The 107,471-nt window shown below is 71.3% G+C and carries 97 protein-coding genes, 4 tRNA genes, 6 pseudogenes and 1 CRISPR repeat array; of the genes and pseudogenes, 53 read left to right on the top strand and 54 right to left on the bottom strand.

Going from position 1 to position 107,471, the window contains the following annotated elements:
• A pseudogene (locus AL2_RS38205) lies at positions 1 to 368 on the top strand (IS1380 family transposase); the annotation flags it as partial.
• A 193-nt stretch (positions 369 to 561) separates the two neighbouring features.
• On the opposite strand, the gene AL2_RS36900 reads toward AL2_RS38205, so the two are convergent.
• The gene (locus AL2_RS36900; protein WP_157438507.1) at positions 562 to 1,107 is read right to left on the bottom strand and encodes a CRISPR-associated endonuclease Cas3''; all 546 of its coding nucleotides are present in this window, start codon (positions 1,105 to 1,107) and stop codon (positions 562 to 564) included.
• 158 nt (positions 1,108 to 1,265) lie between these two features.
• Positions 1,266 to 4,419: direct repeats of the CRISPR family, unit length 28 nt; unit sequence GTCGGCCCCGCGCACGCGGGGATGGTTC.
• A 467-nt stretch (positions 4,420 to 4,886) separates the two neighbouring features.
• Between AL2_RS36900 and AL2_RS39905 the strand changes: the two genes are divergently transcribed.
• Positions 4,887 to 5,021 carry a hypothetical protein gene (locus AL2_RS39905; RefSeq protein ID WP_281181641.1) on the top strand — a complete coding sequence of 45 codons (135 nt, stop codon included), beginning with the start codon at positions 4,887 to 4,889 and terminating at the stop codon, positions 5,019 to 5,021.
• A 100-nt stretch (positions 5,022 to 5,121) separates the two neighbouring features.
• Here the strand turns inward: AL2_RS39905 and AL2_RS32295 are convergent, their stop codons facing one another.
• Positions 5,122 to 5,826, bottom strand: a complete 705-nt coding sequence (locus tag AL2_RS32295) for a GntR family transcriptional regulator (protein ID WP_067640397.1) — start codon at positions 5,824 to 5,826, stop codon at positions 5,122 to 5,124.
• Positions 5,827 to 6,032: 206 nt separating this feature from the next.
• Here AL2_RS32295 and AL2_RS37830 point away from each other — a divergent pair, with 206 nt between their 5' ends.
• Positions 6,033 to 6,197: a hypothetical protein gene (locus tag AL2_RS37830; RefSeq protein WP_157438506.1), complete on the top strand. Its 165-nt coding sequence runs from the start codon at positions 6,033 to 6,035 to the stop codon at positions 6,195 to 6,197.
• 77 nt (positions 6,198 to 6,274) lie between these two features.
• Here AL2_RS37830 and AL2_RS32290 read toward each other — a convergent pair whose 3' ends face one another.
• From AL2_RS32290 to AL2_RS32265, 6 genes are all read right to left on the bottom strand, one after another.
• Positions 6,275 to 7,078, bottom strand: a complete 804-nt coding sequence (locus tag AL2_RS32290; protein ID WP_067640395.1) for an ABC transporter ATP-binding protein — start codon at positions 7,076 to 7,078, stop codon at positions 6,275 to 6,277.
• Entirely contained in the window at positions 7,075 to 7,896 is an 822-nt protein-coding gene (locus AL2_RS32285; protein WP_083947120.1) for an ABC transporter ATP-binding protein, read from the bottom strand. Before AL2_RS32285 ends, AL2_RS32290 begins: the two co-directional genes overlap by 4 nt.
• Positions 7,897 to 7,999: 103 nt before the next feature.
• Positions 8,000 to 9,280 carry an ABC transporter substrate-binding protein gene (locus tag AL2_RS32280; RefSeq protein ID WP_083947119.1) on the bottom strand — a complete coding sequence of 427 codons (1,281 nt, stop codon included), beginning with the start codon at positions 9,278 to 9,280 and terminating at the stop codon, positions 8,000 to 8,002.
• Positions 9,277 to 10,443: a branched-chain amino acid ABC transporter permease gene (locus AL2_RS32275; RefSeq protein ID WP_083947118.1), complete on the bottom strand. Its 1,167-nt coding sequence runs from the start codon at positions 10,441 to 10,443 to the stop codon at positions 9,277 to 9,279. Before AL2_RS32275 ends, AL2_RS32280 begins: the two co-directional genes overlap by 4 nt.
• Entirely contained in the window at positions 10,440 to 11,333 is an 894-nt protein-coding gene (locus AL2_RS32270) for a branched-chain amino acid ABC transporter permease (protein ID WP_067640387.1), read from the bottom strand. Before AL2_RS32270 ends, AL2_RS32275 begins: the two co-directional genes overlap by 4 nt.
• Before the next feature lie 2 nt (positions 11,334 to 11,335).
• Positions 11,336 to 12,184: a fumarylacetoacetate hydrolase family protein gene (locus tag AL2_RS32265; protein ID WP_067640385.1), complete on the bottom strand. Its 849-nt coding sequence runs from the start codon at positions 12,182 to 12,184 to the stop codon at positions 11,336 to 11,338.
• Between the two features lie 180 nt (positions 12,185 to 12,364).
• Between AL2_RS32265 and AL2_RS32260 the strand changes: the two genes are divergently transcribed.
• The 7 genes from AL2_RS32260 (at position 12,365) to AL2_RS32235 (ending at position 18,321) form a co-directional block, all read left to right on the top strand.
• On the top strand, positions 12,365 to 13,990 hold the full coding sequence (locus AL2_RS32260) for a bifunctional 3-(3-hydroxy-phenyl)propionate/3-hydroxycinnamic acid hydroxylase (RefSeq protein WP_376741345.1): 1,626 nt from the start codon (positions 12,365 to 12,367) through the stop codon (positions 13,988 to 13,990).
• Positions 13,991 to 13,998: 8 nt separating this feature from the next.
• Positions 13,999 to 14,466: a nuclear transport factor 2 family protein gene (locus AL2_RS32255; protein WP_083947116.1), complete on the top strand. Its 468-nt coding sequence runs from the start codon at positions 13,999 to 14,001 to the stop codon at positions 14,464 to 14,466.
• The gene (locus tag AL2_RS32250) at positions 14,463 to 14,852 is read left to right on the top strand and encodes a cupin domain-containing protein (protein ID WP_067640381.1); all 390 of its coding nucleotides are present in this window, start codon (positions 14,463 to 14,465) and stop codon (positions 14,850 to 14,852) included. Before AL2_RS32255 ends, AL2_RS32250 begins: the two co-directional genes overlap by 4 nt.
• 94 nt (positions 14,853 to 14,946) lie before the next feature.
• Positions 14,947 to 15,831, top strand: coding sequence for a VOC family protein (locus tag AL2_RS32245; protein ID WP_083947115.1), 885 nt, complete (start codon positions 14,947 to 14,949; stop codon positions 15,829 to 15,831).
• A 140-nt stretch (positions 15,832 to 15,971) separates the two neighbouring features.
• Positions 15,972 to 17,129: an acyl-CoA dehydrogenase family protein gene (locus AL2_RS32240; RefSeq protein WP_067640379.1), complete on the top strand. Its 1,158-nt coding sequence runs from the start codon at positions 15,972 to 15,974 to the stop codon at positions 17,127 to 17,129.
• A gap of 23 nt (positions 17,130 to 17,152) precedes the next feature.
• Positions 17,153 to 17,329 carry a hypothetical protein gene (locus tag AL2_RS37825; RefSeq protein ID WP_157438505.1) on the top strand — a complete coding sequence of 59 codons (177 nt, stop codon included), beginning with the start codon at positions 17,153 to 17,155 and terminating at the stop codon, positions 17,327 to 17,329.
• Positions 17,293 to 18,321 carry an NAD(P)H-quinone oxidoreductase gene (locus tag AL2_RS32235; RefSeq protein WP_245667086.1) on the top strand — a complete coding sequence of 343 codons (1,029 nt, stop codon included), beginning with the start codon at positions 17,293 to 17,295 and terminating at the stop codon, positions 18,319 to 18,321. Before AL2_RS37825 ends, AL2_RS32235 begins: the two co-directional genes overlap by 37 nt.
• A gap of 26 nt (positions 18,322 to 18,347) precedes the next feature.
• Here the strand turns inward: AL2_RS32235 and AL2_RS32230 are convergent, their stop codons facing one another.
• On the bottom strand, positions 18,348 to 19,022 hold the full coding sequence (locus AL2_RS32230; protein WP_067640377.1) for a TetR/AcrR family transcriptional regulator: 675 nt from the start codon (positions 19,020 to 19,022) through the stop codon (positions 18,348 to 18,350).
• A 126-nt stretch (positions 19,023 to 19,148) separates the two neighbouring features.
• On the opposite strand from AL2_RS32230, the gene AL2_RS32225 reads away from it, so the two are divergent.
• The 6 genes from AL2_RS32225 (at position 19,149) to AL2_RS37820 (ending at position 26,940) form a co-directional block, all read left to right on the top strand.
• The gene (locus tag AL2_RS32225) at positions 19,149 to 20,273 is read left to right on the top strand and encodes a VOC family protein (protein WP_218003738.1); all 1,125 of its coding nucleotides are present in this window, start codon (positions 19,149 to 19,151) and stop codon (positions 20,271 to 20,273) included.
• On the top strand, positions 20,270 to 21,202 hold the full coding sequence (locus AL2_RS32220; protein WP_067640374.1) for a fumarylacetoacetate hydrolase family protein: 933 nt from the start codon (positions 20,270 to 20,272) through the stop codon (positions 21,200 to 21,202). The genes AL2_RS32225 and AL2_RS32220 overlap by 4 nt, the downstream gene beginning before the upstream one ends.
• A complete protein-coding gene (mhpA, locus tag AL2_RS32215; protein WP_067640372.1) occupies positions 21,199 to 22,773 on the top strand; it encodes a bifunctional 3-(3-hydroxy-phenyl)propionate/3-hydroxycinnamic acid hydroxylase MhpA in 1,575 nt (524 codons plus the stop codon). Before AL2_RS32220 ends, mhpA begins: the two co-directional genes overlap by 4 nt.
• Before the next feature lie 32 nt (positions 22,774 to 22,805).
• Positions 22,806 to 24,689: an acyl-CoA synthetase gene (locus AL2_RS32210; protein ID WP_067640370.1), complete on the top strand. Its 1,884-nt coding sequence runs from the start codon at positions 22,806 to 22,808 to the stop codon at positions 24,687 to 24,689.
• A gap of 902 nt (positions 24,690 to 25,591) precedes the next feature.
• Positions 25,592 to 26,074 carry a transposase gene (locus tag AL2_RS32205; protein ID WP_245667085.1) on the top strand — a complete coding sequence of 161 codons (483 nt, stop codon included), beginning with the start codon at positions 25,592 to 25,594 and terminating at the stop codon, positions 26,072 to 26,074.
• Complete coding sequence (locus tag AL2_RS37820; RefSeq protein WP_168444739.1) at positions 25,981 to 26,940, top strand: hypothetical protein; 960 nt, start codon at positions 25,981 to 25,983, stop codon at positions 26,938 to 26,940. Before AL2_RS32205 ends, AL2_RS37820 begins: the two co-directional genes overlap by 94 nt.
• Here AL2_RS37820 and AL2_RS32195 read toward each other — a convergent pair.
• From AL2_RS32195 to AL2_RS39560, 3 genes and pseudogenes are all read right to left on the bottom strand, one after another.
• Positions 26,859 to 27,845 carry a tyrosine-type recombinase/integrase gene (locus AL2_RS32195; protein WP_281181642.1) on the bottom strand — a complete coding sequence of 329 codons (987 nt, stop codon included), beginning with the start codon at positions 27,843 to 27,845 and terminating at the stop codon, positions 26,859 to 26,861. The two genes, AL2_RS37820 and AL2_RS32195, sit on opposite strands and share 82 nt — an antisense overlap.
• A 12-nt stretch (positions 27,846 to 27,857) precedes the next feature.
• Positions 27,858 to 27,998, bottom strand: a pseudogene (locus AL2_RS39900) (tyrosine-type recombinase/integrase); the annotation flags it as partial.
• A 69-nt stretch (positions 27,999 to 28,067) separates the two neighbouring features.
• Positions 28,068 to 28,205 carry a hypothetical protein gene (locus AL2_RS39560; protein WP_245667083.1) on the bottom strand — a complete coding sequence of 46 codons (138 nt, stop codon included), beginning with the start codon at positions 28,203 to 28,205 and terminating at the stop codon, positions 28,068 to 28,070.
• A 1,160-nt stretch (positions 28,206 to 29,365) separates the two neighbouring features.
• Between AL2_RS39560 and AL2_RS32190 the strand changes: the two genes are divergently transcribed.
• Complete coding sequence (locus AL2_RS32190; RefSeq protein ID WP_067640364.1) at positions 29,366 to 29,596, top strand: helix-turn-helix domain-containing protein; 231 nt, start codon at positions 29,366 to 29,368, stop codon at positions 29,594 to 29,596.
• Between the two features lie 40 nt (positions 29,597 to 29,636).
• Positions 29,637 to 29,894 (top strand): annotated as a pseudogene (locus tag AL2_RS40190) (hypothetical protein); the annotation flags it as partial.
• On the opposite strand, the gene AL2_RS39555 reads toward AL2_RS40190, so the two are convergent.
• Positions 29,846 to 30,025 carry a hypothetical protein gene (locus tag AL2_RS39555; protein WP_067640362.1) on the bottom strand — a complete coding sequence of 60 codons (180 nt, stop codon included), beginning with the start codon at positions 30,023 to 30,025 and terminating at the stop codon, positions 29,846 to 29,848. The pseudogene AL2_RS40190 and the gene AL2_RS39555 overlap by 49 nt on opposite strands.
• Before the next feature lie 50 nt (positions 30,026 to 30,075).
• Here AL2_RS39555 and AL2_RS37810 point away from each other — a divergent pair, with 50 nt between their 5' ends.
• On the top strand, positions 30,076 to 31,056 hold the full coding sequence (locus AL2_RS37810) for a site-specific integrase (RefSeq protein WP_067640360.1): 981 nt from the start codon (positions 30,076 to 30,078) through the stop codon (positions 31,054 to 31,056).
• Between the two features lie 180 nt (positions 31,057 to 31,236).
• Here the strand turns inward: AL2_RS37810 and AL2_RS32175 are convergent.
• Together AL2_RS32175 and AL2_RS32170 are read right to left on the bottom strand one after the other, a co-directional pair.
• Positions 31,237 to 31,308 (bottom strand) — tRNA-Val (locus AL2_RS32175).
• 209 nt (positions 31,309 to 31,517) lie between these two features.
• A complete protein-coding gene (locus AL2_RS32170; RefSeq protein ID WP_067640358.1) occupies positions 31,518 to 31,946 on the bottom strand; it encodes a TIGR02611 family protein in 429 nt (142 codons plus the stop codon).
• Positions 31,947 to 32,212: 266 nt separating this feature from the next.
• Here AL2_RS32170 and AL2_RS32165 point away from each other — a divergent pair, with 266 nt between their 5' ends.
• Positions 32,213 to 32,626 carry an SsgA family sporulation/cell division regulator gene (locus AL2_RS32165; RefSeq protein WP_067640416.1) on the top strand — a complete coding sequence of 138 codons (414 nt, stop codon included), beginning with the start codon at positions 32,213 to 32,215 and terminating at the stop codon, positions 32,624 to 32,626.
• On the opposite strand, the gene sthA is transcribed toward AL2_RS32165, so the two are convergent.
• Positions 32,623 to 34,026, bottom strand: a complete 1,404-nt coding sequence (gene sthA, locus AL2_RS32160; protein WP_067640356.1) for a Si-specific NAD(P)(+) transhydrogenase — start codon at positions 34,024 to 34,026, stop codon at positions 32,623 to 32,625. The genes AL2_RS32165 and sthA overlap by 4 nt on opposite strands.
• A gap of 53 nt (positions 34,027 to 34,079) precedes the next feature.
• Entirely contained in the window at positions 34,080 to 34,691 is a 612-nt protein-coding gene (locus tag AL2_RS32155; protein ID WP_067640354.1) for a TetR/AcrR family transcriptional regulator, read from the bottom strand.
• A 124-nt stretch (positions 34,692 to 34,815) separates the two neighbouring features.
• Here AL2_RS32155 and AL2_RS32150 point away from each other — a divergent pair, with 124 nt between their 5' ends.
• Both AL2_RS32150 and ppgK read left to right on the top strand, forming a co-directional pair.
• On the top strand, positions 34,816 to 35,136 hold the full coding sequence (locus AL2_RS32150; RefSeq protein WP_067640353.1) for a DMT family transporter: 321 nt from the start codon (positions 34,816 to 34,818) through the stop codon (positions 35,134 to 35,136).
• Between the two features lie 75 nt (positions 35,137 to 35,211).
• Entirely contained in the window at positions 35,212 to 36,054 is an 843-nt protein-coding gene (gene ppgK / locus AL2_RS32145; protein WP_083947113.1) for a polyphosphate--glucose phosphotransferase, read from the top strand.
• On the opposite strand, the gene AL2_RS32140 is transcribed toward ppgK, so the two are convergent.
• The 4 genes from AL2_RS32140 to AL2_RS32125 all read right to left on the bottom strand — a co-directional run bounded on the left by AL2_RS32140 (position 36,051) and on the right by AL2_RS32125 (position 41,769).
• Complete coding sequence (locus AL2_RS32140) at positions 36,051 to 38,771, bottom strand: glycoside hydrolase family 38 N-terminal domain-containing protein (protein WP_245667082.1); 2,721 nt, start codon at positions 38,769 to 38,771, stop codon at positions 36,051 to 36,053. The genes ppgK and AL2_RS32140 overlap by 4 nt on opposite strands.
• On the bottom strand, positions 38,762 to 39,550 hold the full coding sequence (locus AL2_RS32135) for a CehA/McbA family metallohydrolase (protein WP_245667081.1): 789 nt from the start codon (positions 39,548 to 39,550) through the stop codon (positions 38,762 to 38,764). The genes AL2_RS32140 and AL2_RS32135 overlap by 10 nt, the downstream gene beginning before the upstream one ends.
• Positions 39,551 to 40,068: 518 nt before the next feature.
• On the bottom strand, positions 40,069 to 40,848 hold the full coding sequence (locus tag AL2_RS32130; protein ID WP_067640413.1) for an aminotransferase class IV: 780 nt from the start codon (positions 40,846 to 40,848) through the stop codon (positions 40,069 to 40,071).
• A gap of 216 nt (positions 40,849 to 41,064) precedes the next feature.
• Positions 41,065 to 41,769, bottom strand: a complete 705-nt coding sequence (locus tag AL2_RS32125; protein WP_067640347.1) for a helix-turn-helix domain-containing protein — start codon at positions 41,767 to 41,769, stop codon at positions 41,065 to 41,067.
• A gap of 125 nt (positions 41,770 to 41,894) precedes the next feature.
• Between AL2_RS32125 and AL2_RS32120 the strand changes: the two genes are divergently transcribed.
• From AL2_RS32120 to AL2_RS32110, 3 genes are all read left to right on the top strand, one after another.
• Positions 41,895 to 41,966, top strand: a tRNA-Gly gene (locus tag AL2_RS32120).
• A gap of 41 nt (positions 41,967 to 42,007) precedes the next feature.
• A tRNA-Cys gene (locus AL2_RS32115) sits at positions 42,008 to 42,078 on the top strand.
• Positions 42,079 to 42,113: 35 nt separating this feature from the next.
• Positions 42,114 to 42,188, top strand: a tRNA-Val gene (locus AL2_RS32110).
• A gap of 230 nt (positions 42,189 to 42,418) precedes the next feature.
• Here the strand turns inward: AL2_RS32110 and AL2_RS32105 are convergent.
• The 4 genes from AL2_RS32105 to AL2_RS32090 form a co-directional block, all read right to left on the bottom strand.
• The gene (locus AL2_RS32105) at positions 42,419 to 43,384 is read right to left on the bottom strand and encodes a hypothetical protein (RefSeq protein ID WP_067640345.1); all 966 of its coding nucleotides are present in this window, start codon (positions 43,382 to 43,384) and stop codon (positions 42,419 to 42,421) included.
• Positions 43,381 to 43,794: a HEAT repeat domain-containing protein gene (locus AL2_RS32100; protein WP_067640343.1), complete on the bottom strand. Its 414-nt coding sequence runs from the start codon at positions 43,792 to 43,794 to the stop codon at positions 43,381 to 43,383. Before AL2_RS32100 ends, AL2_RS32105 begins: the two co-directional genes overlap by 4 nt.
• Positions 43,795 to 43,838: 44 nt before the next feature.
• Complete coding sequence (locus tag AL2_RS36885) at positions 43,839 to 44,414, bottom strand: G5 domain-containing protein (protein WP_083947111.1); 576 nt, start codon at positions 44,412 to 44,414, stop codon at positions 43,839 to 43,841.
• Between the two features lie 69 nt (positions 44,415 to 44,483).
• Entirely contained in the window at positions 44,484 to 45,368 is an 885-nt protein-coding gene (locus tag AL2_RS32090; RefSeq protein ID WP_083947110.1) for an SDR family oxidoreductase, read from the bottom strand.
• Between the two features lie 121 nt (positions 45,369 to 45,489).
• Between AL2_RS32090 and AL2_RS32085 the strand changes: the two genes are divergently transcribed.
• Positions 45,490 to 46,311 (top strand): SAM-dependent methyltransferase, encoded by an 822-nt coding sequence (locus AL2_RS32085; protein WP_168444740.1) that lies wholly within the window; start codon positions 45,490 to 45,492, stop codon positions 46,309 to 46,311.
• Positions 46,312 to 46,357: 46 nt separating this feature from the next.
• Here AL2_RS32085 and AL2_RS32080 read toward each other — a convergent pair whose 3' ends face one another.
• The gene (locus AL2_RS32080; protein ID WP_157438501.1) at positions 46,358 to 47,509 is read right to left on the bottom strand and encodes a S1 family peptidase; all 1,152 of its coding nucleotides are present in this window, start codon (positions 47,507 to 47,509) and stop codon (positions 46,358 to 46,360) included.
• A 58-nt stretch (positions 47,510 to 47,567) separates the two neighbouring features.
• Positions 47,568 to 47,705: a hypothetical protein gene (locus AL2_RS37805; RefSeq protein ID WP_157438500.1), complete on the bottom strand. Its 138-nt coding sequence runs from the start codon at positions 47,703 to 47,705 to the stop codon at positions 47,568 to 47,570.
• A 74-nt stretch (positions 47,706 to 47,779) separates the two neighbouring features.
• Here AL2_RS37805 and AL2_RS32075 point away from each other — a divergent pair, with 74 nt between their 5' ends.
• From AL2_RS32075 to AL2_RS32060, 4 genes are all read left to right on the top strand, one after another.
• A complete protein-coding gene (locus AL2_RS32075) occupies positions 47,780 to 49,951 on the top strand; it encodes a discoidin domain-containing protein (RefSeq protein WP_083947123.1) in 2,172 nt (723 codons plus the stop codon).
• Between the two features lie 92 nt (positions 49,952 to 50,043).
• The gene (locus AL2_RS32070; RefSeq protein WP_245667080.1) at positions 50,044 to 51,360 is read left to right on the top strand and encodes a discoidin domain-containing protein; all 1,317 of its coding nucleotides are present in this window, start codon (positions 50,044 to 50,046) and stop codon (positions 51,358 to 51,360) included.
• Between the two features lie 15 nt (positions 51,361 to 51,375).
• Positions 51,376 to 54,432 (top strand): discoidin domain-containing protein, encoded by a 3,057-nt coding sequence (locus tag AL2_RS32065; protein ID WP_067640333.1) that lies wholly within the window; start codon positions 51,376 to 51,378, stop codon positions 54,430 to 54,432.
• Between the two features lie 339 nt (positions 54,433 to 54,771).
• Positions 54,772 to 54,951 carry a hypothetical protein gene (locus AL2_RS32060; RefSeq protein WP_067640331.1) on the top strand — a complete coding sequence of 60 codons (180 nt, stop codon included), beginning with the start codon at positions 54,772 to 54,774 and terminating at the stop codon, positions 54,949 to 54,951.
• 13 nt (positions 54,952 to 54,964) lie between these two features.
• Here the strand turns inward: AL2_RS32060 and AL2_RS32055 are convergent, their stop codons facing one another.
• Together AL2_RS32055 and AL2_RS32050 are read right to left on the bottom strand one after the other, a co-directional pair.
• Positions 54,965 to 55,426: a hypothetical protein gene (locus AL2_RS32055; RefSeq protein ID WP_067640329.1), complete on the bottom strand. Its 462-nt coding sequence runs from the start codon at positions 55,424 to 55,426 to the stop codon at positions 54,965 to 54,967.
• Positions 55,427 to 55,530: 104 nt separating this feature from the next.
• Positions 55,531 to 56,124 (bottom strand): dihydrofolate reductase family protein, encoded by a 594-nt coding sequence (locus AL2_RS32050; RefSeq protein WP_067640327.1) that lies wholly within the window; start codon positions 56,122 to 56,124, stop codon positions 55,531 to 55,533.
• Between the two features lie 148 nt (positions 56,125 to 56,272).
• On the opposite strand from AL2_RS32050, the gene AL2_RS32045 reads away from it, so the two are divergent.
• Positions 56,273 to 58,003 carry an alkaline phosphatase family protein gene (locus AL2_RS32045; RefSeq protein ID WP_210748384.1) on the top strand — a complete coding sequence of 577 codons (1,731 nt, stop codon included), beginning with the start codon at positions 56,273 to 56,275 and terminating at the stop codon, positions 58,001 to 58,003.
• The gene (locus AL2_RS32040; RefSeq protein ID WP_067640325.1) at positions 58,003 to 59,694 is read left to right on the top strand and encodes an ArnT family glycosyltransferase; all 1,692 of its coding nucleotides are present in this window, start codon (positions 58,003 to 58,005) and stop codon (positions 59,692 to 59,694) included. Before AL2_RS32045 ends, AL2_RS32040 begins: the two co-directional genes overlap by 1 nt.
• Here the strand turns inward: AL2_RS32040 and AL2_RS32035 are convergent.
• From AL2_RS32035 to AL2_RS32025, 3 genes are all read right to left on the bottom strand, one after another.
• On the bottom strand, positions 59,673 to 60,215 hold the full coding sequence (locus AL2_RS32035) for a carboxymuconolactone decarboxylase family protein (protein ID WP_067640324.1): 543 nt from the start codon (positions 60,213 to 60,215) through the stop codon (positions 59,673 to 59,675). The genes AL2_RS32040 and AL2_RS32035 overlap by 22 nt on opposite strands.
• A gap of 57 nt (positions 60,216 to 60,272) precedes the next feature.
• Positions 60,273 to 61,088 (bottom strand): SAM-dependent methyltransferase, encoded by an 816-nt coding sequence (locus tag AL2_RS32030; protein WP_067640322.1) that lies wholly within the window; start codon positions 61,086 to 61,088, stop codon positions 60,273 to 60,275.
• 137 nt (positions 61,089 to 61,225) lie between these two features.
• Complete coding sequence (locus tag AL2_RS32025) at positions 61,226 to 61,723, bottom strand: inorganic diphosphatase (RefSeq protein WP_067640320.1); 498 nt, start codon at positions 61,721 to 61,723, stop codon at positions 61,226 to 61,228.
• Positions 61,724 to 61,785: 62 nt separating this feature from the next.
• On the opposite strand from AL2_RS32025, the gene AL2_RS32020 reads away from it, so the two are divergent.
• Complete coding sequence (locus AL2_RS32020) at positions 61,786 to 62,877, top strand: maleylacetate reductase (RefSeq protein ID WP_067640318.1); 1,092 nt, start codon at positions 61,786 to 61,788, stop codon at positions 62,875 to 62,877.
• On the opposite strand, the pseudogene AL2_RS32015 reads toward AL2_RS32020, so the two are convergent.
• Together AL2_RS32015 and AL2_RS40285 are read right to left on the bottom strand one after the other, a co-directional pair.
• Positions 62,874 to 64,274 (bottom strand): annotated as a pseudogene (locus AL2_RS32015) (DNA polymerase); the annotation flags it as partial. The gene AL2_RS32020 and the pseudogene AL2_RS32015 overlap by 4 nt on opposite strands.
• A gap of 58 nt (positions 64,275 to 64,332) precedes the next feature.
• Positions 64,333 to 64,935 (bottom strand): annotated as a pseudogene (locus tag AL2_RS40285) (5'-3' exonuclease); the annotation flags it as partial.
• Positions 64,936 to 64,996: 61 nt separating this feature from the next.
• Here AL2_RS40285 and AL2_RS32010 point away from each other — a divergent pair.
• A complete protein-coding gene (locus AL2_RS32010; RefSeq protein ID WP_067640315.1) occupies positions 64,997 to 65,824 on the top strand; it encodes an LLM class F420-dependent oxidoreductase in 828 nt (275 codons plus the stop codon).
• A 72-nt stretch (positions 65,825 to 65,896) separates the two neighbouring features.
• On the opposite strand, the gene AL2_RS32005 is transcribed toward AL2_RS32010, so the two are convergent.
• Entirely contained in the window at positions 65,897 to 67,414 is a 1,518-nt protein-coding gene (locus tag AL2_RS32005) for a M20/M25/M40 family metallo-hydrolase (protein WP_067640313.1), read from the bottom strand.
• Positions 67,415 to 67,846: 432 nt separating this feature from the next.
• Here AL2_RS32005 and AL2_RS32000 point away from each other — a divergent pair, with 432 nt between their 5' ends.
• From AL2_RS32000 to AL2_RS31985, 4 genes are read left to right on the top strand one after another with little or no spacing between them, the layout of a single operon-like run.
• A complete protein-coding gene (locus AL2_RS32000) occupies positions 67,847 to 70,366 on the top strand; it encodes a sensor histidine kinase (protein WP_168444720.1) in 2,520 nt (839 codons plus the stop codon).
• Complete coding sequence (locus AL2_RS31995) at positions 70,363 to 70,803, top strand: roadblock/LC7 domain-containing protein (protein ID WP_067640309.1); 441 nt, start codon at positions 70,363 to 70,365, stop codon at positions 70,801 to 70,803. The genes AL2_RS32000 and AL2_RS31995 overlap by 4 nt, the downstream gene beginning before the upstream one ends.
• A gap of 6 nt (positions 70,804 to 70,809) precedes the next feature.
• Complete coding sequence (locus tag AL2_RS31990; RefSeq protein ID WP_067640308.1) at positions 70,810 to 71,187, top strand: DUF742 domain-containing protein; 378 nt, start codon at positions 70,810 to 70,812, stop codon at positions 71,185 to 71,187.
• Positions 71,168 to 71,770, top strand: coding sequence for a GTP-binding protein (locus AL2_RS31985; protein ID WP_083947108.1), 603 nt, complete (start codon positions 71,168 to 71,170; stop codon positions 71,768 to 71,770). The genes AL2_RS31990 and AL2_RS31985 overlap by 20 nt, the downstream gene beginning before the upstream one ends.
• Here AL2_RS31985 and AL2_RS31980 read toward each other — a convergent pair.
• Positions 71,767 to 72,357 carry a TetR/AcrR family transcriptional regulator gene (locus AL2_RS31980; protein WP_067640304.1) on the bottom strand — a complete coding sequence of 197 codons (591 nt, stop codon included), beginning with the start codon at positions 72,355 to 72,357 and terminating at the stop codon, positions 71,767 to 71,769. The genes AL2_RS31985 and AL2_RS31980 overlap by 4 nt on opposite strands.
• 72 nt (positions 72,358 to 72,429) lie before the next feature.
• On the opposite strand from AL2_RS31980, the gene AL2_RS31975 reads away from it, so the two are divergent.
• From AL2_RS31975 to AL2_RS31965, 3 genes are all read left to right on the top strand, one after another.
• On the top strand, positions 72,430 to 73,572 hold the full coding sequence (locus AL2_RS31975) for an acyl-CoA dehydrogenase family protein (RefSeq protein ID WP_067640302.1): 1,143 nt from the start codon (positions 72,430 to 72,432) through the stop codon (positions 73,570 to 73,572).
• 122 nt (positions 73,573 to 73,694) lie between these two features.
• Complete coding sequence (locus AL2_RS31970) at positions 73,695 to 74,066, top strand: hypothetical protein (RefSeq protein WP_067640300.1); 372 nt, start codon at positions 73,695 to 73,697, stop codon at positions 74,064 to 74,066.
• Between the two features lie 13 nt (positions 74,067 to 74,079).
• Positions 74,080 to 75,741, top strand: a complete 1,662-nt coding sequence (locus AL2_RS31965) for a cyclic nucleotide-binding domain-containing protein (RefSeq protein ID WP_157438498.1) — start codon at positions 74,080 to 74,082, stop codon at positions 75,739 to 75,741.
• Positions 75,742 to 75,792: 51 nt separating this feature from the next.
• Here AL2_RS31965 and boxB read toward each other — a convergent pair whose 3' ends face one another.
• The 3 genes from boxB to AL2_RS31950 form a co-directional block, all read right to left on the bottom strand.
• Positions 75,793 to 77,220 carry a benzoyl-CoA 2,3-epoxidase subunit BoxB gene (gene boxB, locus AL2_RS31960; RefSeq protein ID WP_067640296.1) on the bottom strand — a complete coding sequence of 476 codons (1,428 nt, stop codon included), beginning with the start codon at positions 77,218 to 77,220 and terminating at the stop codon, positions 75,793 to 75,795.
• Positions 77,221 to 77,224: 4 nt separating this feature from the next.
• Positions 77,225 to 78,874 carry a 2,3-epoxybenzoyl-CoA dihydrolase gene (gene boxC / locus AL2_RS31955; protein ID WP_067640294.1) on the bottom strand — a complete coding sequence of 550 codons (1,650 nt, stop codon included), beginning with the start codon at positions 78,872 to 78,874 and terminating at the stop codon, positions 77,225 to 77,227.
• Positions 78,875 to 78,992: 118 nt separating this feature from the next.
• Positions 78,993 to 80,621, bottom strand: coding sequence for a benzoate-CoA ligase family protein (locus AL2_RS31950; protein WP_083947106.1), 1,629 nt, complete (start codon positions 80,619 to 80,621; stop codon positions 78,993 to 78,995).
• 79 nt (positions 80,622 to 80,700) lie between these two features.
• Here AL2_RS31950 and AL2_RS40185 point away from each other — a divergent pair, with 79 nt between their 5' ends.
• The gene (locus tag AL2_RS40185) at positions 80,701 to 80,820 is read left to right on the top strand and encodes a pentapeptide repeat-containing protein (protein WP_157438509.1); all 120 of its coding nucleotides are present in this window, start codon (positions 80,701 to 80,703) and stop codon (positions 80,818 to 80,820) included.
• A gap of 21 nt (positions 80,821 to 80,841) precedes the next feature.
• Positions 80,842 to 81,702, top strand: a complete 861-nt coding sequence (locus AL2_RS31945; RefSeq protein ID WP_067640292.1) for a PaaX family transcriptional regulator — start codon at positions 80,842 to 80,844, stop codon at positions 81,700 to 81,702.
• On the opposite strand, the gene AL2_RS31940 is transcribed toward AL2_RS31945, so the two are convergent.
• On the bottom strand, positions 81,699 to 82,094 hold the full coding sequence (locus AL2_RS31940; protein ID WP_067640290.1) for a PaaI family thioesterase: 396 nt from the start codon (positions 82,092 to 82,094) through the stop codon (positions 81,699 to 81,701). The genes AL2_RS31945 and AL2_RS31940 overlap by 4 nt on opposite strands.
• Before the next feature lie 216 nt (positions 82,095 to 82,310).
• Between AL2_RS31940 and AL2_RS31935 the strand changes: the two genes are divergently transcribed.
• From AL2_RS31935 to AL2_RS31925, 3 genes are all read left to right on the top strand, one after another.
• On the top strand, positions 82,311 to 83,156 hold the full coding sequence (locus AL2_RS31935) for a 4Fe-4S dicluster domain-containing protein (protein ID WP_245667087.1): 846 nt from the start codon (positions 82,311 to 82,313) through the stop codon (positions 83,154 to 83,156).
• Positions 83,153 to 84,193 carry an NrfD/PsrC family molybdoenzyme membrane anchor subunit gene (gene nrfD / locus AL2_RS31930; RefSeq protein WP_067640286.1) on the top strand — a complete coding sequence of 347 codons (1,041 nt, stop codon included), beginning with the start codon at positions 83,153 to 83,155 and terminating at the stop codon, positions 84,191 to 84,193. Before AL2_RS31935 ends, nrfD begins: the two co-directional genes overlap by 4 nt.
• A gap of 150 nt (positions 84,194 to 84,343) precedes the next feature.
• Positions 84,344 to 86,209 carry a carbohydrate-binding module family 20 domain-containing protein gene (locus tag AL2_RS31925; protein ID WP_067640284.1) on the top strand — a complete coding sequence of 622 codons (1,866 nt, stop codon included), beginning with the start codon at positions 84,344 to 84,346 and terminating at the stop codon, positions 86,207 to 86,209.
• 78 nt (positions 86,210 to 86,287) lie between these two features.
• Here the strand turns inward: AL2_RS31925 and AL2_RS31920 are convergent, their stop codons facing one another.
• Entirely contained in the window at positions 86,288 to 86,818 is a 531-nt protein-coding gene (locus tag AL2_RS31920) for a DoxX family protein (RefSeq protein WP_067640282.1), read from the bottom strand.
• Positions 86,819 to 87,005: 187 nt separating this feature from the next.
• Between AL2_RS31920 and AL2_RS31915 the strand changes: the two genes are divergently transcribed.
• The 3 genes from AL2_RS31915 to qcrB all read left to right on the top strand — a co-directional run bounded on the left by AL2_RS31915 (position 87,006) and on the right by qcrB (position 90,898).
• Positions 87,006 to 88,259, top strand: a complete 1,254-nt coding sequence (locus tag AL2_RS31915) for a hypothetical protein (protein ID WP_067640280.1) — start codon at positions 87,006 to 87,008, stop codon at positions 88,257 to 88,259.
• A gap of 189 nt (positions 88,260 to 88,448) precedes the next feature.
• Positions 88,449 to 89,126 carry a hypothetical protein gene (locus AL2_RS31910; protein WP_067640278.1) on the top strand — a complete coding sequence of 226 codons (678 nt, stop codon included), beginning with the start codon at positions 88,449 to 88,451 and terminating at the stop codon, positions 89,124 to 89,126.
• Positions 89,127 to 89,254: 128 nt separating this feature from the next.
• Entirely contained in the window at positions 89,255 to 90,898 is a 1,644-nt protein-coding gene (gene qcrB, locus AL2_RS37795; protein WP_067640402.1) for a cytochrome bc1 complex cytochrome b subunit, read from the top strand.
• A 16-nt stretch (positions 90,899 to 90,914) separates the two neighbouring features.
• On the opposite strand, the gene AL2_RS31900 is transcribed toward qcrB, so the two are convergent.
• The 5 genes from AL2_RS31900 to AL2_RS31880 form a co-directional block, all read right to left on the bottom strand.
• Positions 90,915 to 91,472, bottom strand: coding sequence for a TetR/AcrR family transcriptional regulator (locus AL2_RS31900; protein WP_067640276.1), 558 nt, complete (start codon positions 91,470 to 91,472; stop codon positions 90,915 to 90,917).
• 16 nt (positions 91,473 to 91,488) lie between these two features.
• Complete coding sequence (locus tag AL2_RS31895; RefSeq protein WP_245667079.1) at positions 91,489 to 92,193, bottom strand: Crp/Fnr family transcriptional regulator; 705 nt, start codon at positions 92,191 to 92,193, stop codon at positions 91,489 to 91,491.
• 113 nt (positions 92,194 to 92,306) lie between these two features.
• Positions 92,307 to 93,095: a DUF427 domain-containing protein gene (locus tag AL2_RS31890; protein ID WP_067640272.1), complete on the bottom strand. Its 789-nt coding sequence runs from the start codon at positions 93,093 to 93,095 to the stop codon at positions 92,307 to 92,309.
• Between the two features lie 11 nt (positions 93,096 to 93,106).
• Entirely contained in the window at positions 93,107 to 94,435 is a 1,329-nt protein-coding gene (locus AL2_RS31885; protein WP_083947104.1) for an erythromycin esterase family protein, read from the bottom strand.
• Entirely contained in the window at positions 94,432 to 95,094 is a 663-nt protein-coding gene (locus AL2_RS31880) for a helix-turn-helix domain-containing protein (protein WP_067640270.1), read from the bottom strand. The genes AL2_RS31885 and AL2_RS31880 overlap by 4 nt, the downstream gene beginning before the upstream one ends.
• A gap of 331 nt (positions 95,095 to 95,425) precedes the next feature.
• Between AL2_RS31880 and AL2_RS31875 the strand changes: the two genes are divergently transcribed.
• Both AL2_RS31875 and AL2_RS31870 read left to right on the top strand, forming a co-directional pair.
• Positions 95,426 to 96,532 (top strand): DUF2637 domain-containing protein, encoded by a 1,107-nt coding sequence (locus AL2_RS31875; protein WP_067640268.1) that lies wholly within the window; start codon positions 95,426 to 95,428, stop codon positions 96,530 to 96,532.
• A 130-nt stretch (positions 96,533 to 96,662) separates the two neighbouring features.
• Positions 96,663 to 97,661, top strand: a complete 999-nt coding sequence (locus AL2_RS31870) for a hypothetical protein (RefSeq protein ID WP_067640266.1) — start codon at positions 96,663 to 96,665, stop codon at positions 97,659 to 97,661.
• Here AL2_RS31870 and AL2_RS31865 read toward each other — a convergent pair.
• The 7 genes from AL2_RS31865 to AL2_RS31835 form a co-directional block, all read right to left on the bottom strand.
• Positions 97,658 to 98,413, bottom strand: a complete 756-nt coding sequence (locus tag AL2_RS31865) for an SDR family NAD(P)-dependent oxidoreductase (protein WP_067640263.1) — start codon at positions 98,411 to 98,413, stop codon at positions 97,658 to 97,660. The two genes, AL2_RS31870 and AL2_RS31865, sit on opposite strands and share 4 nt — an antisense overlap.
• Before the next feature lie 10 nt (positions 98,414 to 98,423).
• Positions 98,424 to 99,296 (bottom strand): ABC transporter permease, encoded by an 873-nt coding sequence (locus tag AL2_RS31860; RefSeq protein WP_067640261.1) that lies wholly within the window; start codon positions 99,294 to 99,296, stop codon positions 98,424 to 98,426.
• The gene (locus AL2_RS31855; RefSeq protein WP_067640259.1) at positions 99,293 to 100,219 is read right to left on the bottom strand and encodes an ABC transporter permease; all 927 of its coding nucleotides are present in this window, start codon (positions 100,217 to 100,219) and stop codon (positions 99,293 to 99,295) included. The genes AL2_RS31860 and AL2_RS31855 overlap by 4 nt, the downstream gene beginning before the upstream one ends.
• Positions 100,209 to 101,375 (bottom strand): ABC transporter ATP-binding protein, encoded by a 1,167-nt coding sequence (locus AL2_RS31850; RefSeq protein ID WP_067640257.1) that lies wholly within the window; start codon positions 101,373 to 101,375, stop codon positions 100,209 to 100,211. Before AL2_RS31850 ends, AL2_RS31855 begins: the two co-directional genes overlap by 11 nt.
• Positions 101,372 to 102,592, bottom strand: a complete 1,221-nt coding sequence (locus AL2_RS31845; protein WP_067640255.1) for an extracellular solute-binding protein — start codon at positions 102,590 to 102,592, stop codon at positions 101,372 to 101,374. Before AL2_RS31845 ends, AL2_RS31850 begins: the two co-directional genes overlap by 4 nt.
• A gap of 53 nt (positions 102,593 to 102,645) precedes the next feature.
• The gene (locus tag AL2_RS31840; protein WP_067640253.1) at positions 102,646 to 103,650 is read right to left on the bottom strand and encodes a LacI family DNA-binding transcriptional regulator; all 1,005 of its coding nucleotides are present in this window, start codon (positions 103,648 to 103,650) and stop codon (positions 102,646 to 102,648) included.
• Positions 103,651 to 103,773: 123 nt separating this feature from the next.
• Positions 103,774 to 105,486, bottom strand: coding sequence for an MFS transporter (locus tag AL2_RS31835; RefSeq protein ID WP_067640251.1), 1,713 nt, complete (start codon positions 105,484 to 105,486; stop codon positions 103,774 to 103,776).
• A gap of 329 nt (positions 105,487 to 105,815) precedes the next feature.
• Between AL2_RS31835 and AL2_RS31830 the strand changes: the two genes are divergently transcribed.
• On the top strand, positions 105,816 to 106,223 hold the full coding sequence (locus AL2_RS31830; RefSeq protein ID WP_067640249.1) for a pyridoxamine 5'-phosphate oxidase family protein: 408 nt from the start codon (positions 105,816 to 105,818) through the stop codon (positions 106,221 to 106,223).
• An 18-nt stretch (positions 106,224 to 106,241) separates the two neighbouring features.
• Here the strand turns inward: AL2_RS31830 and AL2_RS38820 are convergent.
• A pseudogene (locus AL2_RS38820) lies at positions 106,242 to 106,947 on the bottom strand (carbon-nitrogen hydrolase family protein).
• Positions 106,948 to 107,177: 230 nt separating this feature from the next.
• Between AL2_RS38820 and AL2_RS38810 the strand changes: the two are divergent.
• Positions 107,178 to 107,471, top strand: a 294-nt coding sequence (locus AL2_RS38810; protein WP_218003735.1) for a hypothetical protein, incomplete at its 3' end; no start/stop codon positions are given.

The raw sequence follows: 107,471 nt of genomic DNA, 5'->3' as shown, positions 1-107,471 counted from the left end.
CCAAGCCGAGGCCCAGCACCGCGACCACGCCATCATCGAGCAGGTCAACGCCGACCCTGATCGACGGGCCGCTGGCGCATCTGCCCTCTGGCGACTTCAACGCCAACGCCGCATGGCTCACCTGCGCGGCCATCACCCACAACCTGCTACGCGCCACCGGCACCCTGGCCTCGGCGTTCCACGCGCGTGCCCGCGGCGCCACCCTGCGCCGCCACCTGATCAGCGTTCCGGCCCGGCTCGCCCGGCACGGCCCGGCAGGACCAGCAGGGCACATCACCGTGCACCTGCCCGAGCACTGGCGCTGGCAGGCCGAGTGGATGAACACCTTCCGGGCCGTCCACGACCCACCACCAGCGACAGCGGCCTGACCCGCCCCGACCCTGTCACCGCTCCCGACGACCATCACAGTCACCGCGCCCGCCGGCGCATCCCACCCCCGATCCGCACCCCCGGACAGGCCACGGACCTGCGCGTGGCAGACCCCGCACGCCCCCGAAATGCCGCTCTGCCAAGCAGACCGGCTCTCATGACGAGATCGGAACCAACATGGATCACCGGAAATCACGCCGTGGATCCAGGCTCAGGCGCTCTACCACTGAGCTGCCCTTTAGCGCGACGATTCTCCAGCGTCGCCCCGGAAGTCGGGAACCGGCCATGATGCCCTGCCACCAGCGGCCACACCCAGCCGATACTCTCCTCAGCCCATCCCGCCTCGGCCAGGTATCTGCGCAGCAGGAAACCCCCGGCCCGATCATGACGCCAGCGGTGCCGCAACACCGCGCGCTGATCCCACGTCAGCCCTGCGCGCAGAACGCGGTCGGCGCCGGCAGCATCCATATGCTGGAACGCCGGCGTTGCCTTGCCGATATCGTGGATGCCGCACACCCACGCCAGCAACCTTCGGCCCCCGCTTCCACCGGCCACGCCATCCAAAGCCTGACGGACCGACGGCGCCAAGTAATGATCCCAAACAAGCTCAGCTACCGCAGCAGCATCCAGCAGGTGCTGCACCAGCAGATTGGCCTGCCCACCAGCTTTACCCGCGCTCTTACCCCACAGCACTCCAAGTGGATCTTGGGATTGCCGAACCGGCCTTTGGATGCCCACACACGGGAAGGTAGCGAATCACACCGACAAACGAGACTCATACTGTGAAACCACAGGCAATCCAATCCAGATCATCACGTCTCGGAGACCCCACCGTGATCACGAACCAACTGAATGAAAAGCGGCACCACCGCTGCTAACGTCGCAGGTCAGCAAGGGTCGGCCCCGCGCACGCGGGGATGGTTCTGGGCCCTCATCGAATCCGACATGCACGACGTGGTCGGCCCCGCGCACGCGGGGATGGTTCGACGACGCGCACGGCGGAAACAGGACGTACACCGTCGGCCCCGCGCACGCGGGGATGGTTCCCACTCATGAGGCTACCTGAGCCGTTCCACCCCGTCGGCCCCGCGCACGCGGGGATGGTTCGCAGCATCCGAGCCAGAGGCTCAGGGCCGCTGGGTCGGCCCCGCGCACGCGGGGATGGTTCTGGTGTCGGTACCAGTGCCGACGGGAACGGGCTGTCGGCCCCGCGCACGCGGGGATGGTTCCGCGCCGGGCGTGACACCCCGGGCCCCGGGGGAGTCGGCCCCGCGCACGCGGGGATGGTTCCCGTGTTCCTGGCCGATCTCGCCCCGGACATCAGTCGGCCCCGCGCACGCGGGGATGGTTCTCAACGGGACTGCACAGGCGTCCGGACTTTTCCGTCGGCCCCGCGCACGCGGGGATGGTTCGGCGACCGCCTACCCGTCCGCGGCGGCCGGGACGTCGGCCCCGCGCACGCGGGGATGGTTCCCCGTACCGGTCCGCGTCGAGGTCGTAGCCGATGTCGGCCCCGCGCACGCGGGGATGGTTCTGTGGAACATGTGGAATACGTGGAACATGCCAGGTCGGCCCCGCGCACGCGGGGATGGTTCCCCGAGCACGTGAAGGGGGCGACGTGGGCGACGGTCGGCCCCGCGCACGCGGGGATGGTTCGTGCAGTCCAGCACCTTGATCCTGCGGGGCTCGGTCGGCCCCGCGCACGCGGGGATGGTTCTTCGTCGGGGTGTTCGGCGGCCAGGCGGCGGCGGTCGGCCCCGCGCACGCGGGGATGGTTCCCCTCAGCTCTGGTACGGCGGCAGTGCGGCGGAGTCGGCCCCGCGCACGCGGGGATGGTTCCTCGGCGACCATCGCCACGGCGTCGGAGTCGGAGTCGGCCCCGCGCACGCGGGGATGGTTCCTCCACGTAGTCGCCCACCTCCAGCCGGATCGTGTCGGCCCCGCGCACGCGGGGATGGTTCGAGCGTCAGGAACGCGGTCGAGCGGACCCGGGCGTCGGCCCCGCGCACGCGGGGATGGTTCCGGGGATGTGGAACACGGGCCGCGGGGCCGTCCGTCGGCCCCGCGCACGCGGGGATGGTTCCTCGTTCTCGATGATGCCGTCGAGATCGAGCACGTCGGCCCCGCGCACGCGGGGATGGTTCCGTCGGCGCGCCGTCCGGGCTCTTCCCCGCTCCGTCGGCCCCGCGCACGCGGGGATGGTTCGGACACGTCGTAGCCGAGGAGCGTCTCCCGCTTGTCGGCCCCGCGCACGCGGGGATGGTTCCCCCCCATTGGCGACCGGCACAGCGGCGGTCTCGTCGGCCCCGCGCACGCGGGGATGGTTCCTCGGCGCACATGTCGGCCTCCGACGGGATCGCGTCGGCCCCGCGCACGCGGGGATGGTTCGCCGCCGCCGCCCTCGGGGGTCTCCTGCAACGAGTCGGCCCCGCGCACGCGGGGATGGTTCTTCCGCGTGCAGTTCGCCGACGTCATCGCCCCGGTCGGCCCCGCGCACGCGGGGATGGTTCGCGACGCAGTACCGAGGCGCCCACTGGGACCCCGTCGGCCCCGCGCACGCGGGGATGGTTCGAGGGCTGGGGCAGCAGCGGCTACTACCCGCGTGTCGGCCCCGCGCACGCGGGGATGGTTCCAGGTCGAGCTGGACGGGCTCACGCGGGGCGTGGTCGGCCCCGCGCACGCGGGGATGGTTCCGGCAGCCGGTCTGGGACGAGACCGACATCCGCGTCGGCCCCGCGCACGCGGGGATGGTTCTCCGCGGGGGACGGTGCCGCTGCCGGGGCGGACGTCGGCCCCGCGCACGCGGGGATGGTTCCCGCATGTCCTTGCGGTAGACGGACACGCGGGCGTCGGCCCCGCGCACGCGGGGATGGTTCGTTCGGCGTCGAGTTCGGAGGGGTGATGTCGTTGTCGGCCCCGCGCACGCGGGGATGGTTCCTGCCCTCACACCCGCCCACATGTCGGAGCGCGGTCGGCCCCGCGCACGCGGGGATGGTTCCGGGCGGGCCGCGTCGGCCAGGACCGGCGCGGCGTCGGCCCCGCGCACGCGGGGATGGTTCCGGCGGGGATGGTTCGGCGTTCGTGCGGGTCACGGCCACTGTCGCGGGGTCGGCCCCGCGCACGCGGGGATGGTTCGCCGTCCACACGCTTGCCGACGGCGAGACGCTCGTCGGCCCCGCGCACGCGGGGATGGTTCGCGCTGGGCGCGCGGCCGCATGGTCAAGTCCACGTCGGCCCCGCGCACGCGGGGATGGTTCGGCGTCGCCGCCATCACGGCGAGCCTCTTCGTCGTCGGCCCCGCGCACGCGGGGATGGTTCCTACGAGGGCGAGTTCCGCAGTGACGGCGACGTGTCGGCCCCGCGCACGCGGGGATGGTGAGCGCTGGCCGTGCTGCGCAGCACCAGCGCCTGTGTCGGCCCCGCGCACGCGGGGATGGTTCCTCTCCCCCCGCCCCCTCCCCTGACGCGGCCTGGTCGGCCCCGCGCACGCGGGGATGGTTCCTGGATGATCTCCGCGTCCCCGTCGTGGGGTGCGTCGGCCCCGCGCACGCGGGGATGGTTCGCTGCACAGCGACCGGTTCACTGCTGCGGCGGCGTCCGCCCCGCGCACGCGGGGATGGTTCGTGTGGGGACCATTTTTGAGATGGGTTGCTTCCGTCGGCCCCGCGCACGCGGGGATGGTTCTGCACATCATCGCGATCATCCCCGGCCCCGTCAGTCGGCCCCGCGCACGCGGGGATGGTTCGCTGGGGTGGCGGTGCTCGGCGCCGTCGCGGATGTCGGCCCCGCGCACGCGGGGATGGTTCGTACGTCTCGACGGACTCGACGCTGTGACGTCCGTCGGCCCCGCGCACGCGGGGATGGTTCCTCCTTGATGCGCGCGTCCCGGTCGGCGAGCTGGTCGGCCCCGCGCACGCGGGGATGGTTCTACGGCTGCCCCGGCACATGCCCCTTCGGGCGAGTCGGCCCCGCGCACGCGGGGATGGTTCCCTGGCCCCTGGCTCATACTCCCCGCGCTCGATGTCGGCCCCGCGCACGCGGGGATGGTTCGGTTTCCGACGCGTTGGCCCAGGCGCCCGCACGCCCCGCTCGACAACCCGGACGCCGTCACCACCCCGCCGGGCTCGTTGCGGGAGGCCAGGGCTGGCGACCGGGTGGCCGCCATGGCCGACCGGTTGCCTCAGCCCAAACCGGCCCAGCCGCGCACCTAGGACGGCCGTCCATCTGGTCCTGGTGGAGGATCTCAGCGAACATCTCCCGCAGGTGCAACACCGTCAACTCGCCCAGCAGCAGTCCACTCAGACGCGGGTCCAGGTAGAGGTGGAGGTGGTTGGCGTACCCGGCCACTGTCGAAGCCGCGCCCGGACGAACTGGCCGGTGTAGTTGTTCTTGTCGGTCCAGGTGATCGGTCCAGCGCGGATCGGCGGTATCCCCCAGGCGGCCGCACGGGATTAGCTGTAACCGGGGTCTTCCACACGGCCCGTCCGGGTTCGGACCTCCACAGAGCGGAGCGTCCGATGGGAATCCTGACCGCCGTGCTCGTGATCGTGGTGCTGGTGGCGCTGTCGCTCCTCGCGATGGCGGTGCGCATCGTCAAGCAGTACGAGCAGGGGGTGCTGTTCCGCACGGGCCCTACCCGCGGTCGCGAGTAGCGAAAGGGTGACGACCTGACCGCAAGCCTCGGCGGATCACCGACCCTCAACGCCATGTCTCCTCCGTGCGGCCCCCCGGCCTACCGGCTGCGGGGCTGCACTATGCGCCGGGCACGGGCTCAGGTTTCCAGGAGACGACGAGCCTGCCGATAAGCAGTTCGGTCGTCCGGTTGAAGTGCTCGCTCAAACGCTGAACGGTCAGGTCGGCGTCCCGCGCGAGTGCGGCCTCGCACAGTTCACGATGCTCGCAGGCCACGTCGCGCTTGCTGCCTTCGGTCAGCGGAGCGGACAGCCGCCGGTACAGCTCGCTCGCATCGAACAGGGAATCGCAGATCTCCAGCAGCATCGGCATCTCGCAAGCGGAGATCAGGGCGCGATGGAAGTCACGATGGGCCACCGCCCATTCCTCGGTCGTGTGGTCGGGGTCGCCGGGTGCCCTGGCCGGTGTCTTGACCAGCAGATGGTGGGCGGCCAGCACACGTGATTCCCAGGCGAAGTCGCCGCGGGCGATGGACTCGCGCAGCGCGTATCCCTCGTTGAGCACGCGAAGGTTCGTCAGCTCACGCAACCCGGCTTCGGTGAGCTCGGCGACGTGGAAGCCCTGGTTGTGCCGGCTTCGGACGAGACGCTGCTCCGCCAAACGTGAAAGCGCTTCGCGGATGACGCTCACGCTAACCCCGTAGGTCAATCGCAACTCGCTGGGCTTCAGCCGTTCGCCCGGCGCGTACACGCCGTTGAGTATGGAGCGGCGGAGCTCGCCGTAGACGTGACTCGCCAGGGTCTCGGCAGTATGCGTGCGGGCCATGCCACGACCTTACCGAATTTCGCACCAATGTCCACTAATCACACTGAGAGTCGATTCTCCATGGTCTAGGGCGTCTACAGTCGTCTATCGTCTCAGAATCGATTCTGGCGGAGGCCTGTGGATGTCTAAGATCGTTTTCGAGCCGCTGGAGGCTCTCGGCAAGCCACTCCAAGATCGTCGACGCCTGCACTCTGCCCCTGACCGGTGTGGGCGTCGTCGACCGGGTCATCACCGAGCGCGCCGTGTTCGATGTCTGCGAGACGCTCCGGCTGGTCGAGCTCCTCGACGGCTGGTCCCTCGGCGATGTGAGGGCGTGCACCGCGGCGGCGTTCGAGGTCGGTCACGAGGTCGCGGAGGCGTCCAGGATCTGATCGCAACGGTGGGCGATGGTCTGGGGGGCGGTCGCGGATGTGTCGTCCGCGGCCGCCCCGCAGTTCGTCGTCGACTGTCAGTGGTCGAGTGCGGTTCCCAGATAAGCCGACATGACCTCGGGATGGTTGCGGACCTCGTCCGGTGAGCCATTGGTGAGCAGCCGGCCGAAGTTGAGGACCACCAGCCGGTCAGCGGTGGACATGACCATGTTCATGTCGTGCTCGACGAGCACCTGGGTGCACGACCCCTCGGCACGGATCAGCCGCATGACCTTAGCCATCTCCTCGGTCTCCTCATCGTTGAGACCGGCCGCTGGTTCGTCCAGCAGGAGCAGACGCGGCCGGGCGACGAGCGCCCGGGCGAGCTCCACGCGCTTGTTGACTCCGTAGGGGAGTTTCCTCACCTCACGACCGGCTACCGGCCCCAGCCCCAGGTAGTCGAGCGTCTCCATGCAGACTCGGCGATGATGCCGCTCCTCCCGCCGCGACCGGGGAGTGGCGACGAGCGTGGACAGCACGCCGGACTTCATCTGCTGATGGCATCCGAGGAGAACGTTGTCAAGTGCGGTGAGCTCTGGGACGAGTTGGAGATTCTGGAACGTCCGTGCGACGCCGAATTCCACGAGCCGATGCTGCGGAACCTCCAACAGGGACCGGTACTCCCCCGAGACGGTGCGGACCTCGACCTTGCCCTCGTCGGGGGTGTAGACCCCGGTGAGCACGTTGAGCAGGGAGGACTTGCCCGCGCCGTTCGGCCCGATCAAGGCCAGGATCTCGCCGGTCGGTGCGTCGAACGTGACGTCCTTGAGCACCTGGTTGCCGCCGAAGGCCAGGCTGATGCCGCGGATGCGCAGGATCGGCTGAGTGGGGATGTCGGTCATTGCAGCCACGGCAGGGCCTTCCGGTCGGGCGACGTGCCGGTGGCGGCCAGGTCGCGGGACGTGGTGATGTCGTCGTGCGAGCTGCCGAGGTAGAGATCGCGGATGCTCGCCGAGCCGCCCAGGTCCGCGGGTGTGCCTTCGGAGATGATGCGTCCCCGCTGCAGGATGTAGGCGTAGTCGGCGAGCCGGAGTGCGAGTTCGATGTTCTGCTCGACGATCATGATCGCCAGTCCATCGGCCGCCAGCTTGGCGAGGACCTCGCGCACTTCGATGATCGCTACCGGGGACAGCCCGAGACTGGGTTCGTCGAGGATGAGGAGTTTCGGGGAGCTGACGAGTGCCCGCGCGATCGCCACGATCTGCTGTTGTCCGCCGGACAACAGGCCGGCGGCCTCGTTGCGGCGATCCGCCAGTAGACGGAATTGATCGAACATCTCCTCTGCTCGGGCTCGCGCCCGCCGCCTCGGCAGGCTGGCTGCCCCGAGCAGGATGTTCTCCTCGACGGTCATGCGCTGGAAGAGCCGTCGTCCTTCCATGACCTGCGTGAGGCCGGCGGCCACCGCGGCGGTGGGGTTGCCCTGCGGCAGCGGCTCGCCGAAGACCTCCACGGTCCCGCTCGTGACGGAGCCGCGGTGGTGGGGAAGTAGGCCGGACACACCACGCAGCAGCGTGGTCTTGCCGGCGCCGTTGGCGCCCAGCAGGGCCACGGCCTGACCGTCCTCGACCTTGATCGAGACGTTCTCCAATGCTCGGATCGATGCGCCATAGCGCACGGTGAGGCCTTGCACCGACAAGACGTTCGTGGTCACGGCTGTCACGGCTCGGTTCCTGTCCTGGTGGATCTGTGTCGCGGATCTGCTCGGCACGTCCCTGCCCCGGACGCACCAGACCGGGGGACGGCGTGCTGGTCGTGCTCGGTCGCTAGTGCTTGGTGCTGGAGTAGTAGTCGTCGATGAGCCCGGAGGTGAACCACGGCTTGACTACCTTGAGGAATCCCCTGGTCGACCTGTCAACGGTCACGATCGTGTCCGCGTGGTGGGGGACGCCGGCGGTCTTGGAAGCGGGGTCGAACTTCAACAGGTCCGGTCCGAGGCCCTTGGACGGGACCTCCAGGGAGGCCAGCGCGTCACGGATACCGCCGCGGGTCAGCTGGCCAGCCTTGGCGGCCTTGGTCAACGCGTTGTAGAAGATGTAGGCGGCCGTCCACCCGATCAGCGCCGGCGGGTTGTCGACGGAGTCCGGGAAGTCCTTCTTGAGCTGCTCTCGAGCGAGGTCGATCTGCTCGCCTCCGATCGCGGTGACCGGCCCTCCGTAGGCAATGGTGACCTTCTTCTGGAAGGCGTCGGAGATCGGCAGACCGAACACGGCCGGCGCGAACGTCGGCTGGAGACCGAGCCAATCCCAGTTGGCGCCCGCCGACTGGGCTTCGCCGAAGAAGCCGAACGTGGCGCCGACGGTGCTCGCCATGATGACCACGTCGGGCTTGGCGGCCTTGATGCTGGACAGCTGCCCCGAGAAGGACTTGTCGGTAGCGGCGTAGGACTGCGCGGTCACGATCTTGAAGCCGAGCCTGCCCGCGGCGAACTCCAGCGCGGACTTGGCGCCCTGGCCATAGGAGTCCGCCTGGTAGAAGAGCGCGACCTTCGGGTTCTTGTGGCCGGCGTCGTTGATGTACCAGTCGATCCCATTGATCGTGTTGTCCTCGTAGGTGGAGCCGGAGTAGAAGACTCCGTCCTTGCGGTCGAGTTCGCTGGCGTTGTTGGCCACCAGGGGCATGCAGTCGGTCACGATCTGCGCGGCGACCGCGCTGGTGGCCGCCGAACCGAAGCTCAGCGGGATGCCGGCGACCTTGGAGGACAGCTCGCGGTAGGCCTGAACCGCCTTCTGCGGATCGTAGGCGTGGTCCTTGACCGCCAGTTTCACCTGCCTGCCGTCCACGCCGCCGAGTTTCTGGTTGGCGTAGTCGAAGAACGCCTGGACGCCCTGGGAGAAGGGCACGCCGCCCGCGGCCACCGGCCCGGACAGGTCGGTGAGGACGCCGAGGTCGATCGACTTGTCGGTGATTCCCGTGGTCTGGCCGCAAGCCGCGGAGTCGGAACTCGAGGGCGAGTTGCCGGCGGAGTTGACCCCGCTGCAGGCCGCGAGGGTGACCAGGCCCGTGGAGGCCACCAGCAGCCTCATCCAGCGTGAGTTCGGTGTCATCGGACCGTTTCCTTTCGGGTTGTTGCGTGGTGGGAGCGGTCGGAGACGCGAGTCACGAGCGCCGCCAGCCCCCGCGGCTCGATGACCATGACGACGATCAGGGCGGCGCCGTACAGGACTGAGGTGAACTGCTCGGGTGACAGGCCGGCGCCGGTAGCGCCGTCGGTCACCAGCGGGAGGTAAGGCGCGAGTTTTTCCACCAATTCAGGCAGCGTGTAGAGGATCGCTGCGCCGACGAGTGCGCCGTAGACCGAGCCGAGGCCGCCCAGGACGACGACCGCGATCATGTCGACGCACATCATCAGGTCGAACTGCTCCCACGAGACGAACGACTGCTGACCGGCCCAAAGCCCGCCCGCCAGGCCGCACAGGACGGCGGAGAAGACCAGCGCAGTACCCCGGTACTGGGCGGGGTTGATACCGAAACTGCGAGCGGTCAGGCTGGAGGAACCGACGACGTGCAGGGCCCTGCCGGTACGGGATCGCAGGAGTCGCGTGGCCACGACCACCGTGATCATGAGGACGATCGAGCACAGCACGAAGTAGGTCAGGGCCCGGTCCACGACCAGCCCGCCGATTCGCGCCGGTCCGGCCAGGTTGATGCCGAAGAAGGGCACGTCGGTGAGCAGGACCCCCGAGGTGCCTCCGGTCCAGGGAGTGGCGATGCGGAACACGTGCTGGCCGAGGAAGGCCAGCCCGACGGTGATGATCGCGATGTAGACCCCGGCGAGCCGGGCGGCGATCGGCGCCACCGCCCAGCCGAGGACGAAGCAGACCGCGCACGCGGCCGACAACGAGATCAGAAAGTTCGTCTCGGCGACGTTGTTGAGGTAAGCGGTCATGAACGCCCCGGTGCCGATGAAGCACGACGCACCGATGTTCACGATTCGGGCGGGACCGGCGAGCACCGTCAGTCCGATCGCCGCGATCCCGAAAACGACGGCCGTCGTCGCGACCGACATCAGGTCGCCGGGCCCGTGGACCGCGATCGCAGTGAGAATGGCGGCCAGCACCACGGGCTTTCCCGGCAGGCGGCCCAGCAGGCTGGACGGCGCCTTCGCCCACAGGCCGGCGCGCGGTGTTGTGGCCGAGGTTGTGGCCGGTGTCTGCCCGCTGGATGGCGAAACGGCGAGATGTCCCGTGCCGGGCGAATCGGTGCTCATACCCTCGACACCTCCCGTCGGCCGAGCAGCCCCTGCGGGCGGACGAGCAGCACCAAGAACATCAGGACGTAGGGGACGACCAGTTGGTAGCCCTGCCCGAGCACCTCGGGCTGCCAGGCGCTGGAGATGGCCTCGGCGTAGCCGACGAGCAGCCCTCCCAGTACCGCTCCTGTCAATGAGTCCATCCCGCCGAGCACGACGGCGGGCAGGGCGCGCAGGGCCCAGGTGAAATTGGACTGGTCCAGGGTGCGCGGGTGCGTCCCCACGAGAACACCGACGACAGCGGCCAGTCCGGCGGCGATGATCCACACGGCGGCCAGATTGCGGCGCAGGGAGACGCCCTGGGCCTGAGCCGCCTCCGGATCTTCGGCGCACGCGCGCATGTTCAGCCCGAAGCGGGTCCGCGTGACCGCAGCACCGAGAACGGCGAGGATCACGGCGGCGATGCCGATGATCCACAGATCCGAACGCGCGACCGAGTTCCCGGCGACCTTGACCGATGCTGTCCACGGGGAGCCGACCTCAAGGCTGTTCAGGGTCCACTTCTCGTGGCTGCTCAGCAGAGCGCGCAGCGCCAGGTCGAAGCCGATGGTGGCGACCACGATGGCATCGGGCGACGCACCGAGCAGGGGGCGCGCGATCGCACGGTAGGCGAGCCAGCCACCGGCGCAGGTGATCGCGACGGTCGCAAGCGATGCGAGGCCGAAGGACCACCCGAGGCCGTTGGCGCCGAGCTCGTAGGCGCAGTAGCCGCCCAGCACGACCAGGGCTCCCGCCGCCAGATTGATGCTATGCGACGCCTTGAACACCAGAGCGTAACCAAACGCCATCAGGGCGTACAGGCTGCCGACGGCGGCGCCGGCGACCAGGATGGTGACGAACCTGTCCATGATCAGGAACTTGCCACGGCGTTGCGGAGCAGCCCCACACCGTGGATTTCGACCTCCACGACGTCACCGGGTTCCAGGAACGTCGGGGGCTCGCGGAACATGCCGACGCCGCCCGGGGTGCCGGTCACCAGCACGTCACCAGGTGACAGCGGCGTAAAGCGGGAGACATAGGAGATCAGGGACGGGATCGAGAAGATGAGGTCCGCGACGGAGGCGGACTGCCGGATCTCACCGTTGACCCGGGTTTCGAGCTTGAGCGAGGCGACGTCATCGATCTCATCCGCGGTGATCAGCCAGGGGCCGAACGCCCCGGTTCCGGGGAAGTTCTTGCCGGGGATCCACTGGGAGCTGTGCCGTTGCCAGTCGCGCACGGTGAAATCGTTGTAGCAGGAATAGCCGGCGACGAACGACATCGCCTCGGCCTCCGGGATGTGCGAGCCGCGCTTGCCGATCACCACCGCCAGCTCGCCCTCGTAGTCGAAGCGGTCGCTCTCGGTGGGGCGCAGCGCGTCGGCCCCGGCGGCGATCTGCGTGTCGGCGAACCGGGTGAACAGTGTCGGGTACCGCGCCTCGCTGCGCCCGGCCTCATCACGATGTGCGCGGTAGTTCACCCCCGCGCAAATGATCTTGCCGGGGTCTGGGACGACTGGGAGCAGGTTGACGTCGGACAGCCGCCGGTCGGGTCCGGCGACCCCCGCGACCACCTCGGCGACCCGCTCGAGGGCGCCGGCCTCCAGCACCGCCCGGATGCTCGGAGTCTCCGGCAGGCGCGTGGAGACGTCGATGATCGCGTCCTCGTGCAGGGCGCCGAATCGGACGGCTCCGTCCACATGGTAGGTCAGCAGCTTCACTTGACGGTCCTTCGGATGTGGGTGCACAGGCCGCACAAGCGTGTCGGCGGTCACAGACTGCGCCACAGAGAAACGACTCGTCAAGTAAGAATCGACTCTTGCTTTAACTCTCCGCTGCTGTAATCATCGTCGCACGCTTGCGGCCATCGGACGGAGGGGGTTGCGTTGAGCTGGGAGAACGTGTCCGGGGACACCTGCGGCCGACCGATTGGCGAACGATCGGGCAGTGGCGGCCAGCCCGGAACCGAGCCCACCCCACCACCGGACGTCGTCGTCGTAGGGGCCGGGCCGGTCGGCCTGGCGTTGGCCAATCTGCTGGCCGACCACGACGTCGATGTCCTGGTCCTGGAGGCGGAGCGAAGCTGTGCCGACGAGCCGCGTGCGATCAGCCTCGTCGATGAGTCCCTGCGCACGCTTCAGGCCATGGACCTCGTCTCGGAGATCGAGCCGGATCTGGTGTGGAACGCCGGCTCCAGCTACTTCGGTGTCCATGGGCAGCCGCTGGTCGTCGCGACTCCCGGCCTGGCACCTCTGGGGTACCCGCAGAAGAACTTCTTCGACCAGCCCGGGCTCCAGCAGGCGCTGCTGAAGGGTGCCGAGGCCCGAAGCAATGTGACCATCGCATTCGAGAGCCGCGTGGAGCGTCTCGCCCAGAGCGCCGACCACGTCGAACTCACCGTCAGCGGCCGGAGCGGGACCCGAGTCGTCCGTGCGGCCTATATCGTCGGGTGCGACGGCGGCCGTAGCAAGATCCGCGCCGAACTGGGCATCGAGATGCAAGGCTCCTCGCAGCAGGAGCCCTGGATCGTTCTCGACTTGGCCAATGACTCCCATGACCAGCGGATGGCACTGTTCCACTGCGTGCCCGCCCGTCCAGCGGTGATCGTTCCGGGCATGGCCGGCCGTTGCCGCTATGAGTTCATGCTGCTGCCCGGCGAGGACAAGGAAAAGGTGCTCGAGCACGAGTTCCTCCAGCAACTGGTCGCGCCCTACCGCGAGTGCCTGGAGCCGCAGGACGTGCGCCGCAGCGCCGTCTACGTGGCGCACCAACTGGTCGCCGAGCGCTGGCGCGACCGGAGGGTCCTCCTAGCCGGGGACGCCGCTCACCTGATGCCGCCGTTCGCCGGGCAAGGCCTCAACACCGGCCTGCGCGACGCACGGAACCTGGCCTGGAAGCTCGCCGCCGTCGTCCGAGGGGAAGCGGCTGAATCTCTGCTCGACACCTACGACGAAGAGCGCCGCCCGCACGCTACCGAGATGGTCCGGCTCTCCCACCGCATGGGGCAGCTGATCATGACGACGAATCCGCGCCGCGCATGGCTCAGGGACGTCCTGTTCCGCATCGCTGGCGTGGCGCCGCCGGTCAAGCGGTGGCTCGGCTCGATGAAATGGGTCAAGCAGGCGAAATTGGAGGGCGGCTTCGTCGCCGATCCCAACGGCTCCGCCCGGGTCGGCGGATCCCTTCCCCAGCCGACCTTGCTGGACGGCCGCGGTCGCCGTCGCCGACTCGACGACGTGATCGGCCGCGGATGGGCGTTGCTGGTCGTCGGCGCTCACCGGCACGACCGAATCCCCGCGGCGGCGGCGCCGTTCACGGCGTTGAACCCGGTTCTGATCCGGGTCCTCCCTCCCGACCGCGTTCCCCGTGACGGCGAGATGGCCGAGTACTGCGACCTGGAAGGCACCATCGCAACCTCTGATCGCACCACGTTCCTTCTCGTGCGTCCCGACCGCGTCATCGCGGCCGAGTTCGACGCCTCCCAGGCGCGCACCGTGGCCGACACCCTGCTCGCTCGCTGGCATTGAGAGGTCTCATGGAACACGCTCCGAAACCACCGGCCACGCCCGTTGCTCCCGCCACGTGGATCGCCCTGAACGAACTGATCACGCGACACGCCTGGGTGCTCGATCACGGCGACCCTCGCGACCTCGGCAGCCTCTACACCGAGGACGGCTCCCTGATCGGGCTTGAGGAGCCGCTCGTAGGGCGCGCGGCGATCGACCGGTGGGCGCTCGAACGCGCCGAGATCACCGACCGGACCTCACGCCACGTGCACACCAACGTGCGCATCACCGTCGATGACGACGGTGTGCACCACGGTTTGATGACCACGCTGCTGTTCCGCCACGACGGCGAGGGTCCCGGGCCCACTACGCCCTTCATCGTGAACGACTACCAGGACACCTACCAGCAGGAGTCGGACGGAACCTGGCTCATCGCCAAGCGGGTGATGCGGCGGGTCTTCATCGACGGCAGCCGGATCGGAGGCACTTTCCGATGAGCACGATCGACCCACAGCCGAGGATGTACCGGCTCACCGAGATGGAGCGCGACGTCGTCCGCGAAGGACTGACCCGGGTGGGTGTGCGGGGCGACGACAGCATCGTCACCGTCAACTGGTTCGAACCGGGCTTCCGGACCCGCGGGCCGCACTCGCACCCGTTCGACCAGCTCAGCTTCGTCTTCACCGGGACGCTGGAGATGACCGCCGGGAACGAGACGTTCGTGCTCCAAGCCGGCAGCGTCCTGCGGATCCCCGCCGACGTCCCCCACTCGGCGCAGCCCATCGGCGATGAGGTCGTGCTCAACGTCGACGTCTTCGCCCCGATACGGGAGGACTTCCGCTACCTGACGAGCTATCAGGACGTCGAGGAGAACGACGGCTGACAAGCGCGAGCATCTCGCGGTCGCACCCACGGCCACCGGCGCGGCGCCATCCGCCGCAACCTGACCACCACCCCGCCTAGCAAGGGAAGCAGCGGTGAAGGAAGACCTCCAGCTCGGATACCTCGTGATCGACGCCACCGACCTCGATCATTGGGACCGGTTCATGCGGAACACGATCGGTTTCATGCCGGGCCCGGTGCTGCACGACGGCACACGGTGCTACCGCATGGACAAGTGGTACAGCCGGTTCCAGGTCCAGCCCGGCGAGCGCGACGACGTCGCCGTCATCGGGCTGGTCGCCAGAACACCGGCGGTTCTCGCCGACCTGCGCGAGCGCATCGAGGACGCCGGGATCACGGTCACCGACGCCGGCGCCGCGCTGCGAAAGCGGCGTCACGTCGGTGAGCTGATCTGCTTCAAAGCCCCGGGCGGCGTCCAGGTCGAGGTCGCCGCCTCCCCCGTCCAGTCCCAGGTGCCGTTCCACTCCCCGGCCGTTCCCAACGGCTTCCTGACCGGCCTGCAGGGACTCGGCCACGCGGTCCTGATGGTCGAGGACCTGACCGAGGCGGAGACGTTCTGGCTGGACGTCCTGGGGTTCGAACTCAGCGACGGCTCGTCGGAGGAGACGCCCAACGGCGAATCACGCGCGGTGTTCCTGCACTGCAACCGCCGCCACCACAGCATCGCCTTGGTGCGGCGACCGGAACGGTCCACTTATGCCAAGAACCTCCTGCACTTCATGATCCAGGCCAATGAGATGGACGCGGTCGGCTTGGCGTTCGACCGGGCGCTGGATGCGAAGCTGCGGATTCCGCGCAGCCTGGGCCGCCACCCCAACGACCGCATGTTCTCCTTTTACGCCACCACCCCCGGCGGATTCGACTACGAGTTCGGGTGGGGCGCCGTCGAGGTCGATGACGACTGGGAGGTCGCCCAGTACGACCACATCAGCGCCTGGGGCCACCGCAGGCTCACCTGATTGAGCCCCATGGCCCATGCCGAACCAGCGTGGGTCGGCCCTTGCAATTCGATTTCCTCCACGTGTCCCGCGCCCAGCGGCACCACGCGGCTTTCTCAGAAAGAGATATCACTTTGCACGCATCCAACGGCCACAGCCCTGTGCCGGCCGGGAGCCTCGCCGGCCTGGACGCTCTGTTGAGTGACGAGGAACGCGCGATCCGCGACACCACGCGCCGGTTCGCCGACGAGCACCTGAAACCCAACATCGGACGCTGGTTCGACGAAGGCGTCCTGCCCCGTGACCTCGCCGTCGAGTTCGGCAACCTCGGCCTCCTCGGCATGCACCTGGATGGTTACGACTGCCCAGGCCTCAACGCCACGAGCTACGGGCTGGCCTGCATGGAGCTCGAGGCCGCCGACAGCGGCATCCGCAGCTTCGTGTCCGTCCAAGGCTCCCTGGCCATGTACAGCATCCACCGATACGGCTCACAGGAGCAGAAGCAGCAGTGGCTCCCGGCAATGGCCGCGGGACGCGCGATCGGCTGCTTCGGGCTCACCGAGCCCGACTTCGGCAGCAACCCCGCCGGTATGCGCACTCACGCCAAGCGAAACGGCACCGACTGGATCCTCAACGGATCGAAGATGTGGATCACCAACGGAGAGATCGCCGATGTCGCCGTGGTGTGGGCGCAGACCAGCGAGGGGATCCGCGGCTTCCTGGCCCCCAAGGGCACCCGCGGGTTCACCACCACCGCGATCAAGAACAAGCTCTCCATGCGGGCCTCGGTCACCTCGGGACTGTCCTTCGACGACGTCCGGCTACCAGCGGATGCGGTCCTACCCGGTGCGCTCGGGCTCTCCGGACCGCTCCGTGCCCTCAACGAAGCCCGGTTCGGAATCATCAACGGAGTCGTCGGTGCCGCCCGCGACTGTATCGAGACCGCCCAGGAGTACGCCCTAAGCCGGGTGCAGTTCACCGGGCCGATCGCCGGCTACCAGCTCACCCAGAAGAAGCTCGCCGACATGACCGTCGAGCTGATCAAGGCTCAGTTGCTCGCTCTGCACCTGGGCCGCGCCAAGGACGCCGGGACGCTGACGCCCGTGCTGGTGAGCGTCGGCAAGCTCAACAACGTGCGAGAAGCCCTCAAGATCGCACGAACGTGCCGCACCATCCTCGGCGGTTCCGGCATCACCACCGAGTACTCGCCGCTCCGCCATGCCGGCAACCTCGAATCGGTGCTGACCTACGAAGGCACCGTCGAAGTCCACACGCTCACCGTTGGTCGTGCCCTGACGGGCATCAACGCCTTCACCTGAACCGGACGGGACAGGAGACGACCATGAACGAGGTGTTCGTCATCGACGGCGCGCGCACGCCGATCGGCCGCTACGCGGGCGCGCCGACATCCGTCCGAGCCGACGACCTCGCCGCCATCGAGCTCAACGAAGCGTTCGCCTCCCAGACCCTGCCCGCATCCGCGTGCTCGACCTGGACGAGTGGAAAGGTGATGAAGTGAGAGCAGTGGTCTGTGACGGGACCGGCGGCCCCGAGATCATGAGCTGGGGTGAGACCGCGCCCCCGCGGCCGGCCGCCGGCGAGGTACTGGTCCGCGTCACCGCCACCGCGGTCAATCGAGCGGATCTGGCGCAGCGGGAAGGTCGATACCCGGTACCGCCCGGCGCTTCCCCCATTCTGGGCCTCGAATGCTCGGGGATCGTAGCCGAGGTCAGCGCAGGGGTCTCGACCGTAGGCGTCGGCGACCCGGTGATGGCGCTGGTGACCGGCGGAGCATACGCCGAATTCGTCGCGGTGCCGGCAGAGCAGATCATGCCAGCGCCCAAGAGCATCCCGCTGGCGGACGCCGGGGCGCTGCCGGAGACCTTGTGCACGGTCTACTCGAACCTCATCCGCGACGCCGGCCTGCGCGCGGGGCAGAAGGTACTCGTCCACGGTGGCGGCTCCGGGATCGGCACCACCGCCATCCAGGTCATCCGGGCCTTCGGTGCCGTACCCCTGGTCACCGTCGGCTCCCCGGAGAAAGCCGCCCGCTGCATCGAACTGGGCGCGGAGCTCGCGATCAACTACCGACGCCAAGACTTCGTCGCCGAAGTACGGCAGGCCACTGGCGGCCGCGGCGTCGACGTGCTCTTGGACTGCGTGGGCGCCAACTACCTGCAACGCAATATGGACGCATTGGCGAACGACGGAACCGCGCTGGTCATCGGCCTTCAGGGAGGTTCTCAGGCGGAAATCGACCTATCCTGCCTGATGCGCCGCCGGCTCAACTTGCGAGGCTCCACCCTCCGCGCCCGGCCAGCGGACCAGAAGCGAGACATCGTTGCCGGAACGGTCCAAGACCTCCTCCCCCTGGTCGAGCGCGGAGAGATTCGTCCCATCATCGATCAGCGTCACCAGATCGACCGGGTAGCCGACGCGCACGCCTACGTCGGCGCGGGAGGCAATTTCGGGAAGGTCCTACTCAACGTCAGATCGAACAGCCAGCCTTGACCTTCCTGCATGGGGGCATCGACGGCTCACGAGGAGTCCCTCGACCAGACGGTGATGGTCCGCGAAACCAAGTCCGGGAGGGGGCGGGCGCAGATCTCGGTGGCCTCGGCGGCGGTCAGGCCGAACATGCGCAACAGGTCTTCGGTGATGTGGTCGGTGGCCTGCGCTGCGTCGCGTTCGGGATGGTCGTGCAGGAGGCGGCCGAGGGCCAGGACGGCGCCGCCAGCGATGGTGAGGGCGAGGTCGGGGTCGCGGATCGCGTTGAAGCGTCCGGTCCGCATTCCGGCAATGATGTCACGGTGGGCCCGGGGGGCCAGCCCCTTGTCGGAGGTGATCAGGCCGAGGCCGCTGTTCAGCAGGACTTTGCTGAGCTCGGGGTACAGGCGGTGCAGACGGCCGGTGAGCCGGAAGGCTTGGGCGAAGACCTCGGCCGGGTCCGCCAGGCCGGCGGTGACCGCGTCGAGGAGGGCTCCGTGGCGGTCGAGGGCCTCTTCGATCGCGGCGTCGAACAGCTGCTCGCGGCTGTCGAAGTGGTTGTAGAAGGACCCGAGCCCGACGTCGGCCGCCTGGGTGATCTCCAGGATCGGGACGTTCAGGTTCTCTTGGGCGATGAGCGTCTGGGCGGCGCTGATGAGCGCGGCCCGGGTGCGGGCTTTGCGCCTGTCGGTGCGGTTGCCCGTACCGCCGTTCCGCTCTGACATCGCACCCCTCCCCCTGGTGACCCGGCCAGTCTACGCGTCGGTTCACTCCTGATCGAATCGTCACTCTACCGGCAAGTGATGCTAACGTCGCTAGTGACGTTTTCATCAGGAGACGGGAGAGCCGCAGTGAGTGATCCGCACACCGGGTTGCACAGCGAGTTCGAGGCGCTGCCGGGCGAGCATCCGGGACGGGCCGCCTCGCCGGTGGTGAAGGTCGCCGGGCTGGCGTGGCTGGAGTTCCAGAAGCCCGATCTGGACCGGGCGGAGGTGTTCGCCCGCGCGTTCGGGTTCAATGTGGCGTTGACAACCGCAACCGAGCTGCACCTGCGCGGATCCGAACCGGGCGCCCCGTGCGTCCTGATCCGCAAAGGGGAGAAGTCGCGCTTCCTGGGGCCGGCGTTCCGCGCCGCCGACCGGGCCGACCTGGCGCGCCTGGCCGACGCGGCCGGCGCCACGGTGGCCGAGTTGCCCGAGAGCCTGGGCGGGTCCGCCGTCAACCTGACCGACCCGAGCGGGCTGCGGGTCCGGGTTGTGTCCGATACCCGCGACCTGATGGCACTGCCGTCCCCGGCGCCGCTGGTCCACAACTTCGGTGACGACGCGCCGCGGATCAACGCCCCCCAGCGTCCGCCGCGGGTGCCCGCCACCGTGCGGCGGGTCGGGCACGTGGTGCTCCAGACCACCCGGTTCCGCCGGACCCTGGACTGGTACCTGGAACACCTCGGGCTGATCGTCAGCGACTTCCTCTATTACGCCGGGCAGCGCGATCGGGGCCCGACCATGGCGTTCATCCGCTGCGACCGGGGCCGCGCCCCCAGCGACCACCACACGCTGGCCGTGACGCTAGGGCCGTCCAACCGGTACGTGCACTCCGCCTACGAGGTCAGCGACCTGGACGTCCTGGCGGCGGGCGGCCAATACCTGCTGGAGCAGGGCTACGACCGCTCGTGGGGAATCGGCCGGCACATCCAGGGCAGCCAGATCTTCGACTACTGGCGCGATCCCGACGGGTTCCTGGTCGAGCACTACACCGACGGGGACATGTTCGACTGCACCCTCGAACCCGGCTGGGCGGCGATGACCGCCTCGGGGCTGGCCCAGTGGGGTCCGCCCGCGACCAAGGACTTCCTGGGGATCAAACCGGGCCGCGCGTCCTTGGCCGAACTGCGGGCGATCACCCGCACCCTGGGCGAGGACAACGAGTTCGACCTGCACCGGCTGCGGGGCCTGCTGAAGGTGGCGTCATCATGACCGTCACCGTGCTGCGTACCGCGGAGGCCTGGTGGGTCCAGACCGGTGACGGCGCCGTGCGCATCACCACATCGGCGGCCACGACCGGGCGGCTGCTGGCCGACCGCGACGCGATCGACGCCGCGGCGTCCGGCGGGCCGGCCGTCCCGGTGGAGAGCCTGGCGCTGCTGTCGCCGGTGACGGCCCCGTGCCGGGTCGTGGCGCAGATGACGAACTTCGCCTCGCACGCCAAGGACTCCGGCATGGACCCGGCGTCGGTCCCGCTGACGTTCTTCCGCAAGTCCTCCGGCTCGATCAGCGGGCCGTTCGACGACGTGGTCAAGCCCGCCCATGTGCGGCTGCTGGACTACGAGGTGGAGATCGGCCTGGTCGCCGGGCGGACCCTGCACGTCGGCTGCCAGGTCGACGACCTCGCCGACTGGGTGGCCGGGTTGGTGGTCACCAACGACGTGTCCGCGCGCGACCTCCAACTGCCCAAGACCCAGTTCTACGAGGCCAAGTCCTACCCGTCCTTCACCCCTGTCGGGCCCCGGCTGGTGCTGCTGGACGCGGGCGAGCTCAAGCGGCTCGCGGACCTGAGGCTGAAGCTCACCGTCAACGGCGAGGTCCGCCAGGACACGACCGCCGCCGACATGATCTACCAGCCGGTACAGGCGCTGCGGACTCTGGCGGGGTTCCAGCGGCTGGATCCGGGAGACCTGCTGCTGACCGGGACGCCCGTCGGCACCGCGCTCAGCGCCCCGCCCAAGCCGGTCGAAGTCATCGGATCGCTCCTGCCGGCGGCCGTCAAATGGCGGATCTTCTTCGAACGGCAGGCCAAGAACCCCCGCTACCTGCGCGACGGCGACGTCATCGAGGCGGGCATCGCCACCGACGATGGTGCGATCGACCTCGGTGTGCAGCGCACCGTCGTCAGGTACGCGCCATGACCGGCCGCAACCGACCCGGTGGGCACGACGGGCAGGACCAGGTCCCGGTGGTGGTCATCGGCGCCGGGCCGACCGGGGTGACCGCGGCGATCCTCCTCGCGCAGAACGGAATTCCGGTACTGGTCCTGGAACGCTGGCCGACCGTCTACCCGCAGCCGCGGGCCGTCCACCTCGACGACGAGGTCCACCGGATCCTGGGGTGGCTCGGGGTGGCCGACGTCTTCGCCCAGGTGTCCCGCCCGGCCATGGGGCTGCGGCTCCTGGACGGCGACCTGAACGTGCTCGCGGAGTTCCGGCGCGGCACGGCGGCCGGACGGCATGGCTTTCCCCAGGCCAATATGTTCGAGCAGCCCGAGCTGGAAGGCATCCTGCGCGACCGGCTGGCGGCCTGCCCTCAGATCGCCCTGCGCGGCGACAGCGAGGTCACCGGCATCTCCCAGGACGACGACGGCGTCACCGTCACCTACACCGATCTGGCCGCCGGTGATCACGCCTCATGCCGCGCCCGGTACGTGCTGGGCTGCGATGGAGCCAACAGCTTCGTCCGCACCGGGATCGGCGCCAGGATGCGGGACCTGAGGTTCGAGCAGCGGTGGCTGGTCGTCGACGCCGCCACTGACGCCGACCTACGCCAGTGGGACGGAGTCCACCAGGTGTGCGACCGGCGCAGGGCCGCCACCTACATGCGCATCGGCGCCACCCGCTACCGGTGGGAGTTCCAGCTCCTACCCGGCGAGACCAGCGCCGACTACCAGGACCCCGACAAGCTCCTGCGGCTGCTGGCGCCCTGGACCGGCGCCGTCGCAGCCGACGAGCTGGAGCCGGTGCGGATCGCCGAGTACACCTTCCGCGCCCAGATCGCCGACCGGTGGCGGGACCGCCGCGTCTTCCTGCTCGGCGACGCCGCCCACCTCACCCCGCCGTTCATCGGCCAGGGCATGGGCGCCGGCCTGCGAGACGCCGCGAACCTGTCGTGGAAGCTGGCCGCCGTCCTGCACGGCGCCCTGCCCGAGAGCATCCTGGACACCTACGAGGCCGAACGCCGACCGCACGCCCGGATCATGATCCTGATGGCCAAGGCCATGGGCATCGCCATGACCAGCGGCGGTGAGATCGGGACGCTGCTGCGCCGCGTCATCGCACCGCACCTGAACCGCGTCCCCGGCTTCAGCCGCTTCGTCCTGGACAGCCGCACCCCGGCGCTCAGCCGCACCGCCTTGGTGGCACGCCCCTTATGGCGCAGGGGGCTGGCGGGCACCCTGTGCCCCAACGCCGCGCTCACCGACGGCCTGCGGGTCGACGACATCGCCGCAGGCCGGTACACGATCGTCGCCACCACGCCGCCGACCCCGGAGCAGGAGCACCTCATCGACCGGCGAGGCGGCTGCTTCGTGACCGCCGAGCCGGGCACCGACCTGCACGGCTGGCTGCGGCGCGGCCGGGCGGCGGCCGTCCTGGTCCGGCCCGACGGCACCGTCGCCAGGACCGGCCGCGACCTGGGCCAGCTGTGCGCCGCGCTGCCCGACCTCAACCGCACCGCCTTCCCCGTCCAGCCCAGTTCGTCTCTTTGATCGCCGCCCTTTCGACCTCTCGAGGAGACACCATGACGCCCGCCCCGCACACCCGAGGTGACCGTCCCCTCGTCCTCTTCCCCGAGGACGTCCCGGCCATCGAGACCGTGCCGCTCACCGACCGAGACCTGCCTGACAGCACCTACGAGCTACTCACCCGCACCGCCCATACCCGCGCCGACCGGCCCGCCCTGCACCTGCTGGGCGAGAACGGCGCCGCGTGGCGGGACGCACCCGCCTGGACCTTCGGCCGCCTGCTGGAGGAAGTGCACCGGGCGGCCAACGCCTACTTGTCGCTCGGCCTGCCCGAAGCCGGGGTCGTCGCCCTGATGCTCCCCAACCTCGGCGCCACCTACGCCGCGCTGCTCGGCGCCCAGGCCGTCGGCATCGCCAACCCGGTCAACCCCATGCTCGCCGAAGACCACCTGGTGGAGATCCTCACGCTGACCGGCGCCCACCTGCTCCTGGCTCCCGGACCGGACCTCGCCCCGGACCTGTGGGCCAAGGCCCAGCGGATCGCAGCCCGGCTGCCCCGGCTGCGGGCGCTCGCCGCCGTCGGATCCCCTCCCGCCCCCAGCGACATCGCCACCGACTTCGGCGCGCTCACCCGTACCCAGAGCGGCGACCGGCTCGACACCCCGCACCGTCCCTCCCCGGGCGACCTGGCCGCCTACTTCCACACCGGCGGCACGACCGGCGTCCCCAAGATCGCCCCCCACACCCACGCCATGGAGGTCTACATGGCCTGGGCCCTGGGCTGCTCCGGCGCCTACCTCGACGACGCCGTCGTGCTCGCCGGCCTGCCGCTGTTCCACGTCAACGCCGTGCACGTGACCGGGCTCGGCCCCTTCATGCACGGACGGCAGGTGGTCTCCCTCGGCCCGCTCGGCTACCGCGACAAGGCCCTCATGGCCGACTTCTGGCACATCATCTCCCACTACAAGGTCAGCAGCTTCTCCGGCGTGCCCACCGTCTACGCCAACCTCTCCGCCGTACCCGAAGGCGTCGACCTGTCCAGCCTGCGCGCCGGAGCCGTCGGTGCCGCCCCCCTGCCCAAGAAGGTCCGCACCACCTTCGAGGCCGCCGCAGGCGTCCCCATGCTGGAAGGCTACGGGCTGACCGAGGCGACCTGCGCGACCGCAGCCACCCCCGCCTTCGCGCCCCGCGAGGGCACCGTCGGGCTGCGCCTGCCGTACCAGCACGTCAAGGCCGTCACCGTCGATGCCGACGACGAACCCATCGCCGACTGCAAACCCGGCCAGACCGGCGTGCTGGCCATCAAGGGCCCCAGCGTCTTCCCCGGTTACCTGCGCCCCGGCCCCACCGGACCCGCCCCCGACCCCACCGGCAAGATCTTCGACGGCTGGCTCCTCACCGGCGACCTGGGCCACGTCGACGCCGACGGCTACCTCTACCTCACCGGCCGGGCCAAAGACCTCATCATCCGCGGCGGGCACAACATCGACCCCGGCCCGGTCGAGGAGTCCCTGCTCGCCCACCCCGACGTCACCGCCGCCGCCGTCATCGGCGCCCCCGATCCGCACTCGGGCGAGGTACCCGCCGCCTACCTCGTCCTCACGCAAAGCTCCCAGGCAACGGAGGAAGACCTCCTGGCCTGGGCTCGCGCCCACGCCCACGAACCAGCCGCGGCCCCCAAAACGGTGCACATCGTCGACGCCCTGCCCACCACCGCCGTCGGCAAGATCTACAAACCCGCCCTCCTTCAAGACGCTGTCGGCCGCCTCGTCGCCGACGAACTCACCCGGACGGGACTGACCGGACAGGTGGAGGTCGACATGCGCGACGGCCGCCCCCACGCCCGCATCCACCCCGCCGACGGCGACGCCGACGGGTACGGCCCACTGTCGGCGGAACTCGACCGCTACTCCTTCACCCATGAGATCACCGCCCCATGAGGAAGGGGCAGCACGGTTTGGCAACAGCCGGCGGCACCTTGTGTGAGCGGACGTAGTCACTCCATCGACACACGGTCACGGGATTGGGAAGCGGGATGGGATGGTTAGGCGGGCGTTGAGGGGGGTGGGGGTGGAGCCGGTCTGGGGCGGACCCGGTACCTGCTTCGACCCGGCGCACCATGAGGCTGAACAAACTGGACCTTGCCTACCTCCAACAATCCCGCAAGTGCCGGTAGTGTTAAGCCTGCACGCAGGTGTCCGATTCTGAGTGCAGGCTCTTACCAATCCGGTGAGTCCGCTGCAGGCTATGCACCAACCGGAATGCGGTAGGGCGCGCCGAATTGTGAATGGGCGGGCCATGTGCTGTCGGGGCGTGTCACCCCACCAACACGAACTCCCATGGCTGTCACACGCGTTCAGTGGCCGCCCATGTTTGCTCGGTGTCTGCTCGGTGTCTGCTCGGCGGTTCCGAACCTGACTGGCACGGAGCGGGATGTGGCGGCACGGGGATGGTGCTGGATGCGGACAGAGTGGCACAGTTCGATACTGAGAGCGTTGATCTGATACGAGAGCAGCCGACTTTTAATCCGGAGGTTGTGCAGCCAGCATCACCGCAGGATGACGCAGACATATCGGTGATCGCTTCCGGTTGACACATCTTGCCTGACGCGCTGCGATCACAGCGCCTAGTACGGCAGTCATAGAAACGTGATCTGAGCGCTGCCACCGGCCGTAACGTAGGACAGCCGCCCGATGATCTTCGAGTTGTGACGCAAGAAGATTGGGCGGCTGCTGCCGTCATGGCAGAGGCCGGGGCGGTCTGTGGTCATCTCGACGGGCTGATGGGCTCGATGGCCGGATGTTTCCGCAGGTGGGAGCCGCGGGTTCAAGCAAGGAAGTATGTGCGGGCGTTGATGAGCGACCTGCCGCGCAAGAACTGCTGGACGATCGCCGAGCATGCGGGCGATGCGACACCGGGCAAGATGCAGCACCGGCTGGAACGCGCGAAGCGGCACACGATGGCCGCGATGGCGGCCGTCCGCAGTTTCGTCTGTGGGCATCTGGACGATGGTGACGCGGTCGCGATCCTGGACGAGTCAGGCCAGAAGAAGAAGGGCACCGCCACCGCCGGGGTGAAGCGGCAGTACGTGGGCTGCGCGAGCCGGGTCTCGGGCGCCATCAACGTCGTGTACTGCAGTTTCGCCACCCAGGCGGGGCATGCGCTGGTCGGCGCCCGCCCCTATCTGCCACGCGAATGGGCCACCGTCACCGACCGGCGGGCCCGGGCGGGGTGCCCGAGAAGATCGTGTTCGCGACCAAGCCCGAGCTGGGCCGGCAGATCCTGGCCGACCTGCACGCCGAGGCCCGGCTCCCGGGCTGGGTGACCGGCGACGAGGTCTACGGCCGCGACCCGGGCCTGCGCGCCTGGCTGGAAACAGACCAGGTCAGCACCGGGTATGTGCTGGGAATCGCCAAGTCGACCCGTCTCGCGCTCAGCCCGGTGACCACGGCCCGGGCCGACAGCGCGCTCAAGACACTGATCGCCTCTGACTGGGTCATCGACTCCTGCGGGGCCGGGTCCAAAGGCGAATGCCGGTACGCCTGGGCCTGGGTCGGCACCGTCGATCCCCGCCATCACCTGCTGATCCGCCGCAGCCTGGTCTCGAACACCAAAGGTATCCGTGAGCTGGCGTTCTACCTGTGCTTCGCGCCCGCAGGCCGGCCGGTGACACTGCGGGCGCTGATCAGGGTCGCCGGACGCCGCTGGCCCGTGGAAGAGGATTTCCAGGTCGGCGAGGACGCCTTCGGCCTGGACCACTCACAGGTCCGCACCTACCCGGCGCTGCTGCGCCACCTCGTTCTGGCCATGGAAAGCCCTGGCCGTGGTCGCCGTTACCGCCGCCCAAGCACGCGCCAACGATGGCCTCGCGCCCCGGCCGATCAGCCCAGACCAGGCACCACCAGCCGATCCGGGGCTGATTCCGCTCACCGTTGCCGAGGTGAAACACCTGGTCAACCTACTCACCCGAACCTGGCACAGCATCGAGCACCATCTGCGCTGGCACACCTGGCGGCGACGCCACCAAGCCCGCGCCTGCTGGTTCCACCACCGGGCCCGCCTCAGCCGCCGATGACGAGATCACGTTCTACGACTGCCGTACTAGGTCGTCAGTCGGTGCGGCGGCGGCTGCGGATCTTGTCGAAGGCGGCGAGGGCTGTGTCGTCGGCGTCATCGAGGGTGTGGAGGTAGCGCTCGGTGGTGGAGATGGACCCGTGGCCGAGGCGTTCTTTGACGACTTGTAGGTCGGCGCCGCCGGCCAGGAGCCAGGACGCGTGGGCGTGACGGAGGTCGTGGATGCGAACCTTGGCGTCCAGGTCGGCCTTCTTGAGGGCGAGCTTCCAGATCCGGTTGCGCAACCAGTTGGCGGGGATGTGGCCGTCGGTCTCGCGGCGGCGTGGTTCGCGGGGGTTGTCCTTGCCGTCGGCACGGCGGCGGGCGCGGTATTTGGCGAAGGCTCGTCTGCAGTGGTCGCAGCGGCATTTGGCGGCGTTGTAGGCGCTCAGCGTGCCGTGCCTGTACCGGCGCCCCTTGGCGTTCTCTTCGGTCCAGCCGAGTGCCTCGGGGTCGAGAGGGGCGGGTGGCTCCCCGGCTGTGGCTTCCGGCTGGTAGACGAACAGCAGCCCGTCAGAACCGAGTTTCTCTTCGATGATGTGGTCTTCGAGCTTGGCTACGATCTGGTCACTGAGCTTGAAGCGGCGCCACTCTTTGTCTTTGGGGTAGTCCTTGACCAGGAAGCGTTTGCCCTCGGGGTGGAACTTCGGGTTGAGCTCCACGACGACGCGGCTGACCGTCAGGAGGCGGGAGCGGGTTTTGAGGTCGCGGCCGCGGAGTTCGGTGAGTTCGCCCCAGCGCAGGCCGGTTTCGATGGCGGTTTCGACCAGGAGTTTGGAGTCGGCGTCCGGGAGGGCGTGGTAGAGGTCGTCGAACTGCTCGGGGCTGATGATTTCCAGCGGTTTCTCGGGGACGGTGGGGGTGCGGACTCGTTTGCAGGGGTGGATGTAGGTGACCTGGTCGTTCAGGGCGGTGGTGAAGATGGCGCTGAGGACGACCTTGTTGTAGCGGATGGTCGCGGCGGAGACGCCGTTCTTCTTCATTTGCCTGATCCAGGCGCGGACGTGCTCGGGGAGGATGTCCATCATCCGCATCGCGCCGAACTCGGGCATGACGTGCTTGTAGATCGAGTAGTGGTAGCTCTGCATGGTGGTCGGCTCGACCTCGTGGTTGGGCAGCCAGGTCTCCTCGACGTACTTCTTGAAGGTCTGCCGGCCTTGTTTGAGGTTGAGGTCCCGGCCCTTGCCGACCTCGGCCTCGGCGCACTACCAGGCCCTGTCGGCCTCCTTCTTGGACGAGAAGGTCCCTGCCGATGTGATCTTGCCTTTGAGGTCTTCGTAGCAGGCGGTGTAGCGCGGCTTGCAGTGGCGGTCGATGCGCTTGAACGCGTACCCCAACGTCACTCCCCCGAATGATCGTTTGTTAGTGGCTCGTTAGTGGACTCTGCCCCACGGGGCGGGATCCAGGATGACTGCACGTCACGCACTCTAGGCCTCTGACCTGCATGTTCTCATGAACTCGACGGATCGTGCAGGAGGCGGATTGAATGTTTTTTGGGCACTGGGGGTCAAGGGGTCGTGGGTTCAAATCCCGCCGTCCCGACAGAGAAACACCAGCTCAGAGGGGCTTCGGAGATCACTCCGGAGCCCTTTTTCGATCTTGAAATTCGATGGGGAGCCAAAAGGGGAGCCACCACCGGCCGACCTACGCCGACTCGCCGTACCGAACACCGAGTCGGCGACCCGTGCGCCCCTGCTGATCACCGGCCGGAGCTGATGCCGGTACACCTGACCGGTGACCGCCGGGGAGGAGTGCCCGCACAGATCGGCGATCGCCTCCATGGACACCCCGCCGTCACTCATGATCCAGACGAACGAGTGACGCAACTCGCGCGGAGACTAGAACTCCCCGATCCCCGCCTTCCTGGTGACGAGCCGGAACGCCCACCGCACGTTCGCCGCGTCCAACGGACTCCCGGTCGCCGAGCAGAACACCAGCCCGCTATCGCACCACGCCTCCCCCGCCTTGAGCCGCTGGGAGGTCCGGTGCGCGTGATGCCCGGCGCAGAGCATCCGCCGCCCGCAGCGGGAGTTCCAGCGTCCGACACGACTTCTCGGTCTTGGTGTCGCCGTGAGCCCGCACCGACCGCCACACATGGATGGCGAAGGTGTCGCGGTCGAAGCCGGCCTTGGCCACCGGCCGCCGTCCCGGCAGATACATCCGCCTACGTCACGACGTGGATGATCGACCCGGCGTTGTCACTTGGGGAACCCGCTTCGCCGGACATGCCGACCTATGCGTTGGGCAGCCTGGCTTCCTTGCTGGTCCGTTGGAGCCTCCGGGCGAAGACCCCGGCAAGCTCGTCGACTCAGCGACATGCTCGACTGAGCGTACGCAATCGACTACTTTCCGTGTAAAGTTGTGGTCAAGGTCGTCCATCTCTTGTGAAGGGTGCTTTCCGTCCCTGATCTGTGGCTGCGGGCGTGGCACGTGATCGTGTGTCCGCAGCCAGGCGGCGAAGCGAGGTGTGACCTTGCAAGGTGAGCAGGATCCTCGGCAGCGCATGGCCGGTCCAGAGCGCGGGTTGAGGCCCGACGTCCGGCTGTACACGCCCGGCGAGGCGGCGGCGATGCTGCAGGTGCGCGAGTCGTGGCTGCGCAAGAAGGCGAGTGCGCGGGCCATCCCGTGCACCTTCATCGGCAAGCATCTGCGGTTCAGTGACCAGGACGTCGCCGCGATCATCGCGGCCGGCTCGAAGCAGCCGGTCGTCAGCAGGCGGCGGGGCCGTCAGTAGGCCCCGCCGAACTTCTGGGAACCAGACGAAGGAGGAATCCATGGCGAACGCGGAGAAGCGCGGCAAGGCCTGGCGGGTGCGGTACCAGCGGCCCGATGGGACACGAGCCTCCGAGGGCGGGTTCGAGACCAAACAGGCCGCGCTGAACTGGGGTAACGACCAGGAAGCACAGATAAGACGAGATAGGTGGCACGACCCCCGGCAGGGGGCCGCGCTACTGGCCGACTGGATAGAGCTCTGGTGGGCGGGTCAGGACATCGAGCCGACCACCGAGCTCAAGTACCGGTATCTGATCGACCACCACATCCTCCCGGCGTTCGGCGACCGGCCGGTGAACACCTTCACCAGCCCGGAGGAGATCGTGGCCTGGGAGAAGCGGACCCGCGGGCGAGGGTTCTCGCATCGGACGGCCTCTGATGCCCGGTCCATGCTGGGCACGATCCTGGGCGACGCCAAGGACCGGGGTCTGCTGGCGGTCAATGTCGCCGAGAAGCGCAAGGGGCGCGGGCGCAAGCGCGCTCGGCGGGCGCACGGCGCTCGCGGGCCCGGAGAAGGCGTGGGCTACACCGCTGCAGGTCCTGCTCCTCGCCGAGCGGTGCGGGCTGCTGGCAGGACGAGAGGACGACTTCGTCCTGATCGTGCTCACCGCTTACAGCGGGATGCGGTGGGGGGAGGCGATGGGGCTGCAGCGACCGCTCTGCCGGCTCGACCACGTCCAGATCGACTGGCAGTTGCGGGAGTACTCCGGGCGCCTGGAGATGGCGCCGCCCAAGGACGACTCCTATCGGGCCGTCGATCTGCCTCCGTTCCTCGCAGGCCTCGTCTCCCGGCAGGCCCAGAGGGCGAGTCGCTGCGCCTGTGCGGGACGGCGGCCTGCGTGCGGCGGCAAGGGCGAGTTCCTGTTCCTCGGAGCCGACACCGGTCATCACCGACGCAGCAACTACGCACGGCGGGTGTTCCAACCCGCAGCCCATGGACGCTTCCCCGGGCAGCGGCAACACCCGGGACGACCGGTTCTGGTGGACGCCGCCCAATGGCCCGGAACGCCACTGCCGCCATGGCCGGCGGCCCGGCCCGACCAGCCGTTCCATCCACCGCAAGGGCGGGGGCTCAAGCCGGTTCCACCGGACACGCCCGTGGCCTCCTGGCTGCCTCTGGTGGACGAGCTCACACCGCACGGCCTGCGGCACGGCCACAAGACCTGGATGGCCGAGGACGGCGTTCCCGAGGTCCTCCAAGCCGACCGGCTGGGCCACATCGTTCCGGGCATCCGAGGCGTCTATACGCACGTCTCCGATGCCATGCGGGATGAGCTGAAGACCAAGCTTCAGCTGCGCTGGGAACGGGCTCTCGACGAGCGGGCAGAAATGGCTCCGGGATCACCGCTTCCGGTCCTGGCCGAACTCCTGGCCGCGAGGCGGGACAAGCAGGGAACGGTGGTCTCCCTGCGAAGCGCCTGACATCAGGCCGCGGCGCGGTGGTCCGCACGGACCACCGCGCCTTCTGCTACGTAGAGTGAGCAACCTGGACGGTGATCTCGTGAACACATTTGAGGCGGGGCAAGATCATGCCCCAAATCTGCCCCAGTGGACCAGGAAGGCCCTGCCGCGAGTGAGCGGGAGGGCCTGTGTCGTAAGGGGTGGGCGATACTGGGTTCGAACCAGTGACCTCTTCGGTGTGAACGAAGCGCTCTCCCACTGAGCTAATCGCCCCGGGTGTTCCGACGTCGGAAACTCTAGCGCATGTTGGGGGGTGGTCGCGCGCGGTCAAAGGGGCCGTGGCGGTCGTGCCAGGTGGGGCGGATGGGCTTGCTGGCGAGGCGCAGACGGCCCGGGTAGGCCGGCTGGGGCAGTTCGTGATCTTGGTGGTGGGTGGGCGTTCGCGGAGGCGTCCGGGGGAAGCGGCATGGCAGGTCGGGTGCTCAGGTCCAGAAGGTGGGGTCTTCGATCTTCCAGGGCAGGGTCAGGCCGTAGACGCCCAGGTAGGCGGCCACCGCGGCGGCCACCACCACGGCGGTGAAGGTGCCGAGGATGGTGTTGCGGCGGCGTTTGCGGGGGTCGAGGGCCTTCTCCTTGGCGCGGTCGGCGGCGGTCTTGGCGCGGTGGAGGGCGCGCTGGGCCCAGGCGAACTCCGTGCCGAGGATCGCGAGGCCGATGACGATACCGAGGAGGCCGGGGCCGGGGGTGACCATCATGACGAGGCCGCCGGCGAGGACGGTCGCGCCGACGGTGAAGACGCCGGCGCGCCAGGCGGTGTTGAGCAGCGGGTTTCGCCGTACCCGGGCGCGGAGGCGGTGGAACAGGCCGTGTTCCTCCGGAGGCGGGGCGACCTTTTCATGATTGATTGCCACGGATTTACCTTAAGCCAGACGGCGGCTTCGCGGGGACCCCTCGGAGGGCCCGGATTGCCCCGGACAGACCCCCGCAAGATCGGCTTTTGCGCAGGTCAGACGTATGTTTTGCTACGGTGAGATGGATCACAGGCACCGGGGGCGCCGGAATGTTCGGCCGGCATCTGGCAGTTAGGCGTCATAGATCGCGGGGATGTCCGTGAGAGGGAGAACCACCCACCGGAGCACCCCGCGAGCCAGCGGGACCGACGTTAGAGGGAATGGCCATGAACAGCAGTACCACCGTCTCAGCGCAGCTGGGCCTTCGTCTCGTCGTCCCCGACCGCACGACCGTCCCCCTGCTCGCCGGGCTCGAGTACGCGGCCGACGACCCGTACGCGATCCGGATGGCCTTCTACGTGGGCGACGACGAACCGGTGGAGTGGATCTTCGCCCGGGAGCTCCTCACGGTCGGCATCGTGCGCAGGGTCGGGGACGGGGACGTCGAGGTCTGGCCTGCCGACGACGACGGCTCGCTCAACATCGCGCTGTCGTCCCCGTTCGGGGACGCGTTGTTCGAGGTGCCGCTGTCACCGCTCGCCGACTTCCTGCACCGGACGTACCAGGCCGTGCCGGCGGGGGAAGAGACCGAGTTCATCGACATCGACGCGGAGCTGGAGAACCTGCTCTGGCCGTCCTAACCCGACAGGCGGGCGATGTGGCGCATCTTGTTCATCGCGTCCAGCGCGGCCACCTTGTAGGACTCGGCGAGGGTCGGGTAGTTGAAGACCGCGTTGACCAGGTAGTCGACCGTGCCGCCGCAGCCCATGACCGTCTGGCCGATGTGGACGAGTTCGGTCGCTCCGGTGCCGAAGACGTGGACGCCGAGCAGGCGGCGGTCCTCCGGTGAGACGAGGAGTTTCAGCATCCCGTAGGAGTCCCCGATGATCTGGCCGCGGGCCAGTTCGCGGTAGCGGGAGACGCCCACCTCGAAGGGGACCTTGGCCTCGGTCAGGGCGTCCTCGGTGCGGCCGACGAAGCTGATCTCCGGGATCGTGTAGATGCCGATGGGCTGGGTCTCGTTGATCTCCGAGACGGGTTCGCCGCACGCGTGGTGCGCCGCGAGGCGGCCCTGCTCCATCGAGGTGGCGGCGAGGGACGGGAAGCCGATCACGTCGCCGACCGCGTAGATGTGCGGGACCTCGGTGCGGTAATCGTCGTCGACCTTGATCCGGCCGCGCTGGTCGGCGGTGAGGCCGGCGGCGTCCAGGCACAGGTCGCCGGTCATGCCGTGCCGCCCGGCCGAGTACATGACGGTGTCGGCGGGGATGCGCTTGCCGCTCTCCAGGACGGTGATCGCCCCGTCCGGCATGCGCTCGACGGACGCGACGCTCTCCCGGAACCGGAACGTGACGGCGAGGTCGCGCAGGTGGTACTTGAGCGCCTCGACGATCTCCAGGTCGCAGAAGTCGAGCATGCGCTCGCGGCGCTCCACGACGGTGACCTTGGTGCCGAGCGCGGCGAACATCGAGGCGTACTCGATGCCGATGACGCCGGCGCCGACGACGACCATGGTCTCCGGGATGCGGTCCATGTTGATGATGCCGTCGGAGTCGATGATCGTCCGGTCGTCGAAGTCGACGGTGCCGGGGCGGGCCGGGCGGGTGCCGGTCGCGATCACGATGCGCTCGGCGGTGACCTTCTGTTCCCGGTCGCCGGTGCCGGTGATGCCGATCGTGTTGGGCTCCAGGAACCGTCCGGTGCCCGGCATCACGGTGACGCGGTTGCGGGCGAGCTGGTTGCGGACGACGTCGGTCTCCCGGCCGATGACGTGCTGTGTGCGCAACCCGAGGTCGGCGACGGTGATGTCGTCCTTGACCCGGTAGCTCTGGCCGTAGAGCTCGCGCTGGTTGAGGCCGGTCAGGTACAGGACGGCCTCGCGCATCGTCTTGGACGGGATCGTCCCGGTGTTGATGCAGACGCCGCCGATCATGTCGCGGCGGTCGATGATGCCGACCTTGCGGCCGAGCTTGGCGGCGGCGATGGCCGCGCGCTGCCCGCCGGGCCCGGATCCGAGCACGAGGAGATCGAAGTCGCTCACGCCCCCAGTCTGGCGGTCCGCCCCCGTCCCGTTAAAGGTTTTCGCCGGATGGATCATGATCCGTCCAGTTCAGGACGGATCAGGCCCTCGGCGAGGGCGTCCAGGCCGGCCTTGACGCGGTCGAGCGGCATGCCGCGCGTCCGCCGCTGGTACAGGAACAGGTTCGCGGCGAGCGGGGCGAGGAGCGCGTCGGCGAGGTAGGCGGTCTCGGCGGCGGGGCGGAAGTGGCCGAGGAGCATGACCAGGTGCAGGTGGTAGAGCGCGTACGAGCCGTCCCGGAAGCGGGCATCCGGCGGGTCCGCTTCGGCCATGACCAGCAGTTCGGCCTGCGCCTCGGTGCGGTCGGCGAGGGCGTGCAGGAACGCGCGCAGGCGCTCGGACGGGGGCGCGCCGGGGCCGAGCGGCGGCGGCCCGTGGATGAACGACTCCTGGAAGTCGCGCTCCCGGTCGTCGATCACCGCGTAGACGAGCCGGGCGCGGTCGCCGAAGCGCCGGTAGACGGTGCCGACGCCGACGCCCGCGGCGCGCGCCACCTCGTCCATGGAGACGGCCTCCGGTCCCCGCGCCGCGATGACGTCGGCGGCGGCGCGCAGGATGCGGCGGCGGTTGAGGGCGGCGTCCGCGCGTTCGGCGGGCGGGCGCCCCGCGACGGGCAGTTCCCGCATGTCGGTCTCCGTCCGGGGGATCGTGCTCCGGCAGGCTACCGGAGAGGGCTCCGTTTCGCGGTTGTATCCGGAACATTCTCCGGTTAACGTCAAGCGGAGATATTTCCGGTTAAGGGGGTACGTCGTGGCCTGGGTCTTCCTGCTGATCGCGTCGCTGATGGAGCTGGTGTGGGCGACGGCGCTGAAGGAGTCGGACGGCCTCAGCAAACCCTGGCCGACGGCCATCGGCCTCACGGTCGCGCTGCTCAGCGTCGTCGTGCTGTCGCTGTCGCTGCGGACCCTGCCGGTCGGCACCGCCTACGCGGTCTTCACCGGCCTGGGAGCGCTCGGCGTGGCGGCGGTCGGCGTGATCGCGTTCAACGAGAGCGCGTCGCCGGCCCGCGTGGCGTTCCTGGCACTGATCATCGTCGGCGTGGTCGGCCTGCAGTTCGCCGAGGGCTCTTAGCACCGGCGAAGATCGGGCAGATTGATGTCCTGCCCTCCCGGACGGGAGGGATTCTCCGGAAGATCGGGTGAAGGCATGGCAAGGGAGATGCTCGGGATCGACATCGGCGGGTCGGGGATCAAGGGGGCGCCCGTCGACCTGTCCGGCGGCGCGTTCACGCGGGAGCGGTTCCGGGTCGGGACGCCGCGGCCCGCCAAGCCCAAGGCGGTCGCGAAGGTCATCGCCGGGATCGTGGACCACTTCGGGTGGGACGGGCCGGTGGGCGTCACCTACCCCGGCGTGGTCATCGACGGTGTCGCGATGTCAGCGGCGAACGTGTCCAAGCGCTGGCTCGGGCTGGACGCGGCGTCCCTGTTCGCGGACGTCACCGGGCGGGAGATCACACTGCTCAACGACGCGGACGCGGCCGGGGTGGCGGAGCTGCGGCTCGGCGCGGGGCGCGACCGGCGCGGCACCGTCGTCGTGCTCACGCTGGGGACGGGCATCGGCAGCGCGCTGTTCACCGACGGCGTCCTCGTCCCGAACACCGAGTTCGGGCACATCCAGATCAACGGGACGGACGCCGAACTGCGCGCGTCCGCGAAGGCGCGCACGAAGGAGGGCCTCGGCTGGGCCAAGTGGGCGAAGCGGCTCAGCGCGTACATGGCGCACCTGGAGGCGCTGATCTCCCCGTCGCTGATCATCGTGGGCGGCGGCGTGAGCCGAAGGTCCGAGCACTTCCTGCCGCTGATCAAGGGGGTCCGCGCGGAGATCGTCCCGGCGCGGCTGGTGAACAACGCGGGGATCGTCGGGGCGGCGATGGCGGCGGCCGCCGCGCATCCGGCGGAGACCACCGGGCCCGCGCCGCGCCGGGTCCGGACGTCCGGTGCGACCGGCGGGGCGCAGCGCGAGCGCGGCACCGCCGAAGCGGCCCGCTAGGACGTTCTGAGCCGCACGGTCGCGATCTCCCAGGGGCGCAGCGCCAGGGTGGCCGTCCCGCCGTGGACGTCGAGCGGGATGCCGGGGCGCCCGCGCAGGTCGACGCGGACGGCCTCGGTGAAGTCCCCGCGCAGGACGGCCGTGGCCGGTTCGGCGCACTGGGCGACCATGCGGGTCTCGGTCCAGCCGCCGCGGGCGCGGAGCGAGGTCATGACCACGCCGTCCCCGGTGACCGCGACGCCCTCCCGGGACGCCGGGACGGGCGCGGAGGCGTGCCCGTAACCGGCGGCGGTGAGAAGGTCATGCCGGTACGTCTCGGCGGCCTGGAGCACCTCGGGTCCGGGCCGTTCGCCGTCATACGGCATGATCGCCATCGCGGCCGCCCGCTCGCCGCGGCACTGCGCGCCCGGGGTGGGCAGCTGCGGCCCGGCCGGCTGGTCCCGGTAGGCGTTGCGGTCCCGGGACAGGTGGCCGACGGCGCGCAGCAGCGTGAGGGCCATCTCCCGCCCGGCGCCGGTGATCTCGTACTCGGTGACGTGCTCCAGCAGGACGGCGAGGCCGCCCGCCGCGACGAACCCGGACGCCGGGTACGTCGGCACGGGACGCTCCCCGAAGCCGCCCTCGGCCGCCAGCCCCCGCTCGGTGATCGCGAACTGGCCCTCGGCGAAGGACGAGCCCGCCCGGCGCGGCAGCGACAGGTGCAGCCGGACGCGGTGGTCGTCGCAGCGGTTGTCGAACGCGACGCGCAGCCGCAGGGACGACTCACCGGCGCGCAGCTCGGCGCGGGTCGTGACGGTCACGTCCTCCTCGGCCGCGGAGCGCGCGTCGCCGTCCAGATCGCCGCCGCGGGGCCACCGGTAGGTGCGGGCGATGTCGAACGCGGCGAGGAGCGGCCCGTCCGACACCCGCTTCACGTCGACGGTCTCGGGGTCGCCGACGATCCGGTCGTGGGCGGGCGGCGCGTAGTTGTAGGAGTCGCCCAGGTCGCCGCCGTCCACGATCCGCCCGACGCCCTCGATGACGTGGCCGGACGGGGTGCGCAGCCCGAGCGTGCCGTCGGTGTGGACCTCGGCGCGCAGCAGCCCGTTGTCGAGGACGTTCCCCTCCAGCGTCACCGGGCCCTCCTCGGCCCGCGAGGCCGGCACCGGCCGCACGGTGGCCAGCCCGAGCGGCGGCACCTCGACGAGCGCGGCGACGGTGCGGCGCGGGTCGGCCAGGATCCGGACGCGCCACTCCCCCTCCGCGTCCCGCAGCGCCTCCCGGACCTCGTTGACGTCGAACGGGACGTCGGCGCGGGACGTCACGCGGAAGGTGAGCACGCGGTCCTCGCGGGACACCGACCAGTCGCGGATCTCCTGCCCGAACAGCACCCGCCCGTACACGCGCTCCAGCAGGAGCGGCAGCTCGGAGGCCGGATGGACGGCGTCGTCCAGCACGGTCGGCGCGACGGCGATCGTCTGCACCGGGACCGGCCGCCCGTCCCCCGTCACCAGCCCCGGCTCCCCTTCGCACGGGATGTCCAGGGTGACCAGGCCGGTGCGGCGGGCCGGGGTGGGGTTGAAGACCAGGTGGGAGCCGAGCGGCACGGACGCGGCGCGCTCGGCGGTGACGAGGTCGCAGACGGCGCGCCCGAGCTGCTCCGCCTCGGCCAGGTGCGCCGCGACCTGTTCGGCGGTCTCGTCGCAGCCGCAGCCGGTGACCGAGTCGTGGCAGCTCGCCTCGATGAGGCGCCGCCATGCCAGGTCGAGGAACGTCTGCGCGTCGCCCGCGTACCAGAGCGCGGTCAGCGGCTCGGCGTAGCGCTCGACGCGCCGCTCGGCGCGCCCCATCAGCTGCTTGAGCCGGACGCGGGCGGAGATCACCCCCGGCAGGATGTTGGCGCGGGCGTGCGACCGCAGCTCGCCGCGGACGTGCGGCAGCCCGTCCACCGCGGGCCGCTCCCCAGCGAAGAAGCCGGCGAGGGTGTCCAGCCGCATGCCGGGCCCGGCGGCGGCGATCCGGTCGGCGAGGTCGGCGGCGGGCGCGGTGTGGTCGGCGCCGTACATGGCCAGCAGCGGGCCGCCGTACCGGTTCCAGCGGCCCATCGCCTCGGCGAAACCGGCGACGCGGCCGGGCAGCGGCGACGCGCCGTCGGCGAACTCCTCGAACATCGACGCGGCGTTGCCGTAGCCGCCCTCCGGGAGGTACCGGGTGCGGATCGCGGTCCCGTCCGGCGCCTCCCAGGCGAACGCGCACGCCCGGACCCGGTCCGGGACGCCGCGCCACACGCACGCGTGCTCGATCCCGGCCAGCTTCAGGATCTGCGGCATCTGCGCGCAATGCCCGAACTGGTCGGGCAGGTAGCCGACCATCATCGCGGCGCCCAGCTCCTCCGCGCGCCGCATCCCGAGTTCCAGGTTCCGGATGATGTTCTCCCCCGAGCACAGGAATTCGTCGTGGAGGATCTGCCAGGGCCCGACGGCGAGCCGCCCCTCCCGCACGAGCGCGGCCACCCGGTCGCGCCGTTCCGGGCGGATCTCCAGGTAGTCGTCGACCGCCGCCATCTGCCCGTCCAGCGTGAAGTGCCAGCGCGGATCGGCCTCCATCCGGTCGATGACGCCGTCGAGCAGCGACACCAGCCGGAGCCGGAAGCGCTGGAACGGGAGGTACCACTCGCGGTCCCAGTGGGTGTGCGGCACGACGACGATCTCGGAGTTCGCTGGGTTCCCTACCTGCACAGTGCGATCACCTCGTTCTCGTGGCTCTCCAGGCGATGCATGCCCGGACATTCCGCCGGTATCCGGACGTCATCGCCGCGGACGGCGGTGCGCCGGCCATCGGGCCGGACGAGCACGGTCCCGCCGGCGCCGGCGGCGATCAGCTCGTCCCCGACGCGCAGCAGGACGGGCGCGTCCCGCCCGGCGGACACGGCGGTCCGCCCGGCCACCAGGCCGCCGAGCACGTCCTCGTCCTCGGCCAGCACCCAGGTGACGGGCTCGCCGAGGGTCTTGTGCTGGGACGGGTCGTGGAAGTCGCTGCCGCCGAGCGGGACGAGCCCGCCGGGCCGCCACAGCTCCGCCCAGGCCAGCGGGGCACCCCAGCGCCGGTCCCACCAGGACGAATGCCAGATCTCGGCGAACCGCGGCCGCCACTCGGGCGGCAGCGGGCGCCGCCAGGCGCAGTCGCCGCTCAGCGGATGGTTGATCGACATCAGCCCGCCGCGCGCGACGGCGAACGAGGCCCAGTCGGCGCTCGGCCGCCGGAAGTCGACCCAGCCGGTGCCGCCGAACACGTTCGCGTGGCCGAGGTCGGTGGTGACCTCCTGGCCGGGCAGTAGCAGAACGCCGGCGTGCGCGGCGGCGGCGGGGAGCCCGGGATGGTGGCTGACGGTGTTGTGATCGGTCACCGCGAGGTAATCCAGCCCATGCGACGCGGCCAGGCACGCCAACTCATGGGCGGTGAGCGTCCCGTCGCTGTGGACGGTGTGGGCGTGCAGATCGCCCGCGAGCCACCGCATCCCGTGCGGGGCAGGGAGTTCGCGACGTGGAGGACGTTCCGGCCGTGGGGGCGGTGTCTCGTCCGGTGGCGATGGGCCCGATGTCGTCATGGTCACCGTGACCTCGTACGGGACACCGTCCGGCGGTATGCGGTGGAGGCCGAGCCAGACGTGCCAGGTGCCCGGTTCAAGTTCCCCTGGCAGGTATCCAGGGGTCGCCCACTCCGCGCTTATCGTGTACCGGCTGCGCGCTCCACCGGACCAGCCACGGAACCCGTCCGGGCCATGGCAGCCCAGATCGATGGCGCCTCCCTCATGGGACAGCTCGACCGTGACCGATGCCGTGCCACGCGGGACATCGAAAGGGAGTTCGCGGAGGCCCTGTTCAAGCCGGTCTTCCAGAGTCCAGCGCCCCCGCTGCACCGTCATCTGTGTCCCCCGTCCCTCGGCAGGCGGAGCCGTCGACCCCCGTACGAGCGTCACCTCGAACGTGAACGAAGAAACCGATCACGTGAAGACCGCGGGGACCACTTCTTCGATCAAGGGTCCATGAGCTCGGCGGAGCCGGCCGCGAACGCCTCCATGGCCTTGGCGGTGATGGGGCCGGGGGCGGCCGGGAGGACCGTGCCGTCCACGGCCCGGATCGGCTGGACATCGCGGGTCGTGGACGTCAGGAACGCCTCGTCGGCGCGGTACAGGTCGTCCAGCGCGAGGTCCTCCTCCTCACCGCCGCACCACTCCAGCGCCAGCGCGCGCGTCACCCCGGCCAGGCAGCCGGATGTCAGCGGCGGCGTCACCAGCCGGCCGCCGAGGACGACGAAGATGTTGCTGCCCGTCCCCTCGCACAGGTTCCCCGCGGTGTTGCCGAAGATCGCCTCGCCGCCGCCGCGCTCCTTGGCGTAGGCGAGCGCCAGCGCGTTCTCCGCGTAGGACGTCGTCTTGAGGCCGGACAGCGCGCCCCGCTCGTTGCGCGGCCACGGCACGACCGTGACGTCCGCCGTCGGGGGGAACGGATCGTGCGGCGCGACGATGATCGACACGGTCGGCCCCTCGTCGCCGCGCACCGACCCCAGCGGGCCGGGGCCGCTCGTGTAGGTGATGCGGATCCGGGCCAGCGGCCACTTCGGCGCGGCGGCCAGCACTTCGAGGGTGCCCTGGGCGAGGGCGTCGTGGTCGGGCTCGGGCAGGCCGAGCCCCGCCGCGGATCGGGCCAGCCGGCGCAGATGGCGGGTCAGCGCGAACGGCTCCCCGTTCGTCGCCTTCACCGTCTCGAAGATCCCGTCCCCGACGAGCATGCCGTGGTCGAAGACCGACACCATCGCCCGCTCGGGGTCGATCAGTTCCCCGTTCAGCCAGATCCTGGCCTGCGCCGTCACCGGAAGCCACCTCCCTGGGCCGGGCCGCCGTCGGCCCGGTTCACGCCGTTCGCGAAGCGGCGGTAGCCGCCCGTCCCACCCGCCTGATGGCCCCACAGTACGGCGCGGCGGGGGGCGTGTTCGAGGACTTCCCTCCAACGCGTCCGGGATATGCGAGGTTCACACCAGGACGCACCCGAATGTGTCCGCGAGCCCCGCCAGCCCCGTGTCCGTCACGGCCAGCGCCCGCCGGGTCGTCCCCCGCTCGAACCAGCCCAGCTCGATCATCCGGTCGGTCAGCGCCGCGCCCAGCGCCCCGTTCAGATGCGGGCGCCGCTCCGTCCAGTCGAGGCACTGCCAGGCGAACCTCCGCCGCGCACGCCGCAGCGCCGCGACGTCCAGGCCCAGCGCCGCCAGCCGGTCCTCGCCCTTCTCCGTCACCTCGAAGGCGTCCGCGCCGTCCGGCTCGAGCAGGCCGCCGTCCAGCAGCGCCGCGAACAGCGCCACCCCGGCCGCCCCCGCCAGGTGGTCGTAGCACGTCCGCGCCTCGTGCAGCCGCCGCGCGTCCCGCGACTGCCGCAGGCTCCGGATCTCCACCGGCGGGCCGATCCTGGACAGCGCCTCGATGACCTGCGCGACATCGCTTCCCCGCAGCCGGTAGTACCGGTGCCGGCCCTGCTTGACCACCGTGACGAACCCTCCGTCCAGCAGCCGTCCCAGATGCGCGCTCGCCGTCTGCGCGCTCACTCCCGCCGCCCGCGCCAGCTCCCCCGCCGCGAGGGGGCGCCCGTCCAGCAGCGCCGTCAGCATCGCCGCACGCGCCCGATCGGCCAGCAGCGCCGCGACCGGCGCGAAATCCACACCGACGACATGTTCCGAGCCCATGCCACGAGCGTAGGCGCCGCATCCTTCGACGCCCGCCGAAGCATCCGGGCGCGCCCCGCCCCGAAACCCGGTTTGGGGAACCGCCCCCGACGCGCTAAAGTCTTCCCCGTCGCCGCAAGGCGCACGCGGAAGTGGCTCAGGGGTAGAGCATCACCTTGCCAAGGTGAGGGTCGCGGGTTCAAATCCCGTCTTCCGCTCTGAGGGGCCTTTCAAGCTACGACCCAGAAGGTCTCGTTCTGGTGGAGTGGCCGAGAGGCGAGGCAACGGCCTGCAAAGCCGTGTACACGGGTTCAAATCCCGTCTCCACCTCAACACCGGACCTCCCCCCGGGAGGGCCCGGAAACGGGCGATTAGCTCAGTGGGAGAGCGCTACCTTGACACGGTAGAGGCCACTGGTTCAATCCCAGTATCGCCCACCACGAGTCGGGCTCTGGTGCTCGCCGCCTTTCAGGCGGCTTCGCCGGGGCCCGCTGTGTTTTCCCGCAGCCCGCGTGGGACAGCGTCTTGATGGCCGAGACGACGATGTCGGACCGGTCGTCGTCCAGGAGCCGCTCCGTCTGTTCCAGGTAGGCGGGCCGGTCCAGGACGCGGCGGGAGATCCGGTGTGCCCGCGAACGGACGGCCGGCGCCGAGTGGCCGATCAGCTCGATCAGCAGTTCCTCCAGTCGCCCGCACCGGTGCGGGCGGTACGGAGGAGGTCCTCGCGTGAGGGGCGCTCCCGGCGGGCGGGCGGTATCCGGTCGCGGAGCGCGGCGAGCGCGGCGGCGTCCTCGGCCGCGGCGCCGGGTTCGCGGAGCGGGCCCTCCACCAGCGTGATCCGCTCGATCTGATCTTCGCGTCCCTCGGCGCGCAGCCGCTGCCACGCCCTGGTCAGGGCCGGTGTGCGCCGCAACCGGGCGCCTCTGAGCAGGTCGAGCACGCCCCAGGCGCCGGCGTCGAGGCGAGCGGTCAGCGCGCCGGCCACCTGGGTGGGGTGGGCGCCGCAGAGGGCCCGTTCGGCTGCTTCGCGGGTGGAGGGCGGGCCGCCGGTCCACCACTCCAGGAGCATCGGGACGAAGGGGGCCCGGGACGCGGGGGCCAGGTGCGCTATGAGGCGTGCGGCGCGTTCCTGGACGTCGTCGCCCTCCGCGTCCAGCTCGGACGGCTCAACGGAGCACAGAGCCAGGGCAAGCCGATCGGTGACCGGGAGGTCCGCCTTGCCGTCCAGGTAGGCGCGCAGGACGGCGGCACGGGTCTCGGGCTCGGGCCGGCCGAGCAGGGTCCGGGCGGCGATCACCGCGCGGGCGGGGTCGTCCAGCATCCGGTCCAGCAGGGCACCGCGGGCTCCGGCATCGGCGGCGGGAAACGCGGCGATCAGTTCGTCGAGCCGTTCGCGTGAAGGGAGCCGGTGCCCGTCCTCGGGCGTTGGGCCCAGCCCGAAAGCCTCGCGGAGCACGGCCTCCTCACCCGTGGGCGCCGCCGCCAAGGCCCGTTCGAGGTCGTCCCGCGTCGGCACCCCGCCGCATCGGCGCAGCAGGGCCAGCTCCGGCGGACCCAGCACCGGCAGCGCGCGGATCCGTCCGGCGAGCTGGAGCGCCCGGCCGCCGGGAAGCCGGGCGGCGGCCTCCCCGATCACCGCGAGGAGCCGCGGACGGTGGATCGCCCCGATCCCGGCCAGGTCCCCGCGCGCGCCAGCGCCGCCGCGGCGGTCTTCTTGACGTTCATGTTGGGATGGTCGAGGCACGCCGCGATCGCCTCGGCCGCGCCGCGTGCTCCGGCATGGCCGAGCGCCGCCAGCGCGTGCCGCACGGTCCGCGCGTCCGCCGCGGCGGTCAGCGGGACCAGGCTCGCCGCCAGCGCACGCGCGTCGTGCCCGCCGGCGCCGCGGGCGAGCAGGTCGATCGCGTGCTTGCGCACATGGGGGTCGCGGTCGCGCAGGAACGGGTGGATCCGCGCGCGGATCCCGCGGTACGGGACGTCCAGGAGCATCCGCAGCAGGACCGCCCGCTCGGCCGGGGACGGCTCGGCCTCTTCCAGTAGGTCCAAGGCGATCGCCGCGGGCAGCGCGCGGAATGCCGTGGGCCGCCGGGTCAGGTGTCGCAGCCGACGCCGTCGCCGTCGCGGTCCAGGTCGTAGATGTCGTCGCCGATCACACGGACCGGGCCCTGGACGTAGCCGGGGCCGTTGCCACTGCCGCCCGCGCAGTCGACGTCGCTCGCGATCGGGACGCAGGCGCCACTGTAGTTCGGGTCGCAGTCGCGGGCGCGCTTGGTACCGACGGCGATGATCCGGGCCACCGGAGCCTTGGTGGTCTCCTCTTTGATCAATTTCCGGGACGTTTCCGCGCCATTGGTGTAGATGACCTCGTAGGTCAGGGTTCTGACGCCCGCGACGCCGCGCCTCCGCACCTTCGTCGTACCGGCGGCGAGCGCGGGATCGTGCACTTTCCTGGTCTTGTAGGCGATCTTCCGGGTCTTCGTCACCGTGCGCTTCTCGACCGCGGGGCTCGCCGAAGCCGGCGGACTCGCCTCGGCGGGCGTGCCGGTGGACGCATCGGCGGGCGTGCCGGACGCCGCGACCTCGGTGGGCGGAGCGGCCGCCGGATCACACGCGGCGAGCAGCAGAAGGCCACCGGCCGTCAATAAGGCCGCGAAAGCACGCCTCATAATTCCCCCTTTGTCGGAGGGAATCGTGCTCTTCGGCGGCGGCCCGGTCAACGCGCGGGCCGTTTTCGGTCAGGCCGCTCCGGTACCCGCCAGAAGGGAGCGGTGCTGTTCCATCAGGTCGGTCACCGGGCGGGGCGGACGGCCGGTCAGACGCTGGACCGTGTCGGTGAGCGGCTCCCCCCAGCCGGCGCGGAGGGAGACGCCGAAGGAGACGATCATGCCGCGGACGTCGTCGGGGACGCCGGCCTCGCGCAGCCCGGCGTCGAAGCCGTCGTCGTCCACGCTCTGGTAGCCGACGGGCCGGCCGGAGACCTCGGCCGCCAGCGCGGTGAGGTCGGCGAAGCTGAGCAGTTCGGGGCCGGTCACGTCGTAGGTCTCGCCCTCGTGGCCGGACGAGGTCAGGACCGCGGCGGCGACGGCGGCGCAGTCGTCGCGGTGGACGAAGGCACCGCGGGCGTGGTCGGTGTTGTCCACCAGCACGCCGCGGGCGATCGCGGGCGGGAGGATCTGGGTGACCGGTGTCTCCGCGTACAGGCCGTTGCGCAAGTAGGTGATATCGAGGCCGGACTTCTCCAGCAGCTCATGAGTGGCCAGGTGGTCGGGGACGACCGTGGACGGGCAGGCTGGGTCGACCATGATGTAGGAGGTGTAGACGATGTGCCGCACCCCGGCGGCCTTCGCCGCGTCGATGGCGTTCTTGTGCTGGGTGACGCGGTGGCCCAGTTCGTGCAGGCTGACCAGGAGGAGCCGGTCGGCGCCCTCGAACGCGGCGGGCAGCGACTCCGGCCGGTCGTAGTCGCCGTAGCGGACGGCCACGCCCCGGCTCGCGAACTCGGCCAGCGCGTCCGGATTCCTGCTGACCAGGATGACGTCATCGGGCGACACTTTCTCCAGTGCGTATTTCGCGGTCGCGCGGGCGAGCTGCCCCGACGCACTGGCTATGACGATCCTCATCACGTTCCTCGATCGATCGATTACGGAAAGCGAATTGCCGGGCCGGTGTCAGATTAAACTAAACTAGCGAGCCTTGTCGGCGCCAGGAGTCTCGGCGCCAGGAGTGTGGAGGCCCCGCAACGTGTCACTCCCCGAAGCTTCGCGTCCGCTCGTCGACGCCGTCCATCCGTCGTCCGCGCGGGTCTACGATTATCTGCTGGGCGGAAAGGACAACTTCGCCGCCGACCGGATCGCCGCCGCCAAGATGGAGGAGGCCTTTCCGGCCATCCGCGTGGGCGCCCGGGAGAACCGCCGGTTCCTGCTGCGCGGTGTCCGGTATCTCGCCGCCGAGGTCGGGATTAGGCAATTCCTCGACATCGGCACGGGCATTCCCACGTCGCCGAACGTGCACGAGGTCGTCCAGGGCATCACACCGGCGGCCCGCATCGCCTATGTCGACAACGACCCGATCGTGCTGGCGCACGCGCGTGCTCTCATGGTGTCCGACCCCAGGGGGAGGATCGGCTATCTGGACGCCGACGTCCTGCGACCCGAGGCCATCGTCGGCAGCCGGCTCGTCCGCGACGTGCTGGACTTCGACGAGCCGATCGCCCTGGTGCTGAGCGCCATCCTCCATTTCATTCCCGACGAGGAGGGGCCGGAGGAGATCGTGCGGACCTTCGTCGACGCCCTGCCGCCGGGCAGTCACGTGCTCGCCACCCATGTCACGCCGGAGCACGAGCCGCGGCTCCGGCCGGCGTCGGCCGGGTACCGGGACGACGGCATCCGCACGCGGCCCCGGACCGCCGCCGAGTTCGAGCGGCTCGTCTTCACGGGGCAGGGGCTGCGGCTCGTCGAGCCGGGCGTGGTCCTGGTGTCCCAGTGGCGGCGCGACCCCGGCGACCCGCCCGCGCCCAGCCCCGCGGCGGTGTCCGCCTACGGCGGGCTGGCCGTGAAGGCCTGACGCACGCGGCCCGGGCCGGCCCGGCCCGGGCTCCGGCGCGTTCCGGTCAGGTGACCTCGGCGCCGAAGGCCTGGAGGGCCTCCGTCACCGGCTGGAAGAAGGTGACGCCGCCGGTGCGGCAGTCGCCCGAGCCACCGGAGGTGAGGCCGAGGGCGCTGTTCCCCGCGAAGAGCGGGCCGCCGCTGTCGCCCGGCTCCGCGCAGACATCGGTCTGGATCATGCCGGTGACGGTGCCCTCCGCGAAGTTCACCGTGGCGTTGGTGGCGAGGACGCGGCCGGTGTGGACGCCGGTGGTGCTGCCGCTGCGGGCGACGCGCTGCCCGACGACCGCCTCGGCCGCCTGCGTGATGTCGCGCGCCTGCCCGTTGTAGAGATTGATCGTGCCCTCACCGGCGGCGCCCTGTTCCGTTTGGACGAGTGCGAAGTCGTTGCCGGGGAAGCTGCTCTGCACGGTGGTGCCGAGCGGCTGCGCGCCCTGCGCGTCGGCGGTCCAGTTCTGCACGGCGTTGCCGCAGTGCCCGGCGGTGAGGAAGAAGTCCTGCGCGCCTCGCCGGACGTTGAAGCCCAGCGAGCAGCGGGCGCCCTGCCCGAAGATGGCGTCGCCGCCGAGGGCGAGGGTGTGCAGGCGGCCGGGGAACCGCACCATCCGGATCGCCGTGCCCATCTCCTGGGCGGTGCGCTGGACGGCGGCCATCCGGGCGCCGGTGACCGAGCCGTCCGTCCAGACGGTGACCTTCGCGGTGGCCGGGTCGACGGCCCAGCCCGTGCCGGGGATGTCGGCGAAGGAGTTGCGCAGTTCGGCGGTGACCTTGCGCAGTTCGGCGGGGCTGCGCTGCGTCATCTTGGGGACGGCGCCCGCGGCGCGGACCGCGGCGGCGTCGCGGGCGTTGGTGACCGTGACGACGGGCCGTCCCGCCGAGTCGATGTAGGCGCCGGTCGTGCGGTCGCCGAGGCGGCTCGCGGCCTTGGCGGCGGTGGCGGCGGCCTGCCCGGTCACGGCCTCGCCCGGCGCGGCCTGCCCGGTGGCGGGGGTGCGCCCGGCCTGGGCGTCGCCGGCGAGGCTCGCCTGCCGGCCGCCGGACCCGGACCCGGACTCGGCATGGACCACGTACAGCGCGCCGGCCAGGAGCCCGGCGGATCCGGCGACGGCCGCGGTCGTCGTGACCGCGGTGCGCAGCCGGCTGTTCCTCACGCTCATGAACCCTCCCGGGGGCGTCGATCTTCGCGTGGGGGTACGCGCCCCGCCGGGGCGGAGTTCAATCCCTCCGGGCGACCGGGATGAAGTGCGCGGCGGCCGCGAGGTGGAGGACGGCCGGCTCGCTGAATTCGAGCGCCACGCGGACCGCCCGGTCGATCGCGCACCGCGCGATGCTCTTGACGGCTACATAATCCACGCTTTAAATCATGCTGTGAAATAACGCGTGATCTGAGGGGCCCCCGCTCCCACCCCACCCCTAAGGAGATGCGCATGCATCCCGTCCCACCCCGTGCGCCGGCCAGAAGACCCTGGTCCGCGGGCATGTTCGCGCTGCTGCTCGCCGTCGCGCTCGCCGTCCCCGCCGGACGCGCCGCCGCGGCGGCGTGCGGTTCGGCGGACGCGGCGCTGAACCGTCCCGCCACCGCCTCTTCCACGGAGAACGCCTCCTTCCCCGCCTCCGCCGCCGTCGACGGCGACCCGGGGACGCGCTGGTCCAGCGCGTTCAGCGACCCCCAATGGCTCCAGATCGACCTGGGATCGAGCCAGGACATCTGCCAGGTCGTCCTCAACTGGGAGGCCGCCTACGGCAAGGCATTCCAGATCCAGGTATCCGGCAACGGCTCCACCTGGACGACCCTCTACTCCACCGCCAACGCAAGCGGCGGAAACCAGACACTGAACGTCAGCGGCAACGGCCGCTACATCCGCATGTACGGGACCACCCGCGCCACCCAGTGGGGGTACTCGCTGTTCGGGATGGCCGTGCACACCGGCTCCGGCGGCGGCACGCTGCCCGGCGGCGGCGACCTCGGGCCGAACGTGATCGTGTTCGACCCGTCGATGAACGCGTCCGACGTCCAGGGCAGGCTCGACGCGGTCTTCCGCGAGCAGGAGGGCAACCAGTTCGGGACGGCCCGGTACGCGCTGCTGTTCAAGCCCGGCAGCTACAACGTCAATGCGAACATCGGGTTCTACACCTCGATCGCCGGCCTCGGCCGCAACCCCGACGACGTCACCATCAACGGCGGCGTCACCGTGGACGCGGGATGGTTCGGCGGCAACGCCACGCAGAACTTCTGGCGGTCCGCGGAGAACCTGTCGATCAGCCCGTCCGGCGGCGCGGACCGGTGGGCGGTGTCGCAGGCGGCGCCGTTCCGGCGCATCCACGTGCGCGGCGACCTGAACCTCGCGCCCACCGGCTACGGCTGGGCGAGCGGCGGCTACATCGCCGACTCCAAGATCGACGGACAGGTGCAGCCGTACTCGCAGCAGCAGTGGCTGACGCGGGACAGCGAGATCGGCGGCAACCTCAACGGCGTGTGGAACATGGTGTTCTCCGGCGTCGACGGCGCGCCCGCGCAGGGCTTCCCGAACCCGCCCTACACGACGCTCGACACCAGCCCGGTGACGCGCGAGAAGCCGTACCTGTACGTCGACTCGGGCGGGGCCTACCAGGTGTTCGCCCCGTCGCTGCGGCGCGACTCGCGCGGGACGACCTGGTCCGGCGGCTCCACGCCGGGGTCGTCGATCCCGCTGTCGCAGTTCTACGTGGCCAAGCCGGGCGACTCGGCGGCCACCATCAACACCGCGCTGAGCCAGGGCCTCAACCTGCTGTTCACCCCCGGCGTCTACCACCTGAGCCAGACGATCAACGTGACGCGGCCCGACACCGTCGTGCTGGGCATCGGCTACCCGACGCTGATCCCCGACAACGGCGTCGCGGCGATGACGGTCGCCGACGTCGACGGCGTGAAGCTGGCCGGGATGCTGTTCGACGCCGGGCCGGTCAACTCGCCAGTGCTGCTGCGGCTCGGGCCGGACGGCGCGGGCGCCGACCACGCGGGCGACCCCGCGTCCGTGCAGGACGTCTTCTTCCGGATCGGCGGCGCCGGGCCCGGCAAGGCCTCCAAGAGCCTGGTCGTCAACAGCGACGACGTCCTCCTCGACCACATCTGGGCGTGGCGCGCCGACCACGGGTCCGGGGTCGGCTGGACGGTCAACACCGCCGACAACGGGGTGATCGTCAACGGCGACGACGTCACCGCGTACGGGCTGTTCGTCGAGCACTACCAGAAGTACCAGCTGGTGTGGAACGGCAACGGCGGCAAGACGATCTTCTTCCAGAACGAGATGCCGTACGACCCGCCGAACCAGTCCGCGTGGCGGAGCGACTCGCCGGACGGCTACGCCGCCTACAAGGTCGCCGACTCGGTCACCACCCACGAGGGCTGGGGCCTCGGCAGCTACTGCTACTTCAACGTCGACCCGTCGATCGTGGCCGCGCGCGGCTTCGAGGTCCCGAACCGCTCGGGCGTCCGGTTCCACGACCTGCTGACGGTGTCGCTGGGCGGCAACGGAACCATCCGGCACGTCGTCAACGACACCGGGCCGGAGGCGTCGGGCACGGACACCGTCCCGGCCAACGTGGTCGGCTTCCCCTGATCCGCGGCTGACCCGCCCTGCGGGCCCGCGGTCGGGCGGGCCCGCAGGGCCCCCGTCTCCTGCCCACCACCCCTTCCAACGTGGAGATGTCCATGAAGCTCCCCTCGGCGATGACCGCCCTGCTGCTCCTCCTGCCCGGATCCCTCGCGCTGACGGCTCCCGCGAACGCCGCCGCGTGCGGGACGTCGGACGCGGCGCTGAACCGCCCGGCGACCGCCTCGTCCACCGAGAACGGCACCTTCCCCGCCTCCGCCGCCGTCGACGGCGACCCGGGGACGCGCTGGTCCAGCGCGTTCAGCGACCCCCAATGGCTCCAAGTCGACCTGGGATCGAGCCAGGACATCTGCCAGGTCGTCCTCAACTGGGAGGCCGCCTACGGCAAGGCATTCCAGATCCAGGTATCCGGCAACGGCTCCACCTGGACGACCCTCTACTCCACCGCCAACGCAAGCGGCGGAAACCAGACACTGAACGTCAGCGGCAACGGCCGCTACATCCGCATGTACGGGACGACGCGCGGCACGGAATGGGGCTACTCGCTGTGGTCGTTCGGGGTCCACACGGCGGGTGCGACGACGCCGCCGACCGATGACGACTTCTGGGGCGACACGTCGAACATCCCGCCGGCGCAGAACGTCCTCACGGTGAAGGTCCTCAACCGGACGAACGGCAAGTACCCCGACAGCCAGGTGTACTGGGGCTTCAACGGGCAGACCCATTCCATCGCGGAGCAGCCCTACGTGGACATGCCGGTCAACTCGGCCGGCCGGATGTACTTCTACCTCGGCTCGCCGAACGGCCGCTACCAGGACTTCATCGAGTTCACGGTCGGCGACGACGTCTTCAACGGCAACACCACCAGGGTCGACGGGTTCGGCCTCAAGATCGCCCTGCGGCTGCACGCCCATGACGGGTACGACGTGCAGGTCGGCGAGGACCGGGCCACCTTCGCCGAGGACCGCTCGGCCACCTTCCAGCGGTTCGTCGACGAGGTCCCGTCCGAGTTCGACTCGCTCGCCACCGTCGAGGCCCCGTACCGGATCCCGGCGCCCGGCAACGCGCCCGTGTTCCAGCCCGGCGGCGCCCACGCGGACTACTTCACCGGCTACGCCGCGTCCGTCGGCGTCTCGGCCACGACCCAGGAGGTCACCGGCTGCTCGGGGCCGCTGCGGGAGGACTCCGCCACGTGCTCGGCGATCAACCGGCACGTCGCGCAGCTGCCCCGGTCGCAGTGGTCCGACCCGTCGCTGTTCTACCAGGCCGCGCCGGCGAACTACTACGCCAAGTTCTGGCACGACCACGCCCTCGGCCACCGCGCCTACGGCTTCCCCTACGACGACTACGCGGACCAGTCCTCGTTCGTCTCCCACCGCGACCCGCAGTACCTGCTGATCGCCGTCGGCTGGTGAGAGCGGGAGGAACCGATGACCGCACGTCAGCGGTACACGAGCGCCTTAGCGGTGCTGGCGGTGCTCGCCGCGCTCCTGGCCGTCCCCGGGCGCGCCGCGCACGCGGCGACGCTGCTCTCCCTCGACCGGCCCGCGACGGCCTCGTCCGCCGAGGGCGCGGCCTTCCCCGCCACCGCGGTGGTGGACGGCGACGCCGGCACCCGCTGGTCCAGCGCCTTCAGCGACCCGCAGTGGGTGCGGATCGACCTCGGGGAGAGCAAGAGCATCAGCCAGGTCGTCCTGAACTGGGAGGCGGCCTATGCGACCGCCTTCCAGATCCAGGTCTCCGGCAACGGCTCCGACTGGACGACCCTCTACTCCACCGGCGACGCGACCGGCGGAAACCAGACACTGGACGTCACCGGTAACGGCCGCTACATCCGGATGTACGGGACGGCCCGCGCGACCGGCTACGGCTACTCGCTGTGGGAGTTCTCGGTGTACGGCGGCGGCGACACCGAGCCGCCGCCGTCCGGCACGACGCCGATCTCGGCGTTCAAGCAGGTGTCGGCCTCCTCCTGGGAGGGCGGCAACGCACCGGCGGCGGCGCTGGACGGACGCGCCACCACCCGCTGGTCCAGCGAGTTCGGCGACGACCAGTGGCTGCGGGTCGACCTGGGCGGCGCCGCCACGATCACGGGCGTGACGCTCGACTGGGAGGCGGCCTACGCGACCGGCTACCACCTCGACGTGTCCGACGACGGGACGTCCTGGACGGCCATCTACTCCACGACCACCGGCAAGGGAGGCACCGAGAAACTCGACGTCACCGGCAAGGGCCGTTACATCCGGTTCACCGGGACGGCACGCGCCACGGGATACGGGTACTCGCTGTGGGAGTTCCAGGTCTTCGGCAGCGTCGACTCGTCGTCCACCGCTCCCCCGCTGCTGTCCCCGCCGACCAGGGCGCCGGGGACGACCGGCCAGTTCGCGCTGTCGGCGCCCGCCGACCACGCGATGGTCACGAGCACCCGGCGTCCCGCCCTGTCCTGGGCGGGCGTCTCCGGTACCGCCCGTTACGAGGTGTGGATCAACGTCAGCCGCACCGACTACGACTTCACCGCGCCCGGTTCGCTGCTGGACCTCTACACCAAGGTCGCCGAGACGTCCGGGACGAGCTACACGCCGTCCTGGGACATCGGTGACCGGTGGACGTACAGGTGGTACGTCGTCGCGGTGAGCGGTTCCGGCGCGCGGACCACGTCGAACATCCGCACGTTCAGCGTCTACCTCCCCGAGATCGAGACCGTGGACGACGGCGTCAACCTGGTCAACGGCGCCCGCGACCTCAACAAGAACGGCTCGATCGAGCCCTACGAGGACTGGCGGCGGCCCGTGGAGGACCGCGTGCACGACCTTCTCGGCCGGATGACCACGGAGGAGAAGGCGTACCAGATGTTCTACAACGCGCAGGCGTACGCCGCGTCCGGCTGGCATTTCGGGCCGGCGCAGCCGGACGACCTGCACAACGTGCTGCGCAGCGCGGCGGGCACCCGGCTGGGGATCCCGCCGGTGTCGGCGGGCGACACGATCGCGGGCTACGAGACGACGTATCCCCTGCAGAGCGCCCTGGCGGCGGGAAAGGACTATCCGCTCGACTACAAGCTCGGCGACATGCAGCGCCGCGAGGAACTGGAGGTCGGGGCGCGCGGCGTCCTCGGGCCGCTCGCGGAGGTCGGCACCAAGGTGCTGTATCCCCGCATCCAGGAGGGCAACGGCGAGAACGCCCAGGTGGCTGCCGCTCAGGTGCGGGCGCTGGTGGCGGGGCTGCAGGGCGGGCCGGAGCTGAACCCCGGCTCCGTCCTCGCGACCGTCAAGCACTGGCCGGGCGAGGGCGCCGGCGGCGAGGCCGGCATCACCTACGACGCGGTGACGATCAAGTACCACATGATCCCGTGGCGGGCGGCCCTCGACGCGGGCGCGGTGAACATCATGCCGGGCTACGCGGGCAGCTCCTATCTCGATCCGGGCGGGCCGGGCGCCGGGAACAGCGCGCCGATCCTGCGGTACCTGCGCGACGACCTCGGCTACACGGGGCTGATCACGACCGACTGGCTGCCGTCGAGCGCGTGGGTGAGCGCGGCCAACGCCGGGTCGGACGTGATGGGCGGCGCCGACCCGGGCGCGTCCGGGTTCTCCATGGCCGACTTCGTCGCGCAGGTCCCCATCGGCCGGATCGACGACGCGGTCACCCGCGTGCTGCGGCTGAAGTTCGAGCTCGGGATCTTCGACCGGCCGTACGGCGACCCGGTGAACGGGCCGTACCGGTTCCACCAGCCGTCCTACGCGGCACTGGCGAACCAGGCGGCGCGCGAGTCGATCACCGTGCTGAAGAACGACGGCGGCGTCCTGCCGATCAAGCTGAAGGAGGGAGACGACATCGTGGTGGCGGGCCCGCGCGCCACCGACGGCACCGCGTGCTGCATCTGGACGAGCTACTTCCACCAGGACTACGGCTCGCTCACGCTCCTGGACGCGATCAAGGCGCGGGCGGCGAAGGCGGGCGTGACCGTCCACCAGGACAGCGCCCCCTCCCCCGACCTCGCCGTCGTCGCGGTCGGCGAACCGTCGTACACGCACCGGACGGCCTGGGTGAACGAGCAGCCCTACCTGCCGCCCGACCAGCTCGCTCTCATCAGGCGGTTCCACGATCAGGGCGTGCCGGTGGCCGTGGTGATGGATCTGCCGCGCCCGACCGTCATCAGCGAATGGAACGGCCTGGCCGACGCCATCGTGATGACCTACCGGGGCGGTGAGGAGGCCGGGCCGGCGACGGCGAGCCTGCTGTTCGGCGACTACGCGCCGCGCGGGCGGCTGCCCTGGCAGCTTCCGCGCAGCGTCGACCAGATCCTCAAGCCGGGCGGCATCGACCGGCCCGAGGACGCCGTCGAGGACTGGAACATCCCGTACGACCTCGGCGCCACCGCCGCCGAACGCGCCGGCATACGCGCCTACATCGACGCGGGCAGGCCGCCGCCCACCGGCTACGGCGACCCGCTGTACTCGTACGGCGCCGGCCTCCAGGGCTGGTGACCACCGCGAAGGCCCGCGCCGGGCGTACTTCCCGGCGCGGGCCTTCGGCCGCCGTGCGTCCGGTGGGTCCGGCCTATCCGGCGGCGGGTTCGATGAAGACGGTCCAGTCCAGGCGGGACGGGCCCATCTCCGCCGTCAGCGTGATGATCTCGAAGTCCGTCACGTCGGCGGCCGTCCCAGAGAACGTGGCCGAGGACGCTCCGGCGGGGATGACGACCTCTGCGGGGATTCGCGGCGGCAGGCCGAGGGTTGTGCAGTGATGTTCGTTTGTGGATGATTAGCGATAGTTTTGAGCGGAAACGCGCAGGAGGTGCGGCGGCGACGAGGTTCGACCTGCTGATGGTCGGAGACGCGAACCCCGACGTGGTGCTGGTGGACGCGCCGCGCCGGCCGGCCTTCGGGCAGCGAGAGGAGCTGGTCCGGCACGGCGAACCGACCCGGCCGTGGTGGATCCGCGCCGCTACATCGCCGCGGGCCGGGACGCGGTCGCCGCCGGGGTCGCCCGCCTCCTGGCGGTGATCCGGGCGGACGGTCAGCTCGCCACGGCGGCGGACCGTCCGAGCAGCAGCGTCACCTCCTCGTCGGTGACGGGCGAGTCGTCCAGGTAGTAGTCGCCGATCGCGTCGAAGTAGCACGGGGTGAGCGGGCGCTCCACCTCGTCGGCGGCGCCGCGCAGCGCGTCGACGGCTTCGGGCGCCCCGACCGGCACCGCCAGCACGACGCGCCGCGCCCCGCGTGCGCGCGCCGCCTCGCACGCGCCGCGCGCCGTCCGGCCGGTCGCCACGCCCTCGACGACGACGACCGCCGTCCGGCCGGCGAGCGGCCCGGCCGGCGGCCGGCCGGCCAGTTCCAGCGGCGCCTCCAGCGCCACCGCCACCTCGTAGGCGACGGGCACGGCACCGGGCCGGGCGGCGATCACGACGGCGTCCTGGGGGCGGTGCCGCCGCAGCCGCCGCCCGAGCCAGCGTCCAGCCTCGCGTCTGTCGGAGTACATGCCGTCCCTCCCCCGGATGGGGTCGCTCCTGCCCTTCCCACTCTGCTCCCCGCAGGTCACCCGTACCCCGGGCGACCGTCCCCGACCTGCGGGGACCTTGGTCCTTACCGGCCGACTCGGTAGGCGACGTGCGTGACCAGGTCGGTGTGGGAGACCTCCACCGGTTCGAGCCCGAGGTCGCCGACGCCCTCGAACAGCCGCTCCCCGGCGCCGAGGACGATCGGCGCGATGTGCAGCCGGAGATCGTCGATCAGCCCGGCCGCGAGGTACTGGTTCACCGTCTGCGCGCCGCCTGCGATGGAGACGTTCCCGTCACCGGCCGCCTCCCGGGCCTGCGCCATGGCCGACTCGATGCCGTCGGTCACGAACACGAAAGACGTCCCGCCCTTCATGGGCACCGTCTCCCGCTCGTGATGGGTCAGGACGAACACGGGCGCGTGGTAGGGCGGCTCCTCGCCCCACCAGCCCGTCCAGTCCAGATCCCAGGCGCCGCGTCCGGAGCCGAACATGTTGCGCCCCATGATGAAGGCGCCCGCCGACGTGATCTTCTCGATGGCCTCGGCGTTGGCCTCGGGCTGCTCGAACATCCACCGGTGCAGCCGCTCGCCTCCGGTGCCCAGCGGCTCGTCCAGCCGCTGGTCCAGGCCGGCGACGAAGCCGTCCACCGAGATCCCGATGTCACAGGTGACCTTGCCCATGTCGATACTTCCTCCTCGGGCGCCCCGTCGGCGCCGCTCACGAATAGATCGGAGCCACCCCCGGATCCTCGACGTTCCCGCGAGGAAATCCGCGGACCGCCGCGCACCGCCGAGGTCATCGGGGAAGGGTTGAACCGGTGGAGTGAGCGTGGACGTGCATGTGGGTGTCGCGTTCGCGGCGGGGGACCGAGCCTTGGAGGACGAGCTGACCACCGATAGCCGCACGGAGCGGGTGACAGACGAGGATGTGAAGGCCGCCGGGCGGGACGCGGGCGGCGGGCGGCGCAGGCGGGTCGCGGCCCGGGTGGTGACCGGCGCGGCGTTCCTGTTCGTGCTGGCGGCGCTGATCACGCCGGACGAGTTCGCGCTGCTGTCGCCGGGGGCGTTCGTGCGCATCCCGATCGAGGGAGTGCTCGGTGTCGGCCTGATCCTCGTGGTGCCGGGGAAGTCGCGGCGTTACACGGCGGGGACGGCGGGGGCCGTCCTGGGGCTGCTGTTCGTGCTGAAGGTGATGGACATCGGGTTCGACGCCGTGCTCGTCCGGCCTTTCGACCTGGTGCTCGACTGGCCGCTGCTGCGCCCGGCGGTGGAGTTCGTGGACGAGTCGGCCGGGCGGGGCGGGGCGATCGCCGCCGTGGTCCTCACCGTCGTGCTGACGGCCGGGGTGGTCGTGCTGATGTCGCTGTCGGCGCTGCGGCTGAGCCGCGTGGTCGCCCGGCACGACCGGACGGCGGCGCGGGCGGCGGCGGTGCTGGGGACGGTCTGGCTCGTGTGCGCCGCGCTCGGCGCGCAACTCGTCGACGGCGTGCCGGTCGCGTCCAGGAGCGCGGCGGCGCTCGCCTACGACCACGCGCGGGCGGTGCGGGCGAGCCTGAACGACCGGGAGGAGTTCGCGAAGGCCGCCGCCGTCGACAAGTTCCGCGACGCGCCCGGCGACAAGCTGCTGACGGGGCTGCGCGGCAAGGACGTCGTGCTCGCGTTCGTGGAGAGCTACGGCCGCTCGGCGGTGGAGAGCCCGCAGTACGCGCCGCAGGTCGACGCCGTCCTGGACCAGGGGTCGCAGCGGCTCCGCGACGCCGGGCTCGCCGCGCGCAGCGGCTGGCTCACCTCGTCCACGGCGGGCGGCGGCAGCTGGCTCGCGCACGCGACGCTGCTGTCCGGACTGTGGATCAACAACCAGCAGCGGTACCGGACGCTCGTGAACAGCGACCGGCTGACGCTGAACGGGGCGTTCCACAAGGCGGACTCGCGGACGGTCGCGCTGATGCCGGCGATCACGCGGGCCTGGCCGGAGGGGAAGTTCTACGGCTACGACAAGGTGTACGACGACCGGAACCTCGGGTACCGCGGCCCCCGCTTCAGCTTCGCGACGATGCCGGACCAGTACACGCTGTCGACGCTGCAGCGCACCGAACTGGCCAAGAAGGACCGTCCGCCGGTGATGGCGGAGACGGCGCTGGTGTCGAGCCACGCGCCGTGGGCGTCCATTCCGCGGCCGGTCCCGTGGGACAGGGTCGGGGACGGCTCGGTCTTCAACGGGATGGGCAAGGGCTACGACGCTCCGTGGCCGCCCGGCGGCCAGATCCGCACCGAGTACCGCAAGTCGATCGAGTACACACTGAACACCCTCGTGTCGTACATGGAGACGTACGGGAACGATAAGACGGTGCTCATCTTCCTCGGCGACCATCAACCCGCGCCGCTCATCACCGGCCCCGGCGCGAGCCGGGACGTGCCCATCACGATCGTCGCGAAGGACAAGGCCGTCATGGACAGGATCTCGGGCTGGAACTGGCAGGACGGGCTGCGGCCCGCCAAGGACACCCCGGTGTGGCCGATGAGCGCGTTCCGCGACCGCTTCCTCACCGCGTTCGGCTGATGACCGCGGTCGGGGAGCCCGCGGCGCCTCCCGGCGAGGCGCCGGCCGCCCGGTTCCGGGTGCCGCGCCGGCACCGGCGATGGCTGCTCGGGGCCGTCGTGGCGGCGCTGCTGGCGCAGCTGGCGTTCGCGCTGGCCTCCACGGCCGTGGCGCAGTCCCCGACGATCGACGAGCCCGTGTACATCGGCACGGGCGTCACCTACCTGCGCGAACACGATCTCCGGTACAACCCGGAGCATCCGCCGCTCGCCAAGATCCTCATCGGGGCGGGGGCGGTGGCCGGCGGCGCCCGCCTGGACGCGTCCTACGCCGGGACGCAGCAGCACGTCGGCCGGCACCTCCTGTACGAGTCGGGCAATGACGCGCAGCGGGTGCTGCTCGCGGCGCGGCTGCCGGTCATCGTCCTGACGGTGCTGTTCGGGCTGGTCGTGTTCGCGTTCGCCCGCGACCTCACCGGCCCGGCCGGCGGCGTGGCGGCGCTCGCCCTCTACGCGTTCTCCCCCGACGTGATCGCGCACGGGTCGCTGGCGACGCTCGACGTGCCGACGGCCGGTTTCCTGCTGACGTCGGTGTGGCTGGTGTGGCGGGCGCGGCGGCGGCCGCGGCTCTACGTCCCGCTCTCCGGGGTGGCGCTGGGCGCGGCCGTGGCGACGAAGATGAGCGCGTTGCCCGCCGTGCCGGTGCTCCTGGCCCTGGCGGCCGTGCCGGTCTGGTCGTCGCGGCGGTCCCGGGGCGCCGGACGGCCCGTCGCGGCCGGCCTGCTCTCGGCGGTGGGCGCCGGCGTGCCGGCCATCGCGGTCGTGTGGGCGGCGTACCTGGCCGTCGATCCGCGGCTGCGGTGGACGACCCCGGCGGATGTCCCGGCGATCGGCGGGGCGCGCGGGACGGCCGCCGGCCTGCTGCCCTTCCCGGCGCCGTTCCGGGACGGGATGCGCGTCCAGTTCGGCTTCGAGGATCTGAGGTGGACGAGCTTCCTGTTCGGCCACACCTACCAGGGCTCCCACTGGTACTACCTGCCGGCCGCGCTGCTGGTGAAGACGCCGCTCGGGATGCTCGCCCTGTGGGCGGCGGGGGTCGCCGCGATGGCGCTGCTGCCCCGGCTGCGGCCCGCCGCGCCGTACGTCCTCGCGCCCGCCGCGGTGCTGCTGGCGGTGGCGATGACCGGGCACCGCGACCTCGGCGTCCGGTACGCGATCTTCATCCCGATGTTCCTCGCGGTGGCGGCGGCCGGGGCGACCGTCCTCCGGTGGCGGTGGGCGAAGGCCGCGGCCGGCGTGCTCGTGCTGTTCGTCGCGGTCAGTTCGCTGCGGGCCTGGCCGTACTACCTGCCGTACTCCAACGAGGCGTTCGGCGGGCCGTCCAAGACGCACCTGTACCTGCACGACTCCAACGTCGACTGGGGCCAGGATCTCGGGCGGCTCGCCGACCGCCTCCACGACCGGCACCCCGGCGAGCAGGTCTGGCTCGCCTACAAGGGCAGTGGCGTGCCGTCGTACTACGGCATCCACGCGTCCGACCCGCTCGCCGTGCCCCCGGACCGGGTGCGCGGCCTGCTGGTGGTGTCCGACAGCTGGATCGCGAAGGACGATCCGCGGCTGGCCCCGCTGGTCGCCTCCAGCGAGGAGATCGGCGAGGTCGGCCACTCCATCACGATCTTCCGCCGGCCCGCTCAGCCCGGGACGCTCCCGTAGCCGTGGACGACGAGCCGCTCGGCCATCCGGGCGTACGCGGCCGGGTCCTCCGGGGCGCTGGTCGCCAGGCCGTCCACGTACCGGTTGTACATGCAGAACGCGGCGGCGACGAGCACGGCGTCGTGGATCTCGACGTCCGTGGCGCCGGCCTCGCGCGCCGCGGCGATGTGCGCGTCACCGACCTCCCGGCCGCCCCGCTGCACGGCGGCGGCGATGGCGAGGAGCGCCCTGAGCTTGGCGGACACCGGCGCGGCCGCGGGATCGGCGTGCACCTGCCGGACGAGCGCCGTCCCGCCGGTCAGCTGCGCGGCCGCGCACGCGCCGTGGGACGACGAGCAGAACCGGCAGCCGTTCAGCTCGGACACGTAGGCGGCGATCAGCTCCCGCTCACCGCGTTCGAGCGGGCTCGGGCCGCGCAGCAGGGCCTCGGCGAGCGCGCTCAGCGGCCCCGCCGTCTCGGGCCGGAACCGGAGCAGGGACGGCAGCCCGGGAATGTTCTCGTCCAATTCGATATGCGCCACGGACTGCCTCCGGAGGAACGGTGTCGGATAATGCCTCCGATCCTCCACCGAACGCCATCAGGCGGATAGTTTTCTCGCCACTCCACAGAAGGTCATGGTCTCGTGCGGCTCGCCCCACGGATTGGGTTCGGGACGCCACTGGGAACACGACACGATTCCGGGCTCGACCAATTCCAGGCCGTCGAGCAGCGCCTCGATCTCCGTGCTGGTCCGGGCCTTGAGCGGATGCGGGGTGCCGCTCTCGTTCCACGCCTTGACGGCGGTGTGCGTGACGTCCACGTCCAGGCAGGCGTGCGACAGCGCCACGAAACTGCCGGGCGCGAGCGCGCCGACGAGCCGTTTCAGGATGCTCCGCGCCTCGTCGTCGTCGGTGATCAGGTGCAGCAGCGCGAGCATCATCAGCGCCACCGGCCTCCCGAAGTCGAGCGTCGCCGAAGCCTCCTCGAGAATGCGGTCGGGGTCGCGGACGTCGGCGTCGATGTAGCTGGTCACGCCCTCCGGGGAGCTGGTGAGGAGCGCGCGCGCGTGGACCAGCACGAGCGGATCGTTGTCGACGTAGACGATGCGCGACTCCGGAGCCACCCGCTGCGCGATCTCGTGGGTGTTGTCGGCGGTCGGGAGCCCGGTGCCGATGTCGAGGAACTGGCGCACGCCCTCCTCGCCCGCGAGGTGGCGGACGCACCGGCCGAGGAACAGCCGGTCGGTGCGGGCGGCGGCGACGATGCCGGGGACCTGCCGCGCGACCTTCTCCCCCGCCATCCGGTCGATCTCGTAGTGGTCCTTGCCGCCGAGCCAGTAGTCCCAGACGCGCGCCGACACCGGGCGGTCCGCGCGGATCCCGTCGTCCGCGCTCCCCCTGCCAGCGGTGCTCATGCGGTCTCACCTCCGGATACCGGGCGGTACCCGCCCTGGGCGGATCTCGACGCTACACGCCCGGTCGCGGCCCCGGCGGGTGAGGTCCGTCACGGTGGAGCGGCGGGCGGCGGGCGGCGGGCGGCGGGCGGCGGCGGTCAGGCCGTGGCGCCGCCCGTCGTGCGGGCGCGCTCGGCGGCCTCGGTGATGGTGCGGTCGGCGACCTGGCGGTCCTGCCAGCCGCGCACGTCGGAGGACTTGCCCGGTTCAAGGCTCTTGTAGATGTCGAAGAAGTGCGCGATCTCGTCGAGGATGTGCTCCTGCACGTCGGACAACTCGTTGATCCCGGCGTAGCGGACGTCCCGGGACGGGACGGTGAGGACCTTGGCGTCCGGCCCCTTCTCGTCGAGCATCCAGAACACGCCGATGCTGCGGACGGTGACCTGGCAGCCGGGGAACGTGGGCTCCTCCAGCAGCACCATCGCGTCCAGCGGGTCGCCGTCCTCGGCGCAGGTGTCCGGGATGTAGCCGTAGTCGTGCGGGTACCGGGTCGCCGTGAACAGCAGCCGGTCGAGCCGGATGCGGCCGAGCCCGTGGTCCATCTCGTACTTGTTGCGCGATCCGCCGGGGATCTCGACGATCATCTCGATCTCCATGGGTACCTCCCCTTCCGCGGACCCTACCCGCCGGGAGAGCGGGTGATCGTAGGGTCGGGCGCATGGATGCGCTGCGATTCGCCTACCGGCCGCTCCCCGTGCGGGTCGTCTTCGGCGACGGCGTGCTCGGGGACCTGCCCGCCGAGGTGGCCGCGCTCGGCCTGTCCCGGGTGCTCGTCCTGTCGACGCCGGGGCGGCGCGCGGACGCCGAACGCGCCGCGTCGGCGCTGGGTGCGCGGGCCGCGGGCGTCCACGCCGGCGCCGTGATGCACGTCCCGGCGGAGGCGGCGGCCGAGGCGTGCCGGGTCGCCGCGTCGGCGGGGGCGGACGGCCTGGTCTCCTTCGGCGGCGGATCGGCGGCCGGCCTGGCCAAGGCGGTCGCCAGGGAGACGGGGCTACCGATCGTGGCCGTCCCCACGACGTACGCCGGGTCGGAGATGACGCCGACGTGGGGCATGACGGAGGACGGCGTCAAGCGCACCGGGCGCGATGAGCGCGTCCTCGCCCGGACGGTGCTCTACGACCCGTCCCTGACGCTGGGGCTGCCGCCGGCGGTGTCGGCGGCGTCGGCGATGAACGCGATGGCGCACGCCGTCGAGGCGCTCTACGCGCCGGACGCCTCGCCGGTCGTCTCGCTGATGGCGGAGGAGGCGGTGCGGGTGCTGGCCGGGGCGCTGCCCGAGGTCGTCCGGGCCCCCCGCGGCCTGCCCGCGCGGACCCGCGCCCTGTACGGGGCGTGGCTGTGCGGGACGTGCCTGAGCGCCACGACGATGGGGCTGCACCACAAGCTGTGCCACATCCTCGGCGGGTCGCTGAACCTGCCGCATGCGGAGACGCACACCGTCCTGCTGCCGCACGCCCTCGCCTACAACGCCCCCGCCGCGCCGGCCGCCGTGGAGGTGCTCCAGCGGGCACTCGGACGGGACGATCCCGCCCGTGCGCTGTGGGACCTGTCCGGTGCGCTGGGTCTGCCGCGTTCGCTCAGCGATTTGGGCGCCGACCCCGCTCACCTGGACGATGCCGTCGCGCGGGCCACCGGAGGCGGCATCGGAGGCGGCATCGGAGGCGGCATCGCCAACCCGCGCCCGGTGGAGGACGCGGGGGTCCGGTCTCTGCTCCGCGACGCGTGGGAGGGCCGCCCGCCGAGCCGCTAGTGGGCGGCGGCGTTCCAGTCGGCGCCGGCGCCGATGGCGACCTCCAGGCCGACGGTCAGCGGGTAGGCGGCCGTCATCCGGTCGCGGACGATCTTCTCCACGGCGTCCCGCTCGCCCGGCGCCACTTCCAGGACGATCTCGTCGTGCACCTGGAGCAGCAGCCGGCTGCGCAGCCCGGCGGCGGTGAGCGCCCCGTCCACCCGCAGCATCGCGATCTTGACGATGTCGGCGGCCGAGCCCTGGATCGGCGCGTTCAGCGCCATCCGCTCGGCCGTCTCGCGGCGCTGCCGGTTGTCGCTGGTCAGGTGGGGCAGGTAGCGGCGGCGGCCGAGGATCGTCCGGGTGTAGCCGGTGGCGCGGGCCTCGGCGACGACATGGCCGAGGTAGTCGCGGACGCCGCCGAGCCGCGCGAAGTAGGCGTCCATCAGCGGGCGCGCCTCCGCCATCGGGATGCCGAGCTGCTTGGCCAGCCCGAACGCCGACAGCCCGTACGCCAGCCCGTACGACATCGCCTTGATCTTGCGGCGCATCTCGGGGGTGACGGCGTCCGGGGCGACCTGGAAGACCTGAGCCGCCATCGTCGCGTGCAGGTCCTCGCCGGACTCGAACGCGGCCAGCAGCGTCGGGTCCTGGGAGAGGTGCGCCATGACGCGCAGTTCGAGCTGGCCGTAGTCGGCCGTCAGCAGCGACTCGAACCCGGCGCCGGGCCGGAAGGCGCGGCGGATGCGCCGCCCCTCTTCGGTGCGGACGGGGATCACCTGCAGGTTCGGCTCGGTGGAGGTGAGCCGCCCGGTCGCGGCGACGGTCTGCTGGAACGTGGTGTGGATCCGGCCGTCCGCGCCGATCTCGCGGATCAGCCCGGCGACCGTGGTGCGCAGCCGCGCCTGGTCGCGGTGGCGCAGGAGCACCTCCGGGAGGCCGTTCCCGGTCTGGGTCGCGAGCCAGGTCAGCGCGTCCACGTCGGTGGAGTGCCCCGACTTGATCTTCTTGGTCCTGGGCAGGTTCAGCTCGCCGAACAGGACCTCCTGGAGCTGCTTGGTCGAGCCGGGGTTGAAGCGGCGCCCGGCGATCTCGGCGGCCTCGTCGGCGGCGCGCTCCATCGCGTCGGCGAAATGGCGCTCCAGCTCGTCCAGGAGGCCGGCGTCCACGTGGATCCCGGCGCGTTCGGCGCGGGCGAGCAGGTCCGACAGCGGCAGCTCGACGTCGCGGAGGACCTCGTCCATGCCGGTGGACGCGAGGTCGGCCGCGAACGTCCCGGCCAGGTCGAGGACGGCGCGGGCGCTCAGCATCAGCCCCGCCGCGCCGCCGTCCGGCGGGCGGCGGCCCAGGTGGCGGCCCGCGAGGTCGGCGATCCCGTAGGCGGCCAGGCCGGGCAGCAGCAGGTAGGCGGCCATCGCGGCCGAGCAGCTCGTCGAGGGACCCGAACTCGCGGACCCACTTCGCGGCCGTCTTCTCCCCGATGCCGGGGATGCCCGGCAGGTTGTCGGACGGGTCGCCGCGCAGGGCGGCGAAGTCCGGGTACTGCGCAGGGGTCAGCCCGTACTTCTCCTCCACCGCCTCGGGCGTGTAGCGGATCATCTCCGCGGCCGTCCGGTAGAAGTACAGGACGGTGACGCCGTCGCTGACGAGCTGGAGGGCGTCACGGTCGCCGGTGACGATCAGCACGGTCATGCCGTCCGCCTCCGCCGCCGTCGCGAGCGTCGCGATCACGTCGTCGGCCTCGTAGCCGGGCGCCCGCAGCACCGGCAGGCTCATCGCCGCGAGCAGCCGGTCCAGGACGGCGAGCTGGTCGCCGAACTCCGCCGGCGACCGCGCCCGGGTCGCCTTGTACGCCGGGAACGCCTCGGTGCGGAACGTCCGCCGCGACACGTCGAACGCGACGGCCGCGTGCGTCGGGCGCTCGTCCCGCAGCACGTTGGCCAGCATGTTCGCGAACCCGTACACGGCGTTGGTCGGCTGCCCGCCCGTGGTGCTGAAGTTCTCCACCGGAAGCGCGTAGAAGGCCCGGTAGGCCAGCGAGTGGCCGTCCAGGAGCAGCAGGCGGGGCCGGTCGGTCATGTCTCAATCCTGGCACCGGGGAAGGAGGCATGAAACGGCCGCACGAGGTGTTGGGGGCGACATGGACAAGATCGAACTGGGCCGGCTCGGAATCTGGCGGCCGTGGAGCGCACTGGACGCCGACCTGGCCAAGGACGTCGAGGACCTCGGCTACGGCGCGATCTGGATCGGCGGCTCGCCGCGCGGCGACCTGAGGATCGCCGAGCGGCTGCTCGCGGCCACCGACCGGATCGTGATCGCGACCGGCATCGTGAACATGTGGGCCACGCCGGCCGAGGAGGTCGCGGCGTCCTACCACCGGCTCAACGACGCGCACGGCGGGCGGTTCCTGCTCGGCGTCGGCATCGGCCATCCGGAGGCGACGCAGGAGTACCGCAGCCCGTACGACACGATCGTCCGGTATCTGGACGACCTGGACGCCGCGGACGTCCCGGCCGCGGGACGGGTCCTGGCGGCGCTCGGGCCGAAGGTGCTGCGGCTGGCGGCGGAGCGCACAGCGGGCGCTCACCCGTACTTCACCACGCCCGAGCACACCCGGGAGGCGCGGGCGACGCTGGGCGCGGGCCCGCTGCTCGTCCCCGAGCAGAAGGTGGTGCTCGACACCGACACCGGGCGCGCCCGCGCGCTGGCCCGGGAGACGGCCACGATGTACCTCGGGCTCCGCAACTACGTGAACAGCTTCAAGCGGCTGGGCTTCACCGACGAGGACGTGGCGGGCGGCGGCAGCGACGCGCTGGTGGACGCGCTGATCGCACACGGCGACGCGGCGGCGCTGGCCGCGCGGGTGGCCGGGCACCTGGACGCCGGCGCCGACCAGGTCGCCGTCCAGGTGCTGGGCGAGGACGACCCGCGCCCCGCGCTGCGCGGGATCGCCGAGTCGCTCGCGTAGGACGGGTGCCCGCGTGAAAGGGTGCGGGACGCGCCCGGAGAGCCGGGCGCGTCCCGCACGGAATGACGGGCGTCAGCGGGTCGCGTAGCCGCCGATCTTCTCCGGCGCGATGCGCTTCCCGGCCTGTGCCGGGGCGCGCCTGGCCAGCTCGTTGCCGTTGACCGTCAGCGTGCTGTGCGCGAACAGCTGCGTGACCGCGGCGGTGGCGTCGATCATGTGGTCGAAGCCTGTGAGGTTCACGTTGTCGTAGCGGTCGCACACCGAGTGGTAGCAGGGGTCGTAGGCCACCCCGGCGGTGCCGCCGTAGATCTTCGCCTGCTCGGGCGTCTTGATGCCCTCGGCGCCGGTGAAGACCCCGCCGGCGGGGATGCCCGCGGTGATGAAGGCGTTGTAGTCGGACCGCCCGTTGAACGGCGTCGGGTCGGTGGCGAGGCCGCGCCCGGCGAAGTAGTCGTTGAACGCCTTCTCGATCGCGCCGGACCCGGCCGGCGGCTCGACGTTGTTCTCGCCCGCGCTGTCATCGCCGTCGTAGACGAAGTTCACGTAGTTGGGCGAGGCGAGCATGTCGAAGTCCAGCATCAGCGCGATCTTGTCGCGCTCGGCCTGCGGCAGGTTGTCGACGTAGTACTGGGAGCCGAGCAGGCCCTCCTCCTCGGCGCCCCAGAACGCGAACCGCACCTTGTTGCGGACCTTGGGGCCGAGCTTGCCGATCTGCTTCGCCATCTCCAGCAGCGTCGCGGTGCCGGAGCCGTCGTCGTTGATGCCGGGGCCCGCGGTGACGCTGTCGTTGTGGGCGCCGACGACCACGACGTTGTCGGCGCGCCCGCGCTTGGTGTCGGCGACGACGTTGGCGGCCTCGCGCTTGTCGTTGAGCGTGTCGGTCTTCACGCGCAGCGTCACGCCGCCGTCGTTCGCCTGGTCGACCAGGGCCCTGCCGACGGCGTTGGTCGGGCCGATCACCGGGATGCCGTACGGCGTGGTCAGCGTGCCCGCGACGGGGCCCGGCTGGTCGGGGAGCTGGTAGATGACCACCGCGGACGCGCCGGCGGCGATGGCGTTGTCGGTCTTCAGCGAGAAGAAGCAGCCGCCGCGCTGGATCAGCGCGATGTGGCCCGCCGGGAAGCCGGTGAAGTCGTCGGCCTCGCACCCGCTGCCGAGCCCGGTCGCGTCCGAGTCGACGGGCGTCGCGGCGGCGGTGACGTCGCCCGACCCGGAGTACTGCATGGTCGCGAAGTCGGTGTCCGGCGCGAACGTCTTCTGCTCGGGCGCGGTCTCGGCGAAGACCGGCTCGGAGTTCTCCTGCCAGAAGTCGAACGTGAAGTTCTGGACCGTGGGGCGGTACCCCGCCCGCTTGAGCTGGTCCGCGAGGTACTTGATGGTGATCTTGTTGCCGGGGAGCCCGGCGGCCCGGTTGCCGCCGTTGGCGTCCGCGATCTTCTGCAGGTTCAGCTGGTGGTGGCGGACGTTCTTCAGCGTGACCAGCCTGGCCAGCTTGGAGTGGGCCGGGTCGGCCGCCTGGGCCGGCACCGCGGCCAGGGTGGCGGCTGCGAGCGACAGCCCGGTGAGGGTTGCGAGCGCGGCTCTGCGCATGACCAAGTCTCCGTTTGTGGGGGGACGAAGCAACCCGAAGCCTGACACGCGTCAATTCACGCAACAAGACACGACTGTGCATCAAAACGGCCAATATTGGTCTCTTTCTGCCCTTGTTTCACAAGATCGACCTTCATCCCACGATTACCGTCCGTTCCGGCGGCGTCCACGGCTCGTGTCGATCATGATTGCCGCCCCCGGAACGCATTCCCCGAGGTCAGCACGGAATGGCGACCCATGGAAACGCACTGACCTGCGGAAACGTCGACGGGTTCGGACCGGGGCGGGGATACTCGCCCGCCGGCCCCAGTGCCGCGCACCACATTCCGCCGGACGCAAGTTCCAGCAGGTGAGACCGCTGGCTGCGGACAAAACGGCATGAGTATGCTTCGTCACCCTTGCAGGTGGCCGCCGACGATCAGGAGTGGGCCGTTGTCGAGTCCCGAACAGGTGCACAGATCCCACGGGCGTCCGCACACGCGTCCGATCGGCCGGCGGATCGTCGTGCTCCTGGCGATCCCGCTCGTATCGCTCGTGGCCTTGTGGGCGTTCTCGGCCGTCCCCGCACTGAGCGACGCGCTGGAACGGCTCCAATACGCCGAAAACCACGACCGGGTCGGCCAGCCGTCCAACCTCGCCATGCAGGCGGTCCAGGAGGAGCGCGCCGCCGCGGTCGGCGCGCTGACCTCGCCGTCCACCGCGACCACGCAGAAGTTCCGGGACGCGGTCGCCAAGACCGAGCACGCGGCGGCGGCCTTCCGCAAGTCGGCGCTCTCCCCCGAGGCCACCAGGAACGTGGCCGAGGGCGGGCTCCAGCGCACCCGGAACGTCGGCAACCAGTTCGACCAGCTGGCCAGCATCCGGTCGCAGATCACCGCGCAGAACGTCTCGGTGCTCGAAGCCATCAACGCCTACAGCGCCGCCTTCGACAACACGGTCCGGCTGATCTCCACGCTGGTGAGCATCAACGACATCGACGTCTACCAGCAGACCAACGGCGTCCTCTACATGTACTGGGCGCGCGACTTCATGCTGCGCGAGGACCTGCTGCTGACCAGCCTCCGCGGCCGGCTGAAGTCCGGCGGCCGCGCCGCCTTCGCCCAGTGGGCGGGCACCCGCGCCGAGCTGGTCGACCTCGGCCAGATGGGGCTCAGCGGGAGCATCGCGCAGACCATGGGCGGGCTGGTGAACTCCCCCGCCTACGCCGACTTCGTCCGGCTGGAGGACGCCATCGTCCAGCAGGGCAAGGCCCCCGACCCGCAGCGGTGGCAGGCGGCCACCAAGGCGGCCGGGCAGGTGTGGCTCGGCACCACCTACAAGGCCGGCGAACAGCTCCAGCACGACGAGATCGAGCCCGCCGGCAACCGGATCATGCTGCGGGTGTATCTGGCGGGCGGCGTCGGGCTGCTCGCCGTCATCGCCTCCATCGCGCTGTCGCTGCTGTTCGCCCGCCGGCACGCCGGCGAGCTGCGGCGGCTGCAGCGGTCGGCGCAGGAGCTGGCGAACGAGCGGCTGCCCCGCGTCGTCGCGCGGCTGCGGCGCGGCGAGCGGGTCGACCTGGAGGCCGAGACGCCCCGTCCCGCCGCCGGGAAGACCCGCGAGGTCGCCCTGGTCAGCGAGGCGTTCGAGACCGTCCAGCGGCAGGCGATCAGGACCGCGATCGGCGAGGCGGAGCTGCGCGCCAGCATCAACAGGGTCTTCGTCAACCTGTCGTGGCGCAGCCAGTCGCTGCTGCACCGGCAGCTGCGGCTGCTGGACCAGATGGAGCGGCGCGCCTCCAGCCCCGAGGAGCTGGACGACCTGTTCCGCCTCGACCACCTCACGACCCGCATGCGGCGGCACGCCGAGGGCCTGGTCATCCTGTCCGGCTCGCCGACCGTCCGCGCGTGGGACCACCCGGTCGCCGCCGAGGACGTGGTGCGCGCCGCGATCGCCGAGGTGGAGGACTACACCCGCATCGAGGTGACCGGCGCGTCGTCGGCCGCGGTCACCGGCGACGTGGTCGCCGACGTCATCCACCTCCTCGCCGAGCTGATCGAGAACGCCACCGCCTACTCGCCGCCGACGACCGAGGTCACCGTCAAGGTCGAGACCGTCGCCAACGGGCTCGCGGTGGAGGTCGTCGACCGCGGCATCGGCCTGCACCCCGACGAGCTCAACGCGCTCAACCAGCGGCTCGCCAACGCCGTCGAGTTCGACCTCGTCGACACCGAGCGGCTCGGCCTGTTCGTCGTCGCGCGGCTGGCGGCCCGGCACGACATCAGGGTCTCCCTGCAGCCCTCGGCGTACGGGGGGACGACCGCGATCGTCCTGATGCCGCACTCCCTCGTGGTCATGGACGAGCAGTGGGAGGCGATCGGCGGCGGGGCGACGGTGACGCAGCCCGTCGCGTCCGGGTCGGGCGCGCCGCGGCTCGGCCGCCCGATCCGTCCCGCGCTGCCCGGCCCGGCCGGGCGCCCGCCGCGGCACGGCCCGCCGGACGCGCCGCCCCCGGTGTCCTTCAACGGCCCGCCGGCCTCGTACGAGCCGCCGGGCTCCTTCGACGCCCCCGGCTCCTTCGACGCCCCCGGCTCCTTCGACGCGCCGGGCTCCTTCGATTCGGCGGCCGCCTACGATCCGCCGGTGTCGTTCGAGCCGCCCGGGCATGCCAATGGCCGGACCCGGCCGCGGGCCGCGGATCCGGAACCGGAACCGGCCGAGGCGGAGGACAGCGAGGCCACCGGCCGGCTTCCGCGCCGGGTGCGGCAGCGCAACCTCGCCCCTCAGCTGCGCAAACGCACGGCGGGGGCGCGGGCGGAGCCGGCCGCGCGGCCGGACGAGGACTTCGATGAGCCGAGTCCGGAACTCAGCCGCGATCTGATGGCCTCGCTACAGTCTGGTTGGCTGCGCGGCAGGGTCGCCGACGATGAACCGGGCGATCTCGATCCACGCGATGAATGGGGGGAATCATGACGCGGCAGGGCCACGCCACCGGCGAGCTCGACTGGCTGCTCGAAGATCTGGTGCAACGGGTCGGCGAGGTCCGCCAGGCCGTCCTGCTGTCCCGGGACGGGCTGGTCATGGGCGCCTCGGGGGACGTCACCCGCAAGGACGCCGAGTTCCTCGCGGCGCTCTCGTCGGGCTTCCACAGCCTCGCCAACGGCGCCCGCGAGCACTTCCAGGCCAAGCAGGTGCGGCAGACGGTGGTGGAGCTGGACGACAAGCTGTTCTTCGTCATGCCGGCCGGCAACGGCAGCTGCCTGGCGGTGCTCAGCGACGCCGGCGGCAACGCCGGCCTCGTCGCCTACGAGACCACCATGCTCATCAAGCGGGTGCGGCGGGCGCTGTCGGCGGCGCCGCGCGCCGCCGGGTCCGAGAGCGCGTCGCTGCAGCCGGGTGCCTCGGGCTGAGCGGCCGTGGAGACTCCGAGAGAGCGCTGGATCGGGCGGGACGCGGGCCCGGTCGTCCGGCCGTACGCGATGACCCGGGGGCGCACCCGCCCCCGCGGGCTCGTCATCGACCTGGTGACGATCCTGGTCTCGACCGGCCGCACCCCGGGCGACCGGGTGTGGCTGTCCCGCGAGCAGCGGCGGCTGCTGGAGCTGTGCCGGCAGCCGTCGACCCCGGCCGACCTGGCCTCGGAGACCGACCTGCCGTTCCGGGTGGTGCAGATCCTGCTGGAGGACCTGCACCAGTACGGCCTGATCCAAGAGGTCCAGCAGGCGGCGGAGCCGTCCGACCGTCCCGACCCCCGCATCCTGATGAGAGTGCTCGATGAACTTCGCCGCCTCTAACCCGTCCATGACGCCGTACGCGCCGGACGACGACGTTCCCGCGCACACGCTGAAAATACTGGTGGCAGGTGGTTTCGGGGTCGGCAAGACGACCCTGGTCGGCGCGGTGAGCGAGATCCGCCCGCTGCGCACCGAGGAGACCCTCACCGACGCCTCCGTCGGGGTGGACGACCTCGGCGGCGTGGAGAGCAAGACGACCACGACCGTCGCGATGGACTTCGGCCGGCTGACGTTCTCCGGCGGCGTCCGGCTGTACCTGTTCGGGACGCCCGGCCAGGAGCGGTTCTGGTTCATGTGGGACCAGATCTCCTACGGCGCGGTCGGCGCGATCGTGCTCGTCGACACCCGGCGGCTCACCTCCAGCTTCGCGTCCATCGACTTCTTCGAGCAGCGGGAGATCCCGTTCGTCGTCGCCGCGAACCAGTTCGACGGCGCCCGCCGCTACAGCGTCGACGAGATCCGCGAAGCCCTCGACGTCGACCCGGACGTGCCCGTCCTGATGTGCGACGTGCGGAGCCGGGAGGTGGCGCGGGGCGTGCTGGTCGCGCTGGTCGAGCACGCCCTCCAGACGTCCCAGAACTAGCCGGCCGCCATCCGGGCGACGATCAGGGACGCGAGCGCGGCGTAGGCGGCGGAGTCGTCCAGCCCCGTCTGCGCCTTGATCTCGCCGCGGTGGATCGACTCCATCACCTGCCCGGCGACCGCGCCGGCGAACGCCGCGTCCGCGTCCGCGGCGGCCTCCCGGACGAGGCCCTGCACGCGCCGGACCGCGAACCGCGTGTTCTCCTTGTAGATCTCGCGGGCCGGGGCGAACGCGTCCAGGTCGGCGAAGAACGCGGGCGACGCCGGGGCCAGCTCCGCGGAGATCGCGCGCAGGTAGGCGCCGACCCGCTCGCGCGGATCGGTGCCCGCGTCGAGGGCGGCCTCCACCCGCTCGGTCGCGCGGCGGAAGAACGCGCGGACGACCGCCGTGATGATCTGCTCGCGGCTCGCCGCCACCGAGTACAGCGTGCTCTTCGAGCAGCGCAGCAGGGCGGCCAGGTCGGCGACGCCCAGCTCGGCGAACCCGCGGTCGAGGAAGACGTCCATGAGCCGCCCGATCAGCGCCTCCCGCCGCCGCGCCGCCCGCGTGAGGCGCTCGTCCACCGCCCGTCCGGCCACCGGGGTCATGGCCGCGACAGTACCAAATGGCGTTCGCCGGTACTCTGTTTGGTACTGTTCGGTTGCCGAAAGGAGCCGCTCATGCCCGCCACCCGGCACCTGCCGACCCCGGAGTCCGAGGACCTGGTCGCACTCACCCGCGACATCGCGGCCAAGGAGCTGGCGCCCGGCGCCGCCTCCGCCGAGCGCACCGGCACGTTCCCGCGCGAGGTGTTCACGACGCTCGGCCGGGCGGGCCTCCTGACGCTGCCGTACCCGGAGGAGTTCGGCGGCGGCGACCAGCCGTACGAGATCTACCTCCAGGTCCTGGAGGAGATCGGCGCGGTCTGGGCGAGCGTCGGCGTCGGCGTCAGCGTCCACGCGCTGTCCTGCTTCCCCTTGTTCGCCTACGGCACCGACGAGCAGCGCGCGGAGTGGCTCCCCGGCATGCTGTCCGGCGAGCGGCTCGGCGCGTACTGCCTCTCCGAGGCGCACGCCGGCTCCGACCCCGCCGCGATGCGCGCCAAGGCCGTCCGGGACGGCGGCTCCTACGTCCTCAACGGCGCCAAGGCGTGGACGACCCACGGCGGCAAGGCCGACTTCTACACCGTCATGGCCCGCACCTCCGACGACGGCCCGCGCGGCATCTCCTGCTTCCACGTCCCCGCCGGCACCCCCGGCCTGGAGTTCGACGAGCCCGAGGACAAGATGGGCCTGATGGGCTCCACCACGGCGACGGTCCGCCTGGTGGACGCCCGCGTCCCCGCCGGCAACCTCATCGGCCACGAGGGCCAGGGCCTGTCCATCGCCCTCGCCGGGCTCGACGCCGGCCGCCTCGGCATCGCCGCCGTCGCCACCGGCCTCGCCCAGGGCGCGCTCGACCACGCCGTCGCCTACGCCAAGCAGCGCGAGGCGTTCGGCAAGGCGATCATCGAGCACCAGGGGCTCGCGTTCGTCCTCGCCGACATGGCCGCCGCGATCGAGTCGGCCCGCGCGACCTACCTCTCCGCCGCCCGCCTGAAGGACGCGGGCCGCCCCTACGGCCGCGAGGCGTCCATCGCCAAGCTGGTCGCCACCGACAACGCCATGAAGGTCACCACCGACGCCGTCCAGGTCCTCGGCGGCGCCGGCTACACCCGCGACTTCCCGGTGGAGCGCTTCATGCGCGAGGCGAAGGTCATGCAGATCTTCGAGGGCACCAACCAGATCCAGCGCCTCGTCATCTCCCGCCACCTCGCCCGCTGACTCACCCGCCGACCCGCCCGCCCCGCCGACCCGCCCGCGCCGCCGCCCGGCGCGTCAGCCGACCCGGGGCATCTGTACGACAGGTCACGGAAATCATCCGTACGGACGCTTACGGTCGGTTCATGTGGCAGTTCGCGCTGTGGGGGCTCGCAGGCGCCGTGGCGAACCGCACGGCGGCCTTCCTGGAGGCGAACGGGCGGGTCAAGGGGCCGCCATGGCGCTATCCGAAGGGCCCCGGCGGCAGGTACTACGTGTTCGCCTGTGCGCTGCACTGCATGCTCGCCACGATCGTGACGTCGGCGGCGGCCGCGAGCGACATGATCCCGGAGCCGTGGGTGGCGTTCGCCATGGGCGCGAGCGCACCGGCCGTCCTGGCCAAGCTCGGCCGGTACGTGCTGCTGGCGGTCCCGGCCGACCCCGGCGCCGACGACCGCGCCGACGACCGCGGCGGCGACTTCGACGACGAGGGTGACGGGCCTGATGGGGCCGGATGACATGGGGGATGAGATGCCGAGTCGTGACCGCGCCTGGCGCCCGCTGCTGGAAGCGTTCTCCGATGCGCCGGCCGGGTCCGGCCCGGCGGCGGCGCCGGCGGGCGGAGGCCGGGCGCGGCGGCTGCTGGAGGCGTTCTCCGATGCCTCGCCCGCCTTCTCCCCGGGCTTCCCGCCGCCCTCCCCCGGCCTGGAGGCCCCGCTCCCGGGAGGTGCGCTCGCGCGAGGAGTCGTGGTGTTCGCCGTGCTGGGCGCGATCTGCACGGCGTGGGTCGCCGCGGAGACCGGGACGCTCGCCGCGGTGGTGGTCGCCGCGCTCACCTTCTCGGTCCTGGCGCTGCTCATCGCACCGCTGGTGGAGTTCGCCCGCGCCCGGACGGCATCGTTCCGCGCCCGGGAGCGGGGCGCGGAACCGGCGGAACGGGCCGGCGAGGACCGGGAGAGCTTCTGGTACGCCCTCGGCTCCGGCGAGCGCCGCAGCGTCCGGGACGCCGCCCGTACGCGCACCTACGGGCCGGGTGCGCCGATCCTGCGGCAGGGGTATCCGGCCGACTACGTCGTCATCATCCTGTCGGGCTGGACGAAGGTCCGGGTCGACCGGGCGGGCGAGGAGCGGATCGTCGCGGTGCGCGGTCCCGGCGACCTCGTCGGCGAGCGCGCGCTGTTCGACGGCGACACCTGGTCGGCCACCGTCCTCGCGCTGGACACCGTGCGGGTGCTCAAGATCGAGGCGCCGGACTTCCGGCGGATCGTCGCACGCCACCCCGGCATCCAGTCGGTGCTGGAGAAGCAGGCGCACGACCGCGCCGTCGAGGAGTCGGCACGGACGACGAGCACCGAACTCGCCGGCACCGAGCGGCGCCTGGCCGCGCTGTTCACCACGCTGGCGCGGGCGCGGCGCGGCGCGCTCCCGGTGACGGGCCGCGAACTCGCGGGGTGGACGTCGTCGTCGCCGGCGGCGGTGGCCAGCGTGCTCAGCCAGTGGGACGGCGCGGGTCTCGTCCACGCGGCGGGGGGCACGATCGACGTCCTCGATCCGGGCCGGCTGGAGCGGCTCACCGCCGCCGGCGGGCCGAGCCCGGCACCCGCGCCCGTCGCGCCCTTCCTCACCGGGCAGGACTGCACCGTCCTGTTCGCCGACGTGGTGGGCTTCGGTTCCCTGGAACGCACCGAGTCGGACCGCACCGCCATCCGGCGGGCCCTGTACCGGTCGCTGGAGGAGTCCTTCGACATCGCCGGGGTGTCCTGGGCGGCGTGCCACCACGAGGACCGCGGCGACGGCGTGCTGCTCGTCGTCCCGCCCGGCATTCCGGCGAGCGCACCGGCGGACCGGCTGGTCCGGGCGTTCGCCGAGCGCATCGCGCGGCACGACGACGCAGCGGCGGCGGCACGGCGGTTCCAGGTGCGGGTCGCGGTCGACACCGGCCCCGTGCTCGCCGCCCCGGACGGGGTCACCGGGGCCGCGCTCGCCCGCGCCGCCCGGCTGCTGGGGGCGCCCGTCCTGCGGCGGCGGCTGGCCTCCGGCTCCGCCGTCCTCGGGCTGATCGTCTCCTCGGCCGTGCACCGGGCGGTCGCCGGACCCGGCCAGGCGTTCGAACGCGTCGAGGTGGACGACGCCGCGTCCGGCACCGCCTGGCTCCGCCTCTACCCGACGCCCCGCGCGACGATGGAGGCGTGACCGGCGAGCCCGCACCGGCGCGGGCGTAGCCCGGTGCCGGCCCGGATGGCGCTAGAGGCGCACGTAGTCGTAGTCGAACGGCCGGCCGTTGATGCCGTTGCGGGGCGGGGCGATCCAGGCGGCGATCCTGCCGCGCTCGTGGACGGGCCGCATCAGCGACCGGATGTGGGTCTTGTCGACCTCGGTCGGCAGCCAGGCGCCCTTGCGCCTCTCCCATTCGGCGGCGGTGAGGATCTCCCCGTCCGGCGCTGCCTCGATGCCGGCGAACGCGCCGACCTTGCGGTTGAAGGCGATGCTCGGGAGGTAGAGGCGCTGCGGGAGGCCCGCCTCGGACAGGATCCGGTTCCAGCGGTTCACGCCGCTCTGGCAGTCGGAGATGTACTCGCGGCGCAGGTCGGTGTTCAGGCCGGTGAGGGCGGCGACCTCGGTCTGGGTGATGGCGCCGTCGACGAGGGCGTCCACCATGACGGCGTCGTCGGTGAGGCGGTGGTCGTCCTTGCGGCGGCCCTCCATCCAGCGGCCCTTGAGCCCGGCCGTGTAGTAGTTTGCGACATTGCTGGACGTCTCGGAACCGAACAGGTCGAGCGACACCGAGTAGTGGAAGTTCAGGTACTTCTGGACGACGTCGAGCGAGATCGCCCCGTGCGGGGTGACGTCGTCGGTGTCGTGCTCCTTCATCAGCTGGACGGTCCGCTCCACGACGCGGTCGATGCCCGTGGTGCCGACCATCATGTGGTGGGCCTCTTCCTTGAGCATGAACTCGCAGGTCCGCGACAGCGGGTCGAAGCCGGACTCCTTCAGCGTGCCGAGCTGGTACTTGCCGTCCCGGTCGGTGAAGTAGGTGAACATGAAGAAGGACAGCCAGTCGGGCGTCTCCTCGTTGAACGCGCCCAGGATGCGGGGCGACTCCTCGCTGCCGGAGTTGCGGTGCAGGAGTTCCTCGGCCTCCTCGCGTCCCTCGCGTCCGAAGTGGGCGTGCAGGAGGTAGACCATCGCCCACAGGTGGCGGCCCTCCTCGACGTTCACCTGGAACAGGTTCCGCAGGTCGTAGAGGCTGGGCGCGGTGGCGCCGAGGTTGCGCTGCTGCTCGACGGACGCCGGCTCGGTGTCGCCCTGGATGACGATGAGGCGCTGCAGGTCGGCGCGGTACTCACCGGGGACCTTCTGCCACGCGGGCTCACCCTTGTGCGCGCCGAAGCCGATGCGCCGGTCGCCGTCGCGCTCGGAGAGGAAGATGCCCCACCGGTAGTCCTTCATGGCGACATGCCCGAAGTTCGCCCAGCCTTCGCGGCCGACGTTCACGGCGGTGCGCAGGTAGACGTCCTGCGTCGGCAGGGTCGGGCCCATGGACTCCCACCAGTTCAGGAAGTTCGGCTGCCAGGACTCCAGAGCGCGCTGGAGGCGCCGGTCCTCGTGCAGGTCGACGTTGTTCGGGATCTTCTCCGTGTAGTCGGCCGTGGTCGCCCTGTTCGTCGGCATGGGGTCAGACTCGCTTTCGGTCGAAGTCGGCGCGCCGCCCGGTGCCGTAGCGGCGCAGCGCGCCGTCGGGGCCGGACGCGTTCGGGCGGGTGAAGATCCAGTTCTGCCAGGCGGTGAGCCGTCCGAAGATCTTGGTCTCCAGGGTCTCCGGGCCGGGGAAGCGGTAGTTGGCCTCCAGGCCGGTCAGCGCGTCGGGGCTGAAGCTGCCCCGCTCCTCGATCGCGATGCGGACCTCCTCGTCCCAGTCGATGTCGTCGGGCGCGAAGGTGACCAGGCCGAGGCGCTCGGCGTCCGCCGCCTCCAGGGGCTTGCCGGCCGCGTCGCGGACGGCGGCGAGGGCCCCCTCGTCGCCGAGGAAGCGGGTCTCCAGGCGGGTGAGGCCGTTGCTCATCGGGATCGGGCCGAGGTTCATGGCGTCCACGGTGACGGCGGCGGGGGCGGCGTCCGGGTCGACGTCCTCGAAGACGCCGTCGAGCTGGTAGGCGCGGTCGGCGGCGAGCGCGACCTCCAGGAGCGAGCCCGCGAAGCAGGAGCCCGGCTCGATCAGGGCGATGAGGCTGCGGCTGGTGACGTCCAGGCGCTTCAGGGTCCGCTTGAGGTAGTGGACGATCTCGTTGGCGAGCCAGTCGTCCGCGTTGCCGAGCAGCAGCCGGTCATGGGCCAGGACGTGCTCGGCCTTGCCGGTCGTGCGGAGCACCCAGGTGCCGAGCTCCAGCTCGTTGGTGCGCAGATCGAGGATCAGGTCGTCCAGCTCGCGGGTCATGGCGAGCGTCCAGAAGGCCTCGCTGCGGAGGTCCCCCGGAGGCGCGTCGGGGCCGGCGATCGTGATCTCGACGGCGCCCGCGTCGCGGTCCGCTTTCGACGACACGTACCGGTAGGCGATGGACGTGCCGGTGCGCTCCTTGCGGAGCGGGGTCAGCGCGACGCCCTCGGCGCCGGCCGGGCGGGAAGAGCGGGCCGCCAGCTCCCGGGCGCGTTCCGCGACGGCCGCGTCCCAGGCCGTGCGGGGCACCGCCTCGTCCACCAGCCGCCACGCGACGGCCTTCTTGCCGCCGAGCCCCTCCGCCCTGGTGGAGAAGTAGTCGGCGCGGTCGCGGCGGACGCGCCGCTTGTCGGACACGCGGGTGAGGCCGCCGGTGCCGGGCAGGACGCCGAGGAGCGGCAGCTCCGGCAGCGACACCGCCGACGACCGGTCGTCCACGAGCATGATGTGCTCGCAGGCGAGGGCCAGCTCGTACCCGCCGCCGGACGCGGTGCCGTTGACGGCCGCCAGGTAGGTCTGGCCCGAGTTCGCCGTCGCGTCCTCGATGCCGTTGCGGGTCTCGTTGGTGAACTTGCAGAAGTTCACCTTCCACGAGTGCGGGGACGCGGCCAGCATCCGGATGTTGGCGCCCGCGCAGAAGACCTTCTCCTTGCCGCTGGTGACCACCACCGCGCGGACGCCGGGATGCTCGAACCGGAGCCGCTGGACGGCGTCGTACAGCTCGATGTCCACGCCCAGGTCGTAGGAGTTGAGCTTCAGCTCGTAGCCGGGGACCAGGCCGCCCTGCTCGTCCACCGCCATCGTGAGGGTGGCGACGGGCCCGTCGACGTCCAGCCTCCAGTGCCGGTAGCGGGACGGGTCCACGCGGAACTCCACGTGCGGGGTGGTCATGAGGTGTCCTTCCGCCGGTGTCGTCCCCATCATGCTCCACAAATTCGGTTCTGAACGTCAAGAGTTTGTAGCACATTGGCGCGCGGGCCGCCCCGGACCGGCGCGGCCGGGCGCCCGTTCAGGTCGCGTTCAGCAGGGTCGCGGCCAGCTCGCGGACGGCGAAGCGGCGCAGCTTGCCGGTGGGGGTCGTCGGGAGCTTGTCCACGATCAGCACCTCGCGGGGGCGCTTGAACGACGCCAGCCCCGCCCGGCAGAAGCCGATCAGCTCCGCCGGCTCGGCGGTGGCGCCCTCCTTGAGGACGACGGCGGCGACCGGCTTGTCCAGGCCGTCGGCGTCCGGCAGCCCGACGACCGCGACCATCGCCACCGCCGGATGCTCCAGCAGCCGTCCCTCCACCTCGGCCGGCGACACCCAGATCCCGCCGGCCTTGAGCATGTCGCCGGTCCGGCCGAGGCAGGTGTAGTAGCCGTCCTCGTCCATCACATAGGTGTCGCCGGTGCGCAGCCACTCCCCTTGGAACACCTTCCGGGTGGTGTCGGTGCGGCACCAGTAGCCCGTCGCGATCGACTCTCCCTTCACCAGCAGCGAGCCCGGCGTGCCCGGCTCGACGTCGGCCCCGTCGCCGTCCACGATCCGCAGCTCGTAGCCGGGGACCGCGGTGCCCGTCGTCCCCGGGCGGACCTCGCCCGGGCGGTTCGACAGGAAGATGTGCAGGCACTCCGTCGAGCCGATCCCGTCGATGATCTCCACGCCGTACTTCGCGGTGAAGCGGCGGCACAGCTCGGCGGGCAGCGGCTCCCCCGCCGACACCGCCAGCCGGACGGACGCGAACGCCTCCGCAGGCACGTCGGCGTTCAAGATCGCGGCATAGAAGGTGGGCACGGCGAAGAACAGCGTCGGGCGGTACTCGGCCAGCCGTTCCGCCACCGACGCGGGCGACGGCGGGCCTGGGTCCAGGATCGTGGCCGCGCCGGCGGAGAGGGGGAAGAACAGCGAGTTGCCGATCCCGTAGGCGAAGAAGAGCTTGGCGACCGAGTAGCAGCGGTCCTCGGGCGTGATGCCGAGGACCTGGCGGCCGTAGGTCTCCACGACGTGCCGGATGTTGGCGTGCCGGTGCATCGCGCCCTTCGGCTTGCCGGTCGTCCCGGACGTGTAGAGCCACAGCGCGCTGGAGTCGTCCGAGGTCAGGTAGGGCTCGGCCGGTCTCCCTCCCCGCTCGCGCCCCGCCCGGACCAGGTCCTCGAAGGGGTCCACCCGCACACCGGGCGGCGCCTGCAGACCGGCGCCGCCCTCCACCGCGACGCGCCGGACGCCCGGCGCGTGCGCGAGCGCCGCCTCCGCCGCCACCGCGAACCGGTCGCTCACCAGCAGCGCCCTGGCCCGCGCGTCGTTGAGCAGCGCGGCGAGTTCGGTGCCCGTCAGCATCGTCGACACCGGCACCGGGACGGCCCCCAGCAGCATCGCGCCCAGGATCGCCGCGGCCATGGACGGCCCGTCCGCCATGAACAGCACGACGCGCTCCTCGGCCCGCGTGCCCCAGGACTCCAGCCCCGCCGCGATGTGCCCGGACAGCTCCGCCAGCCCGGCGTAACTGAGCTCGCCCCCCGGCCCGGTGAGGGCCGTCCGGCCGGCGGTGCCGGCGTCGGAGGCCGCCTGGAGCAGGTATTCGGCGGCGTTGAACGTGTCGGGCGTGGCCGGTGCGGTCGGTGCGGCCGCCGTTTCGGCGGCCGCCGTTTCAGCGGTCATGGGGTCTCCAGTCGCCGGGAACCGTGGCACTCATGCTCTACATAGACGAAACGCTAGTCAATAGACTTGTCGAACGACGATCGCTCGGGAGGGGACTCGCGCCATACTGACCCGAGCACACCTGACCCGAGCACACCTGACCCGAGCACACCTGACCCGAGCACACTGGACAGCGTTCCATGGACGGCCGCGCCCCTGAAGGGCTCAGAAGGAGAAGCAGATGGCCCGATCCGGCGAGGACGCGGCACACCCCCGGCCCCAGTTCCGGCGCCGGCGCGAGCTCGGCGCGGCGAGCGCCCGGTCGCTGCTGCTGACCGTGCTGGGCGAGTTCGTCCTGCCCGGCGGTGAGCCGGTCTGGACCGCGACGTTCCTGCGGGCGCTCGGGCTGCTCGGCGTGGAGGAGAAGGCCGTCCGGCAGGCGCTCGCGCGCAGCGCCGCCGAGGGCTGGCTCGCCGGGGAGCGGCGCGGCCGCCGCACCGCCTGGCGGCTCACCCCGGCCGGCGAGCGGCTCCTCACCGACGGCACCGAGCGGATCTACGGCTTCGGCGGCCCGGTCGGCGAGTGGGACGGGCGGTGGCTGCTGGTCCTCGCGACCGTCCCGGAGACCAGCCGCAGGCTCCGCCACCTGCTGCGGACGCGGCTCGCCTGGAACGGGCTCGGCAACCTCTCCCCCGGCGTCTGGGTGAGCCCGCACCCCGAGCGCGAACCCGAGGTGCGGGACGTCCTGGCGGAGATCGGCGTCGGGGACACCTCCACGCTGTTCACCGGACGGCTCGGCGACCTGGCGGAGGCGCGGCGCGTGGCCCGCCAGGCGTGGGACCTGGACGAGATCGAACTCGCCTACGAGGACTTCCTCGACGCCGTCCGCGGCCTGCGTCCCGCCGACGACCCGGGCACGTTCGCCGCGCACACGAGGCTCGTCCAGGAATGGCGCCGGTTCCCGTTCCTCGACCCGGGCCTGCCGGCGGAGCTGCTCCCGGGCGACTGGAGCGGCTCGCAGGCGTTCACCCTCTTCCACGAGCGCCACGACACCTGGCGCCCCATCGCCGACCGGCAGTGGAAGGCCATGTCCGGCGATTAGGCCCGCGGGGAGAGTCTCAGCAGGTTCACGGTTCCCTCGGCGACGACGCGGTCCTTCTCGTCGGTGATCGTCGACTGCCAGGTGACGTGGTCGTCCACGCGGTCGACCGGGCGGGCTCGGGCCACCAGGCGTCCGCCGCGCACGGCGCGGATGAACCGCGTGTGGTTGCTGATCCCGACGACCTGGCTGTCGAGGCCGACGGTGAGGGCCGCGCCCATGCTGCACACCGTCTCTGTGATCGCGCAGTAGACGCCGCCGTGCACGATCCCGTACGCCTGCATGAGCTTGTCGGTGACCTCCAGCTCGGCCACCACCTCCGTGTCGGACGCCTCGGTCACGACCAGGCCGAGCGTCTGGTCCAGGGGGCCCGCGTAACCGGTGCGCTCTGTCATGCCCAGAAGCTAACCGCCCGCCGCACGTCCCCGTCAACGGAGCCGCGGGACAGGCGGGATGCGCACGTGTAGAAAGCGCGCTGCCGGGAAGTCGGAGGAGCGTCGGTGCGGCGCATGGGAGGTCCTGGGATGAGCGGCTTGGTCGGACGGAACCTGCTCGCCGGAGCCGAACCAGACGTCACCGCCAATTCGGGGTACACCGATCACCCGCCCAGGATGGGGTTCTTCACCGACACGTCGGTGTGCATCGGCTGCAAGGCGTGCGAGGTGGCGTGCAAGGAGTGGAACGCCATCCCCGAGGACGGCCTGGAGTTCACCGGCATGTCCTACGACAACACGCAGGGCCTCGGCGCCGACACCTGGCGGCATGTCGCGTTCATCGAGCAGAACAAGCCCATGGGCCATGCCGAGCCCGGCGTCGACCACGGTGACTCCCCCGGCGCCTCCCCCGGCGCGGCGTCCGGCGGCGAGGGCGGCGCCGACTTCCGCTGGCTGATGGCGTCCGACGTCTGCAAGCACTGCACGCACGCCGCCTGCCTGGACGTCTGCCCCACCGGTGCGCTGTTCCGGACGGAGTTCGGCACGGTCGTCGTCCAGGAGGACGTCTGCAACGGCTGCGGCTACTGCGTCCCCGCCTGCCCGTACGGGGTCATCGATCAGCGCAAGGAGGACGGCCGGGTCTGGAAGTGCACGCTGTGCTACGACCGGCTCGGCGCGGGCCAGGAACCCGCCTGCGCGAAGGCGTGCCCGACCGACTCGATCCAGTACGGGCCGCTGGACGAGCTGCGCGAGCGGGCCGCCATGCGCGTGGAGCAGCTGCACGGCATCGGCGTCGAGGACGCCCGCCTCTACGGCCACGACCCGGCGGACGGCGTCGGCGGCGACGGCGCGTTCTTCCTGCTGCTGGACGAACCGGAGGTCTACGGGCTGCCGCCGGACCCGGTCGTCACCACGCGCGACCTGCCGGCCATGTGGAAGCGGGCGGGCGCGGCGGCCGCCGCCATGGTCGGCGGGCTCGCGGCGGTCTTCGCCGTGCACGGCCGCACGGGAGGATCGCGGTGAACAGCTCGGGCGTCAGCAGAGAGGGCGTGGAGGGCGCGCGGCCGGGCCGGGAGGCGCAGATCGGCAAGGGCCTGCGGCGCCGGGACGGCGGCGGCCGGCGGCGCGGCGGGCGCGGCGAGAAGGCGGTGGTGCCGGACGCCGAGTTCACCTCCTACTACGGCCTGCCCGTCCTGAACGCGCCGGTCTGGAAGGCGGCCGACGTCGCCGCGTACCTCTTCCTCGGCGGGCTGGCCGGCGCCGGCTCGACGATGGCCGCGGGCGCGCAGCTCACCGGGCGGCCCGCCGCCGCACGGGCGCTGAAGATCTCGTCGCTGGCCGCGATCGCCGGGTCGACGGCCGCGCTGATCCACGACCTCGGGCGGCCCGCGCGGTTCTACAACATGCTGCGGGTGATGAAGCCGACCTCGCCGATGAGCGTGGGCTCCTGGATACTCGCCGCCTACGGGCCCGCCGCGGGCGGCGCCGCCGTCCTCGACGCGGCGGGGCGCTTCCCGCACCTGGGCGGGGCCGCCACCGCCGCGGCCGCCGCGCTCGGCCCGGCCGTCACGGTCTACACCGCCGTGCTGATCGCCGACACCGCGGTCCCCGCCTGGCACGAGGGGCGTGCCGAGCTGCCGTTCGTGTTCGCCGGCTCCGCCACGAGCGCCGCGGCCGGAATGGCGCTGGTCGGGGCGCCCGTCCGCGAGACCGGCCCGATGCGCACCGCCGCCGTGGCCGGCGCCGTCCTGGAACTGGCGGCGGCCAAGATCCTGGAGCACCGAGCCGGGCTGGCCGCCGAGCCGTACAAGAAGGGCAAGGCCGGCCGGTTCATGCGCGCGGGCGAGATCCTGTCGGCCGCGGGCACCGCCGGGAGCGTCCTGCTCGCCGGGCGCGGCCGCGCGGCGGCGGCGGTCAGCGGGACGGCGCTCCTGGCGGGCTCGGCCTGCACGCGCTTCGGCATCTTCTACGCCGGTGTCCAGTCGGCCGAAGACCCCAAGTACACCGTGGTTCCCCAGCGGGAACGCGTCGCCGCGCGCGGCGCGAAGGCCACCACCTGAGGCCCTGTCGGCTTTCTGCAAGTTGATTGAAATCTTGCGCAAGCTCTTGACGGGACTGCAAGAAGAGAGCATTCTCACGGTGCTCGCGGACGGCCGTCCCCCACCCCCTCCAGGCGCCCGCCAGGCGCCTCGTGTCAGGAGCTCGCCGCCATGTCAGCCAACGCGCAACGCGCAAGAATCCCCCGCCGCCGGTCCCTGCTCGCCGCCGGCGCGCTCGTCCTCGGCGGGACGGCGCCCGCCGCCGCCCTGCTCCCCGACTCCCCCGCCCGCGCCGCCGTCTCGCTGAACGCGGGCGACGTCACCGCCAACCTGTGGGAATGGAACTGGCCGTCGGTCGCGGCGGCGTGCACCGGACAGCTCGGACCCGCCGGGTACGGGGCCGTCCAGGTCGCGCCGCCCGCCGAATCGGTCAGCCTCGCCGGCACGAGCGACGGCGCCCACCCGTGGTGGGAGGTGTACCAGCCCGTCTCCTACGGCCTGACCAGCCGGCTCGGCACCCGCGCGCAGTTCGCCGCCATGGTCACGGCGTGCCACAACGCGGGCGTCCGCGTCTACGTGGACGCGGTCGTCAACCACATGGCGGGCCACAACAACACGGTCAGCACCACGTACGACGGATCGACGTTCGACCCCGCAGGGTTCTCCTACCCGGCCGTCCCGTACGGCTACGGCGACTTCCACCACGCCAATGACGGATACTGCAACGACGACGACGCGGGCATCGACGACTGGAACGACACGTCCGAGGTGCAGAACTGCGAACTGGTCTCGCTGTCGGACCTCAAGACCCAATCGGGCTACGTCCGCGGAAAGATCGCCGGATACCTCAACGACCTCATCGGGCTCGGCGTGGACGGCTTCCGGATCGACGCCGCCAAGCACATAGCGCAGAGCGACTTCGCCGCCATCAAGGGCATGCTCGACAACACCACCGCCGAGGGCAGGGCGCCCTACATCGCGCAGGAGGTCGTCCCAGGGGCGAGCACCGCGGAACTGAAGCCGTCCGCGTTCACCGGGAACGGTGACGTGCTCGGCTTCTCCTACGCGCGCGGCCTGAAGACGCAGTTCCAGAACGGCACGCTGTCGAACCTGTCCGGCATCCCGTCGTGGTCGCTGGACGCGAGCGGCGCCCAGACCTTCGCCATGATCACCAACCACGACACCGAGCGGGACGGCTCGACGCTCAGCTACAAGAACGGCGCCGACTACGTGCTGGCCAACTACTTCATGCTGGCCTACCCGTACGGGAAGCCGTCGGTGTTCGACGGGTTCGCCTGGTCGTCCGCCGGGCAGTCGCCGCCCGCGGACTCCGGCGGCCTCGTCACGAACACGAACTGCGCGAGCGGCTGGCAGTGCATCACGCAGTCGACCGGGATGAAGGGCATGGTCGGCTGGCACAACGCGACCGCGTCCGCCGCGACGGTGTCCGATTTCACCGCCACCGCGGGCGACGTCATCGGGTTCAGCCGGGGCTCGAAGGGCTGGATCGGGCTCAACGACTCGTCCGGCGCGTCCACCGCGTCCTACCGGACCGGGCTCGCGGACGGCGTCTACTGCGACGTCATCACCGGCGGCATCACCGGCGGCGCGGACGGCTGCGCGGGCACCGCCGTCCCGGTGTCCGGCGGCACCGCGACCGTGACCATCCCCGCGCACGGCGCGGTCGCGATCCACGTGAACGCCAGGACGGGCGCGACGCCCACGGCGACGCCCACCTCCATGCCCGCGACCGTCTCGGACGCGTTCAACGTCTACGCCACCACGACCTGGGGGACGAGCGTCTACGTCGTCGGCAGCGTCCCGGCCCTCGGCTCGTGGGACACGTCCAAGGCCGTCAAGCTCTCCCCCGACCGCTACCCGACCTGGAGCGGCACGGTGCCGCTGCCCACCGGCACGAGGATCGAGTACAAGTACCTCAAGAAGACCGATGCGGGCTCCGTGACCTGGGAGAACGGCGGGAACCGCAGCTACACCACCGGGACGTCCGCGCACACGGCGAACGACACCTGGAGATAGCCCCTCCCGATGGATCGGGGCCGGCCTCCTCGTGTGCGGAGGACGGCCCCGCTCATCCGGCCCCGCTCATCGCCCCGCTCATTTCTCCGCGGCCCGCCCGGCCGGACGCCAGAACACCGCCAGCAGCAGCGCGGCGCCGAGGCCGCCGGCCAGCGCGGTGATCGCGAGGCCCGCCCAGCCGGACAGACCGTCCGAAAGCCCGAGCGCGTGGTCGAGCGACGCGGTCCCGCCGCCCAGGGCGCCGAGCCCGCACGCCACCATGATGATCATCAGGACGTACTCGTAGCCCTGCCCCGGCCGGAAGATGAAGAAGCCGTTGCGCACGTGGGCGGTGACGAACGCGACCGCCATCGTGCCGACCGCCCCGGCGGCGGCCAGCGGGGTGACCAGGCCGAGCAGCAGCAGGACGCCGGCGCCCAGTTCGGTGCCGGTCGCCATCAGCGCGTGCAGGCGGCCGGGCCGCAGCCCCATCGACTCGAACCAGCCCGCCGTCCCGGGAATCCTGCCCCCGCCCCACGCGTGGTTCCAGCCGTGCGCGAGCAGCGTGCCGCCCACGGACAGCCGCAGCACCAGGGACGCGATATCCGCGCCCACCGCCTCACCAGCCATGCACGCACCCTTCCGTCGCGGACGTCCCGCCAACGTACCGCCGGTGCTCGCCGATCTGCATTTTGTATGTGCGGTTGCCAACCGTGATGACGCATTTCCGCCATGCCGTCCGTATCTCGGCCCGCGTGCCCCGGTTCACCATGACGGCACCCATCAGTCACTCCGTACTTCTGAAGGGATGCCCCCCATGAGATTCGAAAAAGCCGGCAGACCCGGCTCCGGCGGCCGGCTGCGGCGCGGGCTGGTGGCCCTCGCTGGCGCCGCCGCCGTCGTGCTCTCGCTCGTCCAGGCGCCCGCCGCGCACGCGCTCCCGCCGGGGAACGTCCCGGCGGTCGGCGTGGACACCGGGCGGTTCAAGCTGCCCATCGGCTGCACGATCACGCTCGCCGGCCTGCCGGTGTTCTACCTGCCTACGGACGTGGACGTGCAGGGCGTGGCGCCCGTGCAGCTCGGCCCCGGCCAGGACTTCTGGCTGACGCAGGGCTCGGGCAGCATCACGTTCCCGTCCTGGCTGACCTCGCTCGCGCCCATCCTCGGGATCGACAAGGCCGACGCGCGGGTCACCGACCTGACCATCGGCGCGAGCGACTCCACCCCGTCCGCGATCAACATCGCGGACGGCGACCCGTTCGAGATCAAGGACATCGCGATCGAGGCCGGCAAGCCGCTCAAGGTCGGGCTGCCGCTGACCGGGACGTTCGACGTCGGCCCGTACAAGGCGCCGGACAGCGGCAAGGTCACGCTGGCCTTCGACCACGCGGTGGCCGAGATCGACCTGAAATCGCAGGCCGGGTTCAGCATCCCGATCAAGGCGGACTGCAAGCCGTCCGCCGGCAACGCGCTGCTGACGATCGGCGTGGGCGGAGCGCCGGGCCTGCCCCCGGCCAAGATCACCGGTGCGCCGCTGAACTTCCCGGAGCCCGCCTCCAACGAGCTGGTCGGCATCATCGACGCACCGTCCAGGTGCACGCTGGGCGGTGAGTCGCTCGACGTCGGCATCGCCGTCGGCGCCCGCATCCCGCTGGTGGTCAAGAAGGGCGGCTCCTTCGCGTTCACCGAGGCGAGCGGTGCGCTGGTGATCCCCGCGGAGACCGTGAACCGGCTCATCGACAAGGGGTACAGTTCGGCGTCCGGCACGGTCACGGCCCTGAACCTGGAGGTCGAGGGCGGTACGCCGGCGACGCAGAACGTCATCCCGTCCGGCGGCATCCCGATCCCGCGGACCCCGCTCGTCCGCGGCGAGCAGATCACCGTGCCGCTGCCGGGCGACGGAACGCTGACCGCCGGGCCGTTCACCCCGGCGTCCGGCGCCCGGAGCGTCTCGGTCCGGCTCGGGTCGGCCGCCGCCGACTTCACCTTCGGCGGCGGATCCGGCGCCGTCCCGGCGGCGTGCGACGCGCCGTCCCCGAAGGTCTACCTGGTCGACAACCCGGTGACCTGACGCACCCGGCCGGCGGCGGCGGCGCACGCCGTCCGGCCCGGTGCGCCCCGCCCCGCCCCGCCCCGCCGACCGCATACATCGCCCGCCGCGGGGCACGTCGCAGGAGTCAGGCTCCAGATCGTGTCACGTTCAGAGGTGTCCGGCGCGTCTACCTCTGTGGCGGCACCGATGCGGAGGCGAGGAGGCGGCATGGAGAGCGTGGCCAGACGGTACGACCTGACGATGCTGTACGCCGTGTACGAGGCGTTCCGCCGCGACACGGCCCGGCTGGAGGCCGCACCCGGGCCGGACGGTCCGGCGGTCGCGAACACCTGGTCCCTCTTCACCTCCTACTGGCGGATCCAGGACGACGCGGAGAAGCGCGCCCTGTGGACGGTGATGTACGCCAAGGACGCCGACGAGCAGGCGCCCGACTGCGGACTCGGACGCCGTGGACTCGGACGCGGCGGACTCGGACGCGTCGGCGTCGTCCTCGACCGCCTCGCGACGCAGACGCTGCGGGTCGTCCCGCTGATCGACGGCGTGGACGCGGCCCTGGAGCACCGCGACCCCGGCATGTTCGCCCGGTACGCGTGGGAGCTGCGCGCATCCCTGGACGCCCTCCTGGAGTTCAAGGAGTCGAACGTCCTCCCGCTCATCCAGGAGACCCTGACGCCCTTCGAATGGGGCACCTTCGACGTGGAGTTCCGCCGCGAACTGGGCCTCCGGGGTCTCGGGACGTTCCTGCCCTGGCTGCTGGACGGCGCCCCCGAGCCCACCCGCAACGCGGTGCTGCGGCTGATGCCGCCGCCGATCCGGCTCTGCTACCGGGTCACCTGGCGCCCGCGCTACCGGCGCCGCAGCCACCTGGCCGTGCCCGCCTGCTGAGGCCCCCGCGGGCGACCCCGTTCCGCGGGTGACCCGTTCCGCGAGTGACGGGGCGCACACCGCCGCATGTCACATTCGTCCGCCCGACGCCGTCTTATGCGCAGAAGCGCGACGAAGGGATGGTGGCGATGGCGGGCACGATGCCCCGGGCACGAGGGCGATGGGTCGACGCCTCGGCGCACGCACTGGACGAGCGGCTCGGTACCACGGGTTTCGCCCGCAAGTCGCTGCGCAAGGCGTTCCCGGACCAGTGGACCTTCCTGCTCGGCGAGATCGCGATGTACTCGTTCGTGATCATCGTACTGACCGGGGTCTACCTGACGCTGTTCTTCAAGCCGGGCATGCAGGAGGTGGTCTACAACGGCTCGTACACGAAGCTGCGGGGCGTCGAGATGAGCGAGGCGTACGCGTCCACGCTCAAGATCAGCTTCGATGTGCGGGGCGGGCTGCTCGTCCGGCAGATCCACCACTGGTCGACGCTGATCTTCATGGCGGCGATCCTCGTGCACATGCTGCGGAACTTCTTCACCGGCGCGTTCCGCAAGCCGCGCGAGCTGAACTGGCTGATCGGCGTCGCCATGTTCACGCTGGTCATGCTGAACGGGCTGTTCGGGTACTCGCTCCCCGACGACCTGCTGTCGGGCACGGGGCTGCGCATCCTGGAGGGCGTCACCGCGTCCGTCCCGCTGGTCGGCTCCTACGCGGTGATGTTCCTGTTCGGCGGGGAGTATCCGGGGACCGACATCATCCCGCGCCTCTACGTCATCCACGTCCTGCTGATCCCGGGCCTGCTCGCGGCGCTCATCCCGCTGCACGCGATCGTGCTGACCTGGCGGCAGACGCACACCCAGTTCCCCGGCAAGGGCAGCACGAACACGACGGTCCGCGGCTACCCGTTCTTCCCGGTGTTCATCGCCAAGACCACCGCCTTCTTCCTCTGGGTGCTGGGCGTGACGACGCTGCTGGCCGCGTTCGTCCAGATCAACCCGATCTGGCTCTTCGGCCCGTACGACCCGGGCGCGATCAGCTCCGGCTCGCAGCCCGACTGGTACATGGGCTGGCTGGAGGGCGCGCTGCGGATCATGCCGGCCTGGGAGATCACCGCGTGGGGCCACACGGTCGCGCTCAGCGTGCTGGTCCCGGCGCTCGCGGTCCCCGGCCTGCTGTTCACCGGCCTCGCCGCCTACCCGTTCCTGGAACGCTGGGTGACCGGCGACGACCGCATCCACCATCTGCTGGACCGGCCCCGCGACGTCCCCGCGCGGACCGGCGTCGGCGTCGCCGGCGTCGTCTTCTACGGGACGCTGTGGCTCGCCGGCGGCAACGACGTCCTCGCCGACCGGTTCCACATCCCGCTCTTCTGGACGACCTGGTTCTTCCGCGCCCTGATCATCCTCGGGCCGGTGCTCGGCTACATCATCGCCTACCGGCTCTGCGTCGGCCTGCAGCGCCGCGACCTCGGCCTCGTCTCGCACGGGCTGGAGACCGGCATCATCCGGCAGTCGCCGGACGGCGGGTACAGCGAGGTCGAGCGGCGCCTGCCGGACGAGGCGATCGCCGCGATCACCGATCCGCGCCCGGCGCCGGCCGCCGACCTGGACGTCCCGCCGCCCATCGACGGCATCGGCAGCCCGCGCGGCCGCAGCGCGTCCGGCCGCCTGCGCGCCGCGCTCAACCGCCGGTTCCGGGCCGATCTGGCCGTCGTCCCCGAACGTCCACCACTGGACTCCGGCGACGACCGCCCGGCCCTCGGCGAGAAGACCTCGTCCTGACGCGGAGGCCCGGCGGTCAGCGCTTGAAGAACTGCTCGATCACGGGGGCGGCGACGGCCGCCGCGTCGTCGCCCAGGTCGGGGGGCAGCGCACCGCTCAGCCACAGGTGCGCGAAGCCGTGCACGATCGACCAGGCGGCGAGGCCGCGCGCCCGCGCGTCCTCCGGGCGGCCCGGCGCGGCCTCCCGGACGCTCTCGGCGAGCACCCGGGTCGCGCGGGCGCGGGCTGCGGTCAGGCCGGGGTCGTCCGCGCGGTAGAGGCCGGGGCTGAACATCACCTCGAAGTGCGCCCGGTGCCCGACGGCGAACCGGACGTAGGCCAGGCCGGCCGCGTGCAGGTCGCCGCCGGCGCCTTCCAGGGCGTCCGCGAACAGAGCGTACCCCTCGGCGGCGACGGCGGTCAGCAGGCCCGCCTTGTCGCCGAAGTGGTGCGCGGGCGCGGCGTGCGAGACGCCGGCGCGGCGGGCCAGCTCGCGCAGGCTCCACCCGGCCGGCCCCGACTCGGCGATCGCCGCGACGGCGGCCGCCATGATCGTCCGCCGCAGGTCGCCGTGGTGGTAGCGGTCGCCGCTCATCCCGGGGATCCGCCCGTCACTCGCTCTCCTTGGCGAACTCGCGGAGCCGGGGCAGGTCCACCACGGTGATCTTGCGCCAGCCGGTGCGGATCAGCCCCTCGCGGCGCAGCCCGTTGAGGGCGCGCGCGACGGTCTCCCGGGACGCGTCCATCCAGCTGCCCAGCTCCTCCTGCGACAGCGGCGGGCCGATCTCGATCGACCCGTCCGGCGCGGGCGGGGCGTGCTGGGCCGACACCTCCGCGAGGTGCGTCAGCAGCCCGGCGAGGCGCTGCGGGCCGCGGCTCGTGACGTGCGCGGTGAGCCGCCGGCCGGACTCGTCCATGCGCTGGACGAAGGTCCCGGTGACGAGCATCCACACGTCCGGGTGCCCGTCCAGGAACCCGGTGAAGCGGGCGGCGGGCACCACGAGCGCGCGGATCGGCGACAGCGCGGTGACGGTCGCGGCGCGCGGCCGTCCGCCGAGCACGGCCATCTCGGCGATCAGGTCGCCGGGGCCGCGGACGGCCAGCACCACGTCGTGGCCGTCCGCGGTGGACGAGGTGACCTTCGCCCAGCCGCGCTCGATGATGATCACGTGGTCGGACTCGTCGCCCTGGTAGACCAGGGGCGCCTTCACCGGGAACTGCCGGGGGCGCGCCGCGGCGCGCAGCGCGGACTGCTGCGCGGGGTCGAGCGCGGCCCAGAACCCCGGCCGCGGGGAGGACGCCGCGTACGCTGCCAACAGCCCGTCTCCTTCGCCCGCCGTCGCTCTTTCTCACCGTCACTGCCCACGGTCATGTGAACTGTAAACCGCGGGACCTCCTCTTGGGCACCGCGAGAACCCGGAGGCCGGGATCACGCGCCCGGCGGCGGCTGCGACTCGACGCTCAGGGCCTCGTGGTCGAAGCTCAGATAGCCCGCGATCTTCGTCGCGTCCTCCAGCGGCTCCTCGTAGGACCAGGCGGCGTCCTCGGCGCCTTCGAGCGACCAGTACGACGCCTCCCCCTTGTACGGGCAGACGGTGTGCTTCTGGCTCCGGGTCAGCAGCTCGCGGCGGACGTCCTCGGCCGGGATGTAGTACCGGTTGGGCAGCCCGGTCTCCGACAGCACGATCGGATGCTCGGTCTCCGCGACGACCTCCCCGTCCCGCAGCACCCGGACGTGCCGGCGCGCATGGCGGGCGTCGACGCGGTGGAACGGGTCGCGCAGGTGCCCGTGGACCTCCTCGTCCTCGTCATACCAGGCGTCCAGCGGCTCCCAGTAGAACGCCATGAGCCCGCGCAGCCACGCCGCCTCGGGCTTCGGCTCCGGATACCCCCACACCGCGTTCTCCGCCTCGCGGTCGCCGGCCCGGATCGTCCAGTAGGCGGCGTCGCCCTTGAACGGGCAGTGGGTGGTGTGGGCGGTCTTCACCAGCAGGTCGGTCCGGACGTCCTCCTCGGGGACGTACAGGACGGGCAGCAGCCCCGTCTCGTGCAGGAACTGCCCGCGCTCGGTGTCGAGGACGATCTCCCCCGCGAACCAGGCGTGGACGCGGCGCGGGAACCGGTGCATGAACAGCCGGTGCTTCGGCCCGTCGATGGCGAAGTTGACCGCGTCACCCGGCGAGCCCGCGAGCGGTCCCGGTCGCATGGTCAAGGACATGGGGCGACTCCTCACACTCCGGACGGCATCGTCTCCAGTTCACCACGGCGGGCCGCCTCCGTGCGGAGCGGCGCGAGCGCGGACGTGAACCGGAACCAGCCCAGCGCGTCGTAGCGGTCGGCGAGCCGGGTCGGCACGTACTGGCGCCGGTCGCGGTCCGGGTCGTACACGACGCCGATCGCGCGGTGCCCGAGCGTCCGGGTGAAGAAGGCGGGCTTGTCCGGTTCGGGCGGCACGATGAACATCCCGCGGTGCAGCTCCGACTCGGCCAGCACCCCCTCCAGCGACCCGTGGAGCGGCGGCGGCACGTGCATGACCTCCATCGGGCCGCCCCAGCGCGGCGCCGCGACGACCTCGCCGGGCCCGCCGGCGAACCCGACCAGGACGACCTCGTCCCGGCCGTGCCGCTCCCGCGCCAGCTGGCCGAGGTTGATCATGCCGGCGTCGGCCATGCCGGTCGCCCGCGCGTCGCCCACATGGGTGTTGTGCGCCCAGACGACGGCCTTGCCCTCTCCCCGCCGCGACTCGTGGAACTCCATGAGCCGGCCCAGGGTGTCGGCCATGTGGACGTCCCGGACGTTCCACGACTCCGGCCCGCCGCCGATCATGGCGCGGTAGTACCGCTCGGCGTTCGCCGCCACCTCGGCGTTCTGCCGGGCGTCGAACTCCTCCGCCGGGTCGCGGGGCGCCGCCGCCGGCACGGACCGGCGGAGCCTCGTCAGCAGCGCCAGGACCTCGTCGGCGCACCCGTCCGGGACGAGCGCCGTGCTCCACCCGTAGGCCTGCGGGTCCTCGCCGTGCGGCTCGAAGCAGCGGTACGCCTCAAGCGCCGTGTCCAGGTACTCGGGGCGGTGCTCGGCCAGATGGTCGACGACCGCGCGCAGCGACTCCCACAGGCTGTAGACGTCCAGGCCGTAGAAGCCGGCGCGGTCGTCGGACGGCAGGTCGGCGTTGCGGCCGCGCAGCCACCGGCAGAACTTGACGGTCTCCTCGTTGGCCCACATCCACGTCGGCCAGCGCTCGTAGGCGTCCAGGACGTCCCGCGGGTCCGCGGGCGCGCCCGGCGCCAGGGTCACCGAGCGGCCGACCCGGCGGCAGTCCGGGTAGTCGCCCTCGACCGCGACGAACGCGAAGCCGCGCTCGGCGATCAGCCGCCGGGTCAGCGCGGCCCGCCACGCGTAGTACTCGTGCGTGCCGTGGCTGGCCTCGCCGATCAGTACGCAGCGGGCGTCCCCGATCCGGTCCAGGAGCGGATCGAGGTCCTCCTCGTACTCCAGCGGCAGCGCCGCTCCCTGCACGTCGTCGGCGTCGGGCCCCTCATGGCTCACTGCAGGGCTCATCGCGATCCCCTCCGCTTCCCCTCCGGCCCCGTGCGCGGCTCGCGGCGCTCGGCGTCGTCCTCGCGGCCTCCCGGTCGTGGCATGACGGCGTCCCCCTTTCCGTCGTCCTCCCCGCGTTCCCCCGATCCGGGGATCGATGCAGGCGAAACCGGCATTTCCCGGGTCCGCCGGTCGTCCCGGCGCAGGCCGGTGGCGCGGGCGCGGCAGGCGGTGGGCGTCTGGCCGTAGGCGGCGCGGAAGGCCCGGCTGAAGGCGGCGGCGTCCGGCAGGCCCCAGCGGTCGGCGATCGCACCGATCCGCTCGGTGCCGAGGAACGGGTCGCTCAGCTCGCGGCGGCAGTTCTCCAGCCGCCGTGCCCGGACGTACCGGGCGACGGTCGTCCCGGCCGGCCGGAACACCCGGTACAGCTGCCGGACGGAGATGTGGTGCGCCGCGGCGATCACGGCCGGACTCAGCGCCGGGTCGGGCAGCCGCTCCTCGATCCACTCCCGGATCGCGCGCAGCATCTCCGCGCTCTCCGCGCTCTCCGCGCTCTCCGGAGTCGGTGCGGGCGGCTCGCCCAGCCACTCGCCGGCCGCGCCGGTCACCAGCTCCACGATCGCGCCGCCGCGCGGGATCACGACCGTGCGGTCGTCCGAGGTCTCAGCGAGCGTGGGCATGACGCTCCTCCGGTCGGCGGGCGGGTCTCGGACGCCACCCGCAAGGCTTCTACGGCCCGTCAGGAAGGTCAATGAGCGAGTCAGCACGACGCTCCGGGCCCGTTTTGGCACTCGCCGCCAAAGGCCCGGCACCGTTCGCCCCCCGAGCTGCCGATGAACCTCCCGGCGGGGACGGCCCGCATATCTCGCGCCGTCTGTCTTGTTCGCCCGATTTGCTCCGGAAATGCGAACCGACACGTCATGGGAAGCGGCCACGAAACGTCAAGGGAATGGATAGTCTCCCACCGACTCACTCTTCGGTCGGGTAAAGAAATCTGGGAGCACACGCCGCATGAGCGCTGCCAACCGGGCACAGGTCATCACACGGTGGGGGGCCATCGCCTTCATGGCGGCCGCGGTCCTGACCGCCACCGCCGGCGGTTTCGCCCAATCCTATGCCGGTCTCTATCACTGGGCCCTGGAACACGGGCTGCGCGGCTGGAAGGCCGAATCGTTCCCCCTGCTGGTCGACCTGTTCATCATCGTCGGCGAGCTCGGCCTCTTCCTGCTCGCCATCGACGCCTTCGTCATCAAGCGCCGGGCCCTGATGAGCTGGCTCGACTTCTGCCTGCCGCTGACGATCGCGCTCGCCGGATGGACGGCCAGCCTCATCTTCAACGTCGGCCACGTCGGCCACAAGACGTTCTCCTACCAGGCGACCGCCGCCGTCCCGCCGATCGTGTCGATGCTCGGCCTGTTCGTCCTGCTGCGGACCCTGCACCGGTACGTGTCGCAGAATACCGAGGAAGAGGAGGCCAAGCCGGCCGAGCCGCAGACGCGCGCCATCGCCGGGCCGGTGACGCTCAACCAGATCACGCTGATGCCGCTGCGGAACACCGGGCCGTTCCCGCAGATCCAGGTCCCCGGCCACTACGGCAAGGCGATCGAGTCCGGCGCGGCCGGGCAGCCGGCGGCCGAGGCCGGCGCGACCTCCAAGACCGACACCGCGCCCAAGGCCGCGCCGAGCGCGCCCGTCCAGGCCGCCGCCGCCCCGGCCCCGGCCCCCGCGCCGGTGCCCGCACCCGAGCCGGAACTCGCCGTCGTCAGCGCCGCCGCCGCGGCGGCGAGCCCCAACGGGCGCAGCTCCTACGGCACGACGGCCGGGGCGCCCGCGACCGCGCCCGCCCCCGAGAACCTGCGCAGCCTCGTCATCGACATCCTCGAACGGCGGCACGGCGACGTCGCCGCGACGCTCGCCGAGGTCAGGGCCGAGGGCTACGGCTGCGACGAGGCCGAGATCCAGCGGATCAGCGACAACCACTGGTTCCCGTACGCGGTGTACCGGCTGCTCGCCAAGCACCACGGCGACGGCGAGCTCGTCGCCCGGGAGCTGACCGCGCAGGGCATCCTCTACGACCAGACCACGCTGGACGCCCTCGTCCAGTCCTGGCGGGTCTGACCCTCGATCGTTTCCGGACCGGCCGCCCGCGCCATTGCGGGCGGCCGGTCCCGGTTCATTCTCCGCCGTATCCGCGCGATCACGCTCCGTCCGTGCGACGCTGGGCACACCAGCGACGCGGGGAGAGCCGATGAAGTCGATGCGCACCCACCTCGCCGCGGTGGCGGCCGCCGCCGCGCTCGGCGGAGCCGTCACCGGATACCTGATCGCCCCGTCTCCCGGAGACGCGTCCGCCCGTCCCGCGGCCGCCTCCCCCGCGAGCGGAACGCTCCACCTCGCGCTGAACATGCCGGCCGGTGACCGCGCCAAGGCGGCGGCGCTCGGCTACGACCTGTTCGACGTCGACCCGGACGCGGACGAGATCGCGTCCCTGCCCGCGGGCGGCCGGGCCCTCCTGTGGGTCGGCAACACCACGTGCGGCGGCTTCCAGCAGGAGAGCACATCCGCGTTCGCCGCCACGGTGAAGCGGTTCGCGGACAACGACCGCGTCTACGGGTGGTACCTGTCCGACGAGCCGAACCCGGACGAACGCCCCGACATCGCCGGCAAGATCCGGCAGCGCGCCGACCTCGTGCACCGGTACGCGCCCGGCCAGAAGGCGTTCGCGTCGCTGACCGACTGGCCGATGCGGCCGCTCAAGCCGTCCGAGACGCATCTCGACCTCATCGGCCTCGATCCGTACCCGTGCCGGACCGGCGGCGAGAGCTGCGACCTCGGCGCGATCGACACCATGGTCGGGCAGGCCGCGCGCGCCGGGTTCCCCCGCCGCATGATCGTCCCGGTGTTCCAGACGTTCGGGCAGTCCTGCAACGACGGGGAGCGGAACTGGCGGCTGCCGGGCGAGGGGGAGCTCCGGTCGATTCTCCGGCGGTGGGACCGGCTCGTCCCGCGGCCCGCGTTCGACATCAGCTACTCGTGGGGCCGCCAGGACGCCTGGGCCTGCCCGGCGCTGTCCGACGCCGACGGCGGCGGCGGCCTCCCGGATCTCCAGGCCGTCATGAAGGCGCACAACAAGCACCGGGACGGCCCCGGGCTGCCCCCGCGGAGCCCGGGGCGCGCACCGGCGCCGGCGGTGACCGAGAGACCGCCGGCGCCGGCGAGAACGTGCCCCGCCCCGTCCGCACGCTAGGGTTCGCGCTGCTGCTCCTGGGCCGGGTCGGTGCGCAGGCGGGCGTGCAGCCCGCCGTCCACGCGCAGGACGTGCCCGTTGAGCTGCGCCGCCGCCGGGGACGCCAGGTACAGCGCCGCGTCCGCGACCTCCTCCGGCGCGGTGGTGCGGCCCGCCGGGATGTCGGTGGCGGGCCGGATCTCGCCGACGACGCTGGCGGGGGCGATGCAGTTCGCCCGGATGCCGAGGCCGCCGAGTTCCACGGCGATCGCCCGGCTGAGCGCCTCGATGCCCGCCTTCGTGACGTCGTAGGCGCTCTGGTCGTCGTGCGCGCGGGAGCCGCCCGGCGACGACATGCTGACGATCGCGCCGCCGCGCCCCGCGTCCCGCCAGTACCGGACGGCCCGCACCGACAGCAGGTACGCCGAGCGCAGGTTCGCGGCGATCACCGCGTCCCAGACGTCGGCGCCGAGGTCGATGAACGGGGTGCGCACCTCGGTCATCGCGGCGTTGTTGACGAGCACGTCCAGGCCGCCGTCCCGGCCGAGCCGCGCGAAGACGGCGTCGGCGACGTCCTCGCGGGCCAGGTCGCCGGTCATCGTCGCCACCCGCGGGACGGCGTCGAAGACCTTGAGCCCGTCGGCGTCCACGTCCACGGCGAGCACGCCGGCGCCCGCGTCCGCGAAGCGGTGCACCAGCGCGCGGCCGATCAGCCCCGCGGCGCCGGTCACCAGCACCCGCTCCCCCGTGTAGTCGAACGTGACAGCGCTCATCTGTTAGCCCTCATTCGGCCGGAGCCTCCCTCACCTGGGCGACGATCTGTGTCGGGTTGACGAACATCAGCGCGATGATCAGCAGCACCGCCGACAGTGCCATGTAGATCACGGCCATCGCGTCGATGGCCTGGGCCGCGCGGATGCCCGGGGTGAACGCGGCGCTGTACAGCGCGACGATCAGGGTCTGGCTGTCGGCGTCCGCCACCAGGAACGTCAGCTCGAACATGGCGACGGTGCGGACCAGCACCAGGATTCCGGCGGCGAGGATGCCGGGCAGCAGCAGCGGCACCAGCACCCGCGTGAACACCTGCCGGGTGCGGGCGCCGCACATCCGCGCCGCCGACTCCACGTTCGTGTCGATCTGCTCCACGAACGGCGTCATCACGAGGATGACGAACGGCAGCGCCGGGACGAGGTTCGCCGCGACGACGCCCGTCATCGTCCCCGCCAGGTGCACCTTGTACAGGACGGTCGCGAGCGGGATCCCGTAGGTGATCGGCGGCAGCAGCACCGGGAGCAGCAGGAGGAACATCACGATCCGCTTGCCGGGGAAGTCGCGCCGCGCGAGCGCGTACCCGGCCGGGACGCCGACCAGCAGCGCCAGCGCCACCACGACGAGCGTGATCTCCAGCGTGACCGTGAGGACGTCGCCGAGCGCGAACTCGTCCCAGGCGTCGGAGTACCACGAGCCGGTGAAGCCCTGCGGCAGCCAGCCGGCGAACCACTTCGTCCCGAACGAGTTGACGACCACCGACAGGATCAGGGTGAACAGGTTGACCAGGAAGAACACGACGCAGGCCCAGACGAGCCAGGTGCCCGGCCGGCCCCTCGGCAGGCTCCGCTTCGGCAGCCCGGCCGGGCGCGAGACGGCGGTGGTCATGATCCCTTACCTCCCGACGCGGGCCCGGTGTAGAGGCGGCCGCGCAGCAGCAGCGTGACCGAGATGACGAGCAGTTCGAACACGCCCATCAGCACGGCGATGGTCGAGGCCATCGAGTAGTCGTACTTCTCGAACGCCGCCTGGTACGCCGCGATCGCCATCACCCGCGTCTCCCCGGCCGGTTCGCCGACGAGGTTCGCGGACGGGAACACCGAGAACGCCAGCACGAACGCCAGCACGAACGTGGTGGCGAGGCCGGGGGCCAGCAGCGGCAGGACGACCCGCCGCATCCGCTGCCACGGCCCGGCGCCGAGCGTGGCGGCGGCCCGCTCCAGCGTCGGATCGATGCCCGACATGTAGGACAGCACCAGCAGGAACGCGAACGGGAACCCGGTGATGAGCAGCGAGAACAGCACGCCCCAGTAGTTGTAGATCAGCCGCACGGGCTCGTCCACGATGTGGAGGTCGAGCAGGACCCGGTTGAACCAGCCCTTGGGGCCGAGGTAGCGCAGCAGGCCGTCCGCGACCAGGACCGTGCCGAGCGTCACCGGCAGGACGAGCAGCGCCGTCAGCACCCGCCGCCCCCGGAACCGGCCGCGCAGCCGGTACGCGATCGGCACCGACGCGCCGACGTTGATCAGCGCGGCCGGCAGCGCGAGCTTGAGCGTCTTCCACACGGTGCTGCGCTGGTAGGAGTCGCTGAAGAAGTCGGCGTAGTTGCCGAACGGCCCGCCGCCGTTCTTCGGCTGCAGCGACAGCCCCACCCCGTACATCATCGGGTAGAGGAAGAGCAGCCCGATGATGAGCACGGCGGGCAGCAGCAGGAGCAGCACCCGGTCGACGCCGCGCTCGGCGAGCCGGTGCCGGAGGCCGCCGCGCCCGGCCGCCGCCGCCTCCGGGCGAGGGGGAGCCTCAACCACCATCCCGGGCCCCCGTCTCGGCGATCACCGCGGGCTCGTCGAGCGCCGCGGCGGCCTCCGCCACGCTCTCACCGAACACGAGGACCCGCTCGGGCTGGACGGTCAGCGTCACCCGCTCCCCCGGCGCGATCCGCTCCGGGGACTTGAAGTGGACGACGCGCCCGTCATCGGTGACGCCTTCGGCGGCGACCTCGCGCCCGTGGAACTCCGACACCTCGACCCGGACGGTCACGCGGTTCTCCGCGCCCGGGTCGGCGGCGACCCGGAAGTCCTCGGGCCGGACTGCCGCGACCGCCCGTCCGCCGCTGATGGGGTCCTGCCCGATTCCCGTGAGCGCGAGCCCGCCCTTCTCCCCGAGCGTCACCTTCCCGTCGCCCGCCGACAGGACGGGCAGCTCGAGCAGGTTCCGGTAGCCCATGAACCCGGCGATGTAGGTACTGGCCGGGTACGTGTAGACCTCCTCCGGCGTCCCGATCTGCTCGACCTTCCCGGACCGCAGCACCACGACCCGGTCGGCGAGCGCGAGCGCCTCCTCCTGGTCGTGCGTGACGTACACGGTCGTCAGGCCGAGCGTCTGGTGGATGCGGCGGATCTCCGTGCGCATCTGCACGCGGAGCTTGGCGTCCAGGTTGGACAGCGGCTCGTCCATCAGCACCAGCTTCGGCCGCAGCACGATCGCGCGGGCGATCGCCACCCGCTGCTGCTGGCCGCCGGACAGCTGGCCGGGCAGCTTGTCCGCGTGCTCGGTCAGCTCGACCGTGCGCAGCGCCTCGTCCACCCGGCGCGCCGTCTCCGCCTTCCCGACCCGCCGGACCGACAGCCCGAACGCGACGTTCTTGCGGACCGACAGGTGCGGGAACAGCGCGTAGTTCTGGAACACCATCCCGAACCCGCGCTTCTCCGGCGGCAGCGTGTCGATGCGCTCCTCGTCCAGCCAGATGGCGCCGTCCGACAGCGGCAGCAGGCCCGCCAGGCAGTTCAGCGCGGTCGACTTGCCGCACCCGGAGGGCCCGAGCAGCGCGATGAACTCGCCGCCCTCGATCCGCAGATCGAACCCGCTGAGCGCCGTCGCCCTCCCGAACCGCCGCGTCACCCCGTCCAGCCGCAAGTGCCCGAACGCGGCCCGTGCGTCCTTCTCCAGCACGGTCCCCGCCGTCATGACTTCTTGACCTTCTGCCCGCCGATCTCGCGGTCCCAGCGGTCGAACGCGGTGACGAGGGCCTTGGCGTCCAGCGGCGGGGCCTTGGGGTTGTCGGCGATGAGCTTGTCGTACTCGGGCCGGCCGTACTCCTTGATCGCCTGCTGGCTCTCCGCCGGCGCCATGTCGAGGGTCACGCCCTTCACGGCCGGGCCCGGGTAGAAGTAGCCCTTGTCGAAGGTGATCGCCTGCTGCTGCGGCTGGAGCGAGTACTTCATCATGTCCAGCAGAACGGCGAGCTTCTCACCGGAGACGCCCTTGGGGACGACCATGTAGTGCGCGTCGGTGACCCAGGTGAACCCTTCGAGGGCCTGGATCTTGACGTCCTTGGGCACCTGGCCGAGGACGCGCGGGTTGATGTCCCAGCCGGTGGTGCTGAGGATGATGTCGCGGGTGCCTTCGCCCAGCTCCTTCATCGTCTGCGTGGTGCCGGTCGGGTAGTACTCGATGTACTTGTCGAGGTCCTTGAGGTACTGCCAGGTCTTGGACCAGCCGTTGGTCGGGTCCTTCGGGTCGGAGTCCTTGAGGATGTAGGGCAGGCCCATGAGCCACGTGCGTCCGGGACCGGAGTTGGACGGGCGCGCGTACTCCAGCTTGTTCGGGTGGGCCTTCGCCCAGGCGAGCAGTTCGTCGGCCGTCTTCGGCGGGTTCGGGACCTTCTTCGGGTTGTACTCCAGCAGCGGGCCGGACGGGTAGTACGTCACGGTCACGCCCTTGCCCTGGGCGAGGTCCTGCATCTTGGACGCGGGCTCCAGGTACTGCGACTTCAGGTCGGGCAGCTTGTCGGAGTACTTGCCGACCAGGTCGACCCACAGGTTCTGCTCCAGGCCGGCCGAGAGGCCGTCGGTGCCGGTCAGCACGAGGTCGATGTCGAGCTGCCCGGCGTCCTGCTGGGCCTTGACCTTGCCGGCCAGCTCCGGCGCGGTCGCCTTCGTATAGGTGATCTTGCTGACGAGCTTGGGGTGCTCCTTCTGGTAGTTCTCGAAGATCTGCTGGGTGAGCTGGAGGTTCCCGGCGACGTCGATGATGTTGAGGGTGACGGGCTTGGACGGCAGCTTGACGTCTCCGGCGGCCGGTTCGGACGCGGCCTTGCCGTCCGAGCTGGGCGCGCCGCAGGCGGTCAGCAGCAGTCCGGCGGCCGTGGCGAGGGTGAGGAGGGCTGATCGAGGAGTTCTCATGGGGTGGGTCCTCCTGGCGGGACACGCGGTCCCGCAACGGGATAGGGCCGGGCTCACACCGGCCCGGTGGTGCCTCGGATGAGGAGTCGGGTCGTCAGCTCGGAGGCCGGCGGAAGAGGGGGCGCCTTCGGCGCCCTGGGGTCGAGCGCCGCGTGCATGGTGGCGGCCGCGGCCCGCGACAGCGCGTTCACGGGCATGGCCACCGTGGTCAGGGGCGGATTGGTCATCGACGCCATCGGGATGTCGTCGAACCCGACGATGCCGAGGTCGCCGGGCACCTGCACACCGCGCTCGGTGAGCCGTGACAGCACGCCGAGCGCGACCAGGTCGTTGTAGGCGAACGCGGCGGTGACGTCCGCCGCGACCACCTCGTCGGCGGCCCGGTACCCGCCGGTGAACCGCGGCTCGTACGGGCCGAGGTCCACCAGTTCGATGCCGCGCTCCTCGCAGGCCGCCCCGAGGAACTTGCGGCGCTGCCGGTTCGACCACGAGTTGGCCGGGCCGGACAGGTACGCGCACCTGCGGTGGCCCAGCGCGTGGACGTGCGCGACCGCCTGGTCCAGGCCGGGCTGGAAGTCCAGCAGGACCGAGGGGGCCGTCCGGCTGGTCCGGTAGGCGAGGACCACGCTGGTCTTGGCCGCGACGGCGCGCAGCCGCGTCCCCGACATTCGGGGGGCGCACAGGATGAGCCCGTCCACCCGCTCGACCATGGCCTCGGCCAGCCTGACCTCCGTCGCGGTGTCCTCGTCGGTGTCGGCCAGGAAGACCGCGAACTCGGTGTCCCGGAAGTAGGCCTCGACACCCTTGATGAACGGGGCGAAGAACGGGTTGGCGATGTCGGGCACGATCAGCCCGACGTTGCGGGTCCGCCCGAGGACCAGCGACTGCGCCGCGCGGTTCGGCTGGTAGCCGAGACGTTCGGCGCATTCGAGCACGCGCTGCCGGGTTTCGGCGTTCACGAGCTCCGGGGAGTTCAGCGCGCGCGAGACCGTCGAGGGGGACACCCCCGCCAGGCTCGCCACCGCCCGGATCGAGGACCGGGTTCCGTCTGCGCTCATGCGGACGATTATGAAAACGTTTGCGGAACAGTGTCAACAGCGGGCGCGAAAAAGCCCCCGACCGCAACGACCTCGTGATCTGAGGCCGGCGCGGCCGGGGGCCTCCCCTCCCGGGGCTCGGAGCTAGGCGGCGTCCCGCCCGGCCCGCTGCAGCGCGGGCTCGTCCTGGACGTCGTCGCCGTGCACGTACCGGCGGCCGCGCAGCAGCGACACCAGCGCCGCGACCAGCGACATCGCGATCGCCATGCTGAACACGATGACGAGGCCGTGGTGGAACGGCTCGGAGATCAGGTGCGGGAAGTACGAGCGTCCGGTCAGCGTGGCCACGTCGTCCGGCGCGAGCCCGCCGAGCACGTGGAACGGGGCGAGCAGGTTCTGGATCGGGTTGTAGCCGAGGAAGGCGGCGAACAGCGTGCCGACCGGCGGCAGTTCGCCGACCTGCGCCGCGGGCCCGGCCGGGACGCCGTGCTGCGTCAGCCCCTGGGTCAGCGTCTTCGGCAGCGTGCTGGACAGCCCCGCGATCATGAGCGAGAAGAACACGCCGATCGACAGCACCATGCCGGCGTTCATGAACGTGGCGCGCATGCCGGACGCGACGCCGCGCTGGTCCGCCGGGACGGAGTTCATGATCGCGGTGGTGTTGGGCGCGGCGAACAGCCCGGAGCCGATCCCGTTCAGGAAGATCAGCAGCGCGAACGTGGTGTACCCGAAGTCGGTCGGGATCAGCAGCAGCCCGGCGAACGCGAGCGCCGACAGCACCAGCCCGCCGGACGCGAACGCCCGGGCGCCGTGCCGGTCGGACAGATGCCCGGACAGCGGCCCCGCGACCAGGAAGCCGGCGGTGAGCGGCAGCAGGTAGATACCCGCCCACAGCGGCGTGTCCGCGTAGTCGTAGCCGTGCAGCGGCAGCCAGATGCCCTGCAGCCAGATGATCAGCATGAACTGCATCCCGCCGCGCGAGATCGCGGCTAGCAGCCCGGCCGCGTTCCCGGCCGTGAACGCCCGGATGCGGAACAGCGAGAGATGGAACATCGGCTGCTCCACCTTGGTCTCGATCCAGCAGAACAGCACGAGCACCGCGCTGCCGCCGATGATCCCGCCGAGCACCCAGGGGTTCGTCCAGCCCATGTCGTGCCCGCCGTAGGGCTGGATGCCGTAGGTGATCGCGGCGAGCAGCGCGGTGAGCCCGGCCGCGAACGTCGCGTTCCCCAGCCAGTCGATCTTCGCGGCGACCGCCCTCCGCGCGGTCTCGACCAGGCTGCGGTACGCCCAGATCGTCCCGATCACGCCGATCGGCGCCGACGCGAAGAACACCAGCCGCCAGTTGATCTCGCTGAGCAGCCCGCCCGCCACGAGACCGATGAACGTCCCGGCGATGCCCGCGACCTGGTTGACGCCCATCGCCATGCCGCGCCGGTGCGCCGGGAACGCGTCGGTGAGGATCGCGGCCGAGTTCGCCATCAGCATGGCGCCCCCGATGCCCTGGAAGACCCGCCAGCCGATGAGCCAGATCGCCCCGGCGCTCTCGTGCAGCGGATCGAGCGCCAGCAGGAGCGTCCCGACCGTGAAGACCGCGAACCCGGCGTTGTACATCCGGACGCGTCCGAACATGTCCCCGAGCCGGCCGAGCGTCACGACCAGCACCGCGGAGACGAGCATGTAGCCCATCAGGATCCACAGCAGGTAGCTGACATTGCCGGGTTCCAGCGGATTCAGGCGGATGCCCCGGAAGATCGCCGGCAGCGAGATGATCACGATTGAGGAGTTGACCGTGGCCAGCAGCATGCCGAGCGTCGTGTTGCTCAGCGCGACCCACGGATAGTGCTCGGACGGCACGCCGATCCCACCCCCGTCAGATAGTTTCCTGCGCTAACTAATCATATGCCGGGCGTACTTCGCCAGCCCGGAAAAGGGGTCGCATCCATCACCTCGGAGCCCCTGCCTTCTCCCCCATGACGGGACGAATCAGCATGCCGGATCGCTGCGGACAATCTCCCCGAACCCCCGACATCCCGCCTACCGGACCTCGTCCGGCGCATGGACCCGCACCCTGCCCCGATCCGGCCCCGCCGTCGACGCACCCTCGACCTCCACCAGAACGCTCGGGACCGGCGTGGCCGTCCCCGCCCGCTGCGCGGAACTCGCCGCCCTTTAGGATTCGGTCAGTGAACGGCAAACACCGGCTGGACCTGCACGACGACCGCCTTATCGCCTTCTTTCGCGAACGCCACATCTGCACCCTGACCACCGTCCGCCCGGACGGCACCCCGCACACCGTCCCGGTGGGCGCCACCCTGGACGCGGGCACGGTCCGGGTGATCACCTCGTCCACCTCGGCGAAAGCCCGCCACATCGCCCACGCCGGCGATGCGGGCCTCCCCGTAGCCGTGACGCAGGTAGACGGCCGCCGCTGGGCCACCGTGGAGGGACGCGCCGTCATCAAAGCGGATGCGGCTTCCATATCCGACGCCGAACGCCGGTACACGACCCGCTACCAGCCCCCACGCCCCAACCCGAACCGAGTCGTCATAGAAATCACCGCAACCCGAGCCCTGGGCAACCTGCCGACCTGAACGACCGTCCACTCGGTGTCAGCGCGATCGCCCCACCACCCGCCCGTGAACTGCAACGACATCCCGCCGCCGCTGCCCGAGATACCAACTCCCCGCATCGTCCGGATCGATGGCCGCCCTGACCACGGCGGCCTCTCCGGTACCCGATTCCGCGACGACCTCTCCGCGCGGCGACACGATCAGGCTCGGGCAGTGCTGCTCGGCGGCGGCGACATTGGCCGCGATCACCCACCGCTGATTCTCCGCGGCCCGGCTGATCAGATGGCTCCGCCACACTCCCGGCGGCTCCCCCGGGTTGACGGCGTGCGTGAGATAGACGAACGCCTCCACCCCCGCGTCAGCGAGATACTGCCACTGCTCCGGGAACCGGATCTCCCGGCAGATCTGGACGCCGACCTTGAACGACACGTCACCTTCGCGTACCTGTAGCGTCGGCAGCTCGGAACCGGCTCCCAGCAGACCGCGCTCGCTCATCGCCAGAGCAGAAAACATGAATGCCACGCTCACGCACGAGTTCCGCAACGGCCTCGGCGGCGCGGGCGAGGTCATGCGGTTCAAGCTGCCCGAGCGGCGTGAGGTCGGCACCGTAACCGGACAAGGCCCCCTCGGGAAATACGACGATCTCACCGGGCCGAGCTTCATTCAGGACGCTCGCGATAATCGCCAGGTTCTCCTCAACGTCCCAAACAATAGGGATCTGTGCTGCGGTTACCGATACCCCCACGGGTTCTCCGTCCTCTTTCCGAGCACCAGGCTATGGATCCTGTCACGCGAAAGGACGGCATCCGCACTTCAGCGATCGTCCTGCGGTGGGGCATCGCTCATCTACGGGCCGGCTGTAAGGCGTTGGCCTCGGGGGACGGCATGCCGGGTGCGGCGATGGCGTGCGGACACTCGGTGCGTGGTGGTTGTCCACAGGTCAGACGCAGGCGGCGACCCAGGGATGGGGTGGGGATGGTCAGGTGGGAGAAGGCGGTAGACGTATCGGCCCGCCTGGCTTCTGGTGATGTTGATTTGGGTCGGGTTGGTGTGTTTGAACCGGTTATGCCATCCGCAGCAGAGGGTGAGTTTGTCGATGTCGGTGGGGCTGTGGCCGAGGGCCCAGCCGTTGACGTGGTCGACTTCGCACAAGGCGCCGGGGACCTCGCAGCCCTGGACTGCGCAGGTGGGGTAGATCGTCTGGAGGACCTGGCGTTGGGCGGGGCTGGCGAATCGTTGCCGGTGTCCGAGGTAGAGCGGGATGTTGCC

This window comes from Actinomadura latina NBRC 106108 (genome assembly GCF_001552195.1).
GTDB classification, from domain to species: Bacteria; Actinomycetota; Actinomycetes; order Streptosporangiales; family Streptosporangiaceae; genus Spirillospora; species Spirillospora latina.
This window is presented reverse-complemented; position numbering and strand designations above follow the sequence as displayed.

What these genes read in the sequence shown, in the direction of transcription:
- AL2_RS39905 (WP_281181641.1), top strand. Translation starts at nt 4,887, where the DNA reads ATGGGAATCCTGACCGCCGTGCTCGTGATCGTGGTGCTGGTGGCGCTG.
- AL2_RS31985 (WP_083947108.1), top strand. Translation starts at nt 71,168, where the DNA reads ATGAACTTCGCCGCCTCTAACCCGTCCATGACGCCGTACGCGCCGGAC.
- AL2_RS32130 (WP_067640413.1), bottom strand. Translation starts at nt 40,848, where the DNA reads ATGGTGTCGGTCTTCGACCACGGCATGCTCGTCGGGGACGGGATCTTC.
- AL2_RS32295 (WP_067640397.1), bottom strand. Translation starts at nt 5,826, where the DNA reads ATGGCCCGCACGCATACTGCCGAGACCCTGGCGAGTCACGTCTACGGC.
- AL2_RS31875 (WP_067640268.1), top strand. Translation starts at nt 95,426, where the DNA reads ATGAGCGCTGCCAACCGGGCACAGGTCATCACACGGTGGGGGGCCATC.
- AL2_RS31840 (WP_067640253.1), bottom strand. Translation starts at nt 103,650, where the DNA reads ATGAGCGCAGACGGAACCCGGTCCTCGATCCGGGCGGTGGCGAGCCTG.
- AL2_RS32125 (WP_067640347.1), bottom strand. Translation starts at nt 41,769, where the DNA reads ATGGGCTCGGAACATGTCGTCGGTGTGGATTTCGCGCCGGTCGCGGCG.
- AL2_RS31965 (WP_157438498.1), top strand. Translation starts at nt 74,080, where the DNA reads ATGCCGAGTCGTGACCGCGCCTGGCGCCCGCTGCTGGAAGCGTTCTCC.
- AL2_RS32055 (WP_067640329.1), bottom strand. Translation starts at nt 55,426, where the DNA reads ATGTACTCCGACAGACGCGAGGCTGGACGCTGGCTCGGGCGGCGGCTG.
- AL2_RS37810 (WP_067640360.1), top strand. Translation starts at nt 30,076, where the DNA reads ATGTCGCCGAGAAGCGCAAGGGGCGCGGGCGCAAGCGCGCTCGGCGGG.
- qcrB (WP_067640402.1), top strand. Translation starts at nt 89,255, where the DNA reads ATGGCGGGCACGATGCCCCGGGCACGAGGGCGATGGGTCGACGCCTCG.
- AL2_RS32210 (WP_067640370.1), top strand. Translation starts at nt 22,806, where the DNA reads ATGACGCCCGCCCCGCACACCCGAGGTGACCGTCCCCTCGTCCTCTTC.
- AL2_RS32290 (WP_067640395.1), bottom strand. Translation starts at nt 7,078, where the DNA reads ATGACCGACATCCCCACTCAGCCGATCCTGCGCATCCGCGGCATCAGC.
- AL2_RS32195 (WP_281181642.1), bottom strand. Translation starts at nt 27,845, where the DNA reads ATGAAGAAGAACGGCGTCTCCGCCGCGACCATCCGCTACAACAAGGTC.
- AL2_RS32070 (WP_245667080.1), top strand. Translation starts at nt 50,044, where the DNA reads ATGAAGCTCCCCTCGGCGATGACCGCCCTGCTGCTCCTCCTGCCCGGA.
- AL2_RS32255 (WP_083947116.1), top strand. Translation starts at nt 13,999, where the DNA reads ATGGAACACGCTCCGAAACCACCGGCCACGCCCGTTGCTCCCGCCACG.
- AL2_RS31920 (WP_067640282.1), bottom strand. Translation starts at nt 86,818, where the DNA reads ATGGCTGGTGAGGCGGTGGGCGCGGATATCGCGTCCCTGGTGCTGCGG.
- AL2_RS31860 (WP_067640261.1), bottom strand. Translation starts at nt 99,296, where the DNA reads ATGACCACCGCCGTCTCGCGCCCGGCCGGGCTGCCGAAGCGGAGCCTG.
- AL2_RS32080 (WP_157438501.1), bottom strand. Translation starts at nt 47,509, where the DNA reads ATGAGCGTGAGGAACAGCCGGCTGCGCACCGCGGTCACGACGACCGCG.
- AL2_RS32075 (WP_083947123.1), top strand. Translation starts at nt 47,780, where the DNA reads ATGCATCCCGTCCCACCCCGTGCGCCGGCCAGAAGACCCTGGTCCGCG.
- mhpA (WP_067640372.1), top strand. Translation starts at nt 21,199, where the DNA reads ATGACCGGCCGCAACCGACCCGGTGGGCACGACGGGCAGGACCAGGTC.
- AL2_RS31945 (WP_067640292.1), top strand. Translation starts at nt 80,842, where the DNA reads ATGGCCCGATCCGGCGAGGACGCGGCACACCCCCGGCCCCAGTTCCGG.
- AL2_RS32010 (WP_067640315.1), top strand. Translation starts at nt 64,997, where the DNA reads ATGGACAAGATCGAACTGGGCCGGCTCGGAATCTGGCGGCCGTGGAGC.
- AL2_RS32025 (WP_067640320.1), bottom strand. Translation starts at nt 61,723, where the DNA reads ATGGAGATCGAGATGATCGTCGAGATCCCCGGCGGATCGCGCAACAAG.
- AL2_RS31855 (WP_067640259.1), bottom strand. Translation starts at nt 100,219, where the DNA reads ATGGTGGTTGAGGCTCCCCCTCGCCCGGAGGCGGCGGCGGCCGGGCGC.
- AL2_RS31995 (WP_067640309.1), top strand. Translation starts at nt 70,363, where the DNA reads ATGACGCGGCAGGGCCACGCCACCGGCGAGCTCGACTGGCTGCTCGAA.
- AL2_RS31910 (WP_067640278.1), top strand. Translation starts at nt 88,449, where the DNA reads ATGGAGAGCGTGGCCAGACGGTACGACCTGACGATGCTGTACGCCGTG.
- AL2_RS31915 (WP_067640280.1), top strand. Translation starts at nt 87,006, where the DNA reads ATGAGATTCGAAAAAGCCGGCAGACCCGGCTCCGGCGGCCGGCTGCGG.
- AL2_RS32005 (WP_067640313.1), bottom strand. Translation starts at nt 67,414, where the DNA reads ATGCGCAGAGCCGCGCTCGCAACCCTCACCGGGCTGTCGCTCGCAGCC.
- AL2_RS32030 (WP_067640322.1), bottom strand. Translation starts at nt 61,088, where the DNA reads ATGAGCACCGCTGGCAGGGGGAGCGCGGACGACGGGATCCGCGCGGAC.
- AL2_RS31850 (WP_067640257.1), bottom strand. Translation starts at nt 101,375, where the DNA reads ATGACGGCGGGGACCGTGCTGGAGAAGGACGCACGGGCCGCGTTCGGG.
- AL2_RS32275 (WP_083947118.1), bottom strand. Translation starts at nt 10,443, where the DNA reads ATGAGCACCGATTCGCCCGGCACGGGACATCTCGCCGTTTCGCCATCC.
- AL2_RS39555 (WP_067640362.1), bottom strand. Translation starts at nt 30,025, where the DNA reads ATGGACCGGGCATCAGAGGCCGTCCGATGCGAGAACCCTCGCCCGCGG.
- AL2_RS31900 (WP_067640276.1), bottom strand. Translation starts at nt 91,472, where the DNA reads ATGAGCGGCGACCGCTACCACCACGGCGACCTGCGGCGGACGATCATG.
- AL2_RS32155 (WP_067640354.1), bottom strand. Translation starts at nt 34,691, where the DNA reads ATGCGGGAACTGCCCGTCGCGGGGCGCCCGCCCGCCGAACGCGCGGAC.
- AL2_RS32135 (WP_245667081.1), bottom strand. Translation starts at nt 39,550, where the DNA reads ATGCGGTGGCTCGCGGGCGATCTGCACGCCCACACCGTCCACAGCGAC.
- ppgK (WP_083947113.1), top strand. Translation starts at nt 35,212, where the DNA reads ATGGCAAGGGAGATGCTCGGGATCGACATCGGCGGGTCGGGGATCAAG.
- AL2_RS32060 (WP_067640331.1), top strand. Translation starts at nt 54,772, where the DNA reads ATGGTCGGAGACGCGAACCCCGACGTGGTGCTGGTGGACGCGCCGCGC.
- AL2_RS31975 (WP_067640302.1), top strand. Translation starts at nt 72,430, where the DNA reads ATGCCCGCCACCCGGCACCTGCCGACCCCGGAGTCCGAGGACCTGGTC.
- AL2_RS32190 (WP_067640364.1), top strand. Translation starts at nt 29,366, where the DNA reads ATGGCCGGTCCAGAGCGCGGGTTGAGGCCCGACGTCCGGCTGTACACG.
- AL2_RS32280 (WP_083947119.1), bottom strand. Translation starts at nt 9,280, where the DNA reads ATGACACCGAACTCACGCTGGATGAGGCTGCTGGTGGCCTCCACGGGC.
- AL2_RS31925 (WP_067640284.1), top strand. Translation starts at nt 84,344, where the DNA reads ATGTCAGCCAACGCGCAACGCGCAAGAATCCCCCGCCGCCGGTCCCTG.
- AL2_RS31865 (WP_067640263.1), bottom strand. Translation starts at nt 98,413, where the DNA reads ATGAGCGCTGTCACGTTCGACTACACGGGGGAGCGGGTGCTGGTGACC.
- AL2_RS36885 (WP_083947111.1), bottom strand. Translation starts at nt 44,414, where the DNA reads ATGAGGCGTGCTTTCGCGGCCTTATTGACGGCCGGTGGCCTTCTGCTG.
- AL2_RS32050 (WP_067640327.1), bottom strand. Translation starts at nt 56,124, where the DNA reads ATGGGCAAGGTCACCTGTGACATCGGGATCTCGGTGGACGGCTTCGTC.
- AL2_RS32230 (WP_067640377.1), bottom strand. Translation starts at nt 19,022, where the DNA reads ATGTCAGAGCGGAACGGCGGTACGGGCAACCGCACCGACAGGCGCAAA.
- AL2_RS31885 (WP_083947104.1), bottom strand. Translation starts at nt 94,435, where the DNA reads ATGAGCCCTGCAGTGAGCCATGAGGGGCCCGACGCCGACGACGTGCAG.
- AL2_RS32020 (WP_067640318.1), top strand. Translation starts at nt 61,786, where the DNA reads ATGGATGCGCTGCGATTCGCCTACCGGCCGCTCCCCGTGCGGGTCGTC.
- AL2_RS31940 (WP_067640290.1), bottom strand. Translation starts at nt 82,094, where the DNA reads ATGACAGAGCGCACCGGTTACGCGGGCCCCCTGGACCAGACGCTCGGC.
- AL2_RS32165 (WP_067640416.1), top strand. Translation starts at nt 32,213, where the DNA reads ATGAACAGCAGTACCACCGTCTCAGCGCAGCTGGGCCTTCGTCTCGTC.
- AL2_RS32090 (WP_083947110.1), bottom strand. Translation starts at nt 45,368, where the DNA reads ATGAGGATCGTCATAGCCAGTGCGTCGGGGCAGCTCGCCCGCGCGACC.
- AL2_RS31980 (WP_067640304.1), bottom strand. Translation starts at nt 72,357, where the DNA reads ATGACCCCGGTGGCCGGACGGGCGGTGGACGAGCGCCTCACGCGGGCG.
- AL2_RS31950 (WP_083947106.1), bottom strand. Translation starts at nt 80,621, where the DNA reads ATGACCGCTGAAACGGCGGCCGCCGAAACGGCGGCCGCACCGACCGCA.
- AL2_RS31845 (WP_067640255.1), bottom strand. Translation starts at nt 102,592, where the DNA reads ATGAGAACTCCTCGATCAGCCCTCCTCACCCTCGCCACGGCCGCCGGA.
- AL2_RS32040 (WP_067640325.1), top strand. Translation starts at nt 58,003, where the DNA reads ATGACCGCGGTCGGGGAGCCCGCGGCGCCTCCCGGCGAGGCGCCGGCC.
- boxC (WP_067640294.1), bottom strand. Translation starts at nt 78,874, where the DNA reads ATGACCACCCCGCACGTGGAGTTCCGCGTGGACCCGTCCCGCTACCGG.
- AL2_RS31890 (WP_067640272.1), bottom strand. Translation starts at nt 93,095, where the DNA reads ATGTCCTTGACCATGCGACCGGGACCGCTCGCGGGCTCGCCGGGTGAC.
- AL2_RS31880 (WP_067640270.1), bottom strand. Translation starts at nt 95,094, where the DNA reads ATGCCCACGCTCGCTGAGACCTCGGACGACCGCACGGTCGTGATCCCG.
- AL2_RS32270 (WP_067640387.1), bottom strand. Translation starts at nt 11,333, where the DNA reads ATGGACAGGTTCGTCACCATCCTGGTCGCCGGCGCCGCCGTCGGCAGC.
- AL2_RS31935 (WP_245667087.1), top strand. Translation starts at nt 82,311, where the DNA reads ATGGGGTTCTTCACCGACACGTCGGTGTGCATCGGCTGCAAGGCGTGC.
- boxB (WP_067640296.1), bottom strand. Translation starts at nt 77,220, where the DNA reads ATGCCGACGAACAGGGCGACCACGGCCGACTACACGGAGAAGATCCCG.
- AL2_RS32220 (WP_067640374.1), top strand. Translation starts at nt 20,270, where the DNA reads ATGACCGTCACCGTGCTGCGTACCGCGGAGGCCTGGTGGGTCCAGACC.
- AL2_RS32250 (WP_067640381.1), top strand. Translation starts at nt 14,463, where the DNA reads ATGAGCACGATCGACCCACAGCCGAGGATGTACCGGCTCACCGAGATG.
- AL2_RS31970 (WP_067640300.1), top strand. Translation starts at nt 73,695, where the DNA reads ATGTGGCAGTTCGCGCTGTGGGGGCTCGCAGGCGCCGTGGCGAACCGC.
- AL2_RS32065 (WP_067640333.1), top strand. Translation starts at nt 51,376, where the DNA reads ATGACCGCACGTCAGCGGTACACGAGCGCCTTAGCGGTGCTGGCGGTG.
- AL2_RS37825 (WP_157438505.1), top strand. Translation starts at nt 17,153, where the DNA reads ATGAACGAGGTGTTCGTCATCGACGGCGCGCGCACGCCGATCGGCCGC.
- AL2_RS31870 (WP_067640266.1), top strand. Translation starts at nt 96,663, where the DNA reads ATGAAGTCGATGCGCACCCACCTCGCCGCGGTGGCGGCCGCCGCCGCG.